Genomic DNA, 115,343 nt, shown 5'->3' on the forward strand with positions numbered 1-115,343 from the left:
TTTCTAATGCGCGCAGACCCTTTAGCAATGATCTGGTGCTGCTACGTACGCTTGAGTACGCGGCCACGTTTGGTATGAAGGTATTCTTTTATCCCAATGAGCCAAGTCTGGCGGGAGAAGGGGTGGCGCATGAGGGCTATATTGCATCTTATCATGGCTTACAAGGTATCCCGTGGATCGCTGAGACAGTCGCTTTGTCTACGCAGCTGCTGATGGTGGAAGAAACAGGCATTGCCGCCCACTTTAGCCAGCTGTCTTGCAAGTCTTCGATTGAGCTGATGCGCTGGGCAAAAGATAAGGGCTTGCCTGTCACGTGTGATGTGGCCATGCATCAGCTTTATTTGACCGATGATAACTTGGAAGGTTTTAACGCCCAAGCGTATGTGCTGCCGCCGCTGCGTAGTAATACCGATCAGCAAGCCATCCGCCGTGGCCTAAAAGACGGGACCATCGATGCCATCTGTAGCCATCATGAGCCACTCAATAGCACCGCCAAAAAAGCCCCGTTTGCTGAGAGCACCCCTGGTATCTCAAACTTTGATACCTTTATGGCGCTGGCTTGTCAGCTGGTACACGACGAGGTCTTAACGCTCGAGCAACTGGTAGATAAAATCTGTCTCAATCCTGCTAAAATCGCAGGCATCAGTGAGCAATATGAGCACATCGGTGGCGCGGTATTGGTCGATCCTACACTAAAATGGCAAGTCACCAAGGAGTCTATGCTCTCAAATGGCAAAAACACGCCATTCTTTAACCAGCAGTTGCAAGGCCGCGTCGTGGAGACTTTCTTTGGCTAATCTGCCTCGATCAGATGATCGTTTGCCGCCATCTATCGAGGATGGCTCTTCTCATGCGCCCCACCGATCACACAAGTCGGCGAGCACCGCCAGTGAATCTATCAAAGCAGTGGCCATCTATGAGGTGGTCAAAGGGACGGGGGCTATTCTTGGCGCTGGGGCGTTATGGTCATGGCATGCAAGCCTTGAGTACTGGCTAAGCCATGCAAATGACGCTTGGCAGCAAAGCTTCGGTCAGCTGCTAGCGCCGCAGATCGAAAGTGCGGTGCGCATTGCCCAGCAGGCCAGTAAAAACTGGCCCATGTTTTTGCTACTGATCGTTGCGTACGCCAGCTTGCGTTTTTTGGAGGCGTATGGCTTGTGGCAAGATAAGACATGGGCGTATTGGTTTGGTGTGCTGGGCTATGGCATATTTATACCTATCGAGATTTACTATTTGCTAGCCCGCCCGTTTGATTGGTTTAAGCTTGCGATACTGATCTCAAATATCGTTATCGTGTTTGTGGTTTATCGCAATATGAAACAAAAGGGGTTGATATAACGATTTTATTTAGCCCATCAACTCAGTAGTACCGTCAAACATAGTCGAGTCCAAGTAAAACAGATACATGGCTATCAAGTCGCTCAATGAAGCGTTGTTTTTCTTGGGTGCTGTGCCTACGCCGACAGAGGCAACGAAAAACAACTTTTCCTCTCAAGATATCGTTTTTATATCGGATTGACTGTACAGTAGACCAGCATAGCAATAAATGCTTATGCTGGTCTTTTTTTATGATGATAATAAAGGGACAAACGACTTTTAAGCGAATTATAGTGTGGTGGCCTGTTTATCAGGCGCAATGCTTTTTGCGACCTTACCAACGCTCAAGCCTTGTACCAAGATAGAGAAGATGACCACCGCATACGTGAGCGCCAGTAAAATGTCACGCTCTGCGCCCGTTGGTAGCTGCAGCACCAGTGCCACCGAGATGCCGCCGCGCAGTCCGCCCCATGTCAGTACTTTCCACGCTCCAGTTGGCAAGTCAAGCTGCCGCTGAAGGGTCTTTGTGGTCATACCGACAACGATAAAACGGGCAAGCAAGGCAATAACAATCGTCAAACCTGCAGCGATAAATAAATTGCCAGAATATGCAATCATTACCACCTCAAGTCCAATTAAGACAAATAAAATCGCATTGAGAATCTCATCGATCAGCTCCCAAAATAGATCGATATAGTGTCGTGTTTTATCACTCATCGCCAGTGCTCGTCCGCGATTACCGACCATCAATCCCATCATGACCATGGCCAGTGGCCCTGAGAGATGCCAATGACTGGCCAGCGCATAGCCGCCGATCACCCCCGCCAGCGTCAATAGCACCTCTTCTTGATAACTGTCAATGCTCTTTAGCATATAGTATAAAATCGCCCCAAGCACCAGACCAAACACAATGCCGCCGCCAGCCTCAACGGCCAAGGTATGGGCCACATAGTTGGCTGTTGGGATATTGCCGCTGGATAAAATACCAAGTAGCAGGACAAAAATAACGACGCCGATACCATCATTAAACAACGACTCGCCTGCGATGACGGTCTCTAAGCTTTTTGGGGCGCCAGCGGATGATAAGATGCCCATCACCGCGATAGGGTCGGTCGGCGAGATTAAAGCGCCAAACAACAAACACCAAAGAAACGGCAAGCCAAATCCAAAGAAGGGCAACATAAGATAGAGCGCAGTGGCGATTAGCAGGGCCGAGACTAGGGTACCCACGCAGGCGAGAATACCAATGGGCAGTCGATAGCGTTTTAAGTCACTGATATTGACATGCAGTGCCCCTGCAAATAAAAGCATCGAGAGCATACCGTCCAATAGCACCTCGGTAAAATCTAGCTGCTCTAGTAAGCTCACTTCATAATCAATGAGCTGGTCGAACCCCAAAAAACCCAAAAAAATCGCACCGATAGATAGGACAATCGAGATGACCATGACTCCAATGGTCGTGGGCAGACCGATAAAGCGATGATTGACATAGGTCAGCAAGGCAGTAATCGATAAAAAGATAGCGCTGATTTCAAGTATGGTCAGGCTGGTTGCAGATGCCATAAAACAGGTCTCTTATGAGTGATAAGTAGTAAAAGTAATCAGTACAAATTATTTAGTGTGCGCCTGTAGACTTTGGCGAATGCTGGCGGCAAAGTCACTGACATAGTGAAAGTGTTGGTGCTGCGAGTTTTTATCAATAATAAAGGCTTTGGCTTGCTGACACATCGCGCTTAGGTCATCGATAAGCTCTTGGTAGCTTAGGTTTTCTTCTCCTGCGCGCTCAATTAGCTGTAGCTCATGCAGCAAGGTCTGTTGCTGTGCTTGATTGATACAGGCATAGTTGAGATTGACCATCGCTTGACACAGCGCCTTTAGGACCATGGTATCAGCTGCAGCATAGCGCCGAATCTCTCCAAGTGAGGTATTGATGAATTCTGATATTTTGGGCGTATAAGTCACCACGGCCAAGATAGCCACGCGCTGCTGCGCCACCACTTGTTTTGGTGTGGCGGTATACGGCGGTTTGTCACGGTGCTCGGCAGGTACATAAAAATGATAGGGGCTAGGAGGCTGACGACGCATCATAATGCTCAGGCAACTGGTGAGCGATTGTACGCAGTTGACGGCTGTTTTTGGGTCATTGATACCAGGTGAGAGGGCGCGCACCGCAATCTCGGTCATCTGCCCCAGACTATAGGCGATATCATTGGAGAGTGCCAGTCGCTGCTCGATACGAATACAACCGGCAAAGCGCTGCCAAAACATACCATCAGGGGCACGTGGCACCACGGCCAACTGCGGCGTTGCGGTTTTTTGCCGATTATTGGGATGGTATGTCGGACGTTGATAAAAATGCCCAATGACGTTTTTGTCAGTGACATAATCACCGAGGTTACTCTGTAGATGCACCACACCGCCATACTCTTGAGTCAGGATGATTAATGACTCCAAATAAATGTGCTGCAGGTAGCCGGATTGCGGAGGATAAATCGGCGTTGCCTGCCACTGGTGAAACTGCTCGACATCGTGCTGCTCGACATCGCGCTGATGCTGAATATCACAATAATCACCATACCAGGAGTGAATATTATTAATGGCATCGTTGCTGGCGTTTTGAATGACGTGCGAGGCCTGAATAGAGTGGACCATATGCTGGACAAAATAGACCAATAACAGCGCACAGATGATCGCCATGATAATCCCAAAGGTCACCGCCAGTTGCGGTACGCCAAAGGCCACATCATACTTATGAATCGACTTGAGTACCAACAAGCTATAGCTAAAGGTGCCAATAAACGCCCCTAAGACAAACTGGTTTGGTGTGTCTGTCAAAAAGTTGCGTAATAGCCGTGGGCCAAACTGGGAGGAGGCCATCGAAAGGACGGCGATAGTAATTGAGAACGTCGTACCAGCAACGCCCAATACAGCGCCAGCAATCGAGGTCATGATGGCGCGCGCCGCATCGTCATCACCCGTAAAAGCAAAGGTAATCTCTCGAACGGTCTCGCGGTCAAAGTGCTGATCTATCGTCACCAATACCGGCGCCAGTAAGATGCCGACGATGACGCAAGCAGTTGGAATAAACCAATAAGAGCCGATCAACTCCTGCCACAAGTTTCTTAAACGATCGGGCAGGTCAGCCAATGTCTGTAACGACCAAAGCTGCGAAAACGCCTTCATTCTCTGCACTGAAAATAAGAGTAGTCGCTTAAAAAAGCCATTTTCAGGATGTTTGTCCAATGTTCGCGCTCCAAAAATGACTGACGAGATCGTATATAGTTAATCTATTTTAAAACAGGTATCGTCCTACAGGGATTCATTGTCCTTGCGTGCTGCGTCTACGCCTTATAGCCGGTTCAAAATAAAATGGTGATAAATTTAAGCGTAACGCTGGAGTAATCTTTTGACTATTTATTACCTTATCATACAAATAATAACGATGAAAAATGTTAGTAAACATAAGCCCCTATCATATAGTTAGCTGAATATAAAACTATTATGGATTTAAACGCGCTACTGGTATAAATTTTACTTGCGTGCTGCGTTCCCAGAGGCTGCGCAACCTACGTTTAAAAATAGCATCCCAGTAGCGCTATGACATTTTTAGAGTGTATCGACTATAGGAGCTTATTTTATCTATTTCAGCAAACTAATTTCTATTGCTAGAGCCGTGTTTAGGGTTGTCCGCTTCGGTGATGATTGTGCTTTTGTGTCCCCATCTGCTGGTTTGTGGAGACGGCGGCGTTTTTGGGTCTATAGGAATGATGATTTCATTATCATGTGCATCACATTCAACCTCACTGTCCTTGTCATAAGCTGCTGGATCAAAGTGCGGGGTCGCTGTTGTATCAGTTGACTGTTGAGCTAAGCTGTTAGGAGCGGCTTGCGATGTTTTTCTAAATTCAGGTTTTTTAAACAAAGGGTGTGGGGTGTTTTTATTCGTGCCTTTGTCATCAGGGTTTTTGCGCGGTTCGGCGTTGGTAAAGATAACATTCAACGGCAAATCTAGCTGCTGCTTGGCATAGGCTTCCGTATGCTCAAATCGATCCACTAGGAGGCTGAGCCATGGCTTTTGCTCTTCTACTCTCATCTCATCGAGCTCGTCTTTGATCGGCAAAGGATAGGGCAGAGTGCGATAAAAATCCCACAATGTCATCTTGCTCAAGTCTTTTTTGAGTACATAGTCCTCATCTTCGGTCATGGTGATGAGGTTGCTGTCTTGGAGGTAGTTGATATAGGTGTACCATTTGGGTAGCTCTTTGCGGCCCAACACATTGCGCAGGGCTTGCTCACTGACCGCTTCGCCTTTTAGATGATGGGTGTACACAAGGTTTAACATATCGAGTAAGCTGAGCAGTGGATGGCGCGGGTAGACTTCTTCGGTCTCAAAAATCGTCAAGGTATAGCTGATCTCAACGCCTAACAAAATCAAATTCCAAGACAGGTATATCCATAACAAAAAGATAGGCAAGGCGGCAAAGGCTCCGTAAATGGCCTCATAGCTGGTAAAGTTTGCCATCACTGTGCCAAACAGATGCTTCATCAGCTCAAAGATAATCGTCACAAAGACCCCAGCGATGGCTGCATTTTTTGCGGGCACACGAGCTTTGGGAATAAACCAATACATCCCTATAAAGCCGGCCATGGTGATACCAACCGACACCACTTGTACCCAAAACCCCCAATCAATACCGTAGCCTGCTATTTGGCGATTTAAAAAACTCAAGCTTTGTACCGTGCTTGAAGCGATAAACGCCGTACCCAGCACCATAGGCCCCAAGGTCACAATCGTCCAATAGCGCAGCAGACTCTTTATACCACCTGAGCGGCTCTCCACCCGCCAGATTTGATTAAAGGCACGCTCAATGGTGGTCAAGGTCATGATGGTGGTAAAAAATAGCACCATGGCGCCGATGATGGTAAGGTTCGATGATTTTTCAGCGAAGCTATTGATATACTCACTGACTTGCATGCTCGATTGCGGCAATAAGTTGCTATAAATTACCTCGTATATCTGCGCTCTGACGGATGCCAGTGCCGGTACAGAGGACAATATCATGAGCAAAACGGTCAATACAGGCACGATCGACAGCATGGTGGTATACGTAAGGGAAGCGGCTTTTTGCTGGCAGTTGTCTTCAAAAAAGTGCCGCGTCAAAAACCGTAAAAACTGGAACCAGCGCTGATGTAAAAATGGGAGTCTTTTGCTTAAGTTTTCCATAGTGACCATTTAGCAGGAAGTAGAGAGACAATAGTGTAACAAAGATGCGTCGTTATCATCTGCCGTTTAATTGTGTCAAAATGCACAGCGGCTCTTTGATAAGGCATCACGTAGGCGTGGCTGGAGTAAGTGGTCGTAAAATAGTCGTCAGCTGGTTTGCATGTCGGTGAATGACTGGGGCATAATGAGCACATCATCGCATCGCCTATCGCGGACGATATCGTTATTGATCGATAAATAATGATATATAGATAATACTATCAATGATTTTATGAGGAAGGACGGTTAATGAGTCAGGCCAACCCTTACGTTTTGGTGCTTTATTATTCAAATTATGGCACGACAAAGACATTAGCATACGCCATCGCTCAAGGTATCGAAGAGGCTGGGATGACAGCGCGCATCCGTACAGTGCCGACCGTCGCGCCTGAGACCACGGCCAGCAAACCTGCGATTCCTGATGAAGGCGATCTGTATTGCACCATGGACGATCTCAAAGACTGTAGCGGCCTTGCACTCGGTAGCCCCACGCACTTTGGCAATATGGCCGCGCCCATGAAGTACTTTTGGGACAATACGGTCACGCTCTGGCTGGCAGGAAACCTACAAAACAAGCCTGCCTCGGTATTTACGGCGACAGGTTCGATGCATGGTGGCCAAGAGTCCACATTGCTCACGATGATGTTGCCATTGATGCATCACGGTATGATAATCGTTGGGGTACCGTATGCTGAACCTGCATTAAATCGGACGCATCGCGGCGGGACGCCTTATGGTGCCAGTCATGTGAGCGGTGCATTACATGACCAGCCAGTCTCTGATGATGAGCGCGAGCTCGGTATCGCTCAAGGTCGGCGTTTGGCGATTAGTGCTCGCGCATTGGCGCAGGCCAATTGGCAACGATAAACGGCTTTTGTCTTCTACTATCTTTTATCTTCTACTATACTGTCAGTAGCCCCCAACTGTCGCTGCTGTGAATGAGGAAACCTGTATCTCTAATGGCTACCAACCGCTCTGATAGCGACACCCATAGCAACGCGCCAACTGTAGAGTCTGGGCGCGCGGCCACCCCGCAAAAACCTATTACGCCCATGCGTCAGCGCTTGATGATGACGTGGCTGATTTGGTTGGTGTATAGACTGCTTGGGTTGCCCATCTTGATCAATGTGTTTAATGCCAGTCGCCCTGATATTGTGGGCGGTATCGCATGGCAAGCACTATGGCTTTTGCCAGCTTTTATACTGACGCCATGGATCGTGCGCGGGCGCTCGCCTTATGCGTTATTGGTCGGTAGTATGTTTACTCTAGTATATTTGGGCGCAAGTGGCGTGGTGCTGTTTACGCGTGCGTATGGCAGCAGCTGGGCGGAAATAGCGGTATATCTGTTTGATTTTGTCTTGTTGTTTGCCATCAACGTTTGGTTGTTTATTTTACTAAAACGCTTGCCGTCGATGAATAATGTCGTCAAGAAGCCGCGCGCTCGCTAGATTGGTTTTTTACCTCTGCTGTTGGCATAAAAGATCTTAGATCACAAAAAGATTGGATAACAAAAAGCGGCACTCTCATGTAGAGTACCGCTTTTTTTTAAGACTCGCTCAGCGTCAAGTGAGCGATAAGCTGAAAATTAATTGACCTTAGTCAGCTCTAGATCCATTTTTTTACCATCGTTAATCTGACTGACTTTTATGGGTAAATAGTCCAAGCTCGGCGCTAACCAAAAACTGGTTGAGCGGTCATTGTCGTCATGAATACGGTCAATACGGACAGTATCAAAGGTACCGGCTGGCACCGTGATTTTGGTATTGCCCGATTTTTTAAATGGCGTTTTTTCTACCTTGTCTTTTTTGGCCATGTAGTAGTTACCAGAGAACTTACCGTTTAGTAAATCTTGACGAATTTGCACTTCAAGACTTAAGTCATCAAAGGCTTGCTGCGCCATATCCATGGTCATAGTTTTGCCTTTATAGGTACTGGTGACTTTTTTGCTGCTTGGGTTAAAGCTTAGCTTGTGCGTACGGCCAAGACCCAGCAGTTTATAAGTGGTGCTGGCCTGCGTCGGAATGACGTTGTTACCCTTGATGGTAAAGGTACTGCTTTGCGACGCATTGGCAACACCTGCCACCCGTGCTTTGACATTATACTTCCAAGTATTGCCCGATTTGCCTAGCGTACGGGTGGCAGTGCCTTTGTATTTGTCTTCTACCGTAAAGCTATAATTGGCACTAGAGGGCTGGACGGTTTTGGCGCTAGCGAGGGTGGGTGCGGTCATACTCAAGGCTCCAATAGCAGCAATGCTCACGCCTGTGGTGAAGGCGGACAATACTGTCGACTTGCTGCGGGCGGGGTTGTCAATGTTAGATTTAGATATAAAGCTCATGGATAGTCCTTAATACATTCTGTTTAACACTGTCTGTTTAACACTGATTGAGCAGTGGTAACTTATTGCTATTATTATGATCTCAGAGACTATGATGGTCATACTCTATTACACTTTCAAGGCAGGTACTCCCAAGTGACGTTTGCCTCTTGTAGTCAATGTCGCTAGCCACGCGGTCGCCCTATAGTTAGCTGAATGTAAAACTGTTATAGATTTAAACGCGCTACTGGTATAAATTTTACTTGCGTGCTGCGTGCCCAGAGGCTGCGCAACCTACGTTTAAAAATAGCATCCCAGTAGCGCTATGATATTTTTAGAGTGTATCGACTATATCTGTACGTAACTTGCTGTAAAACCAGTAAAGCACAGCGCTGCCTACAAAGTTGCCCAATAACGCTGCCTGATAGCTAATATACGAACAGGATAAAAAATTCTTGTAAATTTTTGGTTTTTACACTTGAACCAAATGCCTCCTGCCCCCACTTTTTGATACAAGCTCAAAGCTTATCTATGAGATGTCAATTTTTGGTCACATTTCTTATAGATACTGGTCTTGAGACCATTAATTCAAATAAACCCTTTAACGTTATAATCAACTTTTGGAGTCATATCGATGAACATTCGTCCTTTACATGACCGTATCGTCGTTCGCCGCGTAGAAGAAGAGCAAAAGACTGCTGGTGGTATCTTGCTACCTGGTTCGGCACAAGAAAAACCATCACAAGGTGAAGTGTTGGCAACAGGCAATGGTCAGATTCGTGACAATGGCGACATTCGCGCGTTAGATGTAAAAGCTGGCGACAAAGTCTTGTTCGGTCAATATGCTGGTCAAACCGTGAAAGTTGACGGCGAAGAACTACTTATTATGAAAGAGTCTGATGTATTGGGTGTGCTAGAAGGCTAGTCCTTTTGAGTATGATTGAGTACTCAGCATATCTTTGACCATAGGCGTCTGTAATGACCTGTATTTAATGACGCTCATTTAAAACGTCAAGTTGGTCAATACACTATCGACTCATTTAAATGTATTTTTATACTTATAATAATGGAGTAAATTAACATGGCAAAAGATGTAAAATTCGGTATTGATGCTCGTACGCAAATGATGGACGGTGTCAACGTTTTGGCAAACGCCGTAAAAGTCACGCTAGGCCCTAAAGGTCGCAACGTGGTGATCGACAAGTCTTTTGGCGCACCAACCATCACCAAAGACGGTGTGTCGGTTGCCAAAGAGATTGAGCTTGAAAACAAATTTGAAAACATGGGCGCACAATTGGTTCGTGAAGTCGCGAGCCGTACCAACGATGTCGCTGGTGACGGTACCACGACGGCAACCGTATTGGCTCAGTCGATCTTGCAAGAAGGCATGAAGTCTGTCGCTGCTGGTATGAACCCAATGGATCTCAAGCGCGGTATCGACAAAGCAGTACGCGAAGCGGTTAAAGAGATTCATAATCTATCTACCCCAGCTGATGATCACAAAGCAATCGCCCAAGTAGGTTCTATCTCTGCCAACTCAGACACCAAAATCGGTGAGCTGATCTCGCAAGCGATGGAAAAAGTTGGTAAGCAAGGCGTGATCACGGTTGAAGAAGGTTCAAGCTTTGAAGATACCCTAGAAGTGGTCGAAGGTATGCAGTTTGACCGTGGTTATATCAGCCCATACTTTGCCAACAAGCAAGACAGCCTAACAGCTGAATTTGAAAACCCATACATCTTGCTAGTTGACAAAAAAATCAGCAACATCCGTGAAATCGTGCCACTACTTGAGCAAGTGATGCAGCAAAGCAAGCCATTGCTAATCATTGCTGAAGACGTAGAAAACGAAGCATTGGCTACGCTAGTGGTCAACAACATGCGTGGCGGCCTAAAAACTTGTGCCGTTAAAGCACCAGGTTTCGGCGATCGTCGTAAAGCCATGCTAGAAGATATCGCAACGCTCACTGGTGGTACGGTCATCTCTGAAGAGATTGGTCTGAGCCTTGAGACTGCGACTCTAGAGCAATTGGGTACTGCGAAAAAAGTCACTGTTGGTAAAGAAAACACCGTCATCGTCGATGGTGCTGGCAACAAAGCCGACATCGATAATCGTGTTGAATCTATCAACCGTCAAATCGCAGAGTCTACCTCTGACTATGATAAAGAAAAGCTACAAGAGCGTGTGGCCAAACTGTCAGGCGGTGTAGCCGTTATCAAAGTCGGCGCGGCTACTGAAACAGAAATGAAAGAGAAAAAAGACCGCGTTGACGATGCGCTACATGCCACTCGCGCTGCGGTTGAAGAAGGTGTCGTCCCTGGTGGCGGTGTTGCATTAGTCCGTGCGATGAGTGCCTTGTCTGACTTAACTGGCGACAACGACGACCAAAACGCAGGTATCAACATCCTACGCCGCGCGATGGAAGCACCACTTCGTCAAATCGTCACCAACGCAGGCGAAGAAGCGTCAGTGGTCGTCAATGAGGTGAAAGGCGGTAGCGGTAACTATGGCTATAACGCTGCGAGTGGCGAGTATGGCGATATGCTAGAGATGGGTATCCTTGACCCTGCCAAAGTATCGCGCTCAGCATTAGAAAATGCCGCCTCTGTTGCAGGCCTCATGCTCACGACTGAAGCGATGATTACTGATCTGCCAGAAGGTGATGACCCAATGGCTGCTATGGGCGGCGCTGCTGGTGGAATGGGCGGTATGGGTGGAATGGGCGGCATGATGTAATTCTACTTCTGCTACAAAGCGATTTCTCTTTGTTAGACGCGCTCAATGTACAATAGGTACTATTTTCGCTCGTCTTCCTTGATAAATCGCTTTTCGCTGAAAGTATGAATAATATCACGTACCTGTAAAATCTAGTCCAAATAAAACCCCCGATAGGCTGAGCTTATCGGGGGTTTTTTTATGCAAGATAAGTATGTTTTGGCTAAAAGATTACGCATCTGCCTCATCACGACGAAATGTCCACGTTTTGTCGTCAGACAGCTCATCGACATAGTAATATCCCGCCAAATCAAACTGCTTTAACTGCTCAGCTTTGGTCAGTTTATGGTCAGCAGCATATTTCACCATCAATCCACGGGCTTTTTTGGCATAAAAGCTAATCACTTTATAGTTGCCATTTTTCTCATCCTCAAATCTGGGCGTGATAACCTTAGCATTTAATGCCTTCTTTTTTACCGACTTAAAATACTCATTAGACGCTAAATTAATCAATACCTTGTCTTCGCTATCAGCCATGCGTGCATTGATAACATCAGTCACTTCCTCGCCCCAAAACTCATATAGGTTGTCACCGCGCTCATTTTTCAGCTTAGTACCCATCTCTAAGCGATACGGCTGAATCAAATCTAGTGGTTTCAATACGCCATACAGCCCCGACAAAATACCTAAGTGCTCGTTGACGTAGATGGCAGTGTCCTTGTCCATACCATACATATCCAGACCTGTATAAACATCACCATCAAATAGATAAGCGGCAGGTTTGGCATTTTTGGTGGTAAAAGGTTTGTCGTTATCCCATTGCCACTGCTGGTTGCGCGCCGCATTGAGCTGCGCCAGATCATCCGAGATACTCATCAGCGCTTGCAAATCAACCGGCTCTTTTGTCTTTAGTATTTTCATTAGTGCCTGTGCGTGGTCAATCAGCTCAGGCTGGCTATAGTAGTTGCCTAGGTTGACAGGGATGTCGTCTGTTTCATTTAAAGACTTGGCAGGAGAGAGTAAAAAATACATGGCTAATCCTTATTCTGTGAAATCAATGATCTGTCTATCGCGGTGTCAAGTGCTCTGATTATACCTTATATGTAATTTTAACGTGATTTGACGTCATGATTGAGGGGGGAGTGATGCTTAATTGACAAAAAAGCAAGCATTTGAAAGGTAGTTAAGATGACCAGTAGGCTATATTCGGCAAGGGGTTAGCTTTCGTAGAAAAATAAAAGTTGTTAATATAACAATAAAAGTTATCCAGATGGTGTAAATGCCTAACTTTTAATTTTACTTGTTGGTCACCATTAGGCAATGAAAGTTGCCGGATGATGTCTCTATAATAAAAAGACATGATGGCGATGTAGTCGTCATTTATTAAATTGATAGCCTTTGGTCAAAATCTTGAACCAACAACGACCAAAGGTTTTTTTTGTCCCCTGTGCTTTTTAAATGTGCGTTGAGGGTATTAAAGGTAGTCATTGAGACGTAAATAAAGTCATTAGACGTAAGTAAGGAGACGGTATGAAAATCGGTGTAATCAGTGCAGATATCGCAAGCGAGAGCCGTGTCGCGCTAACCCCAGACGCGGTCAAAAAACTGCGTAAGCTTGGGTTTGAGGTCGTCATCCAGTCAGGTGCAGGGCAGGCAGCCTACTATGCTGATGCGCTGTATCAGGCGGCAGGAGCCGACATTGCCAGCAGCAGCGCCGAGGTGATTGCCCAGTCTCAAATTATTACCACCATTCACGACTTGCCCGCCGAAGTGGCAGAACATTTGAGTTCAGGCCAAATCGTCGTCGGTATGCTAGACCCTTACCGCAATACGCAGCTAGACACTTATGCTGCTAAGGGCGTTACGGCCTTTGCGATGGAGCTATTGCCTCGCACACTGTCACGCGCCCAAAACATGGATGTGCTGTCGTCACAAGCCAACCTTGCAGGCTACAAAGCAGTGCTGCTGGCGGCCAATGAATACTCGCGTCCATTTCCGATGTTTATGACCTCGGCAGGGACAGTAAAACCTGCCAAAGTGGTGATCTTGGGCGTCGGTGTTGCAGGGTTACAAGCCATCGCGACAGCCAAGCGTTTGGGCGCAGTGGTAGAAGCCAGTGATCTGCGCCCTGCCGCAAAAGAGCAGGTGGAGTCGCTGGGCGGTAAATGGCTGGATGTGCCAATGAGTGACGACGAAGCACAAAAAGCCAAAGCGACGGGCGGCTATGCGTGGACGCCATCAGAACAATATATCAAAGACCAAGCTGCAGTCGTCGACAAAGCATTAAGCAATGCCGATATTGTCATTACCACAGCACAAATCCCTGGTCGTCAAGCGCCGCGCTTAGTCCATCAGGCAACCCTTGCCAAAATGAAAGCCGGCTCGGTGCTGATCGATATGGCAGCTGGAACGGGCGGTAACGTCGAGGGCAGTGCGCCAAATGAGACCGTCACCACAGACAATGGCGTACGTATCGTTGGCGCGGCCAATATTCCATCACAGCTAGCGGCGCAGTCTTCAGACTTGTATGCCAATAACCTTGTCAACTTTATCACCACCTTAATTGCACCAGCTGCTACAGATGACGCGTCAGCAAACAAACTGGCACTGAACTTAGATATGGAAGATGAGATTCAGGGTGCACTGGCAGTGACCCACGACAACCAAGTGCGCTTGACCAAACGCTAGCCCTTGCTGGTCGCCATACATTTGCCAGACACGAATAAATTTTTAGGAGGATAAGATGATTGCCACCATTTTAGCGGCAGCGCCTGCCGGTGCAGCCATGAGTAGCACACCATTTGTCGCGATTTTTACCGTATTTGTACTCGCTATCTTTGTTGGATATTACGTCGTCTGGGGCGTGACCCCAGCGCTACATACGCCATTGATGGCGGTGACCAACGCCTTATCAAGTATCGTGATCGTCGGTGCGATGCTACAGACTGTCCATATCGACGGCTCGATGTTTACCCCGACCAGTTTGCTTGGTGCTTTTGCGGTATTTTTGGCCAGTATCAATATCTTTGGTGGTTTTGCGGTGACTGAACGTATGCTCGCGATGTTTAAGCCCAAAGCAAAAAAAGCGCCTACTCTTGAAGCCAGCTCGACGAAAAGCGGAGGTGATGCATGAGCGATTTAACCCAATTTATTGCCACCAATGCAGATTGGTTTTATTTAGTCGGCGCTATCCTCTTTGTTTTAACGTTACGCGGATTGTCGAGTCCAAAGACAGCGATTCGTGGCAACCGCTTTGGTATGGCAGCGATGGCGATTGCTGTTATCACTACCTTTTTCTTAGCAGAAGGCCCTGTACTGTGGTTAATCATCGGTGCGATGATCTTAGGTGCCATCGTCGGCATGTGGAAAGCAAAAACCGTCGCGATGACGCAAATGCCAGAAACGGTAGCGTTGATGCACTCATTTGTCGGTTTGGCAGCGGTGGCGATTGCGCTGGCCACGGTACTGCATACCGAGCAGCAGCATGGCGCGGTTGCCCGTGTTGAGCTATTTATCGGGTGCTTTATCGGTGCGATTACTTTTTCTGCCTCTGTCTTTGCTTTTGGTAAGCTTGCGGCAAAAAGCTGGGCAAAAACAATCACTGGCGGCTGGGTAAAACCTGTCCAAGCCTTGCTATTTATAGCGATGATTGGGTTTGGCGGGGTGTATTTTGTCACGGATTCCTTGCCTGCGTTTTATGCGATGACAGTGATTGCAGTGATTTTTGGCTGGATGTGGATTGCGCCTATCGGCGGCGGTGATATGCCAGTGGTCGTGTCGTTACTGAACTCATTTTCAGGTTGGGCGGCAGCAGGTATTGGCTTCACGCTGGGCAACTCAATGCTTATTATCGCAGGTTCGCTCGTCGGTTCCTCAGGTGCGATTTTGTCTTATATCATGTGTAAAGCCATGAACCGCTCTCTACTAAACGTTTTGTTTGGCGGTATGGGCACGTCAGCGGCCGCTGCAGGCGGTGATGATGGCGCACCAAAAACATACAAATCAGGCTCAGCAGAAGACGCAGGGTTCCTTATGTCCAATGCCAGCAATGTGGTCATCGTACCAGGTTACGGTATGGCACAAGGCCGCGCGCAAAACGCGGTAAAAGAATTGTACGAGCTATTAAAAGACGAAGGTGTCAACGTTCGCTTTGCCATTCATCCTGTTGCTGGTCGTATGCCAGGGCACATGAACGTACTATTGGCAGAAGCCGACGTGCCTTATGACGATATTCTAGAGATGGATGAGATTAATTCCGACTTTGCCAGTACCGATGTGGTCTTGGTCATCGGTGCCAACGATGTTGTCAACCCGTCAGCAAAAGACGATCCGACATCTCCTATCTTTGGTATGCCCATTTTAGAAGCCAACAAAGCGCAAACGGTGATGGTCATCAAGCGTTCGATGAGCACCGGCTATGCAGGTCTTGATAACAGCCTCTTCTATATGGACAAAACCATGATGATCTTTGGCGATGCCAAAAAGATGGTTGAAGAGATGGTACGTAGTATTAATGGCGGCGGTCATTAATCGCTAAAATCAGCTTTTCGGCATAAGTTTTGAGTATGTTTTCTTAAATAAAAAAGTCACTTAGGTGGCTTTTTTGCGTTAAGGTAAGCCATCTTTCTATTCAGTTAGACTTTATACAAAATCAGAATTAAGAGAGTCATTTATGAACATGTTGATACGTTTTTTTATTATGATTAGTTTGCTAAAACAGCAGCTAAATAAACAGTCAGTAAAACAGTGTCTGAGCGCCGAGATGTTGGCCGCACCGATAGTGCGTCAATACCGTGTCTTGCCGCACGATATGGGGTTTCGCGATCATCTGCCCAATTATCGTTATTTATCTTTTATAGAATTAAACATCACCAACTGGCTGATGACTTGCTGCCATCAAAAGGGAATAAAAAATCTTGGCTGGATTATCGCCATGCAAGAGATGGTCTATCTTAAAGAAATTAAATTTCTTAATAAAATGACAGTAAATAGCGTGCTTGTCGGTTGGGATAAAAAATACGTGTATTTTGAAACGCGGTTTTTTGTCAAACATCAACTGATGGGTATTGGGATGACGAAGTTTGTCTTGACCGATAAAAAAGGTAAGTGCGCGCCGGCGGTATTGGATATGCTCGGCGAGCAGACCAATGACGTCATCGACTCATGGAATGCGCATCAAGTAGCGATTAAATCTGTAAAGTCTGCCAAATAGGCTGATTAATCAAAGCCGTTTGTATAAAGAACTTGGCTATAATCAGTTAGCGAAGTTTGGTAGGATAGAGGTGAATAAACAGGCTGATAATTTAGCCGATCAACGTCTTGAGAAGACTTTTTAAATGATAACCGCTAAGGAGATACCATGACCCCGCAAAAACTAAAATGGACAGACAGCCTCGATATCGCCATTGAGCTTTATGAGAAGTTTCCAGAGGTCGACCCGCAGTACATTCGTTTTACGGATTTGCACCGCTGGGTGACTGAGCTTGAAGGCTTTGATGATGATCCGCAGCGCTCAAACGAAGGTATTTTAGAAGCCATTCAGATGAATTGGATCGATGAAGCCGATTAAGGTGATTTTCTTCTTTAACAGTACATCCAATAACAATAACAGAGAGCAACAGGGCAGGCAGCATCATGACGTCTCAAATTAAAGAGTTAGCCGAAGCGATAGCGTGTAGGGGTATTAGCATTCGTACCACCAATCACGCTGAGATTAGCCACGACACTGCCAAGCTTGGTAGATTGTGGCAGAAGTTTTACCAGAATTACGCAGGACAGTTGCCTGAAGGCGAAGATATTTACGGTATTTATCATAACTATGAGAGTGATGATTTAGCAGGCGCGTTTGATGTTGTCGCTAGCTGGAAAACAGCCAGTGAGGAGGATGACCAATCAGACAGTGAGCGTGCCGCCAGCACTAGTAATCTGGTAGAAGTCACCATTCCTGCAGGAAAGTACTTAGTATTTTCTGAAGAAGGCCATATGCCTAATACCGTCATGAATGCATGGGAGAGTGCTTGGGAATATTTCAATGCGCCAGATTGTGAGCATACCCGAACGTTTGCTGTAGACTTTGAGCACTATATCGATGGGAATTTAGAGTACGGCCAAGTCGACCTTTATATAGGTATTAAATAAAGCCGTAACTATAGTCAATCCTAAATAAAACAGATACATTATATATCAACGTGCAACTGGTCTAAATCTTCCTTGCGTGCTGTACCTACGCTGCTCGATGCTGCGTAAAATTTATCCCAGTCCCACTGTATCGTTTTTATACTGAATTCACTCTAGCTAACAACTTAAATGAGTTTTGAGCCAAAGCCACCCATAAAAAAGCGCCAGTCATCTAAGACTCGCGCTTTTTTACTTTTCGGTTTTATCTACACAGTTACTCTAACAATAGATTTTCCAAAATCCCTTCGTATATCTGCGCAAGCTTACCCAAATCATCTACTTCCACTTTTTCATCTACTTGATGAATCGTCGCATTGCGTACGCCAAGCTCCACAACTTGCGCGCCTGTTGGTGCGATAAAGCGGCCATCAGATGTACCGCCTGATGTCGATAGCGTCGTGTCTGTACCTGTGACTGACTTGATCGCATTTTGACAGGCTGAAACCAGCTTGCCTTCAGGGGTCAAAAACGGCTGACCGGATAATTTCCATTGGATATCATAACTGGCTTTGCTATCAGCAAAATGCTTATCGAAAATGGCATGTGTTTTTGCTTTGAGTTCTTCTTCACTGGTCTCGGTCGAGAAGCGAAAGTTAAAGACGACCTCTAAGGTTTCGGGAATGACGTTGGTTGCGCCCGTACCACCATTGATATTTGAGACTTGTAAAGTCGTGGGCGGGAAGTAGTCGTTGCCGTTGTCCCAAGTTGCTGATGTCAGCTCGCTGAGCGCCGCCATCGCCGCATGGATAGGGTTACAGGCCAAATGCGGATAGGCAACATGACCTTGCTTACCTGTGACCGTCAGCTCTGCGCCTAGCGAGCCACGGCGGCCATTTTTGATGATATCGCCTAGCGTATCAGTACTTGACGGCTCACCAACGAGACAATAAGTAATTTTTTCTTGACGAGCCTCTAAGGTTTCAATGACTTTCACCGTGCCATTGATAGAGGGGCCTTCTTCATCTGAAGTGATTAAAAAGGCAATCGAGCCATTGTGCTCAGGGTGACTCGCGACGAAACGCTCGGCGGCAATGGTAAAGGCTGCAATGCCTGTTTTCATATCTGCCGCACCGCGCGCCCATAGATAGCCATCTTTTATGGTTGGGGTAAAGGGCGGGTAAGTCCAGTTTTTTTCGTCACCCGTCGGTACGACGTCGGTATGGCCAGCAAAACATATCACAGGGTCGGCTGTACCACGGCGTGCCCAGAGGTTTTTGACTTCTGCATGCTCGCCGCTTTGTTCTTTATTACCAAAGTACATAAACTCGCAGTCAAACCCTGCTTGCGCTAGGCGAGACGACAAAATATCTTGGCAGCCATCATCATCTGGAGTGACGGAAGGGCGCTCAAGCAAAGCGATGCTTAAGTCCAGTGTTTGCTGCTGATGAGTCATGTTTTGATTGTGAGCGTCAGACATGAAAAAACCTTTTTATTATAAAGTGAGAGGATAAGATTTTGGATTAAAGACTAGGGTATGTTGAACATTCAGCCATGGTACAAGCCGTAGCGGCTTATGATAGATTTATATCTTTTACATATTACATACTATCTTCAACAAACGGCACCAAACCATCTCGGCGCATCCATGTTGCGATAGAGTAGCGTTGCCGGTGAGCGATTTGTACTTGATGTTGCAGATCGCTATCAAATATGACCAGTCGATTGGCAACAGGCATGACACTGTGATGGCTGCCGTGTTTATCAATGATTTCTAACGCGCCGCCATCGCTGGCTGTCCATTCATCATTAAGATAAAAAACCGCTGAGATAACACGCTCATCACGGCCTGCCGGATTGTCACTGTGCCACTTATAGCCAAAGCCGGGTGGATAGCAGGCATAGTGTGCTTCACTATGGCGAATACCCGCGAATAAGCTACGATTAAACAAAGCCGCTAGCGCGTTGATGGACTGCAAGTAATAAAATCCAGCAAAAAAGTTTTTTGTGATCCAGCGTATTCTATCACCGCGAATATCACTGATACGAATGCCAGCGGTTAGCGCCGCATCACGATAGTCAATAAAACCACTTTCAGCCTGTAGCGCAAGTAATGCGGTCTTATTAAATACATTATCAATAGTGAGCCAGCCATCAGTGACAAATGTATCAAGCTGCTTATCCGTCAGCCTATCTTCCCAGCTGACTGCAAAATCAGACAGTTGCAGTACCTGCTGGGTAAGCGCGTCTTGGTCATCGTTATGACTGTCTGGAGATAGTAACGGAGGATTGTCCTGTCCTATCGGATGATCGACCACCAGCTTTGTCACATTTAGGTTGCTAATAATCTTAGTCATCTCACCTCGTTATTATTAATCAGCTGGCATTCAAAGCCCTTTTATTAAGAGCATTTACCAAAACCACATTATCTTTTACGCTGCCTATGCTACCATAGATGCAATTTTTCTTACTTTAAACTTTTGAGATTATGAACTATAAACACGCTTATCACGCTGGTAACTTTGCTGATGTGGTAAAACACATTTTATTGGTGCAGCTGCTGAATCAGCTGAGTCAAAAAAATAAACCCTTTTATGCGCTCGACGCTTACGGTGGTCGCGGTCTTTATTCACTCAGCAGTGAAGAAGCGCGCAAAACTGGTGAAGCCGAGGGCGGCATCAAAGCATTGTTGAAGCTTGATGACACCAAAATGGCACAAGCCCCAGCGGCTGTCAAAGACTATCTAGCAGGCATCAAGCAAGCCAAAGCCACTTATGATAATAAAGTCTACCCAGGTTCGCCATGGTGGATCGCCCATCATATCGAAAAAAACCCAGACACTGGCGTACGCGGCGAAGCGTTTGAGGCCAAAGCCAGCGAGTATGACGCGCTCAACTACCAATTGTACAAACTGCCCATTGGCATTCATCATCGTGATGCGTTTGAAGGCGTCACCGCTGTGATTCCGCCAGCCGAGCGCCGCGGTCTTATTTTTCTTGATCCTCCTTATGAGCAAGAGCATAAAGACTTTACGCGTCTGATCAATTTACTCGTCGCCGCCTATAATAAATGGCCACAAGGCACATATGCACTGTGGTTCCCGATCAAAAACATCGAAGCCGTTGAGCTGTTTTACAAAAAACTCAAGCGTACCGAGATGAGACGTCAGCTGGTCTGTGAGCTAAATATCTATCCAAATGATGTCGCCGTGGGTCTCAATGGCACAGGTTTGCTCGTCATCAATCCGCCATGGCAATTTGACAGTCATGCCCGTGAGATATTGCGCTTTTTGCAGCCTGCTCTAAAAGTAGCTGATGCGCCAGAGCTGACACCTGATAGTGCCACCAATGTCCGCTGGCTAGTTGGCGAATAAGGATACCGTTATGACGACTGAGCAACCATCTCATCATAGTTTAAATGATAATGCCGCAACTCAGCCGCCTTTTGTTGACGAGCATGAGTTCAATATTCGCATGGCGGATAATGATAATTACGATGGCTTAACGTTTGAGGTGATTGAGACAGAAGTTACAGAGGGTCAGCCGGTGGTCAGCCGCGGTGTCTATTTGGCTCCCAATTTGATTACCACCTTGTCGTTGTTGTCTGGCTTTTATTCGATTTTGGCCAGTACCCAAGGATCGTTTTACAAAGCCTCACTGGCTATATTTTTGTCGGCGATTTTAGATGGGGCTGATGGCCGCGTCGCACGCATGCTCAATGCGCAGAGCCCCTTTGGCGAGCAGTATGACTCTCTAGCAGATATGCTGGCCTTTGGGGTTGCGCCTGCGATTTTAGTATATAGTTTTGCGTTGCAGCCGCTAGGCCGCATTGGTATTGGCTGTGCTTTTGTTTTTACCGCTTGCGCCGCTTTTCGTCTAGCGAGGTTTAATGTACAGATAGGCGAAGTTGATAAAAAATACTTTGTCGGTTTGGCCAGTCCACTGGCGGCTATATTGGTCACGTCCGCTGTCATGGTCGCGGTCGATCATAATGAGTGGGTCGGACAGTATGATACCGCTATTATACTCTTGTTTGCGGTGTGGGTTGTTATCTGTGGTCTGCTGATGGTCAGCAATGTCAAATACTATAGCTTTAAAGAGTTTGATAAAAAGAAAGTCCCATTTGTGGTACTTATCATTGGAGTGTTGATCATGAGCATCGTTCTCTATGACATTCCTATTGGTATTTTAGCCATTGGCATTCTCTATGCGTTATCGGGCATTTTTACGACGATTAAAGCAAAAGCAAAAAGTTAGAGCTGCCTTTAGGCTTTGTATCTAGGGATTTACCGATAGGTAGATCCCCTTTTTATGTCTTTAAGCACGGTGCTAAGCCTAAGGATATAGACTGAGATGAACAAAAATAATGATGAATAGATATTAATAGTAATAACAATTAGTTAGGAGGAGTCATCGGAGATATAATTAAAGAGTGCGAATTATTTATCAGTTCCCCCTTGACCCCCACCCAAATACGCGTATAATGCCACCCAGTCGAAAGGGAAGGCGGATTAAAGAGTGACTCATTTAAAGAATGATTCATCATTTTAAACTCTTAAACTCCAAGCCTAACCAACTAATTTAAAATAAACCAAATTAGTTCTTGACTTACCAAATAAAGCGTCTATAATACGCACCTCATCAGGATGAGCTAAGCATTACTAGGGTAAATTACATAGTAATAACGCAGCGAACCTTGAGAAACAAATTATAAAAAAGCTTGACAAACCAAATCGTTATGATATGATAGTCGGCTCGCTAATAACGATAAGCACATTGCTTAGTTATTAGATATATAACTCTTTAACTGGACGACAGTGAAGAGACACTATTTAAAAGCACAACTAAAGAACAACTTGTGTGGATTTTTGCTGATACAGAATGCTAAAAAATAAAGTTGGTTTTGACTTCTTTTCGGGAGTTAATTCTAACTATAAAAATTATCATTTACTCAGCAGAAAAACTCAAAGTTAATTCATTACGAACATAATTTTAAGCGATTTGCTAGATAAATGAGCCAAGATTAGAAGTCATCTTCCTATTTATAGGTAAAGGCTTCAGATAGATTAAACTGAAGAGTTTGATCATGGCTCAGATTGAACGCTGGCGGCAGGCTTAACACATGCAAGTCGAGCGGAAACGATGGGAGCTTGCTCCCAGGCGTCGAGCGGCGGACGGGTGAGTAACACTTAGGAATCTACCTAGTAGTGGGGGATAGCTCGGGGAAACTCGAATTAATACCGCATACGACCTACGGGAGAAAGGGGGCAGTTTACTGCTCTCGCTATTAGATGAGCCTAAGTCGGATTAGCTAGATGGTGGGGTAAAGGCCTACCATGGCGACGATCTGTAGCTGGTCTGAGAGGATGATCAGCCACACCGGGACTGAGACACGGCCCGGACTCCTACGGGAGGCAGCAGTGGGGAATATTGGACAATGGGGGGAACCCTGATCCAGCCATGCCGCGTGTGTGAAGAAGGCCTTTTGGTTGTAAAGCACTTTAAGCAGTGAAGAAGACCATATGGTTAATACCCATATGCGATGACATTAGCTGCAGAATAAGCACCGGCTAACTCTGTGCCAGCAGCCGCGGTAATACAGAGGGTGCAAGCGTTAATCGGAATTACTGGGCGTAAAGCGAGCGTAGGTGGCTTAATAAGTCAGATGTGAAATCCCCGGGCTTAACCTGGGAACTGCATCTGATACTGTTAAGCTAGAGTAGGTGAGAGGGAAGTAGAATTCCAGGTGTAGCGGTGAAATGCGTAGAGATCTGGAGGAATACCGATGGCGAAGGCAGCTTCCTGGCATCATACTGACACTGAGGCTCGAAAGCGTGGGTAGCAAACAGGATTAGATACCCTGGTAGTCCACGCCGTAAACGATGTCTACTAGTCGTTGGGTCCCTTGAGGACTTAGTGACGCAGCTAACGCAATAAGTAGACCGCCTGGGGAGTACGGCCGCAAGGTTAAAACTCAAATGAATTGACGGGGGCCCGCACAAGCGGTGGAGCATGTGGTTTAATTCGATGCAACGCGAAGAACCTTACCTGGTCTTGACATATCTAGAATCCTGCAGAGATGCGGGAGTGCCTTCGGGAATTAGAATACAGGTGCTGCATGGCTGTCGTCAGCTCGTGTCGTGAGATGTTGGGTTAAGTCCCGCAACGAGCGCAACCCTTGTCCTTAGTTACCAGCGGGTTAAGCCGGGAACTCTAAGGATACTGCCAGTGACAAACTGGAGGAAGGCGGGGACGACGTCAAGTCATCATGGCCCTTACGACCAGGGCTACACACGTGCTACAATGGTAGGTACAGAGGGCAGCTACACAGCGATGTGATGCGAATCTCAAAAAGCCTATCGTAGTCCAGATTGGAGTCTGCAACTCGACTCCATGAAGTAGGAATCGCTAGTAATCGCGGATCAGAATGCCGCGGTGAATACGTTCCCGGGCCTTGTACACACCGCCCGTCACACCATGGGAGTTGATTGCACCAGAAGTGGTTAGCCGAACCTTTTAGGACGGCGATCACCACGGTGTGGTTGATGACTGGGGTGAAGTCGTAACAAGGTAGCCGTAGGGGAACCTGCGGCTGGATCACCTCCTTATAGACAGCATTCGGTCAGCAAGAATTCACAACAAGTTGTTCTTTAGTTTAAGCTTACGTTTTAGGACGTACTAGGGTCTGTAGCTCAGCTGGTTAGAGCACCGTGTTGATAACGCGGGGGTCGGTGGTTCAAGTCCACCTAGACCCACCATTATACATGGGGCCATAGCTCAGTTGGTAGAGCGCCTGCCTTGCACGCAGGAGGTCAACGGTTCGACTCCGTTTGGCTCCACCACTACAACCTCGGTAGCTTAGAGTGCAAATAAATACAATAGGTATTAAATAGAAACAAGTGATTTATCTTTGAACAAAGACACGATTACTTCTTTCTGTTTTATACGGAAATCTATGACTTGACGAGAGCATAGAGACTATTTAAAAACATAGATATGAGTCTGGGTTAGCAATAACATTTCACATGTTATTGCTAACCTGAAGACTAGCCTTTTAACGACATTGTTTGTTATCCCAAGGGCTAGTCTTCAAAGTAAAGAGAACTGAATCAAGCGTAAACATAGGTGATATCGTTATAATTGCTGACAAAGACCCTTTGGGGTTGTATGGTCAAGTAATTAAGCGCACATGGTGGATGCCTTGGCAGTCAGAGGCGATGAAAGACGTGACAGCCTGCGATAAGCTTCGGGGAGGCGGCAATATCCTGTGATCCGGAGATTTCTGAATGGGGAAACCCACTTACCATAAGGTAAGTATCTTGTACTTGTACAAGAAGCGAACGAGGGGAAGTGAAACATCTCAGTACCCTTAGGAATAGACATCAATTGAGATTCCCCTAGTAGCGGCGAGCGAACGGGGAGAAGCCGATTAATGCTAATGTAGAAGAACAGCGTGGGAAAGCTGACCATAGTAGGTGATAGTCCTGTATTCGAAACATTAGCGTTAACATATTAAGTAGAGCGGGGCACGAGAAATCCTGTTTGAAGATGGGGGGACCATCCTCCAAGGCTAAATACTCCTGACTGACCGATAGTGAACCAGTACCGTGAGGGAAAGGCGAAAAGAACCCCTGTGAGGGGAGTGAAATAGAACCTGAAACCGTGTGCGTACAAGCAGTGGGAGCCCACTTGTTGGGTGACCGCGTACCTTTTGTATAATGGGTCAGCGACTTATATTCTGTAGCAAGGTTAACCGTTTAGGGGAGCCGTAGGGAAACCGAGTCTTAATAGGGCGTCTAGTTGCAGGGTATAGACCCGAAACCGAGTGATCTATCCATGAGCAGGTTGAAAGTGCCGTAACAGGCACCGGAGGACCGAACCCACTGTCGTTGAAAAGCCAGGGGATGACTTGTGGATAGGGGTGAAAGGCTAATCAAACTCGGTGATAGCTGGTTCTCCCCGAAAGCTATTTAGGTAGCGCCTCGGACGAACACCATTGGGGGTAGAGCACTGTTTCGGCTAGGGGGTCATACCGACTTACCAAACCGATGCAAACTCCGAATACCGATGAGTGATATCCGGGAGACACACGGTGGGTGCTAACGTCCATCGTGGAGAGGGAAACAACCCAGACCGCCAGCTAAGGCCCCAAATTCCTAGTTAAGTGGGAAACGAGGTGGGAAGGCATAGACAGCTAGGAGGTTGGCTTAGAAGCAGCCATCCTTTAAAGAAAGCGTAATAGCTCACTAGTCGAGTCGGCCCGCGCGGAAGATGTAACGGGGCTCAAACTAGGAGCCGAAGCTGCGGATTTGAATTTGTTTTCAAGTGGTAGGGGAGCGTTGTGTAAGCCTGTGAAGGTGTGTTGTAAAGCATGCTGGAGGTATCACAAGAGCGAATGCTGACGTGAGTAACGATAATGCGAGTGAAAAGCTCGCACGCCGGAAGATCAAGGGTTCCAGTCCAACGTTAATCGGGGCTGGGTGAGTCGACCCCTAAGGCGAGGCCGAAAGGCGTAGTCGATGGGAAATCGGTTAATATTCCGATACTTGTTTATGATGCGATGGAGGGACGGAGAAGGTTATGCCAGCTCAGCGATGGTTGTCTGAGTGGAAGGATGTAGGTTTATAGCTTAGGTAAATCCGGGCTATTTCATACCGAGATCTGATAGCAAGTCCTACTTGTAGGACGAAGTGGCAAATACCATGCTTCCAGGAAAAGCTTCTAAGCGATAGTCATAAACGAATCGTACCCTAAACCGACACAGGTGATCAGGTAGAGAATACCAAGGCGCTTGAGAGAACTCTGCTGAAGGAACTAGGCAAAATGGTACCGTAACTTCGGGAGAAGGTACGCTGCTGATGGTGAAGGACTTGCTCCGTAAGCTATTGGCAGTCGCAGATACCAGGCTGCTGCAACTGTTTATTAAAAACACAGCACTCTGCAAACACGAAAGTGGACGTATAGGGTGTGATGTCTGCCCGGTGCTGGAAGGTTAATTGATGGGCTTAGCGTATGCGAAGGTCTTGATCGAAGCCCCAGTAAACGGCGGCCGTAACTATAACGGTCCTAAGGTAGCGAAATTCCTTGTCGGGTAAGTTCCGACCTGCACGAATGACATAATGATGGCAGCGCTGTCTCCAGCAGAGACTCAGTGAAATCGAAATCGCAGTGAAGATGCTGTGTACCCGCGGCTAGACGGAAAGACCCCGTGAACCTTTACTACAGCTTTACATTGAACTTTGACCTGACTTGTGCAGGATAGGTGGGAGGCTTTGAAACCGAGACGCTAGTCTTGGTGGAGCCATCCTTGAAATACCACCCTGGTCATGTTGGGGTTCTAACTCAGGTATAACAATACCGAGGACAATGTATGGTGGGTAGTTTGACTGGGGCGGTCTCCTCCTAAAGAGTAACGGAGGAGTACGAAGGTGCGCTCAGAACGGTCGGAAATCGTTCATAGAGTATAAAGGCAAAAGCGCGCTTAACTGCGAGACCCACAAGTCGAGCAGGTACGAAAGTAGGTCTTAGTGATCCGGTGGTTCTGTATGGAAGGGCCATCGCTCAACGGATAAAAGGTACTCTGGGGATAACAGGCTGATACCGCCCAAGAGTTCATATCGACGGCGGTGTTTGGCACCTCGATGTCGGCTCATCTCATCCTAGGGCTGAAGCAGGTCCTAAGGGTATGGCTGTTCGCCATTTAAAGAGGTACGCGAGCTGGGTTTAGAACGTCGTGAGACAGTTCGGTCCCTATCTACCGTGGGCGTTGGAAATTTGAGAGGATCTGCTCCTAGTACGAGAGGACCAGAGTGGACGAACCGCTGGTGTTCGGGTTGTCATGCCAATGGCATTGCCCGGTAGCTACGTTCGGATGGGATAACCGCTGAAAGCATCTAAGCGGGAAGCCCACCTCAAGATTAGATTTCCCTAAAGAGCCGTTCAAGACTAGGACGTTGATAGGCAGGGTGTGGAAGCGCAGTGATGCGTGTNGCCCGGTAGCTACGTTCGGATGGGATAACCGCTGAAAGCATCTAAGCGGGAAGCCCACCTCAAGATTAGATTTCCCTAAAGAGCCGTTCAAGACTAGGACGTTGATAGGCAGGGTGTGGAAGCGCAGCGATGCGTGTAGCTAACCTGTACTAATTGCTCGTTTGGCTTGACCATACAACACCCAAGTGGTTTGTATCAAGCATTATATCGATATCACCTTAATCCTTGATTCAGTTAGGATAAGTGATACTTAAGTCATTAAGTAAAACAAACACAGACTCATATCTAACCCCCTTTGCTGACGACAATAGCACGATGGCACCACCTGATCCCTTCCCGAACTCAGAAGTGAAACATCGTTGCGCCAATGGTAGTGTGGCTCCGGCCATGTGAGAGTAGGTCATCGTCAGCTCCCTATTCCTAAAAAGCCCCCTAACGATTAAGTTAGGGGGCTTTTTTTTGTGGGTTAAAGCAGTGCTCTCATGTATTGATTGGCTACTAGCTACTAGTTATTATTCGTTCATTCCATTACACTATTTATAAAGTGCGTTTAAGCTATTTAAAAGGAATGAAAATGATAACCTCAAAAGTAACCTATCAAGGCGACTTGCGTACTAGCGCTATTCACTTGCAATCAAACAATGAAATTATTACCGATGCACCGACTGATAATCAAGGCAAGGGTGAAGCTTTTTCACCGACTGATCTATTAGCGACAAGCTTAGCCAGCTGTATGCTAACGATCATTGGGATTAAAGCGCGTGATATGGAAATTGATATTGCAGGTACTACCGCTGAGGTGACCAAAGTGATGACAGCTGATCCAAGACGTGTCAGTGAAATACATGTCGCTATCTCTTTTAAGCAGCAGCTCAATGAGAAAACGCAAAAGATATTCTATAACACAGCGCTGAGTTGTCCAGTTGCGAAAAGCATCCATCCTGATATCATGCAAAAGGTGACTATTTATTCTAAGAACTGATATATTTTATAATGGTGATTAATATGGCTTCCAAGACTTTACTTATCGTCGCGCATGCACCATCACCGAATACTAAAAAGTTGGCGCAAGCCGCTCATGACGGTGCCAACCATCCCGATATAGCTATCAATGTCCTTTTAAAGTCACCGCAAGATACGCAGCCTGAAGATATAATGGCAGCCGATGCCTTATTGTTAGGTACGACTGAGAATTTGTCTTATATGGCAGGGCTGACCAAAGACTTCTTCGATCGCTGTTATTACGCGGTATTAGAGCACAAACAGGGGCTGCCTTTTGCATTATATATTCGCGCTGGGTTTGATGGGACGGGAACTAAACTGGCTATGAAAACGATTATTACTGGTTTGCGCTGGAATCAAATTCAAGATACGCTTATTTTAAAAGGTGATTGGCAAGAGGTGTTTGTGGAGCAAGTGGAAGAGCTTGCGATGACGCTAGCTGCTGGAGTGGAAGCCGGTATTTATTAGACTGATTTATTGAACCTTTATTAAGATAGTATTATGAATAAAAATAACTTAGGTAATGCGGATATTAGTAGCCAAGATAGACTACCTTTTTCACAAGCTTGTGAAAATAATAAAGCACCTATCCTAGAAGTACTACAAAAAGAACTGCAAGACTCTACTCATGTATTAGAAGTAGGCTCAGGAACCGGTCAGCATAGTGTGTATTTCGCGCCAAATTTGCCGCACCTACAGTGGCAAACCAGCGATGTAACTGATAATCATCAGGCGATCCAAGCTTGGCATGATGCCTATCCCGCATCAAACCTGTATGCACCGTTGGCTTTTAATTTGTTAACAGATTCTATTCCAAAAACTAATACTGGCGAACCTTACGACGCTATTTTTACTGCCAATACCTTACACATTATTGCTTGGTCTTTGGTTGAGAGGCTGTTTGAGTTGGCCGGAGAAGCATTACCCTTCAAGGGAAAGCTAATAGTATATGGACCCTTTAATGAAAATGGGCGTTATACTAGCGCCAGCAATCAAAGCTTTGATTCATCATTAAGGCAGCGTGATCCTAATAGCGGTATTCGCCATAAAGAAGATATAATCGCTTTGGCAAAACAGCATAATCTAGAGTTAAGTTATGAATACCAGATGCCAGCGAACAACCAAATTTTGATTTTTCAAAAAATAACCGCTAACTAAGTCAGCGGTTATTTGCGTTTTAATATCAGTATCAAGTTCTAACCAGTATTACGTAGTCCTGCTGCAAGGGCATTGATACTGCGAATTAGTGGATCTTCTACCGCCAGTTTGTCGGTACTTTTAGCATCCTTATTATCAGGTTGACGCATGCGTTTGAGCAGCTCGATTTGGATATAGTTGATCGGGTCTAAGTAAGCATTGCGCCATTGTAAAGACGCTGCCAGCTCTTGCTGCGTGGACAATAATGAGGTTTGCTCGAGCAGGGAGTTTAGGCCAGAGTGAGTAAGCGCGTGCTCGTGCTCGACAGCCTGCATGACTTGTGTGCGTAAGTGCTCGTCTTTGCACAGCTGACTGTAGGCGTGGGCGATATTCATCTCCGATTTGGTAAAGGCCATTTCGATATTGCTGATAAAGGCGCTAAAAAACGGCCAGTTTTTATTCATCTCTTTCATCAATCCTTCGTTTTGTTTGACACTCTCTAATGCCGTGCCCACGCCATACCACGCAGGAAGGGTAAAGCGGGCCAATGACCAGCCAAACACCCAAGGTATCGCCCGAATTGTTGATTTGCTTGGCAAGCCTTTTTTGCGGTGGGCAGGGCGCGAGCCGATATTTAGCAAAGAGATCTCTTGTACGGGCGTGGCCTCGGAGTAAAACTGATAAAACCCGTCTGTATTATCCGTCAGTGCTCGATATTGCTGCTCGCCTGCATCGGCTAAATCTGCAAACAGTGCTTCATAGCTATCGAGCTGGGCCGGCTGCGCCACAAAGCGTGACGAGCTGGCTTTTAGTGCGCCTGTGATACCCATGGTCAGCTCAAACACTGCTGTATCTGGATTGGCGTATTTGGCATAGAGCACTTCGCCTTGCTCGGTAAACTTGATTTGTCCGTTTAATGTACCAGCAGGCTGCGCGGCAATGGCCTGATGAGTTGAGCCGCCGCCGCGACTGACAGAGCCGCCGCGACCATGGAACAGACGGGTGCTGATGCCGTATTGGTTGGCAATACGAGTGATGGTTTGCTGGGCGCTATACAGCTGCCAAGCCGAGGTGATAATGCCGCCGTCTTTAGAAGAGTCGGAGTAGCCCAGCATAATCTCTTGAATATTGCCTGAGTGCTCAAGTAGCTCGCGATACAGGGGGTTGTCCAGTACTGTTGGCATGATTTTATCGATGTTTTTTAGGTCTTCGATGGTTTCAAACAGTGGCGCTACCGGCAAGGCGGCAAATAAGTGTCCGTCGTCATTGATGCCAGACAAACCTGCAAAACGCATCAGCAGCAGTACTTCTAGTAGTTGACTGGCGTTATTGGTCATCGAGATGACGTAGCTGCCAAAAGTATCGTCGCCGACCAGCTTGCGCAGTTTGGCCACCGACTGCATCAATGCCAGCTGCTCACGGGTTTGTTCGCTTAAATTATCGGTATAAATCAGCGGTGTGCCTGGTTTTTGTAGTAGGCGGGTCAGCCACTCTTGGCGCTCTGCTTCGCTTAGCGCCTTGTAATCGGGCAAGTTAGAGGCATTGGCAAAAATATCGGCAATGACCTCGCCATGATAGCCTGAGTCTTGGCGAATATCGAGCGCGGCCAGATGAAAGCCGCAGGTTTTGACCAAGCGGATGGTATCTAGCAGTAGCCCTTCGGCATGGGCGCTATCATGCGTGTTGACGCTCTTGCGGATAAGGCGTAAGTCATCTAACAGTGCGGCCGGCGATAAGTACGCGTCTTTTGCTGCATTGTCGTCTGTGCCTTGGCTTTGGATATACTGGTTGGTGGCTTTTATTTTGGCAAGGATGAGTGATAACAATCTACGGTATGGCTCATGATTGTAGTCATCAGGGTTATAACAAAACACCTGCTGATCCAGCTCGCTATAGTCTTTAATTCGCTCATAAATCTCGGGCGCGATGGTGACGATGCTATCGCTATGAATCAGCTCGCGGCGCAGCTTTCGGATCAATACTTGGTAATGGCGCAGCACGGTATTGGCATGCATCAACACGGCCATTTCTGTGGTCTCATGAGTGACGAAGGGGTTGCCATCTCTATCGCCGCCGATCCAAGAACCAAAATTGACAAAAGCGGGCAGCGCATAGTCACTAAGCTCTGGATAAATCTCTACGATTGCGTCTTTGATATTACGATAGACTTTCGGTATGGCGGCAAAAAGACTGGCATCAAAATAATGCAGGCCATTATTAATCTCATCATAGACTAAGGGTTTACGAGTCCGCACCTCATCTGATGACCATAGTAGATCAATGGTTTCTGCGGTTTTTTGTTTGGCCTGCTCAAAGGCGCGACTGCCCTCAGGATAGACACCCATGGCATCGGTGTGCTCATATAGCGTTTGCAAGATATTCATCGTCGTACGGCGACGCGCCTCGGTAGGGTGCGCGGTAAAGACTGGAATAAATCTTAGCTGATCGATGAGCTCTTTGATTTGTTCAGGTTCGATCTGGCGCTCACGGCATTCTGATAAAGTGCGACGAAAAGAGCCTTCCCAGCTTTGGTTGGACTCTGCGCGCATCACTTGCCGCTGCTCACGTAAGTAGTTTTCTTCGGTCAAATTTGCCAAAAAAAAGTAAATAGAAAACGCGCGAATGACGTTTTTTAGTGTCTGATTGTCTAGCGAGGCGATGAGCTCGATAAGTTTTTGTTTTTGTCCGTCGTTATGCTCGCGGCGCTCTTGGATAAAACCTTGGCGCAAGGTCTCGATGGTATCTAAGGTTTGTTGCCCAGATTGACGAGAGATGGCCTCACCTAAAAACGATCCTAATAAACGAATGCGCGCACGCAATACGTCGTTATCTAATAACATAACTGTCTTCCTTGTCTATAACTAGGGAATATATCCAATAAAGCTTGGATATGGCTATTTTTCTTACTTAACGAACAATACGCCCTAGACGGATGAATAAAAACGGCCCGTAAATACAGTTACGAACTGCCTTATACAAAGTGATGCATCAAGCCTTTTATGATGACTATAAGCGATGGTTATAAAAATTTTGCTTGATCAGAACTCGCCGCTAGTGTTTGCCACAGCTTTGATGCTGGCTGACTTTATTTTATGCCTGTCCTTATAATTTAACTGATAATAGGCCCGAACGCTATCGATATTCTTTAGCCAAAAAATCCAAAGAGTGCTGCCATGAGCGTTAAGGACTTAGCAATATATTTGATGATAGTAATGTGCTAATAGTTTGGCTCGTTGGTTTAACCAAAAATCAACAAGCTTCACGATATATGTGACATAAATCGCGAAGTTTTTAAGTAAGATGAGTGATGAACACCATGGTTGGCAATGCGAACGGTTGGCACTGCCAGTCATAGTAGCGAAAGAGCAACAATAAAAAGTTAGATCATCAACCGCCGCGTAACCCATAAAACATGAAGCGACAGTCGAAGTTACTATATAGATACAAGGATATAAATACTGGGTTTACGCGCTTTGGATAGTCTCATCAGAGGCCATTTCATTCATCAGCTAGGATATATTATGAAAAAGAACCTTGGTCATACTGACCCCGCAAAAGACATGAACCCAACTCGCGGCAATGGCGGCGAGACTCACCAACGTGCAGACGATGACACAAAAGCGCTCACTACGCAGCAAGGTGTCGTTATCTCTGATAACCAGAATTCTTTAAAAGCCGGTAGCCGAGGCCCGAGTCTTTTAGAAGATTTTGTATTACGCGAAAAAATCAACCATTTTGACCATGAGCGTATCCCAGAGCGTATTGTCCATGCGCGTGGTAGCGCCGCACATGGTTATTTTGAGCTGACAGAATCGTTAGAAGAATATACGACCGCCAAAATTCTTACAGAAACAGGGAAGCGGACTCCTGTATTTACCCGCTTCTCAACAGTTGCTGGTAATAAAGGCTCAAAGGATACGCCCCGTGACGTACGCGGATTTTCAGTCAAGATGTACACAGAAGAAGGTAATTGGGATTTAGTCGGCAATAATATGCCTATCTTCTTTATTCAAGATGCGATGAAATTCCCTGATTTGGTACACGCGACGAAACCAGAACCAGATCGTGGTTTTCCGCAAGCGACGGGTGCCCACGATACCTTTTGGGACTTTGTCTCGCTAAGCCCAGAGACGATGCATAACCTGATTTGGCTTATGAGTGATCGTGCATTGCCGCGTAGCTTTAGCATGATGGAAGGTTTTGGTATTCATACCTACCGTTTGCTCAACAAAGAAGGTAAGAGTACTTTCTTCCGTTATCATTGGAAGCCAGTTGCTGGCGTGCAATCATTGATTTGGGATGAAGCTGTAAAAATATCTGGTGCTGACCCTGATTATAACCGCCGTGACATGTATGAAGCGATTGAAAATGGTATGTATTTTGAGTGGGAGCTTGGTGTACAGCTCTTTACCGAAGAAGAGGCCAATGAGTTTCCATTTGACCACTTAGATGCCACTAAGCTGATTCCAGAAGAGCTAGTGCCAGTTAAAATCATCGGTAAAATGGTCTTGAACCGTAACCCAGATAATTTCTTTGCAGAAACTGAGCAGGTAGCCTTCTGTCCATCGCATATACCACCTGGTATCGACTTTAGTAATGATCCTCTACTGCAAGGCCGTCTATTTAGTTATTTAGATACTCAGTTGTCGCGCTTGGGCTCACCAAACTTTGCTCAGATTCCTATCAATGCGCCTAAATGTCCGTTTGCCAATAACCAGCAAGACGGTCATATGCAAATGCAAGTGCCTAAGACTCGTGTCCTTTATGAGCCTCAAAGTCTAGATCTAGACCGTCCACGTGAAAGTCCTCAAAAAGGTTTTAACTCGTTTCATGAAAAACTGGACGATGGCGTAAAAGGTCGTATCCGTGCTGAGAGCTTTGCTGATCACTATAGTCAGCCGCGTATGTTCTATCGTAGCCAAACCCCTGCTGAACAAGCACACATTGCATCAGCCTACGCGTTTGAGTTGGGTAAAGTAGATACTCCTCATGTACGTACCCGTATGCTCGGCCACCTGCTGCATATCGATGAAGATTTGGCCAAGCGCGTGGCAATTGCCTTGGGTATGGAGTTGCCAGAGCCTGCTGATGCGGCAGCGCCTGTACAAGACATGGCGACATCAGAGGCTGTACAAACCATCGGCCGTACGCCTAAATCACTAAAAGGCCGTTTGGTGGGTATCTTAGTGGCTGAAGGATCAAACCATGAGCAAGTTAAGAAGTTTGAAGATGCTATTAACGCTCAAGGCGGTATGGTAAAAATCGTTGCGCCGAGTAAAGAAGTCAAGCTTGACGACGATACGCGTATCCAAGCAGATGAGCGTGTCGCTGGCGCACCATCAGTATTCTTCGATGCGGTAGTGAGTATCATTATGCCGAATCAAGCCAAGAAACTGGCGGAGGATAGCTCAACGCTAGATTGGTTCACTGATGCTTATGTACACTGTAAAGCCATTGCTTATTGCGGTGCAACGGATGAGTTTATCTTAAGTAAACTTCCTGTAGAAAAAGATGAGTTTGTCACACCGCTCGCTGAGCTTGACAGCTTTGTAGAAAATGCAAAATCTCGTCTATGGGAGCGTGAGCCAAAGGTTCGTGACTTGGCTTAATCCGATTAAGCTGTAATTATGATGAAGAAAAACTCAGCCTAAGTGCTGAGTTTTTTTATTTTTTAGCGCAAGAACACCACATAACCTTGAAAGTGTGGATTGTCTTCTAAAAATGCAGCCCCTTGCCATTGACCACCTTCAATGATGCCCACTTTAAAATCGAAGGGCAGGTCTTTTAGCCGTATGAGGTGCTGCGCATAATTCGTCAAGGTGGTCGTGCCCTGATAAGTTTGTATCACCAGCTCGTCGATGGCGTTATTAAGCTGAATAAACTGAGAGTCTTCGGCTTGGTTTGACCAGTCCAGCAGACCTGTCACACTGAGTTGATACTGCGCGGGCAGCTGCTGACGAATCTGCTTAAGCAAAGCGGCGTATTCGCCCAATCGGTAGGTTGGCGCATCATAATCTATTTGGATACCCATGACGTGATTGCCTGCGCGTTGCCATTGCTCTAAGCGCTTTATAAGCTGTGGCATGACGTCCTCAGACCACGTCTGACTGGTCGCACGGTAGACCAGCCACATTTTTTTACCGCGTAAAGGTCGCACACCTAGTCCCTGCGTTATCAATGTCGCTGGTAATGCCTGAGCATTATTGTCATGGGTATCAGGGCGATAATAGGGCATGTTGGGCGCACGTATCTCACCTTGTAATAGATACAACGTATGCGCTTGGCTGAGCTTGGTACTGTCTTTGGGCGGTGTCCACAGCCAAAACTGCTGGTAATCATTGGCTTGGATATTGGTAGTGTTCGTGGGCATGGTAATAGAGCCAATTTTACTGGAATCACTATCCTGTGATGGTATCTGCTTAGATGGCGCAGATGAAAAACGGCTTGCACCTTGATAGTAAACCAAAGCGGCAAATATAATAATACCCAGACCCAGCAAGCCTAACAGCCATCGCTTAAACGTAAATTGCTGATACTTTTGTAGATGATTACTCACACCAGTAGCTCGTCATATTTACCAGTAGTATTTTTGGTTTTTTGCCCAAGTGGTATGGCTAAAGTCAGATTTGAGACGTTTAAACCATGCTTTGCGCACAGACAAATCAACCTGCTTATCGCCGCACTGGTTGTTACCCGAGCTGGCAAAACAATCTATCGCACGATGCAGCGCATAGGCGGACAGCTCGTCATCTTGACTGTCTGTAAATATGGAGCGGTAGATATCGAGTCTGCTGAGCGTTTGACCTGCGAAGCGACTGGGGACGTCACCTAAGTACGGATAGGGCTTACTTGGATCATCGTCAACAATATAGCGAAACTCTTTGTCGTAGTCATCGAGGTAGCTGGTCAAATCGGTATCATACATAAACTCGGTCAGACACAAGGTTTGTAGTCTGTCGTTAGGGCGTTTACTGAGGCGCGTCACCGTGGTTGTCAAGTTTTGACACTTGATATGAGGGCTGATGTGTTTACCTTGCCAGTTAAATTGACTAAAAGTAGGGAGGTGCTTTAAGGTCTCATCCTTACTGCTATAGCCCTGATATTTTTGGGCGTCCTTTGGCAAATAACGCTGCTGGTAGGTTAAATAATCGTCGTAGCGTCCATGTATCAGTGATTTGGCGAGCAGCGCGTAACGCGCCTCAGCACCCAGTGCGTTTGTATTTGCATGATTGTCTGCAATTTGCTTTAGCAAGGTAGGGTCGGCTGAATATTTGATGACGCGCATCTTTAAGGCTTGTGATTGTATGCTGGTATCAGTAAACAATGAACGGTAATCATTGGTCTTGTCAGCATGCAGTGCTAATGCCAGCTCAGTGACGGTGTTTTGAAACGGCTGCTTGGGCAAGGTATGTAGCTGCTGCCATAGGGTATTGGCTTCATCGGTGCGTCCGAGTTGCTGTAATGCTTTTGCTTTTAAAGCGTATTGGCTAAATTGAGTATAAGATAGCTTACCCGTTGGCGCAGCGGTGGGCAAATAGGTTAGGGCGCGTTTTGGATTATTTTCTTGCACAAAATAATAGGTCGCGATCAGATACTGATACAAGTCCATACTGCCTTTAAACTTGGGCTTTAGACGCTCAAGCGCTGCCAATGTTATGGGTTTGGTGTTCATGAAGTCGCTGGCAGGTCGTAGACGATATAAGGCAAAACTGGTCAGCAATATGGGGTCATTAAGCACATTGATATCGACTTGTTTATCACTATCTGGAAAAAACAATCGTCTCTCAATCTCTTCTGGCAAGCGGCGACTGTCTAGGTTAAAGGCCAATGACTTTGTATGCTCAATTTGCCATTCTATTTCATCAACCAATTGTTCTTGCTTCCCTGACAGCCAATAGAGTCGGCGCTGTAATCCGCGAGCGGATGCCGTATACTGCCCTTTTTTAAAGCGGCTGAGATAAGTATTGATGGCGCTTTGCGTGCTGGCAAACAGTCTTGGGTCAACCGTTTTATGGTCATAAACATAATCTTGCGCGCCTTGCTGATAAATACGATTGATACCTGTGCGAATCAGCATATAGTTGACCGTATCGAGTAGCCAAGCGCGTCCTGCATTATCCCCCGCATCAAGCGTGGTCAACGCACTATACAGGTTATGCGCGCTGTCAAAGTCTGATTTTTTGCCCAAATAAAACAGTTGTGTCGCCATGATGTAGTCCGCGTAGGGCTGTGCGTGGACAGACCACTTTAACGGAAAAGTAGCAGTCTCTTTGAGCGCAGCGGCCTCATCATCAAATGAATCGGCACACTCACTGCGAATGGCGTCACGAAATTGCATCAGTTGTGCGCGCTCTTTTGGGGTTAATGCCTGATCTAGTGTTAGCGCGTTTTCTAGCGCTGTTTTACCTGTATAAAAGCTATTACAGTACTCAGCATAATTGCTGGTTTCAGAGGGCTCTAAAAAAGACTGATTGGGATTTTGTACTTGATTTACTGCCGCGTGCTTTAATGTGCGTAAGTTAAGCGGAAAGTCATAATAATAACCGCTGGTATGTAGCGTGTCAGGCTCATCAAAGGTGATTAAGCCCTTATCGGCAAGTAATAAATACAAATTGGTCTGGGTGTCATTGCCAGTATCTAAGGTGGGGAAGTTAATCTGACAGGCATTGTAGTAGCGATTGTCTAACGAAAAGTTAGAGCCACAGTATTCGCCGCCACCTGCTTGTGCAGACATATCAACGCTCATCAGACTGGCTGTCAACAAGCCTAAAAGCAAACTTTTGGGAACAGAGTTCAAAAAAGGTGAGGGGTGTCGTGTTGTATTGTCTGCGGTAGATTTCATAGCCAACTCGTGAGCGCGTACTGGATTGGAGTCTGTAATCATAACAGAGTTTTATTTTATCAATGTTATTTTTCCCCACAAAAATCAGCTTATATACCACAACGTGTCATCAACTAGTCCTAAGTCTGATACCTAAAATTTTAGCAAAACGCCTAAACGACGAATTGCAAGGAGCAAACGGAGTACAAGCGTTCATTGAAAGTCGAGCCGTACATAAGCTCCTGTACTACAATCAAAACAAGGGGTGTCATCAGCCCGCAGGGACAGGACTCTTTTTTGCCGCTTCATCGTTAAAAATAAGCGCTTAGAGTGACTAAACTTATTATTTTTAACCTCGAATCGTCTAAAAAATAGTCGCTGTCAGTGCCATGGTCGAATGTTCGACACGCCCTAAGCAAACACTCAAGGATGACTTATGCGCTTAGATAAGATTGTGCGATTGGACGGTTATATTCAAAGTATTTATTTGGCGGTATATGCTAATAAGTTGCTGCTGCTTGACGGCTGCTGCCGTGCTGATGTACCGATGGTACTGGCGTACATCACAGACACACTACAGCGCCCTATAAGCCAGCTCAAGGTAGTCATGGTGACACACATGCACCCTGATCATGCTGGCGGTGCTCTGCAGTTTAAAAAACAAACAGGCTGCCTAATTGTATCAGCAGACAAAAAAACTCAGTGGTATGGCGGTATCGGCGGGCGAGCCATGCATCTCATCGATATGAATTTGGCGCATTATGTGGCGAGACGGCAAGGACGCTCGGCCAAAAATCTTTATTACTCGGCACATCTGAATCCTGATGTGATGGTAAAAGATGGCGACCGCGTGCCTGAGTTTGATGAGTGGCAAGTGCTTGAAACGCCAGGGCATACAGATCGTGACTTATCGCTATTTCATCTGCCAAGCCGGCAAGTATATACAGCAGACTTGATTATCAAGCTGCGTCACAAGTTTGTCGCACCATTTCCTATTTATGATCCAAAACTCTATATCCAGTCGCTGCAAAAAATCAAAGCGTTAAAGCCCTCGGTGGTGATGATGGCGCATGGCCGCGAGCTGGCGATAGACGACGCCACTTTTGATATGCTCATCACGCAGGCACCCAAGCATCCGCGTACCATCAAAGACACCATCAAACATAAGCTGCTATGGCGCAAAGACGCTAACTTTACTGTCTTTTCGCGTCGCCGTAACCCTAAACGATAGCGGTAACAGGCACGCAAAAAAAAGCCCCGTCACTATTAAGTTAGTGATGGGGCTTTTCAAATATGGTGGGCCGACCGCGACTCGAACGCGGGACCAATTGATTAAAAGTCAACTGCTCTACCAACTGAGCTATCGGCCCTAAAAGGGTGTGAAAGAAAAAGTGGTGGGCCGACCGCGACTCGAACGCGGGACCAATTGATTAAAAGTCAACTGCTCTACCAACTGAGCTATCGGCCCTAACTTTTTTCTCTCGTTTAAGAAGTTCTGTATCCCTAAACGTGAGAGCATAGTATATAGATAATTTTGAGTAATGCAACCCTTAATTTAAGAAAACTGCCTTTTTTCTTAGTTTACCGTGATTTTGAACATATTTATGTCCCATGTTGCTTTAATCGCGCGACAAGGCATCGACAGGGTCGAGCTTGGCGGCGTTGCGCGCAGGTAAAAATCCAAAAACCACACCAATCAGGGTCGAGCAAACAAAAGCTGCGATAATAGAGGTCGGTGAGTAGATAACCTGAAAGCTGTCACCGCCCACACGATTAATCACCTCACCAATGGCAAAGGCCAGTCCGATACCCAGCAAGCCCCCCAATACGCACACCAAAATGGCCTCAATCAAAAACTGCTGCATAATGTCGCTTTGACGCGCGCCGACAGCCATACGCACCCCAATCTCATTGGTGCGCTCGGTGACAGATACCAGCATGATGTTCATTACCCCAATACCACCAACAATCAATGAAATGATAGCAATCGAAGAAATTAATAGCGTCATGGTCGAGGTCGTGGACTCAATAGTCTGGCGAATAGAGTCAGAATTGCGGGTACGAAAATCGTCTGCGCCGTGCCGCTCTTCAATCAGCTGCGAGATGGCTGACTCTGCCGCTGACGATGAGATGCTTTCATCCACTAAGGCCACGAAATTCTCAATATAGGCACTGCCTTCAATACGCGACATGACAGTCGTGTAGGGCATGTAGATGGTTGGAGAATCAGAGCTTGGGCCAAAGCCACTGTCTTTGGGTTCAAGGACACCTATCACGCGCCCTGGTACTGCGCCAATTAGTAGAACCTCACCAATAGGGTTGTCATTATCCGCGAAAAAAGTATTTTTTGCATTGTCATCTAAGATGACGTCTTGTGTACGCCGCAAAATACTTTGTTCATCAAAGGCTTGTCCTTGTGCCAGCGTTTCGCCCGTCACATCCAAATAGTCTTTACCCACACCACTGACGGTCGCTGATTCTTGGATACTGCGATAGCGAACGGTAGCGCTGCCATCTAACTGAGGACTGACGCTGACCACATAAGGCTGCGCGGCAACGGCATTGGCGTCATCAGGGGTTAAGTTGTCATCGTTGTAACTGCGCCTTGGGTCCCCCCATGGGTAGCCATCGATGACAGTGATGGTATTGGTGCCAAGCGAACTGATATTGGTCAAAATTTGCTGCTGTGAGCCCTTACCCAAGCCCACGACTGAGACGACGGAGGCAATACCAATAATAATGCCCAGCATGGTCAGCAAAGTGCGCATTTTGTGCGCGCGCATGGCCAGCAGCGACATTTTAAAGGCTTCAAGCAGGCGGTCAATAAAGCTACCGATGCGGCTTTTTTTGTGCTGTTCTAAGATGGCCTCAGGCTGCTGTGTGCTATGCTCATAATGGTCATTGTGATAGTCATCAATAATATAGCCGTCTTTAATCTCGATGACACGCTCAGCTTGCGCGGCGATGTTGGGGTCGTGCGTCACCATAATGATGGTGTGCCCTTGCTCGTTTAACGACTGCAAGATTTGCATCACGTCTTTGCCCGATTGACTATCGAGCGCGCCTGTCGGCTCATCGGCAAGGATAATCTCGCCCCCATTCATCAAGGCGCGTGCAATAGAGACACGCTGCTGCTGACCGCCTGATAGCTGACTGGGACGGTTGCCAACCTTGTCTGCTAGACCCAAATCACCGAGCAGGTGTGCGGCGCGTTCGCTACGTGCCTCTTTGTCCATACCTGCATAGACGGCAGGCACGGCAACATTGTCGCGTGCGTTAATGTCGCCAAGCAAATGATAGCGCTGAAAAATAAAGCCAAAATGTTCACGGCGTAGGGTCGCCAGCTCATCGGCCTCAAGCTGGTTGACTGACTTGCCATAAATCTTATAGTCGCCTGCGCTGGCTTTGTCCAAGCAGCCCAAGATATTCATCAAGGTTGACTTGCCTGAGCCTGATTGCCCGATGATGGCGACCATCTCACCTTGATAGATAGTCAAGTCAATATCATGCAGTACCCGCATTATCTGTTCGCCTGCGCGAAACTCCCTAATGACGCCTGTTAGCTGCATTAATGGTGGCGCATCAGCCGTTTCAGCGTGCATTTTTTGGGTATTCATAACCAGCATCTACCTTTATCATCTCTTTTTAGTACGTCTTCATTGTTGACCTGTGTTGCCGTTAAAATGGTCGGCGACCACCGCCAGATTGGTTGCCTTTACTGCTACTATTGTCTTCGCTTAAGATGACATCGTCACCTGCTTTTAAGCCGCTAAGAATTTGCGCATTGACGCGGTTATTAATCCCAACCGTAACAGGCTGTTCTTTAACCGTGCCGTCTGCTTGTAGTACGCGTACGGTCGCAGTTGTCTTACCGCTAGTATCGGTCTTGCTGTTTTTAAGGGCGGTAGAGGGTATCAATAGGGCATCTTTGGCTTGGTCAATGACCACGTACACCTGCGCAGTCATATCAATACGAAAGCGGCGCTCAGGGTTGGGCACTTCTAAATAACCGATGTAGTAGATAGCGGTGTCGGTCGAGCTGGTCTCACTGATTTGTTCAGGAGCAGGTTCAATAGCTTTGAGCGTGGCATCAAATTTCTGCTCAGGATTACCAATGATGTTAAAGTACACTGGCATGCCTGCTTGTACATTAATCACATCTGCTTCGGAGATTTGCGCGTTAATACGCACGGTGGATAAGTCGGCTAAGGTAACGATGGTTGGTGCGGTTTGATTGGCATTAACGGTGCTGCCTTGCTCAGTGGTGATAGAGACAACTGTACCTGACATGGGCGCGCGGATGGTGGTATAGCCCAAATCTTGCTGAGCAGTATTGACGTTGGTTTGTGATTTTCTAAGCTCGGCTTGTTGGCTACTGATATCGGCATTGGCAGTCACGATAGCGGCCTTGGCAGTGTCAATCGCCGCGCGTGCATTGTCCACTGCCGCTTTAGCCGTTTGAACCGCTGTGGCTTGGGTGTCGTATTCTTGCTGACTGATGGCGTCAATTTCTACTAAGGATTTTAAGCGGGCAAAGTCAGATTGTGCCTGTTTAAGCTCAGATTGACGACTGGCCAAATCGGCATAAGCGCTTTTTAAGTTGGCACGTTTACTTAATACATCTGCCTGTGCGCTTTTTAGTGCTGCTGCGCTTTGCTCTAGTGTGGCTTGTTGATTGTCTAAGGCATTTCGTTGCGTGACTTGGTCAATTTGAGCAATCAAATCACCTTGCTGGACTTGGTCGCCAATATCGACATACAGCTTTTTGACTTCACCAGAAACCTGCGCGCCAACCTCAACCGTATTTAGCGCTTTGACCTTGCCTGATGCCATGACATTGTTTTCGATATCACCGATTTCGGCTTTAGCGGTCAGATAATTGGGTTCAGCGGCTTTTGGTTTTAACTGTTGATACGCAAAAACCCCAAGTAACAGCACAACGATTGCGGCAACCCCCCATTTTATTGCCGTTTTTTTACTTACCTTTTGCATCACACTTGCCCCGTAACCTTGAATCAAATGCAGTTATAGTAAAGGGTTGCTTGTCAAAAGGGAATGAGAATTAGTTTAAGAAAGGTTAAGGAGGATCGAGAGAACCAAAATCTGCCACTCGGCTGTGGCGGATTTGGTCGTCTTTTATACAAGTAAGTCGTTTATAGAAGTAAATTAGGTAGAAGTAAATTAGAGATGGCGGTCAAACGAGAGGTGTATCAAGCGATAAACAAGCGTTTGCCGGACAGCTCAAGCGCTGCTTGTAACAACAGCTCCCAAGCAGGCTGACGAATAAGTCCTTTGATGGCTTGGTCGCAGCGATAAAGCAGCGCCGGCCACTGCGCGGTCTGCGCCTTTGACTGGCGACGACACGCCTGCTGATATAAGCCTTGTTTGCTGCGCCAAATGCCGAGCGCCTGCGGGTCTTTTCCATCTAGCAGCTGCATAATCTGGCGCATGTCTTTACTGATTGCCCACAGTATCAACGTTGTCGGCTCATCGGTGGCCTTGAGCTGCGTGATGATTTTGACTACCTGCGCGCTGTTGCCAGCCAGCATGGCATCGGATAGATCAAAGACACTAAACTGAGCATCACTGACCAGCGCGGCTTGTAGATCATCAATATCTAATGCGACGTTTTCGGTATGAGTCCCGCCGTCAGTTGAGCTGGTAGAGTGATGGGCTGATTGTTGATGAGGAGTCGCCGCAGGTGCGAGCTGCGGCGCAAACAGATAAGAGAGCCGCCATAAGGTTTGATAGGCGCTTAGCAGATGGTGCTCGGTATGCGACATCAGCAGCTGCCATGCTTCTTGTGACAGCGTGAGGCCAAACTGCTGGGCCTGTATCTGTAATAACTGCTGACGCTGCTGCTCATTGTACAAGTTGCAATCAATCACGTGACCGTATTGAGTAAACGGCGCAAACCATTTGCTGCTCTGGCTGCGCTTGTCTTGCTTAGGCGTGAGCCATAGCAGGCTGTGACTGTGCGTGCCTGCTTGTGCTTCGATAGCAAAACGTTCGAGCGCGGCAATGACGGCTTTATCAGGTTTGTGATTGCCTGTCACAATCAGCGCACTGGCATCGTCAAACAACGACTGACTGCCAAGCTCGGATAGCACATCTTGCCAGCTTTTGACTGACATCAGCTCGATGCGTTTGATGGCATAGTTTTGCGCGCGCCAGTGCGGACGCATGGCATCGATAAGCCATTGACTGAGTAACGGCTCATCACCGTGTGCCAGCCACAAGCCAGCTACTGCCGCCGCGGGTTGTAGTAGTTTTGGATAGGCTTGGATAAAAGTATCTTGCATAGGCTGAGGATACACAGGTTAAAAAAAAGAAGAAAAGAGCGGCGTTACATGATCATGAAGAATAGGAGAGCATTCCTACAGACTTATAAAATTACTGGGCGTTTGGCACCATCACGGTGGGTGCAGTGGCGCTGTTTATCATGGGTACTGCCTGCTTACCAGCAGGTGGCACTTTGGGTAAGGAGATAGCGACGTATTGATCCGTGATACGGCGAGCCAAGCGCTCATAGAGCCAGTCACGAATCTGATCACCTTGCTGATCGTCAGTGCTGACCGAGGCTTCGTTGTACTGATAGCTGCGATCGACTTGGATGGCATTTTTGAGTATCACAGGTTTGCCATTTTCAAAGGTCTGATAGCTGACATCGGCTGAGAGCACCAAACGGATTTCTGTCAAAACCCCAACCAGCTCATAACGCTTAAATCGCACATTGCTGATATCGATGACGGCGATGGGCTCTGCATGTGCTTGTCGATTGTTACGTGCCACATCATCTAAGGTCATATTGCTCATGACTTCCGCGCCTAGGGTTTTTAGGCGCTGGGTCAATGGCAGCTTGAGCGGAAACGACGTGCGATCATCTTCGATAATGACCGCTGTTTTGGCCACATCGAGCAGCATTGGTGTTTCATAACCGCGCAGCTGAAAGCCGCAGCCACTCAGTGCGGTGGTGGCACCGAGCACGGTCATCATCGGCAAAGCAGCCAGTAACGCTGTCGCAAGTTTTTGTCCGCTGGTCGATGATTGTGACGGTACTGCTCGGTGCTTATACGACATAATCGCTATCCTTTAATGATAAAAAGCTTGGGAGGTGCCCTCAAGTCCTCGTCTTTGGCCTAGTGAAGCAGTAAAGGCCGCTATCGAATAGAGGTGAGGGCCCGCCCTAACGTAATAAAGACGCATCGCAGAACAGCGCTAGCGGGTAGCGCCTAGCTAAAGATGATGTACTAGCCTGCAACCACGATATTGACCAGCTTATTGGGTACGACGATCTCTTTTTTGATGTCCCCTGTCAAAAACTTGGCCACACCTTCAAGTGCGCGTGCTTGCGCTTTTAGCTGCTCAGGGTCGCTGTTGGGGGCGACATCCATTTTGCCGCGCATCTTACCATTGACCTGCACCACCATGGTGATGGTATCTTGTACCAGAGCGCGCTCGTCGACAGCAGGGTAGCTTAAGTTGACCGTATCGACACCCAGCTGCTCAAGCAAGTTCTCGCCGACGTGCGGTGCGTAGGCAGATAGCATGATTAATAAATCAATCAATGCTTCGTGCTGTACTCGCAGGTCTTGCTCACTGCTGGCTTTAAAACCAGTCAGCTCATTGGCAAGCTCCATAAGGCTTGAGACGGGCGTGTTTAGCGCCAAGCGCTCGCCTAGGTCACTGTCAATCTTGGCGACGGTTTCATGAGTCTTACGGCGTAAGTTTTTCGCCGCTTTGCTAAGATGCTCTGTGTTTAATGCTTCGTTATTGAGCGTGGCTTTATTTAATGCATCAGGGCTTAGGCTTGCAGCCGCTAGGGCTTGCATATGGTCGGTTGCGATGCGCCATACTTTTTTGACGAAGTTATAAGGGCCTTTTAGCGCGTCATCTGACCACTCAAGCGTCTGATCGGCAGGGGCGGTAAATAGCGTGTACAAACGTACGGTATCCGCGCCATACTTATCAATGGTGATTTGTGGATCGACACCGTTGTTTTTTGATTTGGACATTTTTTCTATTTTGCCGATGGTGACAGGCTGTCCATCAGATTTTAAAATCGCTTTAACTGGCTGACCGCGCTCGTTGTAGTCGATATCGACATCTTCGGCGAAGTAGTAAGTGGTGCTGCCATCAGCGTTGCGGCGGTAAAAAGTACCCGCGAGCACCATGCCTTGCGTCATCAAGTTGGCAAATGGCTCATTGCCTGATACCAAGTTTTCGTCGCGCATGAGCTTATGGAAGAAACGCGCATAAAGTAGATGCATGACTGCGTGCTCGACACCGCCGATGTATTGATCGACAGGCAGCCATTTATTGGCGGCAGATTTATTGACCATGTTTTGCGTGTCGTTTGGACTGGCAAAGCGTGCGTAGTACCAGCTCGACTCAACAAAGGTGTCAAAGGTATCGGTCTCGCGCTCAGCTGGGTTGCCGCACTTTGGACAAGTGGTGTTGACAAACTCTGGCATGCTTTTGAGCGGGTTGCCGCGGCCATCAGGGACGACATCCGTTGGCAGTACGACAGGTAGGTCTTGCTCTTCGACAGGCACCGTGCCGCAGTGCTCACAGTTGATCATTGGGATAGGGCAGCCCCAATAGCGCTGACGCGAGACGCCCCAATCACGCAGACGATACTGGATTTTTTTCTTCGCAAGCTGTTGTGGCTCAAGTTTGGCAAGCATTGCCTCAAACGCTTGATCAAAATCCAAGCCGTCAAATTCGCCTGAGTTCACCAAGATGTTGCGCTCAGTATAAGTAAGATTTGGCTCAGAGCCGTCCGCTTGAGCCGCAGCAAGGACGGATGCTTCAAAGTCTGCAGGCGACTGGATGACTTGCTTGATAGGTAGGCTGTATTTGGTTGCAAACTCATAATCGCGCTCATCGTGCGCTGGTACCGCCATCACTGCGCCTGAGCCATAGCTCATCAAGACATAGTTGGCGACCCACACAGGGACTTCTTCACCAGTGAGAGGATGGGTCACGGTCAGGCCTGTATCCATACCGATTTTTTCGGCTTTGGCCAGATCCGCTTCGGCGACTGAGCCTGTTTTGCACAGTGCACAAAACTGAGCGATGGCGTCATCATGCTCAGAGGCGTACTGAGCTAACGGATGCTCAGCGGCAACGGCGACATAAGTGACGCCCATCAAGGTATCAGGGCGAGTGGTAAACACTTCTAAGGTGTTGCGCTCGCCGGCAAGCTCATAAGGGAAATGTACTTCCATACCCGCGCTACGGCCGATCCAGTTGCGCTGCATGGTCAGAACTTCAGATGGCCAATGACCCTCTAGCTGGTCTAAATCATCGAGCAGCTCATCGGCATAATCAGTGATATTAAAGTAATACATCGGGATGTCGCGCTTCTCAACGGGCGCGCCACTACGCCAGCCTTTGCCATCGATGACTTGCTCGTTGGCAAGAACGGTGTTGTCGACCGGATCCCAGTTGACAGTAGAGAGCTTTTTGTAGACCAAGCCTTTTTTGTAGAGCTGCAAAAACAACCACTGCTCCCACTGATAATACTCAGGGCTACAAGTGGCAAACTCACGTGACCAGTCGATAGAGAGACCGAGCAATTTTAGCTGGGCGCGCATGTTGTCGATGTTGGCAAATGTCCAAGCAGCAGGCGGCGTTTGGTTGGCGATGGCGGCGTTTTCTGCTGGCAGGCCAAAGCCATCCCAGCCCATTGGCTGCATGACATCAAAGCCTTTGAGGCGATAATAACGGCTGAGTACATCAGAGATGGTATAGTTACGCACGTGTCCCATGTGCAGCTTGCCACTTGGGTACGGAAACATCGACAGCATATAGCGACTTGGCTTGTCGCTTGGCGTATTGCTCACTTCATAGCGTTTGTCCGTTGCCCATTTTTTTTGTTGTGCCGCTTCGATCAGCTGCGGTTGGTATTGGGTAGGGTCTATAGAAGTATTGTTGGTCTGATTGGTATTAGCAGTTTCTGCTGTCACGGCGTTGCTCATAGTCGGCTCGAAATTGATGATTACAGATAAATTGGGTAAAACAAAATAATGCCATAGCATAGCGTAATTTGGCAAAAATTGCGATGGTATGATGACGCGTTTGCGCGCTGTCAGGACGACAGGTTGGCAAGTTGGGGGGGAAGGCATCATAGCAGCGACAGGAGGTCTTTGTTTAACAAACCAAAAATTAACCGGCTTCGGTATAATACAGCGACTAATGATTATAGATTGGGAGTTTTTATGAGCATCACTGTTTATGGCATCAAATCTTGTAGCACCATGAAAAAAGCGTTTACTAAGCTTGATGAGTTGGGTGTCAGCTATGAGTTTCATGATTATAAAAAGCAGGGTATTGATAAAGAGAGCGTAGAGCGTTGGGTAGATTCGCTAGGTATCGATAAAGTGCTAAACAAGCGTGGTACCACATGGCGTAAGCTGACCGATGAGCAAAAGCAAGCAGCTGATGACAGTATAGATAAAGCGATAGATTTGCTGGTAGAAAATACCAGCATGATTAAGCGTCCGATTGTGGAAGGTCAGATTGACGATAAAAATCAAGGTCAGCCAATATTGGTGTGCGGCTTTAATGAAGCTGAGTTTGAGGCGGTTATTTATAAATAGTTTTTATAAAAAAGCTGTCACTTTGACAAATAATAAACTATGCTCTCATAGGTAGAATTAAGTTTACTAATTCATAGGGTTTATTGAATATTCAGATGTGCTACCAGCACGATATCTGAATATTCAATAGACCCTAATGTTCGAGGATAGAATGATGAAAAAATTATTACTGATGGCTACGCTTGCAGCAACACCTATAATGGCCACAAGCGTACAGGCGGCAGACTCATCAACTAAAGTAACCTTTGCAAAAGACAGCTATTGCGGTAACTTTACAGGCAATATCAAAGATGGAAAAGTGTTTCGTTTATGGCTTGCAGCAGACCAGAATTTAGTAATTCGTAATGTCGGCGATGATCGCATCAATGTGGCTTACGTCTCAGGGCCAAGTGGTCGATTGGACGGTGACCGCTATGATAATGAAACGTCTTATATTACTGAGAGCAAAGGCAATCACTATATGAAGGTTTATGGCAATAGTTACCATAGTGCTGTTGAGTTCTGTGCTTATTAAATTCATCTTGTTTGAATGAATGTTGATGGGTCATAAAATTGATAGACAGTTAAAAAGCCCAAGCTTAGAGTCTAAGCTCGGGCTTTATAATACCTACGACAAACCAAATCGCGCTGAAGCACCAAATAATGAGCACGTAAAGACGAATTTGCTCTGCTGTCCAATCAAGCGCAAACCACTCAATCATAAAGAACGACTTCCAGCCCTCTATCCAGCGCGCACCGCCATAGCCAATAATCCACCAGCAATATAGGCTCTCTAAAACAAACAGTAGGCACCACAGCCACAGCGGCATGATTGACTCCTCAAGAAGCTAAAGCATGGCCGCATTAAGGTCACGACTGATTAAGGTACCGACGCCTTCGTTGGTAAAAATCTCCAGTAAGGTCGCATGAGGCACACGGCCATCGACGATAACCGCACTTTTGACACCGCTACGCACCGCATCAAGTGCACATTGAATCTTGGGAATCATACCGCCTGAGATCGTACCATCTTCAATCAAGCCATCGACTTTCTTAGGTGTTAGTCCAGTCACCACTTCACCGTCACGGCCCAATACCCCTTTGATGTTGGTCAATAGCATCAGCTTCTCTGCTTGCAAAAACTCAGCCACTTTACCGGCGACCAGATCGGCATTGATGTTATAGGTATTGCCTTCACTATCCACCCCAAGTGGGGCGATGACAGGGATGAAGTCGGAGGCAATAAGCATATTTATCACGTCTTTGTTGACGCTTACCACATCACCGACAAACCCCAAATCCACAGGTACAGCGACGCCATCGGTACCTATTTTGTCCATCATCAGTTTTTTTGCTTGAATTAAGTTGGCATCTTTACCAGTTAGGCCGATAGCGCGGCCGCCGTGTTTGTTGATGAGACTGACGATAGATTTGTTGACGCTGCCGCCTAGTACCATCTCGACGACATCCATGGTGCTTTTGTCAGTGACACGCATGCCATCGATGCGATCAGACTGCCGCCCCAACTCTTTTAGCAGGTTGTCCACCTGCGGGCCGCCGCCATGAACGACGACAGGATGCATGCCAACGGTTTTGAGTAAGACGATATCACGGGCAAAGGAGCTCTCAAGCGCAGGGTCAGTCATGGCGTTACCACCGTATTTGACCACGATGATTTTATCGACAAAGCGCTGAATATAAGGCAGGGCAGTGGTCAATACTTCAGCGGTGATTTTGGCATCGTCTAGATTAAGCGTCATTACAAACTCCTACGGTAAAGGTACAGGGTCAAAAATATAAGCCAAAAAAGTGGGGGTGATAAGTTATTCAGCAGCAATCGCGATGATTTGCTCTGCCAGTCTGTGATCAAAGGGTCGGCATAAAGCGGCAAATCTGTTTTGTACTTCTTTTAAATTGTCAAGACTATCACCTGCAAAGCGCGCGGTCAGGTGATGACTGGTATTGGACTGCCGCAATACGCCAAAACCATGCGCAAAATCCAAGCGCACACCGTCGATACAGCTCAGTCTCGTGCCGATAGGCAATAACTGCCGCGCCTGCGCTAAGGTGATAGCGGGCTGTTGCGCTGTACAATCACAAGACGAGCGTTCATTAGCAACTGTGTGGCTGCAGGCGGGATTGACCAAGCAATCTTCTTGAGACTCTGCTATATCGGACTGCTCGCAGGCCGCATCCATGAGCTGCTGTATATACTGACAAAAAACCTGTAGCTGCGTCACGATAGAGCGCTCGCGCGTGAGGGCATACGGTACTGGCAGATAATGATCGGCGGTACTGACCAGCGTAGGCAGGCTTTGGGTGATAGCTGCTAAGGAGGTTTTGGTAGCATCGTCCGGCTGAGCGGCCAATCCATGCAATAGCCGTAATGCCGCGTACATGGCATCATCATAAGCGATAAAACGCTTGTCATTAAAAATAAAATGCCCCGATAACTCGCCTGCAAAGACAATGCGGCTATCGGTATGCTGCATCTGCTGGCGCATGAGACTGCTCCCCGTCCGGCTCACGATAGGCTCAGCGCCCAGCTCGGCCAGCAATGCAGGCAGATGGTGGGAGCACTTAACATCAAACAGTACTTGAGGTACCACGGTTGAAGCTGGGTTAGGCGCGCTATCGCAGAGCGCGGATTTTGCCAGTAGATACAACAGATGATCTGGCATCACCGTCTTGCCATTTTCATCGACGACCATCAGCCTATCGCCATCGCCATCGAACGCCAGTCCGATATCGGCTTTGTGCGTGGTGACCGCTTGCTGTAACTGCTTGAGCCGACTTGGCTCTGTAGGGTCGGGGTTACCCAAAGGAAAATGACCGTCTGCTGTATCGTTAAGCATGACAACGCTCTGGCAAAAACGCTGAAATAAAGGCTGAGCGATGTGACTGGTCGCCCCGTGCATACAGTCGATCACTACCGTCAGCTCAAGCTTGGGCGCAGCATAGCACCAGTCGCTGCATGGCTGCTGGGCTGTGCTGTATTGTCCGTGATGGGGTGATGCTTTATCACAGGTCTGCTCACCACTTATAGGGTATAGAGGATATAGCTGGCTAAAAACATGATAAATGGCGTCGATATAGCCATGACTCACTTGCTCCGTTGGCAGATGCCCCAGAGAACCTATCGCTGCAGTCAAAGCAAGCTGCGTATCAGGAGGCGCCAGCTGCTGATAGAGCGCTTGAATCTCAGCACAGCTAGGGGAGTGATGGTTTACCAGCCATTTTACGCCTAAGATGTCTTTGGCCGAGTGACTGGCGGTCACCATGATGCCATGTCCCTGATATTGCGCCGCCCAATATGCCATCATCGGTGTGGTCACCAAACCGATCTGAATGACATGTAGGCCATGCTGTGCCAAGATAGTCGCTAAGGTATGTGCGATGTCATCACTGCTGCAGCGCACATCGTAGCCGATGACGACGATGCTTTGTTTGTTGGTGTTGTTTATGGTATTGGGAAGGATATGCTGCTGACTGATGCTGTGCTGATCCGTGTTTGACTGACTGATATTTGACGGATCGACGTTTGCCAAAGCATCCATATCAGCGCTGGTGTCTCGGTATTCGGCAGTTTGATATAGATGGGCAAAAGCGTGCCCCAATGCCTGAATAAAATCGGTGGTAAAATGCTGACGCGGCCCGCGAATATCATAAGCACGAAATAAGGATTGCTGCGCAGCAAAAGATGGCATCGCTTACTCTCCTTATGGCGTGATGGTTAAAATAGTAGAGGTTTTCTAGAGCCTGTCTTCCATTCAAGCGACAGTTATTAAATAGTCAAAAAAAGCAAGTCGGTCTACTGGCGACCTGAATGACCAAAACCGCCTGCGCCGCGCGCACTGGTATCACTAAACTCTGACACCACGGTAAACTCAGGGCGAGCGACAGGGACGACAATATACTGCGCCATGCGCTCTGCTGGGTTTAATACAAAATCCGCAGCGCTACGATTCCAAATACTGACCATCAGCTCGCCTTGGTAGTCGGCATCGATCAAACCCACCAAATTCCCTAAAACAATACCGTGCTTATGGCCCAGCCCTGAGCGCGGCAGAATCATCCCAGCATAATTAGGGTCCTCGATATACACAGCCAGACCTGTACCGACAAGATGTGTTTCCCCTGCTTTGATGGTCAAAGGCGCATCGATACAGGCGCGCAAATCAATACCAGCACTGCCATCGGTTGCACGTGTCGGCAAAGAAAATGCCTTGTCTTCAACGATTTTCGGGTTTAACACTTTTACTTGTACAGCTTGCATAACGCACTCACTCAACGATTGGATAGGTTGTAAATTAAATTCAAAAAAAATGCCTGATTCAGGCGACGCCGATTGGCTTTGTAAAAACAAAAAAGTCAATGACTGCTACATGACTGCTTTGGTGCTCACTCACAGTATCAGCACACTTGCTAGGCCCAAAAACGACATAAAACCGACAATATCAGTGACGGTGGTCAAAATCACCGACGCTGATAGAGCAGGGTCGATATTCATGCGTTTTAGGAGTAAAGGAATGCTAATGCCTGAGACATTGGCTGCAGTCATATTGATGGCGATTGCCAAGCCAACGACCGCACTGATCTTGATATCATGAAACCACAATTGGGCGATAAACGCCATGATTATTGCCCATATCATACCGTTTATCGCGCCGACCCACAGCTCTTTGTTTAGTAGCCATAGGCGGTTGGAGCCACCAATTTGACCCATCGCTATACCACGAATGACGACTGTTAATGTTTGCGAGCCAGCGATACCGCCCATACTGGCAACCACGGGCATTAAAATCGCCAGCGCCACCACTTTTGCCAACACCGCCTCAAACTGACCGATGACCGCCGCCGCCAATAGCGCGGTACACAGGTTGATACCGAGCCAGATACTACGGCTTTTGGCGCTGGTCAAGATAGGGGCAAACAGCTCCTCATCTTGGCTGACACCTGCGAGGTTTTTCATGGTGCTATCGACATCATCTTGGATAATTTCCATGATGTCCTCGGCATTCAACTGACCGACCAGCTCGCCATGGCTGTTGATGACAGGGGCAAAACGAATGTCTTCTGAGCGAAAAATCGCCGCCGCATCGGTGATATCGAGGCGATCATTGATGGTGATAGCAGGGTCGATAAGCTCTGAGACCAAAGTGGTTTGATCATGTTTGATCAAATCCACCAAGCTTAGCAGTCCAAGCAACTGCTGGCTTTGATCGACGACCAACAGCTCTTGGCTTTCGTCATCGAGCAGATCGTCATTGTCGCGCAGCCAGTCTTGTACCTCAGCCAGCGTAATGTCGTCTCTGACCTGAATGGTATCAGGGTCCATATAGCTACCGACTTCCCAATCGGCATAGGTGTCGAGTTTATTGACCTGCACACGGATATCTTCGTCCAGCGTCGCCATCACCGAGGTGCGGACGCTGTCGGTCACCGTGTCCAAAATCTCCGAGATGTCTTGGGCATCTAGATCTTGTGTAAACAGCGATATCTCTTTGGATGAGATGTTTTCCATCAACGGCTGGCGCGTATCGACTTCTAGCTCGGCCAGCACCTCACCTTTGATATTATCGGGTACTTGCTCCCAAATCAGCAGGCGGTCTTGTGTTGGAAAAGACTCAAGTAAGCTGGCAATTTCATATTCTGATTGCTTGTCTAAAAACGCAGTAATGTCCTCAAATGCCCTGTCAGCCACCAGACTTTGTAGATACAGCAGCTTGTACTCAGCGCTATACTCTGCAGGATTGTAATCTCCTTGCAGGGTCGATGGTCGTTCTTGTTCAGGCGGTGGCGTAGGCATAAAGGTTCCAATGTTTTTTACAAATGCTAGGACAGGTACTAGGGCGTGTCTTCAATTTACTCGGTAGTTGTCTCATCACGCAGCCATGTCGATGTCTTCTGTGCTGTGCTCTTATGATAACAAAGATGGGGACGAACTGCGCTCGCTGAACGTTTAGTAACCGTTAACGATTGCCCAATAATGCTCGAATATTGGCCAAATATTCATCAGCGACTTTTTCAGGGTCTTTGCTGGCTTTTTTCTTTTTGGCTTTGGCAGGCCAATCGATATGATCCTCTGGCAGCTCATCTAAAAACCGCGACTCGGAGGTGACGCGCATTTGTCCACCAGCGCGGCGCTGAGTTGCCAGCGTCAGCGTCAGCTCACGGCGCGCGCGGGTGATGCCCACGTACATCAAACGCCGCTCTTCTTCGATGGTCTCACTGATGATAGAGTTGCGATGCGGCAGCATCTCTTCTTCTAACCCCATGATATAGACAAAATCAAACTCCAAGCCTTTGGCCGCGTGCAGGGTCATCAGATTGACTTTATTGGTGTTTTCTTCTTCTTGCTGTTGCTCGAGCATATCGAGTAATACCAGTTTGCGAATGATGGTATCAATGGTGCGATCTTCATCGTCTTCTGCGCGGTTGATCAGTGACTGAATACTGGTGTAGAGCATGTCGATATTGTCAAGGCGGTTTTTTTCTTGCTGCGGCGTCTTGGCATCGCTACGGACAAAGTCGATATAGCCTGTCTCATCAATCATCTGGCGCACGATGGGCACAGGGTCAGGGTGCTGATCCAGCTCGCGGGTATAGTGCTCGATAAACTCGCCAAACTCCTTTATCGTACCATAGGCTTTGGATGGCAATACGTGCGAAAGGCCCGCATGGGTACAAGAGGCAAGTAAGGAGATACTATGCTCTTGGGCAAATAAGCCTAACTTCTCAAGCGTCGCAGGCCCCATACCGCGTTTGGGTGTATTGATGATACGCAAAAACGCACTGTCGTCTTCTGGGTTTAATATCAGGCGCAGATAACCCATGATGTCTTTGATTTCACTGCGCGCAAAAAACGACTGACCGCCAGAGAGCTTATAGGGCACTTGCAATTGGCGCAATTGTGCCTCGAGCATACGTGCTTGGAAGTTACTGCGATAAAGCACCGCGTATTGCTCCCACTCGTTGCCAAAGCGCAGCTTGTGCGTGACGATTTCTTTGGCGACGCGCTCGGCCTCATCATCGTCATTACGGCAGTTGATGATGCGGATTTTTTCGCCTTGGCCTTTATCCGACCAGAGCTTTTTTTCAAATAAATGCTCGTTGTTAAGAATCACCGCGTTGGCTGAGGTCAAGATACGGGTGGTCGAGCGGTAGTTTTGCTCAAGCATGACGATTTTTAGTTTGGGAAAATCTTCTTTGAGCAGTGCCATGTTTTCAGGTTTGGCACCGCGCCACGCATAGATCGACTGATCGTCATCGCCGACCACGGTAAAGCGACCTTGCGGCCCGACCAAGTATTTGATCATCTCATACTGGGCGGTGTTGGTATCTTGATACTCATCGACCAATAAGTAGCGAATGCGGTTTTGCCATTTGTCGCGCAGCTCCCTGTTTTCACGCAGTATCTTGGTCGGCAAGACGATCAAATCGTCAAAATCCACAGCGTTATACGCACGCAGATTGCGCTCATATAAACCATATAGCGTGGCAAAAATCATGTCCTCTGGATCGTCCAACGTCTCCATCGCCTTATCCGGCTCAATCAAGTCGTTTTTCCAGTCTGAGATCATCTTGATGGCTTTGCCGACCAGCTCACGACTCTCAGCGCCGCTTAGGTTGTCGCGCATCATCAGCTCCATCAGCAGGCGCTTACTGTCGTCGCTGTCCATGATAGAAAAATTGCCCTTGAGCGGCGTATGCATCAGCTCATAACGCAAAAACTGCAGACCAAATTGGTGAAAGGTTGAGACTGTCAGACCACGCATCTTTTCGCTAGGGAGTAGCTTGCTGACACGCGCCTTCATCTCGCGCGCCGCCTTGTTGGTAAAGGTCACCGCGGTGATACGCTCCGCTGGCATGTTGCACTCTTCAATTAGATACGCAATCTTGCGGGTGATCACTGATGTCTTACCAGAGCCGGCACCCGCCAGCACCAGTAGTGGGCCTGAGACGTAGAGCATGGCCTCGGATTGTTTGGGATTGAGTTGACTCATAACGTGACCTGTAAGACAAAAGCAAAAGATAAAATATCGTCGATTCTAAATAAAAGCGTCATGCGTTTATTGACCAAAAAGGCCGATAAAAATTTTCTGGCGTGCTATGCCGCTGCAGACAGAGGCTGCAAAAATTTCTATCAGCCTTGCTATAACATTTTATAGTGAACTGACTATAGCGGTATAAACACTGTACCGACAGCCACTGGATAAAAATAAACCATCACTGTCATCTAAGAGGGACAAATAAATATTGCCAACATAGGCTAAGATTTTTCATCAGATATCGTGCTGTAGGTTTATCATTACCAAAGATGATTGAGACGCTGCCAAAGGTGTCTTTGTGCCAATGGCGAGACATCATTAAAACTCGGTGAAGTATTATAAAGCAAAAACAACGACTTTGGGGAGGAGATGGCCGCGCAGAGATGCCGAGTAAAGCCAAGTGGTTTTGCTCAATAATGATATGGTATCAATTCTAAGTAAAATTTATGGATTTGGGGTTAATATAAGGTAATGTCTATATCATAATTTATAGTAAAAAAAACATATTTTTTTTATAGAGAAAGTGACCGTCCAATACAGTTAAAAACTAGCTTTTGGGCACTGAAATGCGTATAGTACGTAAATAATTTATGCCAGTTGTCTCGTCCATTGTTGACTACGTGTAATGAGTTATTAAATCAATTAAGTAAGCAGTGCGATATGATATTGATTTAATAAGTTGATCTTACGTTGTTACAAGCGAGGTTAGACGACCAGCTTGCTCCGTATGTCTAGCGGAACCTCTACAGTTGGTCATGTCTGACATCGTCGTCAATACACTTGATAATTGGCTATTACCAGCACAGTACCTAATATGGTTATTTAGTCGTTACTTAAATACAGTGGCTCAATGACAGTCGCTTTGTGTTTTCGTCTGCGTCAAGCCTGCCGCTCACCAACCCTTGTTGGTCAGTCTCTGCGCGGCGCTTGATACTCGATTGGGTGAGGAGCACGTATTATCATGTCTGCTTTTAATTGGTCAGCAATTGCTTTTATCTTAGCCGCCATTGGGCTAGTTGTTTTTATGCTGGTCGTGCCGCGTTTGCTTGGCGGTCGCTCTCAAGGCTCACAAAAAGAAGAAATATTTGAAGCGGGTGTTGTCGGAGCAGGCAACGCCCGTATTCGTCTGTCTGCCAAATTTTATTTGGTGGCGATTTTCTTTGTGATTTTCGATTTAGAAGCGCTTTATCTTTATGCGTATGCCGTTTCAGTGCGCGAAGCCGGCTGGTTAGGGTTTGCTGCCGCCGCCATCTTTATCACAATCTTAATCATCGGTCTGATATATGAGCTGAGTTTGGGCGCGATGAACTGGGCACCAGCGGACAAGCGCCGCAAAAAACCTCGGCTACATGTCGCGCCAGCTGGTTTTAATTTGGCAGACATCACTCGTTTTGATGGCGCGCACGAGCTGATGGTTGATCCGACAGGTAAAGTCCCAGCGCAGTCATCAGGGCAGATCAATGTCTCAAACAATATCGAGACCAATCGTCGTCATCTACAAAATATCGATCATATCAATACCACGGGCAATGTGACTTCCGTGGATTTTGCCACGTCTGCGCAAAAAGACAGTGTTGAGCGTTAAGACGGTCAAGCTGTACAAAACCTTAGGGTTTTATGATGGTATATCAATGATCACTTATGAATAATGGGCGCGCGCGGTGGCAAGATGATTGTCCTGCAGTGCCCCATATAAAGGTTGTATGTTATGAAATACACATTAACAAAAGCCAACCCTGATGCAGATACCTATCCTGCTCAGACCAGTCAAACGGTCAATGACCCTATCGAAGATGAAGTCAATAAAAACGTCTTTATGGGTCGTCTCGAAGACCTTGTCCATTCAACAGCAAACTGGGGTCGCAAGCACTCGCTTTGGCCATTTAACTTTGGTACCTCTTGCTGTTATGTCGAATATGCCACCACGTTAACTGCGGTTCATGACTTGTCGCGCTTTGGTGCCGAAGTCATTCGCGCCTCGCCGCGTCAGGCCGATGTGATGATCGTTGCTGGGACTTGTTTTGTCAAAATGGCCCCTGTTATCCAGCGTCTTTATGAGCAAATGCTAGAGCCAAAGTGGGTCATATCAATGGGTGCCTGCGCCAACTCAGGCGGTATGTATGATATTTACTCTGTCGTACAAGGTGTGGATAAGATTATCCCTGTCGACGTTTATGTGCCAGGTTGTCCGCCGCGTCCAGAAGCGCTGATTCAGGGGCTGATGCTGCTACAAGAGTCTATTACCAAAGAGCGCCGTCCGCTGGGTGTCCATGTCAATGAGCAGGGTATCTACCAGCCGCAAATGACGCCTGAGCGCGACCGCAAACAGGCAGACCGTATCGCGGTAAAAAACCTGCGCAGCCCCGACAGTATCTAAGCGCGCTGTTAGCGCCAGCGGTTATGTAGTCTGGCGAGGGTTTTATCATTAATAATTCGTAGACGTGCTCAGTACGCGTACGCCCATCACAGTTCGGTTATGATTAACATCGTTTAGTTATGATTAATGAAGGAATACATCATTCATGGTCACGGTAGTCGAAAACACAGATCCTAACAATAGGGGTCCTAAGAGCAAGCCTGCTCCAGCAGTCATCCAAGAGCTTACCCATAAATATGCTGGCAAGTTTGTGGTGCAGCATACGGTTGATGAGATTCCAACGGTGTGGGTGGCGCGCGCAGATTTGCTTGAGATATTGTTATTCTTGCGCAAGTTGCCCAAGCCCTATGTCATGCTATTTGACTTATCCGCGATAGATGAGCGGTTGCGCCAGCACCGTGCAGGTCTGCCAGATAGCGACTTTACGGTGTTTTATCATTTAATGTCGCTTGAGCGCAATAGTGATGTGCGTATCAAAGTGGCGCTAGATGAAGACGATTTGACGCTGCCGAGCGCCACGCAGATTTGGCCAAATGCCAACTGGTATGAGCGCGAAGTCTGGGATATGTTTGGGATTGTCTTTAGCGGCCATCCACATCTGACGCGCATCTTATTGCCGAAATACTGGGAAGGCCATCCACTGCGCAAAGAGTATCACGCGCGCGCCACTGAATTTACGCCGTACTTCCTAAACGCGGCAAAACAACAATACGAGCAAGAAAACCTGCGCTTTGTCCCAGAAGAGTGGGGTATGAAGCGCTCGGGCCGCGATGAAGACTTTATGTTTTTGAACATCGGGCCTAACCACCCCTCAGCGCATGGTGCCTTTCGCTTAGTACTACAGCTCGATGGCGAGGAAGTCGTTGATTGTATCCCTGATATTGGCTATCACCATCGCGGTGCAGAAAAGATGGCTGAGCGTCAGACGTGGCACTCATTTATCCCTTATACCGACCGTATCGATTATCTGGGCGGGGTGATGAATGAGCTGCCCTACATCATGTCGGTGGAAAAGCTCGCTGGTATCAAGGTGCCGCCGCGCGCTGAGACCATTCGCGTGATGATGAGCGAGTTTTTCCGTATTACCAACAACCTATTGTATGTGGGTACCTTTATTCAGGATGCCGGTGGCATGACGCCGGTATTTTATATGTTTACCGACCGCCAAAAAGCCTATGATGTCATCGAAGCCGTCACCGGCTACCGAATGCATCCAGCGTGGTTCCGTATCGGCGGCACGGCTGCTGACCTGCCGCGTGGCTGGCAGCGCTTGGTACGTGAGTTTTTGGAGTGGATGCCCAAGCGTTTGGATGAGTATGTCAAAGCGGCACTACAAAACAGTGTGCTCAAGGGCCGTACTCAAGGCGTGGCACAGTACAATGCCAAGCAGGCTTTGGCTTGGGGTGTCACTGGAGCTGGTCTACGCGCGACAGGGGTGGACTTTGATTTGCGTAAGGCGCGTCCATACATGGGCTATGAGAATTTTGACTTTGAAGTGCCAGTTGGCTACAACGGTGATGCTTATGATCGCTGTATGGTAAAAGTCGAAGAGATGCGCCAGTCGCTGCGTATTATCCGCCAGTGTATGGACAACATGCCGCAAGGCCCGTACAAGGCTGACCATCCGCTAGCGGTACCACCGCCAAAGGACCGTACGCTAAATGACATTGAGACGCTGATCAACCACTTTATCTCTGTCTCTTGGGGCCCTGTGATGCCAGCTGGTGAGTGTGCCACCATCGTAGAAGCGACCAAAGGCCTCAACAGCTATTACATCACGTCTGACAAAGCCACGATGAGTTATCGCACTCGTATTCGCACCCCGACATTTGCTCATTTGCAGCAGATGCCGTCAGTGATTAATGGATCCTTGGTCTCTGATGCCATTATGTATCTGGCATCGATTGATATTGTGATGGCAGACTGTGACCGCTAGCGCTGTGATTTGAGATGAGTGTTTTTTTAAGATAAGTCAATCAATATATTATTGCCTGATGGCACGCCAAAATGCGATCACCTGTCAATATCATACAGTGTCTTTATGTCAGTGAGGATAAGGCTGTAGTGGCTAGGTGCTTAGCATGATGAGTGAGGAAAGATAGAAGATTATGAAAATTGTTTCCGACAAAATGCCAAAAGTAGATGTGGCCAGCATCCTCACCCCTGAGGAGATTGCTGCCATTCATGAATATATGCATCACTATCCCCATGCGCGCGCCGCCTCGTTAGATGCGCTAAAAATCGTGCAAAAGCGCAACGGCTGGGTCGATGATGCGCAGGTCAATGCTATCGCCAATATATTAGACATTCCGATGTCGGATATGGACGGCGTTGCGACTTTCTTTAACCGTATTTATCGTCAGCCTGTCGGCCGTCACGTTATCCTGATTTGTGACTCAGTGGCCTGCTATCTAACAGGTTATGAGGCATTATCGGCTGAAATTCGATCACAGCTGGGTATTGAGTATGGGCAGACCACAGCTGATGGCCGTTTTACGCTATTACCGATTTGCTGCTTGGGTAACTGTGATAAAGGCCCTGCGGTGCTGATAGACGAAGACACTTATGGTCCTGTCCAACCATCTGAGGTCGCGCAATTATTGGAGCTATACGCATGAGTTTAACGATTTCAGAGCAGATTGCTCGTCGCGGTCAAGGTAAAGCGCCAAGCCAGCTAAACGAACAGCGTATACCAATTTATGGTGATAAGGCGACCGCCACCAGCGAAACCAAACCATTGACTTGGCGTTTGGCGCATCATGATGCCGTTTTGGATTTAGCGACTTATGAGTCTCTACAAGGCTTTACGGGTTTAAAAAAAGCATTGTCCAAATCACCAAAAGAAGTCGGCAATATGATCAAGGCGGCCAATGTCAGAGGACGCGGCGGCGCAGGCTTTAACGCTGGTCTAAAGTGGTCGTTTATGTCGCCGCCAGATGGCTTGCCGCGCTATCTCATCTGTAATGCCGATGAGATGGAACCGGGCACCTTTAAAGACCGTTTATTGATGGAGCGCCTACCGTTTCAGCTTATCGAAGGTATGCTCATTACTGCGCATGCGATCGGTGCCACCGATGGTTATATCTTTATCCGCGGCGAGTACATCTTAGCTGCTGAGCGCTTGGTCACAGCTATTGAAGAATGTCTAGCCAACAACCTGATGGGCGACAACATTCTTGGCTCAGATTTTAGCTTTAATCTGCACGTACATACGGGTGCTGGCCGCTATATCTGCGGTGAAGAAACCGCTTTAATCAACTGCCTAGAAGGTCGCCGCGCCAACCCTCGTACCAAGCCGCCGTTTCCGCAAATCTCTGGGGCGTGGGGCAGACCGACGGTGGTCAATAACGTCGAAACGTTAAATAATATGCCTGCGATTCTCAATCATGGTGTCGAGTGGTATCAGTCACTATCAAAGATCAAAGGCAAAAGTGAAACCCCGGGTACTAAGCTCTTTGGCTGCTCAGGATTGGTCAATGACCCAGGTCTATGGGAGCTGCCATTTGGCTATACCGCTCGCGAGATCATCGAAGAGTTGGCTGGCGGCATGAAAGATGGCAAGACACTCAAAGCATGGTTGCCTGGTGGTGCCTCGACCGACTTTTTGACTACAGAGCATTTGGACGTGGTGATGGATTTTGACACCATTCAAAAAGCCGGTAGCCGTATGGGTACTGGGCTGATTATGGTCGTCGATGAAGCGCAGGACATGGTGCCGCTGCTGCGCAATCTTGAGATTTTCTTTCAGCGTGAGTCATGCGGTTGGTGCACGCCATGCCGTGACGGTCTGCCGTGGGGTGTCAAGCTGCTTACCGCCATCAATGATGGTGAGGGACAAGTCGGCGATGTGGAAAAACTAGAAGGCCTCACCCGTGACTTGTGGATCGGCAAAACATTCTGTGCCCATGCGCCTGGTGCGATGGAGCCACTGATGAGTGCGATTAAATATTTCCGTCCTGAGTTTGATCAAAAAATCGCGCAGGCGGTTGGTGTCGATGTCATTGATGCGGCAGCCAACCAACAGCCAGAAGTGAAATAAGGAGAGCGGCATGGCAGTCATACATATTGATGGTACCACTGTCGAAGTAGATAGCAGCGATAACTTGCTGCAAGCCTGCTTATCACTCGGCATTGATGTGCCGTATTTTTGTTATCATCCAGCCCTTGGCTCGGTCGGCTCGTGTCGTCAGTGCGCAGTCAAGCAGTTCCAAAACAAAGACGATATGGAAGCAGGGCGCGGTCGTCTGGTGATGTCTTGCATGGTCGCTCCTGGCGATGACATGTATATCTCAGTGACGGATGACGAAGCCAAGGCATTCCGCAAGTCGATGGTTGAGCTACTCATGACCAACCATCCGCATGACTGTCCAACCTGTGAAGAAGGCGGGCATTGTCACTTGCAAGACATGACCTATATGTCAGGTCATAGTCGTCGTCGCTATCGCTTTACCAAGCGCACGCATCATAACCAAGACCTTGGGCCATTTATCGCTCACGAGATGAACCGCTGTATCGCGTGCTATCGCTGTGTGCGTTTTTATAAAGACTACGCAGGCGGCGAAGATTTGGGCGTTTATGGCTCAAACAACCGTGTGTATTTTGGCCGTGATAAAGACGGTCAGTTCGAAAGCGAGTTTTCAGGCAACTTAACCGAAGTGTGCCCAACTGGGGTATTCACTGACAAAACGCATTCTGATCGCTACAATCGTAAATGGGACATGCAGTATGCGCCCAGCATCTGTCATGGCTGCTCGGCGGGCTGTAATATCTCGCCAGGTGAACGTTATGGCGAGCTGCGTCGTATCGAAAACCGCTATAACGGTGACGTAAACCGCTATTTCTTATGTGACCGTGGCCGCTTTGGTTATGGCTATGTCAACCGCGCTGATCGTCCAACCCAAGCGCTTGAGCGTATCAATGACAAACACGTCAAAATCAATATTGACTACGCGCTTGATGAAACCATCAAACGCATCAAAGACAAAAAAGTCATCGGTATTGGTTCACCGCGTGCCAGTCTCGAGACCAACTTTGCGCTAAAAAATCTGGTTGGATTTGATAACTTTTCAACCGGCCTCAATCATCAGCAGCAAGCATTGGTCAATAAATGTATCGAAGTGCTCAGCACTGAAGGTATCTATAATCCTAGCATGGCTGATATCGAAGCACATGACGCTGTGCTGGTGTTGGGCGAAGACATCACCCAAACTTCATCACGTGTCGCACTGTCAGTACGTCAAGCCGCGAAAAACGAAGGCTTAAAAATGGCGGCGGCGCTGCAAACGCAGCCTTGGCTTTCCGAGCCTGTCAAGCGTATCGCCCAAGACGCGTTAAGCCCAGTATACGTCGTCGATGTGACCCAAACCAAGCTAGAAGACATCAGCAAAGCCAGCGTGGTAGCGACTCCTGAAGACATTGTTAAACTTGGTTTTAAAGTTGCTGATGAGATTGCAGGTCTGGCAGATGATTTGACGCAGATTGTAGCGCCGCAAGCGGATACTGCCGAGCGCGAGACCGATGCGATGCAGGCACTCGCGCAGCAAATCGCATATGATTTGATTCAAGCCGATCAGCCGCTGGTGGTTTCGGGTAGCAGCTTATCTTCTACCGCACTGATAGAAGCAGCGGCGCAGATTACCCAAGCGTTGACCCAAAAACGCGCGGCAATCAAAGCGACTGAGCAACAGCAGGTTGAGGCACATAATGCCAAAGTACAGGCAGCACAAGCGAAAGCGGCTAATGACCAGCCTGAAGAAGACCAAGATTTATCTGCTAAGCCGAACAAACCTGAAACAGGCGTGAATACAGAAGCGCAGGATGATGTCGAGCGCGAGCCTGCTGAAAACCTTGAGTTAAAAGAAGTAAATAACAGCTATCAGGCACAAGCAGGTATCTATCTAACGGTACCTGATGCCAATAGCATGGGCGTTTGTATGCTTGGAGGGCAGTCAGTTGAAGAGCTACTAGCCACTGACTTTGATGTGGTGGTGGTTGCAGAAAACCAGCTGACCGATGCCATTGATGCCAATAAGTTGACGCAGTTACTCGCTGATAAGACCGTCATCGCCCTTGATCATCAGCTGCTTGATTGGCACAAAGACGTCGACATCGTCTTGCCAGCCGCCAGTTTTGCCGAAGCGGATGGTACGCTTATCTCTGCTGAGGGCCGTGCGCAGCGCTTCTTCCAAGTTTATGATAATGAATATTATCATCCAATGAGCAGTATCAAAGAAGGCTGGCGCTGGTTACATGCGGTGCATAGCAGTATCGAAGGCCGTGATGTCGATTGGACACAGCTCGATGATGTCATCAATGCATTGATCGCCACCCATCCAAAGCTTGCTGGTATCAAGGGCGCCGCGCCCGATGCGGACTACCGTATCACGGGTCTTAAAATTGCGCGTCAGCCGCGGCGTTACTCTGGTCGTACTGCCATGCGTGCGCCGATTTCAGTGCATGAGCCAATGCAGCCAAAAGACTTGGATACAGGATTGACTTTCTCTATGGAAGGCTACACGGGCAAACAAACACCAAGCTCGATGATTCCTTTTGCTCATGCTGCTGGCTGGAACTCGCCGCAAGCATGGAACAAATACCAAGACAAAGTCGGTGGTCATCTAAAAAACGGTGACCCAGGCGTGCGTTTGTTCGATATGCTCGAGCGCCTACCGACACGTCAGTATGTCGTACCAGAAGCCCTGTCTGCGACCACGACTGACATGCAGCAGGGACAAGCCAAACTGGTGCCTATCTATAACATCTATGCCAGCTCAATGATGGCATCGCGCAGTCCTATCGTCGCCGAACAGCTGCCGGTGGCGGCATGGCGGATCGGTATGGATGATGCCAAAGACTGGAATATTGCCGCTGGTGATTACTTAGCAATCGAGATTGACAAACAGCAAATCACCCTGCCAGTACAGATTGTCGGTTATCTAGCAGAAGGCTGTATTGGTTATCCTGTCGGGCAGGTGAGCATCATTCACCCTTCGATGCCAGCCTCAGTCCGTAAAGTCGATGCGCCCGTGACAATGAGGGGCGATATGGCGGATAGCGCTGACGATACCACCAACCGCGCAGCGTCAACCAGCACCGCGCCGACCACCACACAGGAGGTGTAATATGCAAGTTACCCGTATTATCCCTGATGTGCCAAGCTTTTTGGCCAGTAGTATGAGCTTTGATACTTGGTCCGTTTTATTTATGGTGGTGCAAGCACTGGTCATATTTTTGGTGGTCGTTATCGTGGCGGCGTTGATGATTGTCTATGAGCGCCGCATGCTGGCATTATGGCAAGATCGTTATGGCCCCAACCGTGTCGGGCCGTTTGGCTCCTTGCAGCTGGTCGCTGATATGCTCAAAATCTTCTTTAAAGAAGACTGGACACCAAACTTCACCGATAAGTTTATGTTTACCTTGGCACCTGCGGTCGCCATGTTTACCGCATTGGCCTCATTTGCCATTATCCCTATCTCGCCGACCCTTGGGGTAGCGGATTGGGACATCGGTATTTTGTTCTTTTTTGCCATGGCAGGTATCGCCGTCTATGCGGTGATGTTTGGCGGCTGGGCGTCTGCCAACAAGTTCTCGCTATTGGGCGGCCTACGCTCGGCGGCACAAACCATCAGTTATGAAGTGTTCTTAGGCTTATCATTGATGGGCGTGGTGGCCTTGACCGGCTCGTTTAATTTGCGCGAAATCGTTGAGTCACAGATTGACGGCTGGTATATCATTCCGCAGTTTTTTGGCTTTTTGACCTTTGTGGTCGCTGGTGTGGCGGTGACCCACAGGCATCCGTTTGATCAGCCAGAGGCCGAGCAAGAGCTGGCTGAAGGGTATCATGTCGAATACTCCGGTATGAAGTTCGGTATGTTCTTCATTGGGGAATATGTCAACGTCGTCCTGATTTCAGCCTTGATGACCTGCTTGTTTTTTGGCGGTTGGCTGGCGCCGTTTAATTTAGATATTCCATTTATTCCACCAGCTTTTTGGTTCATGATTAAGACGCTGTTTTTTATGACCCTATTTGTTTTGGCTCGAGGCTCACTCATGCGTCCGCGCTATGATCAGGTGATGAACTTTGGCTGGAAAGTCTGCCTGCCAGTGACGCTGATTAACTTAATCGTTACTGCTGCAGTCATTTTGATCTTTTCCCCAACGTTGTAATCATTACTAGCCATCATTGATGAACTAGGGTAAAGCTGATAAGGATAATAATCCCATGTTTACTACCATAAAAAAGACCGTCATTGGTATCCTTACCATTGTCCGCAGCATGTGGATGGTCAACAGTCATGCGCTTAGGCCACGTGACACCATTCTTTATCCTGAAGAGCCAGTGCCAGTGCCGCCACGCTTTCGCGGGCGTATTGTGCTGACGCGTGACCCTGATGGTGATGAGCGCTGTGTGGCGTGTAACCTATGTGCCGTCGCCTGCCCAGTAGGCTGTATCTCACTACAAAAAGCCGAGCGTGACGATGGACGCTGGTATCCAGAGTTTTTTCGTATTAACTTTTCGCGCTGTATCTTTTGCGGAATGTGCGAAGAAGCCTGTCCGACGACAGCGATTCAGCTGACGCCAGATTTTGAGCTGGGTGAGTATAAGCGCCAAAACTTGGTCTATGAAAAAGAGCATTTGCTCATCTCAGGTCCAGGCAAATATCCTGATTATAACTATTATCGTGTGACCGGTATGGCGGTAGCGGAAAAACCAAAAGGCGCTGCTCAAAACGAAGCGGCACCGATTGATCTAAGGAGCTTGCTACCATGATGACTATTTTAAACAGCCCTGAGCTGGCAGGGTTTTATGCGCTGGCTGCTGTGGCGATATTTGCCAGCCTGCGCGTGGTGACGCAGGCCAATCCAGTACATGCCATCTTGTCGATGATTGTGTCTTTGCTCGCCATCTCAGGTATTTTCTTTGTCTTAGGTGCGCCGTTTGCAGGGGCGTTAGAGATCGTCGTCTATGCTGGCGCTATCATGGTGCTGTTCGTCTTTGTCATTATGATGCTCAACTTGGGCATGAGTAATGATGAGCGCGAAGAGCGCTGGCTCGATGCTGGCACGTGGGCGCTGCCGACCGGCCTGACGGTTATCATCGGCGTTGTACTGTATGCGATGATAGGTATGGGACATGATGACGCGGCGATGATTGGTGGTACCACCATCTCTGCCAAAGCAGTCGGTACGGTGCTCTTTACCAAATACGTCATGCTCATCGAGGTGGCGGCCCTACTGCTGCTAGCCGCTTTGGTTGCCGCCTACCACTTGGGCAAAGAGACGAAAGATGATGAGATCATCGGCAATGGTAGCCGAGACGTGCAGCCAGCTGTCGGTAGTATCAAATCATATGATAACGACGATAGCCATGCAGCACAGATGGCGCAGCCTTATGAATACAAAGATGTTGACCCGCATGACTATGTCGGTAAGCAAGTAGGTGTACAACGAGTCACGCGCAAGGAGTCAGACTGATGGTACTAGCAGCAAGCGTGGCACAAGATGTGTCAAACGTGCCGTTTGCCCACGAGGTAGCAGGCTTAGTACAGCCAGCTGCTGAGGCGCAAAATGTACTGGGTATGATACCCATGAGTCATGGACTGATTTTGGCAGGTATTTTATTTGCCATCGGTCTGTGCGGCGTCATGGTACGACGTAACTTTTTATTTATGCTAATGAGTCTTGAGATTATGATGAACGCGACGGCATTGGCATTTGTAGTAGCAGGCAGTCGCTGGGTCGATCCAGATGGGCAGATTATGTTTATCTTTATTTTGACTTTGGCCGCGGCTGAAGCTTCAATCGGTCTGGCAATATTATTGCGGTTTTATCATAAGCGTGGGCATCTCGATGTCGATAGCGCCAATGAGATGAAAGGATGATGTCATGAGTTTATTACCATTAACCTTTATATTCCCGCTCATTGGCTTTTTAATCTTAGCCTTTATGCGCGATAAACTCACCGAGCAGGTGGCGAGGATAGTCGGTGTCGGTAGTATGCTGCTATCTGCGCTTTGTACGGTCGTCGTCAGCTATACTTTTTTGACCAGTTACCCTGCAGGTACGGTCGTCGAGATGCCGCTGTGGACGTGGTTTCAGGTCGGGGATTTTGCTCCGAGCTTTGGGCTGAGTTTTGATGGCTTGGCATTGACCATGACAGGCATCATCACGGGTATCGGTTTTTTGATTCATATGTTTGCCGCTTGGTACATGAAAGGCGATACCGGCTTTGCCCGTTTCTTTAGCTATATGAACTTATTTGTCGCCAGTATGTTGTTACTGGTGTTAGCAGATAACTTGTTTTTGCTGTATCTGGGCTGGGAAGGCGTGGGTATTTGTTCGTACTTGCTGATTGGTTATTACTACCACGACAGAGCCAATGGCCGCGCGGCGATGAAAGCCTTTACAGTCACGCGTGTCGGTGATGTGTTTTTAGCCTTTGGTTTGTTTTTATTGTTTCGCGAGTTCGGCACGCTGCATATTCAAGAGATTATCACCCGCGCGCCCGAAGTCTTTGACCTAAACAACCCCATAATGATGCTCACCACTATGATGCTGGTGGGCGGCGCGATGGGTAAATCAGCCCAGTTGCCACTACACACATGGCTTGCTGATGCGATGGCAGGTCCAACACCAGTATCGGCATTGATTCACGCCGCGACGATGGTCACCGCAGGGGTGTATTTAATTGCCCGCCTGCATCCATTGTTTGAGCTGACCCCTGGTATTTTATTGTACTGGGTCGGCGGTGTCGGGGCGTTAACGCTTGTGGTCGCTGGATTTTGTGCGCTGGCGCAAACCGATATCAAACGTATCCTTGCTTACTCGACCATGAGTCAGATTGGCTATATGTTTTTGGCCTTAGGCGTGGGCGCGTGGCAAGGGGCTATCTTTCATTTGATGACCCATGCTTTTTTTAAGGCGCTGTTGTTCTTGGCATCAGGTGCGGTCATTCTAGCGGTACATCATGAGCAAGACATCTTTAAGATGGGCGGCTTACGCAAAAAGATACCTTTGGTGTTTTGGTGTTATATCGTCGGTGGCGGAGCACTCGCTGCGATACCTTGGGTCACCGTTGGTTTTTATTCTAAAGAAGCGATTCTTTGGGAAACTTATGCCACCGGTCACTTAGTACTATTTTACATGGGTGTTTTTGGTGCATTCTTAACGGCAATTTATACCTTCCGTATGATCTGGGTTGTCTTTTTTGGTGAAGAGAAGACCCATGCGCATAAGCTGTCAGGGGTGTCATATTGGTTACCACTTACCGTGCTTTTGGTACTATCGACCGCTGTCGGTGCGTGGATTACGCCGCCATTGCAAGGTGTATTGCCCCAGAGTGTTGGGCATCTATTAGAAGTGGCTGGTCAAGCAGAGGCCAAGCATACTGCAGAGTATATCGCCATGGGTGCGATGCTGGCAGGTTTGGTATTGGCCGCGCTGTTATATGTGGTCAATAAAGGTCGCCTGCTTACTAGCTTTAAGCGCTCGCGTGTTGGCGGCGCGCTGTATCACTGGTGCTATCACGGCCTAGGTTTCGATGCGCTATACGATTTACTTTTTGTAAAACCCTTTTTGTTCATCGGCCGCTTATTAAAAGCCGACCCTATCGATAAAACGTGGTATGTCTTACCTAAGCTGGCATCAGCAGGTAATAAGGTATTGTCTGCGACGCAAACAGGGTCACTTCGAGGTTACGCTGCAAGCTTTGGCTTAGGCGTTGCTGTATTGCTCGTGCTGGTAATGATAACGGTGGTATAAGATGATTGAGTTACAACAAACGTGGATGCTACCAGCATTGATTGCAATTCCTTTTATTGCAGGGTTGCTATGCTGGCTGGTAGAGCGGATTAATAAACGTCTGCCGCGCTGGATCGCCTTAATCGGGATGATCATAACCTTTGCTTTGTCACTCGTGCTATGGCAGTACGGCGACTATAGCGGTATGAGTAAGCAGGTGATCGCGCCAGATGCAAACGTGCCATGGGTCGCTGAGTTTAGTGTGCCGTGGATACCAAGCTTTGGTATCAGCTTTCATTTGGCGCTAGATGGTTTGTCGCTGCTGATGGTGGGTCTAACAGGGCTGCTCGGTATTGCCGCTGTCGCTTGTTCGTGGAACGAGATTCAGCGCCGTGTGGGTTTTTTCCATCTCAACTTACTATGGAGCTTGGGCGGCGTCATCGGTGTGTTCTTAGCCATTGATCTGTTTTTGTTCTTCTTCTTTTGGGAGATGATGCTGGTTCCTATCTACTTCTTGATCGCGCTATGGGGTCATGATGTGGTGGGCAAAACCAAAGAGTACGCAGCGACCAAGTTCTTTATTTATACCCAAGCGTCTGGGCTAATCATGCTCATCGGTATCTTGGTGTTGGTCATTATCAGCTATGCGCAAACTGGGGTGGTCAGCTTTAATTATAATGACTTGCTCGGTACCTCGCTTGGCGGCTGGGAATATCCCATTATGCTGTGCTTCTTTATCGGTTTTGCGGTGAAGTTGCCGATTGTACCTTTTCATGGCTGGTTGCCCGATGCGCACGCTCAAGCACCAACAGCAGGTTCGGTGGATTTGGCTGGGGTTCTAATTAAGACTGCCGCCTATGGTTTGATTCGTTTTGTCTTGCCATTATTTCCAGCCGCGTCGCAAGAGTTTGCACCGATTGCCATTACCTTGGGGACGATTGGTATCTTTTATGGGGCGTGGCTCGCCTTTATGCAGACCGACATGAAGCGTCTATTGGCATATACCAGTGTCTCGCACATGGGCTTTGTGGTATTGGCCATCTATGCTGGTACGCTCATCAGCTTACAAGGCCTGATGATTCAGATGCTGGCGCACGGGCTTAGCTCGGCGGCATTGTTTATCATGGCAGGACAGCTGTATGAGCGCTTACATACGCGCGATCTGACTTTGATGGGCGGTATGTGGGGTCAGTTCCGCTACTATGCACCGATACTGATGTTCTTTTGCGCCGCTTTATTGGGTATCCCAGGTACGGGCAACTTCATTGGCGAATTTATGATCTTATTTGGCTCATTTGCTCAGTATCCTGTGTTTGTGGTTTTTGCTACATTCAGCTTGGTACTTGCAGGCCTATACTCGCTCATTTTGATTCACCGCGCCTTGTTTGGTAAAAACAATATCGAAGCGCTGGCGATACACGAAACCAAATCGCACGGACTGCCGAAGCGTAGACTAAAAGATTTGGGCAAACGTGAGCTTTCGTTGCTGCTTATGTTAGCAGCAGGTTTGGTCTGGCTAGGATTGTATCCGCAGCCATTCCTCGATACGTCAAGTCACGCCATGCAGTGGATCAATAATGCATATATATACAGTCAAGTCACACAGGTAGATGCCATGCAACTGCTTGATGCAATGGAGGCACGTTAAGTCATGAATGATATTACGATGAATGATTTGATGGGATTGCTACCTTACGCACCGATCATCGCCGTAGTGATTACGGTGTTGGTGGTGATGATTGCCATCGCGGTAAAACGCTCACATATGGTGACAGGTACTGTTACGGTGGTGGGCTTAAACATTGGGCTATTTACCTTGCTGGCGCAGATGGCTGGTATCGTCAGTAGCGGCGCGGCTGCGCCTAGCGCTGAGCAGTTATTTATCATCGATAATTTTGCCCAGTTTAATATGGTGGTGATTTTTATTTGTGCATTGGCGTGCTGTACGCTGTCTTATGCTTATCTTGCCAACCTAAAAGACAATAAAGACGAGCTGTATCTGCTGATGTTGCTATCGACAATCGGCGCGCTGCTGATGGTCAGTGCTCAGCATTTGGCGGCGTTCTTTATGAGTCTTGAGATGCTATCGATACCGCTATATGGCTTATTGGCCTATACTTATATGCGTAATCGTTCGCTTGAGTCGGGGCTGAAGTATCTGGTGTTATCAGCGACCGCATCGGCCACACTGCTGATGGGCATGGCCTTTATCTACGCTGAGGTGGGCGCGCTGGCGTTCAAACCGATCAGCTTGGTATTGGGTAATGTATTTGAGTCGCCACTCTTGATACTTGGGGCGGCGATGATGCTGTTCGGTATTGCCTTTAAACTCTCAGCAGCTCCTTTTCATATGTGGACCCCCGATGTCTATGAGGGCGCACCAGCTCCTATCGCTACGTTTTTGGCGTCTGTCTCAAAAGTGGCGATGATGGCTTTGGCCGTGCGTTTCTTAATCGATACTGCGTTATTGGCGCTGCCGTCTGTACAGATACTGCTGATGGTGATGGCGACCTTATCGATATTGGTAGGTAACTTACTGGCCGTACGTCAGACCAGTCTCAAGCGCTTATTGGGTTATTCATCCATTGCGCATATGGGTTATGTGCTGATCGTTATTGTTAGTATCGGTACCGCAGCCGATAGCATCTCTAGCATGTATATGGCGGTCTATGCCTTTACCTCTATCGGTGCCTTTGGGGTAGTGACCTTGATGTCGAGTCCTTATCGCTTGGCAGGTGAGGCTGATGAGCTGACTCACTATCAAGGGCTGTTTTGGCGTCGTCCAGTATTGACGGCTGTGATGACTATCATGATGTTGTCATTGGCTGGTATTCCATTGACCGCCGGCTTTATCACCAAGCTGTTTGCGATATTGGCAGCGGTACAAGGGACCAACTGGTTCTTGGCTGCGATGATTATCCTAGGCAGTGCCATCGGTCTGTTTTATTACTTGCGCGTGTTGCTTACTTTATTTAAACGTCCTAAGCAATTCATCGAGTTTGATGTGGCAGGACAGTGGGGTATTCGCACGGGTGGTATCATGGTCATCGCCGTCACAGCGATTATTTTATTCTTTGGTATCTTGCCAAACAGTATGATTGAGTGGGCGAGCATGGCACGTATCTGGTAATGTACTGATAGTAATATGCTGATAGATAGGTAGCAAACAAACCGCTACAGTGCAGCAATCTATCGTGCCGCACGTCCGCTGTGATGGTAAACCACCCAAGATGCGCCAGCTTTATGATAAGCTTGGCGCATCTTTTGGTTTGACCCCTTTAAAAACAAATAAACACAACCATCAATAGAAGTATTAAAAGAAAACGACTAATAAAAACGAGAGTGATTAACGATTATGAGTGACAATATTCAGACAGTAACGGTACTCAGTAAGACCACTTGGACGCCCAATTTATTTAGCTTTACGGTCAGCCGTCCTGACAGTTTTAAATTTACTGCAGGGCAGTTTGTGCGTTTGGGGGTCAACCCCAGTCGGCTGAAGTATTATCAGCAGCAGGACGAGGCATTAGCAGCATTGGACGAAGACATATTTCGTGCCTACTCAATTGTCTCCTCACCATTTGATGAGGTGTTAGAGTTTTTCTCTATTGTCATTCCTGATGGCGCTTTTACCTCGCAGTTGCAGCACTTAGAAGTGGGTGATGAGCTGCTGCTCAATACCATGCCATTTGGCTTTTTGACGTTGGCTCGCTACCAAAAACCCTTGCCCAAAGACTTATGGTTATTGGCGACAGGTACAGGCTTGGCACCGTTTTTATCGATGCTCCAAGACCTAAAGACATGGGAAGACTACGAGCATATCGTACTGGCTTACAGTGCGCGCTCGGTGGAAGAGCTGGCTTATATTGAGCTGATTGAACGCTTGCAAGCAGACTTTGGTTCGTTGGTGGACAACCCTGCCAAGCTGATTTTTATCCCAATTGTCACCCGCGAGCCCGTCGACGGCGCATTGACGGAGCGCCTGCCAAAGCTGCTATTGGACGGTACGCTACAAGAGCGTGCAGGTATTGCGCTGGATGTCGACAGCACCCATGTGATGCTCTGCGGCAACCCTGAGATGGTAGAGGACACCAAAGAAGCCCTAAAGACATTAGGGCTGGTGATGAACCGTCGCGGCGAGGGCAATATCGCGGTAGAAAATTATTGGTAAAAGCTATTGATGTATTGATAAAAGCTGCCGCTACAGGTGTTTGCTTAAATCTGATAAATAAAAGTTGTATTGCCGTTGTACAAAAACGCCGCTACTTGATAGACGAAAAGTAGCGGCGTTTTAATGGTTTATTACGTACGATTGATAGCCCATGTAGTTGGAGATCAAACCTGACTGGGCTCGGTGGCATCTGCGACAGGGTTGATCGGGCCTTGCATCAGTTCAGGCTCATCGGCATCGCTAATGATATCTTCATTGCTACTGGCGGCCAGTAGGTCACGATAGTTGATCTGGGTCTTTAAGATCATCTGCTCTTCTTCAAGCTCGCCATAATTGACCTGCACCTTGTGCAGTGTGCTGATGATTTTTTTGTTCTTTTTTAGCCAGCGGTTGATATCGAGGTAGATAACCTCGTCTTTGGCACGAGCAATGTTGATATACGATAAGATAAAGCCGAGCGGGTCTTTTTTGAGGATACGATGATAAAACCAGATAAACAGCTTGATGCCTTGGCGCTTGATAAAAGACTCGCAGCGCAGGTTTAGCACATCGGTATAGGTCTGCTGGCCAAAGACAAAACGCTGCACATTGCGATCGAGCTGTACATGAATCAAGCTAAAGTTACTGGCGACCTCGATATAGATACCCGAGATATCAATAGTACAGTATAGGCGAAACCAGTCGTCGTGCATCTCAACGCGCAGCTCTAAGATGGCCTTTACATTGTCAGTGACAAACTTTTGCAAGGCATCGTTGACGTATTGCTGCGCTACCGGCAGCGATAGCTCGTTTTCAAACTTATCGGTGGTTTTGTTATAAAGGTTTTTAACAGATTGGGTGAGGCGCTCCCAGCCGTCGCTAAATGACTCATCAAAACGATAGCCAATGTTTTCAAAGTACTCATCAAAACTGTCTGAATTGTTTACGTTATCACTCATGTTATCAAAGTCACTCAAACGTATTATCCTTATAGTGCGCTATTAAAGTATGCACTTCTTGTTGTGTTCCTGCATATTATTGAAAGCAAGCATCCCAATGATAGGGTATTTGTTTTATAGTATCTCGACTATAGCATTTATAAAGCAGTATATAACAAATATCGTGGCTTCAAAATGAACACAGGCGTTTTATCGTAAATGATTTGTTTGCAGTGTGGATGGCGCGCCTGTTTGGCGGTTGTGCTGGCGACGCAATTCTATGTCATGTTATGATAGCCTCGGCACGGCATGAGTCAACCGCTTAGCGGTGCCTATTCATTGATACATAGATGAGCGGCAGACTTGTGTTGCGACGCTCATACCCTTAAGCTGAGAGCAACTGTGGCCTATATTAAAGACTCACAAAGTTATCATTTTTCAGCGCAAGCCCCTAAGCGCGATAGAAGCCTGCCTATGGCGATCGTCATCGCTGTGAGTGTGCATGTGCTGATTATTTTTGGTATCAGTTTTTCTATGGGGCAAGATCCGGCAGCGATGATGCAGGATGTGGCCAAGGCCTTGACGGACAACATGCAGCCAAATGAGGACGCGCACTTTATCGCCAACGCCTCTCAGGTCGGTGGCGGCACGATAGAAGAGCAGCTCAGGCAAGAAACCGATCAGGTCAGCCCGCTGTCAGCTGAGCAAATGAGCGAGACACAAGATGTGATCAACTTGCAGCGGCAGACCCGTCAGCAGCGCTATCAAGAAAGCTACCTGCGTACCACCTTGAGCTGGCGACAGGCAACCGTCGAGTCTGATAATGACAGTACGCAAGAGCAAGATGATATCTTGGCGCAAGAGGAGCGTCTGCGTAAACAAATCGCGACATTAGAGGCGCAGTTATCCCAGCGTCAGCAGATCTATGCGACCAAATCAAAAGTGGTGACGGTCGATAGTAACTCAACGACGCGCGGCGCTGCAGCGGATTATATCAATACGTTTCGTGAGCATGTCGAGCGGGTCGGCAACCTGCATTATCCAGCGCAAGCTCGGGCGCAGGGTATCACCGGCGACGTACGCTTGATGGTGGTTATCAGTAGTGATGGCAATGTCAAAGCCATCCGTTTGCTAGAGAGCTCAGGCTCGACGATATTGGATGAAGCGGCAAAGCAGTCAGTGCGTCAAGCGGCACCCTTTGGCAAATTTACCGAAGACATGAACGATATTGTAGAGCTGCGCTTGATACGTACTTATCAGTACAGCGATACAGTCAATGTGACGTATTAGCGGATGAGGTATCAATAAGCGACGTATCAAAAAGCGATACAGCAAATCAAATAAAAGCCGTTTGCCAGCAAAGGCGAACCGGCACTTAGATATCACAATACACTTAAACAAAAAGAGTCAGTATGGAATTTTTAGGTTTTACAGTCGATGTTGCTGCTTTGACCAGTAACGCATTGAGCTTGGTAATCAAAGTGGCTTTTGCCATCGTTATATTTGTGGTCGGGCGCTGGCTGGCCAAAAAGGCCGTTACCTTTGCTCATGGTATTATGCGCCGCAGTCATTTAGATGATACGGTGGCCAGCTTTTTAGGGCGCTTGCTTTATGGCGTATTACTGGTGGTAGTGGTGTTGGCCGCGCTGAGCAAGGTTGGGGTCCAAACGACATCGGTCGTTGCCATACTGGGCGGTGCAGCGGTCGCGATTGGTCTGTCGTTAAAGGATCAGCTATCAAACTTTGCCGCTGGTATCATGGTTGTTACTTTTCGCCCCTTTGTGCGCGGTGATTATGTACAGATTAGCAGCTACACAGGGACGGTGGCCGAGATTACATTGATCAACACCCACCTAACCACGATCAATAACCACGATATCATCATCCCAAATGGCGATATCACGACCTCTGCGGTGACCAATTATACGGCGCTGCCCAATCGCCGCGTCGATATCACGGTTGGGATCGGCTACGATGCCGATATCAAAACTGCCAAAGAGGTGATGCTGAGCTTGGCCAGAAACAACCCAATGGCCTTTACCGACCCTGAGCCTATCGTACGCGTGACCAATCTGGGCGACAATTCGGTAGATTTGACCCTCAATGTCTGGACGACCAATGCTGATTGGTGGACGATGCAGTGTGATTTGCTTGAGCAGTTTAAATACGCTTTAGACGATGAAAAGATTGAGATTCCATTCCCGCAGCGTAGCGTCCATGTCAAAGGCTTGGATCAGATGATTAATCAAATGGGTCAGTCGCAAAAACTGCCCATGACTAAAGACTGAGCATATAACTAAAGAATGAGCCCACGACTAAAGACTGAATAATGGTTGGTTATTCGGTGCTTGTTCTAAGGGATTGGTTCGGTCAAAAACCATCTCGTCAAATTCAAGCGTTTGGTAGATAGGGGTTTGGTAGGTTGAGACTTGCTAAAATCTCTATCTCAAATCCTTCCATCTCCTCTTGCTCAGCTCGTCCAAGTTCGTGATCAAAGCCTAGTAGATGCAGCATACCATGTACCAGTAAATGACTGATATGCTGCGCGATGCTCTTGTCTTGTTCGGCGGCTTCTCGTACCACGACTTCATGACAGATGATCAGCTCGCCGAGTGGTAGGGCCGGCATTAAGTCAATAATGGCGACGGGTAAGTCGCTTGGATAGGATAAGATATTGGTCGCATAGTCCTTGCCCCGTGCTTCCAGATTTAATTCACGACCTTCAGTTTTGTCAGTAATATAGATATCTAGCGCTTTGATTTTGTGCTGCCACGTCTCAAGACTAATATCTGTAAAATAAGGGAGCATCAGACCGTTTTCTATACGTCTATCTATATATTTCAAAGTTGCAGCCATGATTGGCAATAGACGATCTGCACTGTAGTAACGACTGATTAACCCCTTATCGATACTATCAAGAGCGCTGACATCAAGCTCAACTTTGTCTAGATTATTTATCTTTAGGGCGTTTATATTATCGTTGTTAGATTGGTTCATAGCGTCACCTTAGGGGGAGATATAGTCGATTCTAAATAAAACAGATAGATTGTATGTCAACATGGAACTGGTATAAATTGTTCTTGCGTGCTGTGCCTACGCCGACAGAGGCTTCGAAAATTTCACTGCGCATTGTCTGAAAAATAGCCGCCGCCAGTGCCACATTAGAATGTTCAATACGCCCTAACGAAAAGACCAGATAACTATGTTTAGTAATCCGGTCTTTTGGGTTAGACATAACGGTTTAATGACGTTTAGCTACAATTTAGAGGCTGCATCTGCCACCGCCTGTCTGCGCTCTTGCTCTTTGATGCGCTCAAACTTACGTTTTTCTTGTAGCGCGATTTGCTCTTCATCAAACACATCATAGGCTTCGACGATTTTTTGTACCAACTGATGGCGCACCACGTCTTTTGAGTCAAACTTAGTAATATGAATCTCCTCGATACCGCTTAAAATATCCATCGCCTGTGCCAAGCCTGATTTGGTACCGCGTGGCAAGTCGACCTGTGAGATGTCACCGGTGATGACCGCGCGTGAGCCAAAGCCCAGACGCGTCAAAAACATCTTCATTTGCTCAGGTGTGGTGTTTTGTGCTTCATCCAAGATGACAAATGAGTTGTTTAAGGTGCGGCCACGCATATAAGCCAGCGGCGCAATCTCGATGATTTGCCGCTCGATCAATTTGCCGACCTTCTCAAAGCCAAGCATCTCATAGAGGGCATCGTAGAGTGGGCGCAGATAGGGGTCAATCTTTTGTGTGAGATCACCGGGTAAAAACCCAAGCTTCTCCCCAGCTTCTACCGCTGGACGTACCAGCAGTATGCGCTCAATCTCATTGCGCTCTAGCATATCGACCGCGCAGGCCACCGCCAGATACGTTTTGCCGGTACCGGCAGGCCCAATACCAAAGGACACATCGGAGCTGAGCACGTTTTTTACATAGCGCTGCTGGTTGCCCCCGCGCGGGATGATACGGCCTTTGCGCGTGCGCAGGCTAATGGGGGTAAACTCATTTGCCGAATCCAAATCAGCTGTATCGCTCTCATCATCGGCAGACTCTTGCTCATCGTCTGCCATGTCTTCATCGCGGGAGACGCTCGATTGGATAATCAAATGCAGCTCTTCTGCACTGATATCCTTGGTGTTTTGCGCTTCATCGACCAGTTTATAAATGATGCGTTCGCCGCGCTCGACCGCAGTCACATCTCCGCTCAGGCAAAAGTCGCCTTGGCGTTGAATGATCTTGATATCGAGGCGATCTTGTAGGTATTTCATGTGGTTGTTGTATTCACCAAGCACGGTTTTGAGCTGTGCTGGGGTTAATGATTCAAACTTTATACGGCGGCTCATAGAATCAGTCAAGCGATTATCCTTGTGTTGTGTACCCGCTGCTATCGCCTAGTCTGATGAGATCAACATGGAGAGCGCTACGGGCTTCAGAGATAAAAAATAAAATGATAAAAAATAAAATGGGTAATAAAAATCGTTCGTCAAAGTGTCTGGGCGGGCAGTGTGTCACGCGCCTTTTAACACGCAGGTGGCGTATCTGCTAGCGATATAGATAACGGTAAATTATTATTGGTTTTGGGGTTAATGATAAATCAATGTCTTTTCTTCATTATGGTAGATAGTTTTTAAAATTCAAGCCATCGCCTGCCCAGATGGCGGGGTTTTTGTATGTAGATTGCAACCACAGGCTGGTGGGCAAACGGCTGCAATGGTGAGGTATGCTGTGGCGTAGCTCACCCTCAGGTCAGTCTTTTATGATATGACCGCAAACAGGCGAGTACACGCTTTGCATACGTGTCAGGACACAGAAACACAAGCAAACTGTGGTAATCTAGGGCATTAATAAATAACGCCTGAAAAATAAGAAAGCACACCATTAAAAGCAATATGATTAGGAATAGCATGATGCAAAATACCAATGCAACGTCATCAACTGTCAAAAAAAAAGCAGCAATCACCGACCAGCAAGTGCTGATCGCAGGCGGCGGTCATGTGGGTCTGTCTTTTGCCTTGCTGCTCGCCCATCACGGCATCAAAAGTACTTTACTTGAAAAAAACAGTTACCCAACCATCAGCCCGCAAGATGACCGCACGCGCAGTCATTATTTGGACAGTCGCAACACCGCTCTGTCGCGGCGTACCGTACAGATTTATCAAGAGATTGGGCTGTGGGATGAGCTACAAAGCCATGCCTGCCGTATCGATGCGGTACAGATCAGCGAGCAAGGCAGCTTTGGCCGCGCGCAATTAAATAAGGCGGACGAGCAAGTCGAGTCGTTTGGGCAAGTGATGGAAAACGCTTGGCTGGGGCGTAAGCTACTACTGGCCGCGCAGCAGGAGCCGCTGATTAGTATCATTGATAATGCCAACGTCATCGCTGTCGAGCAGCAGCCTGATGGCGTGACGCTCAGCTTTAGCTATTACGGCGAAGAAGAGCACGAGCAGCAGCTGCAGGCCAGTCTACTGGTCGCTTGCGATGGTCGCGACTCTACCGTGCGTCAGTTATTGGACATTGGCACGACGACGTATGACTATCAGCAGACCGCCATCGTCGGAGTGGTAGAGACGGATAAGCCGCACGACCATGTCGCCATTGAGCGCTTTAGTCCAGCAGGGCCACTGGCGGTGCTGCCATTGACCGACCCAGAAGGCGATGGCAATGAGGAATATCAACAAGGCTACAGACGCTCGGTGGTTTGGGTCTGCCCAAAAGGCGAAGAGACAAAATACCTAGAAGATGATGCGCATTTTTTGGCGACATTGCAGCAAGCGTTTGGCGAGCGTGCTGGCACGTTTGTCAACGCTGGTCGCCGCGGTGGCTACCCGCTGACGCGAGTGCTTGCTGACAGACAGGTCAAAGGCCGCTGCGTCATCATGGGTAATGCCGCCCACACCTTGCATCCTGTGGCAGGTCAAGGCTTTAATCTGTGTATGCGCGATGCTCAGGTACTGGCAAAAATGCTGAGTGCGCAAGTGCTGCGAGGCGAGGATATCGGTAGTCCAGCATTGCTCACGCGCTACGAAAAAGCCCGACAAACCGACCAAAAGCGCGTCATTCGTTTTTGTGATGCGGTCGTCCATGGCTTTACCCATTCCAATCCAGCGATTAAGCTAGCACGTAACGTCGCCTTAGTGGCGTTTGATAAACTGCCCAATATCAAACCGCTGGTGGCAAATTATGCCATGGGCTTAAAATCGTAATACCCATAACTAAAGTGATGCGCTATTTTTAGCCCATTTAGATAATTATCAAGTGAATTGAAGATACGCCCTAACACGTCCTGATATCGAGAGCTAACTTATGACAAACAACCATACACTCATTATCGGCGGCGGTATCGTCGGTGCGACGCTGGCGCTAAAGCTGGCGCAGGCCAAAATGCCCGTGACCTTAATCGATGCGCGTCCTGCTCGAGATGAGTCTGCATGGCAACAAATGCTTGGCAAGCGCGATGCCCGTGTGTATGCGCTGAGCCTCGGCAGTATTGCGCTGTTAAAAGACATAGGCGCTTGGCAAAAGATAGCGATATCTGAGCGCAAGGCGGATTACTCGCAGATGCAGGTATGGCAGCTAAATGGTATGGGTGAGCTATTATTTGGCGATAGTGAAAGCAGTACGCCAGAGCTGCTTGGCAGTATGGTTGAACCAGCGGTCATCGAGTATGCCTTGTGGCAGCGTCTGTCTGAGGAGGATGTCAGTGATTATCTGACCGTCATCGCAGGGCAAAAAGTCGTCAATATGGACTGGCGCGGGACGCAGCAGGGCTACCGTGTGACGCTAGCGGACGGCGCTGCTATCGATACGCATCTGCTCGTCGGTGCCGATGGTCGCGGCTCGTTTGTCCGTCAGCAGGCGGCGATTGGGCTAGATACGCTTGATTATAACCAAACCGCGATTTGCTGTGCGATTCAGACTGCCAAGCCCCATCAAGCAACCGCACGCCAAGCCATGCTACCGACCGGCACGCTGGCTCTGTTGCCCTTAGCAGATATCACTGATGAGGATAAAGCTACGCCGCAGCATTGGCAGTCCATTGTCTGGACACTGCCGCGCAATGACGCACTGGCTTTGCTCGAGGAAGACGAGCGCGTGATCGCTGATAAATTGGCCGCTGCCAGTCATTATGAGTTGGGCGCAATCGAGCAGATAGAGTCCATCGCCAGCTTTCCACTGACCGCGCAGCAAGCGAAGCGTTATGTACAGGACAATTTGGTGCTAATAGGCGATGCCGCCCATGGTGTGCATCCGCTAGCAGGTCAGGGGTTAAATCTAGGTATGCTCGATGTGAAGGCGCTAAGTGAGCAGCTGATGCACGACTATGCGCGTAGCGGCGATAAGCTGTGGGGAAGTAGCCAAACCTTGCGTAGCTATGAGCGTCTACGCCGACCGCATAATAGCCTGATGATGCATAGCTTTTCGGCGCTTAATTGGCTGTTTGCAGGCCCGCTTGCGCAGATGCGTCCGATTCAGCAGATTCGCAGCGAAGGCATGTACCGCGTTGGCAAGATAAAGCCACTCATGCGATTGTTTGCGAAGCAGGCTAGTGGGGTTTAGGGAGGGTTGTGACAATCAAATAATAAGAGTATTTCGATGAAGCATATTTTAATTGATTATGAAAACATTCAACCCAAGAGTTTTGAGGGCATGGATACAAAGGAATGTCATGTATGGTTGTTTTTGGGCATACATCAGCAAAAGAGCTTGCCACTTGGGTTGGTCGAAGCATTACTCGAATTCAACAGCGATAATGTACATATCATCAAGATGCAGCATGCAGGTAAAAACGCTTTAGATTTTTACTTGTCTTTTTATCTTGGCAAGATATCTGAAATCGATGCACAGGCGGATGTGTGTATTTTGGCAAGAGATAGTGGTTACGATATCTTGGTTGAGCATCTCAACACTGTGTATGACGGTATGGCCATCACACGCGCAGGAGATGCCAATCAATTAAGCCTCGCCTATGAGGTAGAGAACACGATAGAGACTGATATGGAACAAACTCAACTCATCGTTGATACCAGTCAAAACGAAGTGTTCTATGACGATACTAACAGCGATGGTCTGATAGATACGAAGACCGCTACAGTACCAATCAGTGAAGAAAAAACGCCTCAATCTATAATTCATGACTGCTATGTTTTGGTGTTCGATAGCATAGTAAATCGCAAGATGTTTTTGCCAAGCTATAAATCAAACCTACTCTCTGCGATGAAGAAATACGCGTTAGCAGAAGCTTTGGTTAAATTTGATGAGGCCGAACAAAACAATATCGTTGAAAAAGTTTTTGATAAATTTATCAAGAAAGGCCTGATAGAGCTCGATAGTAAAAACGAAAAACTCTGCTACAACACAGACAGTCAGGGTGTACTAAATTTAGTAGCCGAAAAAGTATTACTAAGTAAAGCTAAGACTATGACTGGATTAATCAACGTCATCAAACAAAAACTTGCCAGCTATCGTCAAAAAAACGACGAGTCACAAGTAAACCTAGTTATTACATGGCTAAAAGATCAAGGACTGATAAAGCAAAACAATCAAAAAGTTTGTTATCCAACCTTAGATGATTTATCAGTCCATAAAACAAAAACCAGTGTCAAAAACGTAAGCTCAAAGACGATAGAGCAACGTACCGTATATCAATGCGCTATTGCATCTATTAAGGATCGGCCTGTCAGCTCACGACCTGCAAAAAAATCGAGTTTAATCAATTACCTTAACAGTCATCTGCGCGATGAAGACCCTAAAACAATTGATAATATTGTCAAACAAATGATTGGCAATCAGGTTGTCACGATATCTAGTAACAACAAGCTTAGTTATAATATATAGTCAACTCACCGTTCCAAAAATCTTACTCAAACCTAGCCAATATTGACTATTAGATAGGTTTGACGTTTTCTTTCTGCTTCATTGTCACGCGCTATTTCTCATTTGAGATTTAGACTGACCACGACTCCACAGACTTTTTTAATTGGCGATGGAACTCACCGTCCAATAAACAGGATTATGCAGCTGTTAAAATAACAGTCGCGTTATTTAAAATATTGATGCTGGCGTTGAGGTCACGGTCATGAGAAACCTGACAGTTAGGGCACAACCACTCACGCATTTTCAATATTAGCTCATCTTTACCAAGGATATGATTGCAGTTTGAACAGGTTTTTGAGCTTGGGTAGAAGGGTCCGACTGATTTCACAACCTTGCCTTGCTCAGTGGCTTTGTAGATAAGCTGTCGCTTAAACTCAAAGAAACCCAAGTCACTGATAGCTCTTGATAGCCGCCTGTTCTTAACCATACCTTTGACATTCAAATCCTCAATCGCAATCACATCGAACTCATTAACCAGACTTGTTGTGATTTGATGGAGAGAATCTTGCCTAATACACCTGATCTTATAGTGCAAACGAGAGAGCTTGGTTTTCGCTTTTTCTCTGTTTTTACTGCCTTTTTTAGTGCGACTGAGCGCTTTGTTTAGCGTTCTTAGTTTTTTAAGGTTTGCTTGAAGTGGTTTTGGCGCTTTAATTTTAGTGCCGTCTGATAAAACCAGTAAGTCGGTAATACCAAGATCAACACCAACGCTTTTACCTGTCTTTTTAGTAGGAATTACAGCTTTTTGTATTTCAACAGCCACACTAACAAACCACTTACCGCCACGTTTAGAGATGGTGGCTGACATGATCTTGCCGTCAAAACGTAAAGCTTCTTTTAAGCGAACCCAGCCCAAGTTTGGGATACGAATGGATTTACCTTTAATGGCAAATTGGTCGTTGGATAAACTGAATCTATCGTCACGGCCTTTTTTACGAGCGGTTGGGTATTTCGCTAAGCCTTTAAAGAAGTTGTTATAAGCATCACCCAACTGCATGATTGCCGCCTGCGGAGCGCATTTGGTCACTTCCAGCATATAGGGGAATAATTCACGCTTAATGGCGTTCAATTCGCGTCTGAGCTTCGCCTGTGAGGGCTTGTTTAGATTTTTAGTATCAACCTCAACGCCTGCGGCCAAACACGCATCACGGTACGCTTTGTCAAGCGCATACTGCCGCTGCCACTCATGCAAAGCCCAGTTGTAGGCTTTTCTCGCCACGCCACAAGCACGAGCAAGGTGATTTGCCTGTACGTTGTTTGGCTTGAGTTCGATAATGTGTCCACGGATCATAATGCTTTTTTAACCGCCTCTATTAATTGTTGGTTTTTCTTGCTGCAAGAGCCGTATAGCCTCGCTGAAAATACGGTGATAATCTCCAATACATCTTGGGCTAATTCTTGCTCAAAACTCAACTCTTCACCTTGATTGATTATTACCACTTCAACGTCACGAGCCTCACACAACATGAAAACCAGTTCTGCACCAAATCGTAAAAGCCTGTCTTTATGGGTAATTACCAGCCGTTCAACTTTATTGCTCAGTATGTCATCAAGCAGGTTTTTTAAGCCTTTCTTTTTATAATCCATTCCACTACCAAGATCGGTAATCGTCTCAAAAGTCCAGCCTTGCCTGGCACAATAAAGTTCCAAAACTTGAGACTGGAGAAGTAAGTCGTCTTTTTGATCACGACTCGACACACGAGCATAAGCAATGGTTTTTCGGTCTAATTTAGGTGGTGTATTCAAGGAATGCGGTCTGATTTCACTTAAATCATATCGCCTATGCCCGTTTTCGGTTCGCTTGGCGACTAACGTACCATCCTCATCCCAACGTCTTAATGTGGATTGAGCAACCCCGAAATGTTTGGCAGCCTCCCCAATACTAACCAGTTTCCCCATAACTTGCTCTCTATATTATAGATATAATCTATCTATTATAGTAATAAATAGGTAGGTTTGTATATATTTTATTTGACTGTTTGCAACCCCAACGCCGAAAACGCCACCATCAGTACGGGCGAGACAATATTAATAATAAAGCCAAAACTAATTGCCAGTGGCACGACCTTGAGACCGCCAGATTGTTGAATAATCGGCAAGGTAAAGTCTAAGCTCGTTGCGCCGCCAAGTCCAACCGCTGCTGACGGATACTTACGCATAAAGACGGGAATAAATAGCAGCGCAAAAAACTCACGTATCAAGTCATTAAACAGCGCCACGCTGCCCCAAATCGCCCCATAAGCATCGGTCATGACGATGGCCGATAGCGAGTACCAGCCAAATCCAGACGCCAGCGCCAAGCCTTTGGTCCACGATACATCGCTAAACATCAGCGCAAAGACAAGCCCGCCTACCAATATCGAGAGGGTAAAGATAATACTCATTTCCACCCCGCGCTTATTGAGCAAGACTTCTTTTAGGGTGATACCCGAGCCTTTGAGACCGATACCGACCAATAAGATCAATATCATCAGCATGACGGTCATGGTGTTTTCAGGCGGCATATAACCTTCGGGCAAAAAATACCCAATCACCATGCCAATCACGACACAAACCACTTGTGCCAAGCTACCGCGGATACTGACGCGGTGCTCTTTGGATTTGACGCTGGGTTTTTTGGCATGCCACGGGCGCAGACGGTCAAAAAGCATAAGCGCAAACAAACCACTACCAATCGTCAAGATCGATAAAATGGTGACATATAGCGCAATCTCACCTATCTGACTGCCCAGCCCTTCCACTTGTGACAGCTCGATACCGATGAGCGCCAAGATAATAAACACCAAGTACGACAAGCCTTTATCCGCAAGCTTGGTCATTTTGGGATTTGAGGGGATGGCAAAGCCAATAAACATTGGCATTAATACCAGGACAAGGGTAATCAGGCTTTGCATGTCGGCAGGCTCGCAGCGGTTTTAAACAAGCCGAAGATTGTATCATATTCACTTATAAATACGGCTATCCGCGCATGATATTCATCATAGAATAGAACGATACTGGCCGCGAGTAGTATTTTTATATGCTTGGCTTATCTTTACCTGATCAACTTTTGTTGTTACATTAAGGCACTCAATCTCTGTGGTCAGCCCTATGTCGCTCTATCAGCTCAAATCTCAGTTTCAAGACCAGTTGCGTCCCATAAGCGACACATTGGCTAAGTTAGGATGCAGCGCCAATCAAGTGACGATATCTGCTGTGATACTCAGCCAAGGGACGGCCTATGTGATTGCCAAGCCTGCGGCTCACTATCAGGCGCTTTGGGCGCTGCTACCGTCGTCGCTGTTTGTGCGTATGGCGCTCAATGCCATCGATGGCATGATGGCGCGTGAGCATGCACAGGCATCTGCGCTGGGCGGTGTGCTCAATGAAGCAGGTGACATTATTGCCGATACGGCGCTCATCAGCAGTTTGCTACCTCATAGCGCTCAGCCAAGCTGTCCATCTAAAAATGTGATTGACCAACAGGCTCATCAGCAGCGTCATGTCTTTGGGATGATGATACTGAGTGTCAGCACTGAGCTGATAGCCATCGCCTGCGATGCTGCGGTGGGCGCTCGAGCCAATCAAGGACCGCTGGGCAAAAGTGACCGTGCGTTTGTGCTGGGCATGCTTGGGGCGGCAAAAAGCCTTAGCGTGCCGATATCATTGTCTCATCGCTCAGCAAGTCCGTTTTTTATGCTAATAGAAATACTACTGCTAAAAACGTGCCTCAATCGTCTGCGCTATATGGCCGCATTGTATCTACAGCGTCAGCCGCCTGTACCGCGCTCAGCCCATACTACTTTGGAGTCCCAGACCATGTCTTCTGATTTTATAAATATAAATGATACAGCGGCGCAGGATATACCAGCCTCTTCTAGCGCGGCTACAGAAGTATTACAAGCTGCCGTGATAGAAGGCGAGAGCTGCTATAACGCGTATGATGGCACGGCGATTTATTACCGTTATTGGCTAACGATGCCTATTGAGCAGTTAAAAGACGCCGATCAGTGTTTACGGCAAGTGATTTTGTTGCACCGTGGTCATGAGCATTCAGGACGTCTGGCAGAGCTGGGGCAGCAGTTTGCAGCGGCAGGCTATCAGGTGTTTGCGTGGGATGCGCGCGGCAATGGCCGATCAGGCGGTATCAAAGATCATGCCGAGAGCGTCACCGAGCTTGAGCGCGATTTAACAAATCGTGCGTAATTCTCCACCTATAATCTTTGATTTAGGTGGAGATGTAAGCACGAGCAACCTAATCAGGGCGCTCTTGTTTTTCGATATATTGCCTAATAGTATCAATCGTAGCACCACCAGTCGTCAGCAAACAATATGCTCTAGTCCAAAGTACAGGCTTCCAGTAAAACGTTGCCAAATGCTTCGCAAATTCCTTTCTCATCAGTCGGCTAGTGACCGTTTTTAGATTATTGATAAACTTACTTGGCATGATATTGGGGTGCATTTCAATTAGTAAATGCACATGATCGGCTTCTCCGTTGAACTCTAATAGCCCAACCTCCCATTTTTGACAAAGGTCAGTTATGATTTCTTTTAGCCTATCAAGCATAGCCGCAGTAAAGCATTTTCTACGATACTTTGTGACTAACACCAAATGATAAGTAAGTTTATAAACACAGTGATAATGGGATTTTAGTTTATTATTCATAATTGACGCTAAATGTAGATGATGCTAAATTATAACCATATTTCAATCAGCTAACAAGCGATGCTAAAAGCCTACAAATACAGAATTTACCCAAATCTTGAACAGCAAGTGCTTATCGGAAAGCACTTTGGCTGTAGCCGTTTTGTGTTCAATTGGGCGTTGGCTTTGCAAAAACGTTACTATGCCATGTTTGGTAAGTCTTTAACACGAACCAAGATTCAAAGTCACTTGGTTAAAAAGAAGAAAAAGGCTAAATTCTCATGGCTTAGTGAAGTTAATAGCCAGTCGTTACTAAATGCTTTGCTCAACGTACATACCGCTTTTACTAACTTCTTCAAAGGTCAGGCTAAGTTTCCACGCTTTAAATCTAAAAAGGTACCTCAGCGAAGTTACCAATGTCCTCAACATTGCACCGTAAACTTTGCACAAGGCATGATCAACCTACCTAAAGTAAAGGGTATTAAGACCGTATTTAGTCGTGAGTTTGAAGGTAAGATTAAAACAGTAACGATTAGTAAGACAGCAACAGGCAAATACTATGCAAGTGTGTTGGTTGATAATGGTGAAGCACTACCGACACCAACTACCATTGAGTCCAGCTTGACGGTGGGTATTGATTTAGGCATTAGCCATTTGCTAAACCTATCTGACGGTAGCAAGGTTGATAACCCAAAGCATTTAGCCAAAGCCAGTCAAAGACTTGCCATACAGCAAAAAATCTTTTCTCGCAAACAAAAGACCAGTAAAAACTATCAAAAACAAAAATTAGCCGTTGCTCGCATTCATGAAAAAGCACGCAACGGGCGCTTAGATTTACACCACAAAATCACCCATAGCCTTATCTGTGAAAACCAAGCGACAAGCTATGCACTTGAAGATTTAGCGGTGAAAAATATGGTAAAAAACCGAAAACTTGCTAAAGCCATTAATGATGTCGGTTGGGAGCAGTTTGTTACTTTGCTTACTTACAAGGCTAAGTGGTACGGCAAAAATGTTCTAAAAGTAAATCGGTTTTTTGCTAGTAGTAAAATTTGTTCGCATTGTGATCATAAGTTAGATAGCCTAGCGCTATCAGTTAGAAGTTGGAGTTGCCCTAATTGCCAAACCACCCATGATCGCGATATCAATGCTAGCAACAATATACGCTCTAGGGCGTTAGCTGATGTAGCAGGACTTGCTACTGTGTAAAGAGTTCCCCTATACCCAAATCTATCAGCGTAGATGGTATAGCGAAAGGTGGTGGCTTATACTAGCACTATGGGTCGCAAAGATTCCCCCACCAAAACCGTTAGGTTTGGTGGTGGGAGTACGTCAATCCTAACTATAGTTGATAAACTATATGGTATTAGCTGATATTAACCGGACTCCCGCATGGCTAAAGATGGTACAGTTATTTTTTGCACATCCGCTGTTGTTATATGGGCTGTTGTGTCTATATCGTCAATAGTAGCAAATGCGGTCAGCGAGGGCGGCTCAATGACACTGGTCAAAGGTTTGTTCGCTAAGTTTGGATAGTCTTGTCTATAATGACCGCCGCGACTCTCATGACGCTGATAAGCCGACTGGATAATCAAAGCCGCTAACTGCAACTGCCTAGTTAATTGAACGTAGGGCAGCGTATAGTAAGAGATGACGTGGTCTTGGCTTTTAGTATCTATATGATCAAAGCTTCTACCACCGAGCTGCTGTTGCCACTGGCAGACTTGCCCCAGCGCTTGCTCAAGCTGCGCGGCGCTACGAGTGATGCCCAGATGCGAGGTCATTAACGCTTTTAATTGGGTGGTTATGCCAGCAATCTCAGTATTTGTACTAGTGCCGACGTTGACGTTGACGTTGTGATGGTCGTTAGCATGGCGTTGGTACTCAATGGGCGATGGCAAGGTAATACGCTGATAGTCTGCCAGCATCGGCGGGGTCCAAATATCATAGATGGATTGCTCTGAGTTAGTATAAATGGACGTGGCGTCTGGTTTTTTAGTTGCGTGTAGATAGCGCGGGATATCGGCGGCGATGTGGCGCCCGACCACCACGCACTCCAGCAGCGAGTTACTGGCCAAGCGATTAGCGCCGTGCAAGCCTGTATAAGCAACTTCTCCTGCCGCATAAAGCCCTATCACATCGGTCAAGCCATTAGCAGAAGTGACCACGCCGCCGCAGCTATAATGCGCGGTGGGGGCTACTGGGATCGGGTCGGTGGTGATGTCGATGCCAAGGTCTAATAGTGTCTGATAAATCTGCGGAAAGTGTGCTCGGAGAAATGCCGCTGGTAAGTGACTGACATCGAGATGAACGTAGCCAAGTCCATTGATGCTAATTTGCTCGGCGATAGCACGAGCGACGATGTCTCTTGGTGCCAGCTCTGCGCGTGTATCAATCTCTAGCATAAAGCGTTTGCCTGTCTGCGGGCAGTACAGCCGTCCGCCTTCACCGCGTAGGGCTTCAGAGATTAAAAAACTACTATCACTAAGCGCCAAACCTGTCGGATGAAACTGGATAAACTCCAGATTTGCCAAGCGGCAGCCTGCTTGCCAAGCCATCATCACGCCATCACCGACACAGACATTGGGCGCGCTGGCACGTTTAAACAGCTGACCCAGACCGCCACTGGCCAGTACCACCGCGCGACTATAAAAAGTCAGCGTGCGCTGGTTGTCATGAGAAAAAACGTATGCACCTCGGCAATGATTGTCAGTATTTTTTAGCAGATGAAACGCTTCATGATAGGGCAGGATAGTGATATTGGATGCCGCTTGCGCTTTTTTAACTAAGGCTTCCATAATATGTCGGCCAGTGGCATCATCAGCATGAGCGACGCGCCGGCAGCCATGACCGCCTTCTTTGGTCAAGTGTAAGTCGCTGGTTTGTAAGGCGGCTGTCTCAAGGTCTTCCTCATGGGGGTATTGAAAATTGTCTAATGTCGCTGTTTTTTCTGCTGGCGCGTGTTGTTTTGGGAGGCGAGTAAAGGGTACGCCTTGCTCGCACAGCCATTGCACCGCTTGCTCGCCTGAGCGTAGGATCTCTGTGGTGTTTTTTGCCTCGCACAGCCCTGCGCCTGCGATGAGCGTATCAGCGATATGATCAGCGGTGCAGTCTTTGGCATCTAAACTTGCCGCGATACCGCCTTGGGCATAATGACTGGAGCAAACGTCCAGCGCCGCTTTACTTAGTATCGTCACGTGGAGTGTTTGCGGTAAGGCCAGCGCCGTGCTCAATCCAGCAAGACCTGCGCCAATGATCAACACATCTGTGTGTCTGACGCCATGGGTATCATCAGCAAGGGTGCTTGTATTAGCGGCTGTATGCGCCTTACTCATATTAGGCAGCTCCCACATTGGCAAATAGTGCGCGGTCTTGGGTGATATCACCGCTTGCAGTGACACGCCGCTTTTGCGCTTCGGCAAAATCCAGCATGCGTTGTAAAGGTTTTTTGGCGGCGGCTGCCAGCTCAGGCGTCAACATGACTTCACCGCTTCGCTGCATCAGACACTGCTCGATGCCTGTTAGGCCATTCATCGCCATCCACGGGCAAAACGCGCAGCTCTTACAGCTGGCGCTTTCGCCAGCGGTCGGTGCGGCCAAAAAACGCTTGTGTGGAGAGCGTTTTTGCATCTCGTGCAAGATACCCAAATCGGTCGCTACGATAAAGGTCTCGGCATCCATCTCATAGGTTGAGCTGAGCAGCTTACTGGTTGAGCCGACGACATCAGCAAGCGCGACCACGCTATCAGGCGACTCTGGATGTACCAGTACTTTGGCGTCTGGGTGCTCCTCTTTTAATTGCAGCAGCTCGGTCGCTTTAAACTCATTGTGCACCAGACAAGAACCTTGCCAGAGCAGCATGTCTGCGCCAGTCTCACGAGCGATATATTTACCCAAATGACGGTCAGGCCCCCAAATGATAGGCTCACCTTGCGCGTGTAAATGACGGACGATATCGATACCGACAGAGGATGTCACCACCCAGTCGGCACGCGCTTTGACCGCGGCGCTGGTATTGGCATAAACCACCACGGTACGCTCAGGATGGGCGTCGCAAAATGCGGCAAACTCATCTGCAGGACAGCCCAAATCAAGCGAGCATTCCGCTGCTAAGTCAGGCATCAGGACGGTCTTTTCCATACTTAGAATTTTTGCTGACTCGCCCATAAAGCGCACGCCTGCCACTACCAATGTCTGTGCCTCATGGGCTTGTCCAAAGCGCGCCATCTCAAGCGAGTCACCGACACAGCCGCCAGTCGCCAACGCCAAATCTTGAATAAAAGGATCGACATAATAATGAGCGACGAGCACAGCGTTATGCGCTTTTAGCAAGTGCTTGATGTTTTCTTCAACTGCCAGTCGCTCAGAGCGTGGCAGCTCGGTAGGTATCTTTGCTCTGGCGTATTCGATGGTCATCTGAGTGGCGATGCGCTGGTCGGTACTCATGATAGGGGCGTCGTACGGATAAGTTTTCATAGCTACAACCTTTCCTTTGGTGCGATAGTGACACATCATATGTCGTAATATTGGAATGACTCGCTAAAGCAAAATCATAAATTGTTCTAATTATGCTCATTTTGAGCATAAAAACAAGGGTTTTTTATGATTTTTCTACCTATAGTCAATCCTAAATAAAACTGACATGCTAGATATTATGTTTACGTGCTACTGGGTGCCACGTGCTACTGATATTTATTTTGCGCAGCCTCTGTCGGCGTAGGCACAGCAAGCAAGAAAAATGAATACCAGTAGCGCTGTACCTGTTTTAAAGTAAATTAACCATATTAAGGCGTGCGGCTTGGCTGATGTTACAGCGACAGACTGTGATCGTCTTAGATTCGAGCTATACTAGGAAGTGTTACTGTTTGTAGATAAACAGTGCTAACGACTACTGTAGCATGGCTGTTTTGATTGTATACTGAGTTTGTTTTTGTACTCAGCTTGTTTTTGTACTACGTTTGATTTTCTATCGAGGATGATAAATACACTTATGACGTTGTCTTATTCACATGCGCATCAGCAAGGCAGTGGTACCACCGAGGTGGTTGCCGTACTCGTTGCGATTACCGAGCATACTGCCCGTGTCCTAACGGTCGATCAAGGTAAGCTATTGCCCAATGGGCCACTGATGCCGCTGCATCGCTCGTTGCAAGCAGGGGTGCGCCAGTGGGTGGAAGAGCAGACGCAGCAGCCACTTGGGTATTTAGAGCAGCTTTATACCTTTGTCGATACCAATAGACGCAACGTCGATGGTCATGCTTTAGTGTATGTCAGCTATCTAGGGCTGGTGCAGGAGACGCAGACGCCAAAGCTGCCAAGTCAAGCGCTATGGCGAGATTGGTATGATTACTTTCCGTGGGAAAACCACTTAGATGGCGCGCCAACTATCATTACTTCGTTTATTGTGCCAGCGTTATTGGCATGGGCACAGGAGGCAGATGACGCTATCACCCAGCAGCGGCGACGTCAGCGTATTGAGCTGTGTTGGGGCGTCGTTGAAGCGCATGTGATAAGCCAACAGCCGCCAAGCTTGGGTGCCAGCGCGGCCAGCTGGGAGCAGCTGCCAGAAAATAAAGAATGGGTCGCCGAGCATGTACTGCTGCGCTATGAGATGCTTTATGAAGCAGGGTTGATACCTGAAGCGCCAAGCTATCCGCCAAGCTACTTAGCCAATGTGTCCACCGAGCTGCCCAAACACTGGTCGCAGCTGATAGGCGAGCCGATGTATTACGATCATCGCCGCGTGATTGCCACCGCCATCTCTCGATTACGAGCCAAAATAGAGTATCGGCCGCTGATTTTTGGTTTGATGCCCGAGGTGTTTACTTTATCGCAGTTACAGCAGAGCGTAGAGGCGTTATCAGGTGTGCGCCTGCATAAGCAAAACTTTCGCCGTTTGCTGGAGGCACAAAACCTAGTGGTGGAAACAGGAGAGAGCAGTAGCGCTCAGCGCGGCCGGCCCGCCAAGCTGTATCGTTTTCGGCACGATATCGAGTTACAAAGCCTGCTCATGGATAGCAAGCTGCCCAAACGCAAATAATCAAATGACATTATTGTATTGCAGGGCGGGGTGCTTTACGCTATATTTATGCTCATTTTGAGTCTAATAAATGACCGTGATGCCAGTGATATGATTGCTATTTGTGGTGTTATCACTGGCGATGGCACATTTATCAGGCAAATGCGCAACGATAAGGATAACCGATGACAGGCAAACAAGAACCAGCATTAAATGAGGTGTTGCTACGCCCATTAATAGAGACCGCTCTCACAGAGGATTTAGGCAGGCGCGGCGATGTCACCTCACAAGCAACCATCCCAGCCGATATGCAAGCGCAGCTACAGATCAAAGCGCGCCAGGCTGGCGTTATCTGCGGTATGGATTTGGCGCGATTGGCCTTTGATATGGTCGATACGCAGATTGGTTTTGACGCTCAGGTCGCTGATGGTGAGAGGGTTGAGGCGGGGACAGTGCTGGCGACCGTGCGCGGTAATGCGCGTCATTTGCTCACTGCTGAGCGTACCGCGCTCAATTTTATGACGCATCTGAGCGGTATTGCGACCGCGACACGGCAGATCGTCGATAGTGTGGCTGCATACCCTGCGCAAATCACCTGTACGCGCAAAACCATTCCTGGCCTACGGACAGTGCAAAAATACGCTGTACGCTGCGGCGGCGGGCGCAACCATCGCTTGGGGCTGGACGATGCGATTTTGATCAAAGACAATCATATTGCGATTGCAGGCGATATCGCAACTGCCATCAAGCAAGCGCAAGACTTTGCCGGTCATCTGATTCCAATTGAGGTAGAAGTCGACACCTTAGCGCAGTTAGCGCAGGCACTCGATGCCGGTGCAAGCTTGGTATTACTGGACAATATGACGCCTGATGTTTTGGCGCAAGCGGTGGCTATGTGCCAAGGCCGCGCCAAGACAGAAGCCTCAGGAGGTATTACCCCTGAGACGGTGCAAGCGGTCGCCCAGGCAGGGGTGGATTTCATTGCCATGGGTTATCTGACGCACAGTACCACCGCGCTCGATATCGGTCTGGATTTTATGGTCAGTGATAATACGGGAAATTAAGCAAAGTTAATGATTTTATTGGCTTATCTGCCTATGTTACAATGGGCGCTTATGCGGTGGTTAGCCGCCTAACAGGTCATCGCTGTGTGCCGTAATGACCTGACTTTAGCATCATTGCTGCAACAGATAAGCGAGACTGAGTGAACACTGAAATAATCAAGATAATCTTAGCCTTTTTGGTGCTGATCAATCCATTTAGCGCATTGACGTTGTTTTTGGATTTGACCCGCGGTTATTCGATGAATAATCGGCGCAAAGTGGCGCGTGTTGCTTGCTTGACCATTTTTATTACCATCAGCTTTTTTACTGTGGCAGGGGAGACCTTGCTTAAGCTGCTGGGTATTTCTATCGGCTCGTTTCAGTTGGCGGGTGGTATCTTGGTGTTTTTGATTGCGCTCAACATGATGAACGGGGAAGGTAACCCCGTCAAACCCGATCAAGAAAACTTCGATGTCGAGTATGACAAATACTCCGCGCCAAGTACCGCCTCTGCTGTTGTGCCGCTCGCTATTCCGATGATGATCGGTCCTGGCGGTATCTCCACCGTCATCATTTACTCTTCGCAAGTCTCTGGGATTTTGCAAGTCTCAGCCATTCTTATCGCTGGATTGTTTATCAGCTTGTTTTGCTATTTGGCCTTAATGGCGGCAGGCCGTATCAGCCGGCTGCTGGGCGATACTGGACTAAACATCATGAGCCGCATCATGGGCATGCTCTTGGCTGCAGTATCTATCGAAATCATCGTCAATGGCTTGCGTACCTTGTTTCCTGCCTTAGTATAACCGCTTATCTGACGCTTAAAAGCATGTGCGCTTGTGTAACCAATCACCAAAGACGCTGGCAAAAAACTCCATTAATGAAAATATGTTATAGTAGTGATTCACTATTTTTGACAGGAGTTGATCTTGAGTAAGAAAAGAATTGCTATTTTAGGAGCAGGTCCAAGTGGTTTGGCGCAGTTGCGTGCCTTTGAAGCAGCGCGCTTGGCAGGTGTAAAAGACTTACCTGAGATAGTTTGTTATGAGAAACAAAACGCCATTGGCGGTATGTGGAACTATAGCTGGCGCACAGGTCTAGACAGAAATGGTGAGCCCGTCCACGGCAGTATGTACCGCTATCTATGGTCAAATGGCCCAAAAGAATGCTTGGAGTTTGCAGACTACTCGTTTGATGAGCATTTTGGTGAGCCTATCCCTTCATACCCTCCGCGTGAAGTCCTAAAAGACTACATCATGGGCCGTATCGACAAACAAGACATTCAAAAATATATTCGCTTTGAATGCCCAGTACGCTGGGTGGCTTTCGATGATGACACGCAAAAATTCACCGTCACGGTGATGAACCATAAAACCGACGAACAAGAAGTCGAAGAGTTTGACTATGTTGTGGTTGCGACAGGGCACTTTTCGACGCCAAACATGCCGTACTTTGAAGGTCTCGAAGCCTTCCCTGGCCGCATCTTGCATGCTCACGACTTCCGTGATGCCCTAGAGTTTAAAAACGAAGATATTTTACTTGTCGGTAGCAGTTACTCCGCCGAAGACATCGGTACGCAGTGCTATAAGTATGGCACCAAATCAGTAACCATCAGTTATCGCAGCCAGCCACTTGGCTATGAGTGGCCTGAGGGCATCAAAGAAGTGCCACTGGTGACGCATTTTGAAGGAGATGTGGCGCATTTTGCTGATGGCACCAGCCAGAGCTTTGACGCCATCATTATGTGTACCGGCTACTTGTTCCATTTCCCGTTCTTGCCGGATGAGCTGCGTTTGCAAACGCATAACTGCTTGTACCCTGCCAACCTTTATAAAGGTATTTTTTGGCAGCCCAATCCCAAGCTTATCTATTTAGGCATGCAAGATCAGTACTTTACCTTTAATATGTTTGACGCCCAAGCGTGGTATGCGCGTGATGTCATCATGGGTGAGATGGCGCTGCCGGATTTGGCAACGCGTGAGGCTGACGAGCAAAAATGGCTGGAAACCTATGCCAAATGCGTCACGGTCGACGACTCCATCGACTTTCAAGCCGCTTACATTCGCGACTTGACCGATGCGACGGATTATCCTGAGTTTGCTGTAGAAAAACAAGGCGATATTCTAAAGCAGTGGCAAAAGGACAAAGCAGAGAACATCATGACCTTTAGAGAAAAGGCCTACCGCTCGACGCTGACGGGCACGCTAGCGCCTGAGTTGCCAGAGCCGTGGCTGGATGTGTTAGATGACTCGCTTGAGCACTTTTTAAACTTGGCATTTGTCCAGCCCAAAAAGCACAAAAAAGCCTCATAAGCAGTTTTTATCTATAAGTGTTTATTGTAAAAACCAAACCTTCAAGTGAGGGTTTGGTTTTTTTGTTTAGGATGAGACATCCATCTTTGGTGACTAGCTTTGATGATTAGCTGTGATACAAATGCCATGCCAGATAGAGCATCAAGATACCGACGAGAGCGTCCAAAATATTCCAAGCTTTTGGTTTGGTAAACAGCGGCTTGAGTAAGCGCGCGCCATAGGCCAGCGCAAAAAAGAAAAAGAAAGACGCGCTGACGGCACCAGCGGCAAACACCACTTTGCTACTAGCGCCTGTTGAAACCATGCCGACGAGCACCAATGTATCTAAGTAGACGTGCGGGTTGAGCCATGTAAAGCCAAAACACAGGAGCAGCGCTTTTTTTAGGCTGCTGACCACTTGACCCTCGACGGTCAGTGCCTGTGATAGGCGCACACTGGCATATAGGCTTTGTAGGCCATAACCGAGCAAAAACACCACACCGGCGAATTTTGCGACATCGACGATGTGCGGATAGCGTGCTGTCACGGCGCCAAAGCCGCCGACGCCTGCTGATATCAAGATGGCATCGCTAAGGGCACAAAACAAACAGACAAAAAAGATGTGCTCGCGCTTTAGTCCTTGTTTGAGTACAAAGGCGTTTTGCGAGCCTATCGCAATGATGAGCGATAGCCCAAGCAAGAAGCCAGAAAGAAAGTCAGGGGTATACATAATTAAGTGCTTAATCGGTGGTGGAGCGGGGCGGATAGTGCCAGCGGCGCTGACATTTTGCGTACTGGCAGCATCACAAAAAGCTGTTAAGATACGCTATTGATTGCACCGATGCAATAAAGCAAAGACCCTTACTGTAAAATGGGTATGTAACAAGAGGCGTGTATAACAGAGAGGTAAGATCGGTCATGGTGGTAAGTTTGACAAGAATGCTACAATCATTTGGGCAAGCCCAAGACGATCTGCCAGCGCAAGCGGCCTTACAGGCGCAAAAGACAGCGAGCCACTATGATGGCCAAACAAAGAGCAAAGGCGGCGAGCAAGCAGATGACGACAATAGCAAAAACCCGCGTACTACGCTGACGCCCCCTGAGCGTGCCGACCGTATCTGTGCGGCATTGGCGCAAGTGAGTGATGCGCGTTCGGCCACACCGCTCACCGACCGCTATCTGGCCAATCATGCACAAATGCGCCCAGACAACAGACCCCCTTTTGACCCTGATACCTTATGGTATCTCAAACATGGACGCTGTCCGATTATGACTGAGCTTGTAGATGTGGTCGATGAAGCCACCTTAAACGCCATGCCTATCGAGGCGGTGGCAATACTCGATAGAATAAATGGTAAGCTAAAGCGCTACCGTGAGTGGAGTCAAGAGCTCAACGATGAGCAGCAGCAACAGCATAACGAGCGGCAGTTCGTCATCGATAAGCTGGTTTCTGAGAGTATCCCCGAGGCGCTGCATCATTATGAGCAGCTGCAACGATTTAGCCCGCACCGTACCAGAAACCATGCAGCACAAGGTAAGATGAGCGCAGGTGATATGCTGACGGATTTGTTTTTAGAGATTGACTACGAGCTTGATGAGCTGCTCGATGAATTGCACAACACCGTGATGAGCCGCCTTGCTTCCACGCATCGCTATGTCAAAAGCCGCACGCAAAGCTAAGCTAAGGGCGGCGGTTGTGACTGCGAACCTGCTCTCATTGATACCGCGGTGCTTGCCAATCATTTTGCCAAAAAAAACTGCCAAAAAACTTGCCATAAAATAAGGATCAGCCAATGACCCAAATGACTGCGATGTTTATCATGTTTGTATTGTATGGTGTGCTACCAGCGGCTGGGTTGTACTTGGGATATCGTGGTATCAAAAAAATGACCGCGCCCAAAATGCTGGAGTATAAGGCGATGCCGCAGCTGGGCTATATCCCCGAAAAAAGCTTACCGGCTGATATCAAGACGATGCTGGCGCAGATCAACGAAAAAGGCGAAAAGCTGCGCGTCATTTATGGTGATACCAATAATGACGGTAAGATTGATGACAAAGATACTGTCAATGAGACCTATATCATGATTCAAAATCTCATGGACAGACATGTGCCGCTGGCGGTGGCGGACTATCGGCGCTTGCATGACTTAGATGTGGGCGATGGTGCGCGCGCTGATACCACCAAAATCAAGCATTCCAATGTGACAGGCAAAGAAGCGCTGCTTGAGGTGCTCACCACCATTGACGCGCAGTTTGATGATTTGCTCAATGCCTCCTATCATCAAGACGGGCAAAAGCTACTCGCGACCAATCGCTATCTACAAAAACGCTTTAGAACGCCTGCTGTCAGTCATGAAGGACAAAACCTCGATGACGGTGCTGATGATGAGGCAGGTATCCAAACGCTTGAAACCCCAGCTGGTGCTGCGGCCAAAAAGGCGCGCGCTGACGATATCAAACGGTAAAGATTAAAAGCTAAGCGCAATAACGGTAAAAGAGTAAGATATATGAGTGTGCTCATTGGTGTCGGTATCGTGACGACCATCACGACCATTTATTTGGGTAAAAAAGGCTGGCAAGCGCTGCATAAAGCCGTCGGCATCACCCCAGGCGTGCTTACATATCAAGATGATCAAGCGCCTTTGTCCTTGTCTGCGGTCACATGGCGGCATCTGCGTTTACAAAAAAAACATCTACAGCGTTTACCAAATGATCAGCTGCGCCAGCTGCAGCGTATCGACGATAAGGTGAGTCGCTATCAGTCTTATCAAAAAACACAACAGGCTAATGATAAGACGCCGACGGTGACCGAGTCGCAGTTTGTGTTAGAAAAGCTGCTGTACACGCGCTTGCCTGACACACTAGCCAGTTATGATTATCTGGTCAGTATCGATAGCGCCGACCTATCACAAACAGAAAAAAAAGCAGAAGCCAGTGAGCTGTTGCAGCAGGTATTAGACTATATCGAGCAGCGTCTAGATGCGTTATTGGACCAAGCGCAGACGCAGCATCTACAAGCGTTACGCGTGATGAAAAACTATGTCGAGAGCCACGATCGTTAAAGGGTAGGGCAAAACTACAGCAAGTGGCGCAAAAAAAGCTGCCTGTGATATCTCTCACAGGCAGCTTTTTTATCATCTAACGCCGTAAAACCACATCCTTCTAGGGCGTAGATATCAGGCGTCAGCCATTGTCGTACAATATTGCGAATGCCTTGATAACCAACTGCATTGAGATCATAATTATTCCATGAAAACGCTCAAGCTACGCATCAAAGACAAACATGCCACTCAGCTCAATATCTTAGCTGGGGTGGTTAACTTTGTCTGGAATTACGTTAATGAGCTAAGTTTTAAACATTTACAGCGCACAGGCAAATTCTTTTTAGCCTATGACTTGGCCGCTTATACCAAAGGCAGTGGCGAGTATTTAAACTTGCACAGCCAAACCCTACAAGCCATCTCTGAAACCCATGCCAAAAGCCGAAAACAGTTTAACAAAGCCAAACTCAACTGGCGCACCAACAACCCAAACGCTAAGAGAAGAAGTTTGGGCTGGATTCCTTTTAAAAAGACAGCCATAAAACACCTTTCAACCCGTCAATCAGGCAAGAAAAGCCTTAAATCTACGATTCAGCTAAGCCTTGCTAAAGGCAAAAAACTAATCATTGATCTGTGGGATAGCTATAACCTCTCGCTCTACAGCATCAACACCTGTGAGTTGGTACAAGATGCACGAGGCAGATGGTATGCCTGTATCACCGTTAAAGAATTTCCAAAGATTAAGTGCGGCACTGGCCAAGTCGGTATTGATTTGGGCTGTAAAGATTCAGCAGTCAGTAGTGATGGTGATGTTCTAACCACTAAGCTAACCCATCAATACGCCGAAAAACTGGCCATTGCTCAAAGAGCCAAGAATAAAAATCGGGTCCGTGCGATTCACGCCAAGATTAAAAACACCCGTCAAGATTTGATCCATAAATTCACCAATAAATTGGTCAAAGCCAACAGCCTAATCGTTGTTGGTCAAATTAAATCAACATCATTCACTTCATCCAAACTGGCCAAATCCGTCTATGACGCTGGTTGGTTTGAGATTAAGCGGCAACTGGATTACAAATGCGCGAACGCAGGTTGCCACTATATCGAAGTCAATGAAGCGTACAGCACCCAAACCTGCTCGTGTTGCGGCTCTCGCCAAGACAGTCCGAAAGGTAGAGAAGGTCTTGGTATAAGAGAGTGGTTTTGTCGTTCTTGTAAAACGACCCATCAACGTGACGTTAATGGAGCAAAAAACATTCTCGCGGTCGGGCTTGGCCGTCTTTAGTAGGTATCCCCTCACTTTAGGGAGGGGAGGAAGTCAAGATCTAGATGTATGAAGCCTCAATAAAACTAACGTTTATCGCCGCGGCCACGAGTGTGCCGAGTGCCGCGACTGGCAGGGCTGCCGCTGCTTTTCGGCTTGCTACTGTGCGACTTATCGCTACGACTATCGGCACGGCGCGCTTTGAGCGGTTTGCTTTTGATACGTTCTTGCTTTTCTTTGGCCGCGCCGTGTAGACCTGTACCATAACGCGGGCGCAAGCTGACTAAGTCGGTTAGGGTGTTGATCTCTTTTTTGTCCAGCTCCAAGAAGCGGCCTGTACGCAGCTCTTTGGGCAGTGAGATCGTACCATAGCGGGTGCGCAATAGGCGGCTGACCTTGAGGCCTTGCGACTCAAACAAACGGCGCACTTCGCGGTTGCGGCCTTCTTTTAGTTTGACGTGATACCACTTGTTGACGCCTTCACCGCCGCCTTCTTTAATGTCTTCAAACTGCGCCATGCCGTCCTCTAGCATGACACCAGCGGTCAAGTTGCGAGCGATATCAGGGGTGACCTCACCCAAGACACGTACCGCATATTCACGCGTGACTTCACTTGAGGGGTGCATCAAGCGATGGGCCATCTCGCCATCGTTGGTAAACAATAACAGTCCGGTTGAGTTGATGTCCAAACGGCCAACCATCACCCAGCGATCGTGGGTCAGCTTTGGTAGGCGCTCAAACACAGTCGGACGACCCTCAGGGTCTTTTGCCGAGCAAACTTCCCCTTCAGGCTTGTAGTATGCCAAGACGCGGCGGCGCTTTTCGTTTTCAGCGTTGTATTTGATCTGACGACCATCTACCCGTATCTCATCGCCTTGCTGCACGCGATCACCAATGGTTGCAGGCGCATTATTGACAGACACACGGCCTGATCTGATGACTTCTTCCATCTGACGGCGTGAGCCAAGACCCATACGGGCGAGTGCTTTTTGTAATTTTTCATCTTTCATCTTAATGTCCTTGAGTCGGTGGGTTTACATTTCTCAATGTATAATGATTCACAATTGTTTATACTAGATTATAAATGATAATAGGTAAGAAAATGCATTGTTTGCTGTGAGCAGCATTATACTAGTAAAAGACTGCTTATACTGTATTTTTTGACTTATTTCTTTGACTTATACACCTCGCAACTGTACTCAAACCAACCTGAACAACATCCTGCATTTCTTCATTGGGAGTGCTTAATAGCTTTTAGGTAGCCGTACATATGCAGCAACATAGCAGTGTAAGAATTTAGTATAAATTCAATCAATTATCAATATACGTAATATATTTAGTTGTAATTGATAAAAAGAATTTATATGCTACATGGAGTAATTAGTTTAAAAATAGCTTTTTGTATCAATCAATAAGAACATTACTGTATAACAGATAACTTATGTTATGATGCCGATTATTTTTGTGAAAGATGTAAAAAAATAACATCGATACAAATTTATTAATACAAAACTGTTTTTAGTCGTTTTATGTGATTGCAGTAATATAGTCAGCTCAAAATAAAATTGTTATGGTTAGGACAAACATCATAAAACAATTTGGATAAGTCGTTTTCCATCCAGCCTTGGCGTAGAAACTTCACCTGAGCCCATTTCTTTTCGATAGGGTTTAGGTCTGGGCTGTACGGCGGCAACCAAAGAATACGATGCCCGTGCCTGTTTAGTAGCTTTTGAATGCGTTTGCTCTTATGAAATCTGGCGTTATCCATCACAATCACGCATTTGGTTTTAAGACTTGGGATTAGTTTGTGTTTGCACCAGTGATAGAAGACGATGCTGTTGATGTTTGTCTCAAAGTAATCAAGCGCAAACAGCATCTTTTCATACAGAGCACCAATAACGTTGGTTCGCTTTTTACCTTGCCAGTTGTAGCTATCGATACAAGGCTTACCAATCGGTGCATAACCATGAGAGCAAATGGTTTCAGCCTCAAAGCCGCTTTCGTCCATATAAACGATGGGATAGCCTTGCTGCCTAAAGCTATCAAGCTTTCCCTGATACACCGCTCTTTTTATTGGGCAAGCTTTTGGATGCTCTAATGTCTTTTTTTTGACTGATGCCTAGGCGCTTTAGGGCATGATGAATGCCTGTTTTACTACAGTTCAAACGACGGGCTCGCTCATACTGGTAATCATCAGGATGTTCTTTAACATCATTAAGTAGCACGTCATCTGGTATTTTATAGGGTTTGGTTTGCCTGGTTGTTTTACTATGAACACGTCTCTTCCAGTTTTGTATGGTGGTTGGGCTGAGGTTATAGAATTTAGCTGCCTCGGCAAAGGTCATACCCTCGTCTAAGCTTTTTAGTACTTGTTTGCGAAAATCTAGTGAGTAAGTCATGGTCTTTATAATAACAATTGGGTTTGATAATTAGTTTATAACACTTTTAGGTGAATTTGACTATAGAAGAGGCTTTTTGATATGAGACAGACAACTAAGTTGTTGAGTGCAGTGTGTTTGTTAGCTAGTAGTATGCTCTATGGATGTGCTACTACAACCATCAATTCTGGGCTTCAAGCTGGTCAGTTACCGCCCAGTGGATCTTTTACTGCAGAGAATGGTATTAATTTCAATGTACTGCCATTGACTCTCGCCACATTGCCACCTAAACAAATCGCTCGCTCACAAATGAGTGCCAACCTATCTGACCTAGTACGATCGTCTAATAGGATGAATTACCGTATTGCATCCTCTGATGTATTAAGTATTATTTTGGTAGATTATCCTGATATTAATGCTGCAGGAGCATCTGGTTATCCTGTTGATCAGCAGGGGTTTATACAGTTTCCGTTGATAGGTCGTATACAAGCTGGCGGGCTAAGTGTTCCACAGTTCACCGCAAACCTAAGTTCAAGATTGCAACGCTACCTAAAGTATGCAGATCCGCAAGTGAAAGTTGCTGAGTATCGAGGCAATAAGTTTTTTATCGATGGTGAGGTTAACAAGCCTGGTCAATTCAATATTGCTGACAAACCTGTGTCATTGTACAGTGCAATATCTATGGCTGGTGGTACGACGAGAGAAGGTAACTCAAACAGTATTGTATTGAGAAGAAATGGTATTGATTATCGTATGGGATTACAGTCTCTGCAGCAGGCGGGATTATCAGCCAATCAAATTTATGTACAAGATGGTGACTCTATTCGTGTCAGTAGCGAAGACATCAATAAAGTGTATGTTTTGGGAGAGTTTGGCAAAGTTGCACCTGTACCTATTGTTGACCAGGGGTTGAGCTTAGCGCAGGTGATTGGGGAGTCAGCTGGTCTGAATTCTAATACGGCTAATGCGGCTAAGATCTACGTAGTACGTGATCAACCTGAATATCAGCGTACAAATATATACTATGTAGATATGCAGGCGCTCACTAGCTTTCCACTGACTAGCCGGTTTGAGATGTTGCCTAATGATATTGTCTATGTCGACCCAACTGGTCTGACGCGCTGGAACCGTGTTATCAGTGCTTTGTTACCATCAACTTCAGCAATCAGAAGTTTTTCAACTTTATAGGAAGTGATAAGCATGGCGTTTGATAATATTTTGGTTGTTTGTGTAGGTAATATTTGCCGTAGCCCAATGGCAGAAGCTTTATTAAAAGAGCGTTATCCTAACAAAGTAATTGACTCTGCAGGCGTTGGAGCTCTAATTGGGCATCCTGCAGATTCATCTGCTCTCAAAATTATGTCTGAACAGCAGATAGATATTACAGACCATATAGCCAAACAAATCGACGAAAAATTAGTAAAAAAGGCTGATCTTATTTTTACTATGTCAGATAGTCAGACTAAGTGGATCGAAGAACGCTGGCCGTTTTGTCGTGGTAAAACCTTTAAGTTAGGTCATTGGACAGATAATGATATTGCTGACCCCTATAGGCATGAAATTACTGCTTTCGAAACTGCATACCAAGATATCGTTGATGGTCTTGAACAGTGGGCAGATAAAATTAGTTAAATAGCTACTATTAACTACCTAGCCTTTAAACGAATAACCTTAAGTGATGAACATACCGTTATGAATACAGATTCCAGAAACTTATCAAAGCCTTCTTCTAGACAAGAGGATGACGATATTGATCTAATGGCGCTGCTGTTTGCCATTTTGCGTGGCTGGAAAGTCATCGTATTTTTTGCTGTATTGGGTTTGATAATAGGGATTTTATATAGTAGGTACGTCAACCCTACTTTTCAGTCAGATGCACTTATTCAAATTGAAGAAAGCTCTCAAGGTATTGCAGCATTAGGTAGTGATATTTCAGAGTTAATTGGGTCAGAAGCGAGTAAAGCGCAGACAGAGGCTGAGCTCATAAGATCACGGATGATATTAGAACCCGTCGTCAACTTATTACATCTGCGCATTCGGCTTTCTGACCCTACGATCGGGTATTTGGATCGAATAAAAAGCAACGTTACGAGCACCCAAATAAACACTCCTGAAGGAGTCGCAATTGAAACCGAAAATGGCCAAGCCTATATCAGTCAATTTAATGTATCGCAAGCTTACCTAGATAAATCATTTACATTAACGAGATCTGCTACAGGTTTTATATTAAGTAATGGTTTCGATGAGTTCAAAGGTCAGTTTAATCAACCACATCAATTCAGCGGCTCAAATGGTCGGATTCAGATTACGGTTGCAGATCTTCCTGTTAATGCCCACCCTATTAGTATCACGAAGCAATCATTACAAAATACCACCAACGCCATTAATAGTGCCCTTACTGTCACAGAAAAGGGTCAGCAGACAGGTATTATCCAGTTGTCAATGACCGGTTTACGTCAGCAGCAAGTGACTTTAGTATTAAGTCATATTGTTTTATCTTATATCGATCAGAACCAATCTCGTGGCTCTCAAGAAACCACAAAAACGATTCAGTTTATGGAAACTCAGATTCCAACACTAAAAAAGAAATTAGAGGATTCTGAAAGGACTTTTAATAAATTTCGCGAAAAGTCTGGAACTATCGATGTTGGTCAAGAAGCAAGTATATTATTAAGTGAAAATTCGCAAATTGACGCACAGCTTAATGAATTAAAGCTTAAAAAAGCGGATCTCACGACTTATTATACCGAAGATCATCCATTGGTGATCCAAATCAATGAGCAACTCGACGTACTTAATAGTCGGAAGCAAGAGATCGATAATACTATCGCCGGTCTACCTGAAGTACAACGAGAATTCTTGCAATTATCAGAAGACACGGCTATTAACAGAGAGATTTACCTCACTTTGCTTAAAAACTATGAGCAATTGAAAATAGTAAAAGCTGGTCAAATTGGTTTTGCACGTATTATTGATTTGCCTATTAGCACCTTTAAGCCCATCGCTCCCAAAAAGTTACAGATCATCATACTGGCGATGTTATTAGGCGCGATGCTCGGTACGATGTTGGTGCTGCTCAAAAACCTGTTAAAAAACGTGGTCAAAGACCCAGAGCGCTTAGAGAGCAAGACAGGTGTGCCTGTTATTGCGACGATACCGCACTCACCGCTGCTATCAAGACTAAGTAAAAACAAAAAAAGTGCCAAGCGGATGCTAGCGCATGTCGATCATAACAGTCTGAGCTATGAGGCAATAAAAAGCTTAAGAACCAGTTTGATGTTTGCGATGCCTACAGACAGCAGCACCAAGCAGCAAGGCAAAGTCATCCTTATCACAGGTGAAAGCCCAGGCGTTGGTAAGTCGTTTATTGCTGCCAATTTGTCAGAGGTGTTTGCGCAGCTCAATAAAAAAGTGTTGGTCATAGATGCAGATATGCGCCTAGGTGAGCTGCATGAGATGTTTGGTATGACGCAGTATGACGGTCTCGCTGATTATTTATCGCAAGGTACTGGTCGCCAAGATACTGGCCGTATAGCAACCACCAATGCCCAAACGGTCAGCTCTGAAGCGAATGACCATATCGAAACAGCATCTAAATACCCTAGCACAGATATAACGGCCGTTATTCATCCCACTACCATGGATCATATCGACTTTATGCCACGCGGCAAGCATCCTCATAATCCTGCTTCATTATTGGTGAGTGAGCACCTAGGACAGATGATGGATGAGCTAAAAACACAGTATGATTACATCATCATCGACTCACCGCCGGTACTGGCGGCATCAGATGCTATGGTCCTAGCGCAGCACGCGGACAAGGTACTGATGGTCACCAGATATGAAGACTCGATAGAAGGCCAGCTGGTCTATGCTATTAATCAGATGAATAAATCTAACATACAAGTAGACGGCATCATTCTCAATGATGTGCAGCAAGGCATCATGAGCAAATACAGCTATCACTATAGCTATGCTTATGGTAATAATAACTAACTGTACTTTTGTTAGTCTTGATTATTTAAGCCTATAAATAAAATAGTTGTCCATTATGTCGATAGAATCCAAGACTACTAGCACTCAGCAGCACCAAGAAGCGACCAGTTGGTCGCAACGGGTTGCTGAGTATCTATTAGCGCTACCGCGCGCTAGTAAGCAAGCTATCTTGATGACGGCTGATTTTGTGATGTCAGCGGTATGCTTGTATTTCGCTATTGCAGCACGCTATGGCTATATGGGCAATCATATTAGCCCAGTTGCGCTATGCTTTTATGCATTAATCCCGGTGATTGGTTTATACCTTATAGGTTTTTATAAAGGTGTTGCCCGTAGTTTCTTTGATTCGGCGATGGGCAAAGTACTACAACTGTTCTTATTGCTGATCGTCATCGCTCAAGGGGCTCTTTATCTTGATCTGATACCCGGTATGCCACGTGCAGTACCTATTCTATACTTGTTTTTGTTTTTTATTTGGCTTTGGAATAGTCGTTTAACTATTCGCGAGCTGCTTGCACGTTGGCAAGGTCAGCGGCCGCAGCGCCAGCTCAATGATGACTCTGATAATGTCATTATTTATGGTGCAGGTGAGGCAGGTAAAGAGCTGTTAGAGGGTCTTAAAAACTCTCATAAGTATAATGTCGTGGCTTTTGTTGACGATGATGTTCAGCTTACTGGTGCTTATGTGTTAGGCAAGCGCATCTATGGTGCTGATGAGCTAGTGAGAGTCGTATCTAAGCTCGATATCTCGCAAGTGTTTTTAGCTATTCCTTCTATCAGCCGTGCTAGCAAGCGGCAGATCATCGATAAGCTAGAAGGTATCTCTATTAAAATTAAAGAACTACCAAGCCTAGAAGAGATAGTCGATGGTAAAGTCACTGTCAGTAGTATGCGCAAAGTTGATATCTTAGATGTACTCGATCGGCAGACGGTCGAGCCTGATGAGCGCTTATTACGATATAATATTACTGGTAAGTGCGTACTAGTCACTGGTGCTGGTGGCTCTATCGGTAGTGAGCTGTGCCGACAAATCATCATAAATAAGCCCAAAGTTTTGGTACTCTACGAGCTATCTGAGTTTGCGCTCTACAGTATTCATCAAGAGCTTATCGCTAGAGTGACCAGCAAAGAGATCTATCAAGGCATTGAAGTCATCGCCGTCATCGGTAATGTCACTAATGAAGCCAATCTATTGCGTGTGCTTAAACGTCACCAAATCCAGACCGTCTATCATGCGGCAGCCTACAAGCATGTGCCTATCGTCGAGCATAACCCTTTTGAAGGTGCGATAAATAACAGTAAAGGTACGTATCACTGTGCCCGCGCTGCAATCGAAGCCAAGGTGGAGACTTTTGTCCTGATATCCACTGATAAAGCGGTAAGACCTACTAATGTTATGGGTGCGACGAAGCGTTTAGCGGAATTAGTTTGTCAAGCACTGAGCCAAAAAAATAACCCTAATAATAATCATACCCTCATCAGTATGGTACGCTTCGGTAATGTACTCGGCTCATCAGGCTCAGTAGTGCCCGTGTTTACCAAGCAAATCGCGCAGGGTAAGCCGATAACCGTAACTCATCCTGATGTGACACGCTACTTTATGACGATACCGGAAGCGGCAAACTTAGTCATTCAAGCAGGAGCAATGGCAAAAGGTGGGGAAGTGTTTGTGCTCGATATGGGCGCGCCAGTAAAGATTGTTGATCTCGCCCGCCGTATGATTCAGTTAAGCGGCTTTGAGGTAAAAGATGAAGAGCACCCTTATGGTGATATCGAAATCACCTATACCGGACTACGCCCAGGCGAGAAGCTTTATGAGGAGCTCATAATCGGTGATGACAATGTGGAAGATACCGACCATCCGCTGATCATGCAGGCGATGGAGTCGAGCTTTCCTTTGGCGGATATAGAAAAGACATTGAACGAGCTTGCGCAAAGAGCGCAGAACTATGATGTTGATTGGCTTAAACAAGAGTTTCACTATTTTGTCGCAGGGTATCAAGATGGTACTCCTGCTGAAGAATTAGCATTTAATGAAAATAAGACTATTAAAGAGGTTAGTTAACCATTCACTATGATAAATATTAATGAGATTAAAATAGCAGTGATCGGTCTTGGTTATGTCGGTCTGCCTTTAGCAGTTGAGTTTGGTAAGCATCTACCAGTAATAGGCTTTGATATCAATGCCAGTCGTATAGCAGCCCTATGTACAGGTACGGATCATACTTTAGAAGTCAGTGATGAAGAGCTGACCCAAGCATCGCGTTTGAATTATAGCTCCGATATTGAAGCGCTGAAAGATTGTAACTTTTTTATTGTTACGGTACCGACGCCTATCGATGATTATAAACAGCCCGATCTTACGCCTTTAATTAAAGCTTCAGAAGCTATTGGTAGTCTACTTAAAAAAGACGATATTGTGGTTTATGAATCGACCGTCTATCCGGGTGCCACAGAAGAAGTTTGTATTCCGGTTTTAGAAAAAGTTTCTGGATTAACCTTCAATCAAGATTTTTATGCCGGTTATAGTCCTGAACGTATTAACCCGGGTGATAAAGAACACCGTGTTACCAATATTTTAAAAGTAACGGCAGGCTCAACACCTGAAGCCGCTGATTTTGTGGATGAAGTATACAATTTAATTATTACTGCCGGCACTCATAAAGCAGCAAGCATTAAAGTAGCGGAAGCGGCAAAGGTGATTGAAAACACCCAAAGAGATGTCAATATTGCCTTAATTAATGAGTTAGCCGTTATCTTTAATAAAATGGGTATCGATACCCAAGCAGTCTTAGAAGCGGCCGGTACCAAGTGGAACTTCTTACCTTTCCGTCCAGGTCTCGTCGGTGGTCACTGCATCGGTGTAGATCCTTATTACTTGACTCATAAAGCGCAAGCGATTGGTTATAATCCAGAGATTATATTGGCTGGTCGTCGCTTGAATGACAGCATGGGTGAGTATGTGGTCACGCATTTGGTCAAAACCATGATTAAAAAGCGTATTCAAGTTGAAGGTGCCAAAGTATTGGTCTTAGGGCTGAGTTTCAAAGAAAACTGCCCTGATGTGCGTAATACCAAGGTCATTGATATTGTCCATGAGCTAGAAGAATATAATATCGAAGTTGACGTTTATGACCCTTGGGTAGATAAAGCAGAAGCTGAGCGTGAATATAATGTGACGCCTATCAGCAAGCCCGCTGTAAATAACTATGATGGTATTATCTTAGCCGTCGCTCATAATGAGTTCGTTGATCTGGGTGTAGATCAGATTAGAGCATTTGGAAAGAATGAACACGTGCTTTACGATTTAAAGTATGTTTTCACTAAAGAAGACGCTGATATCCGCTTATAAATTGATAAAAAATACGGAAAGTAATGGTTATGACGTTAACTGCATATGAAAAAGTTCAAAAAGTATTAATTAATGAACCAAAGACATGGCTGATTACTGGGGTCGCAGGCTTTATTGGCTCTAACTTACTAGAAGAGCTATTGTTACTAAATCAAAAAGTAGTAGGCCTAGATAATTTTGCGACTGGCTTTCAGCATAATCTAGATGAAGTACAAGGTTTGGTAAATGAAGATCAGTGGCAGAACTTTACCTTTATAGAAGGCGATATTCGTAATCTAGATGACTGTCAGGCAGCATGTATAGGCGTAGACTACGTACTGCATCAGGCGGCATTGGGTTCGGTGCCGCGCTCTATCGCTGATCCTATCAATACTAATGATACCAATATCTCAGGCTACTTAAATATGCTCGTAGCAGCTCGTGATGCTACGGTAGCTAGCTTTACTTATGCGGCGAGTAGCTCAACGTATGGCGATCATCCTGCTTTACCAAAAGTCGAAGATGCTATTGGTAATCCGTTATCACCCTATGCGGTGACTAAATATGTCAATGAGCTGTATGCCGATGTGTTCGCACGTACTTATAACTTTAAAACGATTGGTCTGCGTTATTTCAATATTTTTGGTAAACGACAAACACCTGATGGTGCCTATGCAGCGGTAATACCAAAATGGACGGCTGCTATGATCGCAGGTGATGAAGTATTTATTAATGGCGATGGTGATACCAGCCGCGACTTTAACTTTATTGAAAATGCGGTACAAGCTAATATTTTGGCAGCGACTGCTACTGAAGAAGCCAAGAACCAAGTATATAATGTAGCAGTTGGTGGTCGTACTACCCTTAATACGCTGTTTTCAGCACTTAAAGAGCATTTAAGTATTAATGGAGTTAGCTACACTCAAGAACCAGTCTATCGAGATTTCCGTGAAGGAGACGTGCGCCATAGTCAGGCTAATATTAGTAAGATCAAAAATGTGTTAGGCTATGAGCCACAGTTCGATATCATTCAAGGTATTGAGAAAGCGATGCCTTGGTATGTTCACTCACTTCAAAATAAACTGTAGTTGAAATTATATGTTAAGCGTCATAAAAGAGCTATTTTCTTTACTTTCTGAGAAGCAACGTAAGCATTTTTACATATTACAGTTTCTAGTCATTCTTATGGCCTTTACAGAGCTAGTAGGTATTGCCTCTATCGCTCCCTTTATGGCATTAGTAGGTGATATAAGTTTACTACAACAGGAAGGTGTTTATTCCAAGCTTTATCAGTTTTCAGGGATAAATAGCCCTGTTGACTTTGTATTTGCTGCCGGTTGTCTGGTGCTTTTAATGCTTACAATATCTACTATAGTGTCTATGCTCACTACTTGGCGTTTAGCGGTGTATGCGGCAAGTGTGGGTACAGAGTTGGCAGACCGCTTATACTCATACTATATGCAGCAATCTTGGTTATTTCATGCCAGTGGTAGTAGCGCCCAGCTTACCAAGCAAGTGTCTACTGAAGCTAATAGAATCAGTGGAGGTATTATTCAGCCTTTGATGAGTCTTAATGCTAAGTTAGTATTGGCCTTATTTATTTCAATCAGTATCTTTATTTATAACCCTATCATCGCACTAGCGGGTATCTCTGCCTTTGTTTTATCTTATATGCTTATGTACAAGCTTGTGCGTAAGTCTCTTATACTTAATGGGCGTAGACTATCAGCCGTCTCTACGCAAAGATTTAGATTAATGAACGAAGGCTTTGGTGGTATTAAGGATGTATTGCTATTAGACCGTAAGTATGACTTCATAGATAGGTTCACAGAGGAAGGTGGGTTGCAAGCTCGCGCGCAGGGAACGAATAAGACGATTAGCCTAGTGCCAAGATTTTTTGTTGAGCTGCTGGCTTTTGGAGCTATGATTAGCTTAGTACTCGTCTTAATAAAGAGTTACGATGGAAA

At 47.1% G+C, this 115,343-nt stretch carries 91 protein-coding genes, 4 tRNA genes and 3 rRNA genes (2 of these 98 only partly in view); 62 read left to right on the forward strand and 36 right to left on the reverse strand.

Going from position 1 to position 115,343, the window contains the following annotated elements:
* Together C6W44_RS08000 and C6W44_RS08005 are read left to right on the forward strand one after the other, a co-directional pair.
* Positions 1 to 797 carry the 3' portion of a dihydroorotase gene (locus C6W44_RS08000; protein WP_413772318.1) on the forward strand. 415 nt of this gene lie to the left of the window's left edge, so only the last 797 of its 1,212 coding nucleotides appear in the window; its start codon lies off the left edge, out of view; its stop codon occupies positions 795 to 797.
* Positions 790 to 1,338, forward strand: a complete 549-nt coding sequence (locus C6W44_RS08005; RefSeq protein WP_227526390.1) for a DUF2127 domain-containing protein — start codon at positions 790 to 792, stop codon at positions 1,336 to 1,338. The genes C6W44_RS08000 and C6W44_RS08005 overlap by 8 nt, the downstream gene beginning before the upstream one ends.
* Positions 1,339 to 1,605: 267 nt before the next feature.
* Here the strand turns inward: C6W44_RS08005 and C6W44_RS08010 are convergent, their stop codons facing one another.
* From C6W44_RS08010 to C6W44_RS08020, 3 genes are all read right to left on the reverse strand, one after another.
* Complete coding sequence (locus C6W44_RS08010; RefSeq protein ID WP_105244930.1) at positions 1,606 to 2,880, reverse strand: cation:proton antiporter; 1,275 nt, start codon at positions 2,878 to 2,880, stop codon at positions 1,606 to 1,608.
* A gap of 48 nt (positions 2,881 to 2,928) precedes the next feature.
* Entirely contained in the window at positions 2,929 to 4,560 is a 1,632-nt protein-coding gene (locus C6W44_RS08015) for a DUF2254 domain-containing protein (RefSeq protein ID WP_227526391.1), read from the reverse strand.
* Positions 4,561 to 4,969: 409 nt separating this feature from the next.
* Positions 4,970 to 6,541 carry a YihY/virulence factor BrkB family protein gene (locus tag C6W44_RS08020; protein WP_105244931.1) on the reverse strand — a complete coding sequence of 524 codons (1,572 nt, stop codon included), beginning with the start codon at positions 6,539 to 6,541 and terminating at the stop codon, positions 4,970 to 4,972.
* Positions 6,542 to 6,829: 288 nt separating this feature from the next.
* On the opposite strand from C6W44_RS08020, the gene wrbA reads away from it, so the two are divergent.
* Positions 6,830 to 7,447 (forward strand): NAD(P)H:quinone oxidoreductase, encoded by a 618-nt coding sequence (gene wrbA, locus C6W44_RS08025; RefSeq protein ID WP_105244932.1) that lies wholly within the window; start codon positions 6,830 to 6,832, stop codon positions 7,445 to 7,447.
* A 92-nt stretch (positions 7,448 to 7,539) separates the two neighbouring features.
* Positions 7,540 to 8,028: a hypothetical protein gene (locus C6W44_RS08030; RefSeq protein WP_105244933.1), complete on the forward strand. Its 489-nt coding sequence runs from the start codon at positions 7,540 to 7,542 to the stop codon at positions 8,026 to 8,028.
* Positions 8,029 to 8,165: 137 nt separating this feature from the next.
* Here C6W44_RS08030 and C6W44_RS08035 read toward each other — a convergent pair whose 3' ends face one another.
* The gene (locus C6W44_RS08035) at positions 8,166 to 8,918 is read right to left on the reverse strand and encodes a DUF3108 domain-containing protein (RefSeq protein WP_105244934.1); all 753 of its coding nucleotides are present in this window, start codon (positions 8,916 to 8,918) and stop codon (positions 8,166 to 8,168) included.
* A gap of 613 nt (positions 8,919 to 9,531) precedes the next feature.
* Between C6W44_RS08035 and C6W44_RS08040 the strand changes: the two genes are divergently transcribed.
* Together C6W44_RS08040 and groL are read left to right on the forward strand one after the other, a co-directional pair.
* A complete protein-coding gene (locus tag C6W44_RS08040) occupies positions 9,532 to 9,822 on the forward strand; it encodes a co-chaperone GroES (RefSeq protein WP_075102316.1) in 291 nt (96 codons plus the stop codon).
* 156 nt (positions 9,823 to 9,978) lie between these two features.
* On the forward strand, positions 9,979 to 11,631 hold the full coding sequence (gene groL, locus C6W44_RS08045) for a chaperonin GroEL (RefSeq protein WP_105244935.1): 1,653 nt from the start codon (positions 9,979 to 9,981) through the stop codon (positions 11,629 to 11,631).
* Between the two features lie 210 nt (positions 11,632 to 11,841).
* Here groL and yaaA read toward each other — a convergent pair whose 3' ends face one another.
* Positions 11,842 to 12,642, reverse strand: coding sequence for a peroxide stress protein YaaA (gene yaaA / locus C6W44_RS08050; RefSeq protein ID WP_105244936.1), 801 nt, complete (start codon positions 12,640 to 12,642; stop codon positions 11,842 to 11,844).
* Between the two features lie 498 nt (positions 12,643 to 13,140).
* Between yaaA and C6W44_RS08055 the strand changes: the two genes are divergently transcribed.
* From C6W44_RS08055 to C6W44_RS08080, 6 genes are all read left to right on the forward strand, one after another.
* Positions 13,141 to 14,298, forward strand: a complete 1,158-nt coding sequence (locus tag C6W44_RS08055; protein WP_105244937.1) for a Re/Si-specific NAD(P)(+) transhydrogenase subunit alpha — start codon at positions 13,141 to 13,143, stop codon at positions 14,296 to 14,298.
* Between the two features lie 97 nt (positions 14,299 to 14,395).
* The gene (locus C6W44_RS08060; RefSeq protein WP_192994952.1) at positions 14,396 to 14,743 is read left to right on the forward strand and encodes a proton-translocating transhydrogenase family protein; all 348 of its coding nucleotides are present in this window, start codon (positions 14,396 to 14,398) and stop codon (positions 14,741 to 14,743) included.
* Complete coding sequence (locus tag C6W44_RS08065) at positions 14,740 to 16,140, forward strand: NAD(P)(+) transhydrogenase (Re/Si-specific) subunit beta (RefSeq protein ID WP_105244939.1); 1,401 nt, start codon at positions 14,740 to 14,742, stop codon at positions 16,138 to 16,140. Before C6W44_RS08060 ends, C6W44_RS08065 begins: the two co-directional genes overlap by 4 nt.
* Positions 16,141 to 16,282: 142 nt before the next feature.
* Positions 16,283 to 16,822 (forward strand): acyl-CoA thioesterase, encoded by a 540-nt coding sequence (locus C6W44_RS08070; RefSeq protein ID WP_105244940.1) that lies wholly within the window; start codon positions 16,283 to 16,285, stop codon positions 16,820 to 16,822.
* A 147-nt stretch (positions 16,823 to 16,969) separates the two neighbouring features.
* Positions 16,970 to 17,179 (forward strand): Fe-S cluster assembly protein IscX, encoded by a 210-nt coding sequence (iscX, locus tag C6W44_RS08075; protein ID WP_071003236.1) that lies wholly within the window; start codon positions 16,970 to 16,972, stop codon positions 17,177 to 17,179.
* Positions 17,180 to 17,244: 65 nt separating this feature from the next.
* Entirely contained in the window at positions 17,245 to 17,748 is a 504-nt protein-coding gene (locus C6W44_RS08080; RefSeq protein WP_105244941.1) for a GyrI-like domain-containing protein, read from the forward strand.
* Positions 17,749 to 18,001: 253 nt separating this feature from the next.
* Here C6W44_RS08080 and dapE read toward each other — a convergent pair whose 3' ends face one another.
* Positions 18,002 to 19,204 carry a succinyl-diaminopimelate desuccinylase gene (gene dapE / locus C6W44_RS08085; protein ID WP_413772319.1) on the reverse strand — a complete coding sequence of 401 codons (1,203 nt, stop codon included), beginning with the start codon at positions 19,202 to 19,204 and terminating at the stop codon, positions 18,002 to 18,004.
* 121 nt (positions 19,205 to 19,325) lie between these two features.
* Positions 19,326 to 20,081: a 2OG-Fe(II) oxygenase gene (locus C6W44_RS08090; protein ID WP_105244942.1), complete on the reverse strand. Its 756-nt coding sequence runs from the start codon at positions 20,079 to 20,081 to the stop codon at positions 19,326 to 19,328.
* 131 nt (positions 20,082 to 20,212) lie between these two features.
* On the opposite strand from C6W44_RS08090, the gene C6W44_RS08095 reads away from it, so the two are divergent.
* From C6W44_RS08095 to C6W44_RS08140, 10 genes are all read left to right on the forward strand, one after another.
* Positions 20,213 to 21,097, forward strand: a complete 885-nt coding sequence (locus tag C6W44_RS08095) for a 23S rRNA (adenine(2030)-N(6))-methyltransferase RlmJ (RefSeq protein WP_075102326.1) — start codon at positions 20,213 to 20,215, stop codon at positions 21,095 to 21,097.
* Between the two features lie 100 nt (positions 21,098 to 21,197).
* The gene (pssA, locus tag C6W44_RS08100) at positions 21,198 to 21,980 is read left to right on the forward strand and encodes a CDP-diacylglycerol--serine O-phosphatidyltransferase (protein ID WP_105246573.1); all 783 of its coding nucleotides are present in this window, start codon (positions 21,198 to 21,200) and stop codon (positions 21,978 to 21,980) included.
* Between the two features lie 811 nt (positions 21,981 to 22,791).
* Positions 22,792 to 24,331 (forward strand): 16S ribosomal RNA (locus C6W44_RS08105).
* Between the two features lie 73 nt (positions 24,332 to 24,404).
* Positions 24,405 to 24,481: transfer RNA gene (locus C6W44_RS08110), tRNA-Ile, on the forward strand.
* 8 nt (positions 24,482 to 24,489) lie between these two features.
* A tRNA-Ala gene (locus C6W44_RS08115) sits at positions 24,490 to 24,565 on the forward strand.
* A 327-nt stretch (positions 24,566 to 24,892) separates the two neighbouring features.
* Positions 24,893 to 27,887: ribosomal RNA gene (locus tag C6W44_RS08120) — 23S ribosomal RNA — on the forward strand.
* 123 nt (positions 27,888 to 28,010) lie between these two features.
* Positions 28,011 to 28,125 (forward strand): 5S ribosomal RNA (gene rrf, locus C6W44_RS08125).
* The 16S, 23S and 5S rRNA genes sit together here with 2 tRNA genes alongside, the layout of an rRNA operon.
* A 162-nt stretch (positions 28,126 to 28,287) precedes the next feature.
* On the forward strand, positions 28,288 to 28,695 hold the full coding sequence (locus tag C6W44_RS08130; protein WP_105244943.1) for an OsmC family protein: 408 nt from the start codon (positions 28,288 to 28,290) through the stop codon (positions 28,693 to 28,695).
* 23 nt (positions 28,696 to 28,718) lie between these two features.
* Entirely contained in the window at positions 28,719 to 29,183 is a 465-nt protein-coding gene (locus C6W44_RS08135) for a flavodoxin family protein (RefSeq protein WP_105246575.1), read from the forward strand.
* A gap of 33 nt (positions 29,184 to 29,216) precedes the next feature.
* Positions 29,217 to 29,873, forward strand: coding sequence for a DUF938 domain-containing protein (locus C6W44_RS08140; RefSeq protein WP_105244944.1), 657 nt, complete (start codon positions 29,217 to 29,219; stop codon positions 29,871 to 29,873).
* 38 nt (positions 29,874 to 29,911) lie between these two features.
* On the opposite strand, the gene ppc is transcribed toward C6W44_RS08140, so the two are convergent.
* Positions 29,912 to 32,692, reverse strand: a complete 2,781-nt coding sequence (gene ppc, locus C6W44_RS08145; RefSeq protein ID WP_105244945.1) for a phosphoenolpyruvate carboxylase — start codon at positions 32,690 to 32,692, stop codon at positions 29,912 to 29,914.
* 681 nt (positions 32,693 to 33,373) lie between these two features.
* Between ppc and C6W44_RS08150 the strand changes: the two genes are divergently transcribed.
* A complete protein-coding gene (locus C6W44_RS08150) occupies positions 33,374 to 35,461 on the forward strand; it encodes a catalase (protein ID WP_105244946.1) in 2,088 nt (695 codons plus the stop codon).
* 62 nt (positions 35,462 to 35,523) lie between these two features.
* Here the strand turns inward: C6W44_RS08150 and C6W44_RS08155 are convergent, their stop codons facing one another.
* Entirely contained in the window at positions 35,524 to 36,408 is an 885-nt protein-coding gene (locus C6W44_RS08155; RefSeq protein WP_105244947.1) for a DUF3142 domain-containing protein, read from the reverse strand.
* A gap of 18 nt (positions 36,409 to 36,426) precedes the next feature.
* The gene (locus C6W44_RS08160) at positions 36,427 to 38,586 is read right to left on the reverse strand and encodes a hypothetical protein (protein ID WP_158676706.1); all 2,160 of its coding nucleotides are present in this window, start codon (positions 38,584 to 38,586) and stop codon (positions 36,427 to 36,429) included.
* A gap of 523 nt (positions 38,587 to 39,109) precedes the next feature.
* Here C6W44_RS08160 and C6W44_RS08165 point away from each other — a divergent pair.
* The gene (locus C6W44_RS08165) at positions 39,110 to 39,904 is read left to right on the forward strand and encodes an MBL fold metallo-hydrolase (protein ID WP_105244949.1); all 795 of its coding nucleotides are present in this window, start codon (positions 39,110 to 39,112) and stop codon (positions 39,902 to 39,904) included.
* Between the two features lie 63 nt (positions 39,905 to 39,967).
* Here C6W44_RS08165 and C6W44_RS08170 read toward each other — a convergent pair.
* The 7 genes from C6W44_RS08170 to leuS all read right to left on the reverse strand — a co-directional run bounded on the left by C6W44_RS08170 (position 39,968) and on the right by leuS (position 48,656).
* Positions 39,968 to 40,043, reverse strand: a tRNA-Lys gene (locus tag C6W44_RS08170).
* A gap of 22 nt (positions 40,044 to 40,065) precedes the next feature.
* Positions 40,066 to 40,141 (reverse strand) — tRNA-Lys (locus C6W44_RS08175).
* 151 nt (positions 40,142 to 40,292) lie between these two features.
* Entirely contained in the window at positions 40,293 to 42,290 is a 1,998-nt protein-coding gene (locus C6W44_RS08180) for a MacB family efflux pump subunit (RefSeq protein WP_105246577.1), read from the reverse strand.
* Positions 42,291 to 42,351: 61 nt separating this feature from the next.
* On the reverse strand, positions 42,352 to 43,665 hold the full coding sequence (locus C6W44_RS08185) for an efflux RND transporter periplasmic adaptor subunit (RefSeq protein WP_105244950.1): 1,314 nt from the start codon (positions 43,663 to 43,665) through the stop codon (positions 42,352 to 42,354).
* A 218-nt stretch (positions 43,666 to 43,883) separates the two neighbouring features.
* Positions 43,884 to 44,975, reverse strand: a complete 1,092-nt coding sequence (locus tag C6W44_RS08190; RefSeq protein ID WP_105244951.1) for a DNA polymerase III subunit delta — start codon at positions 44,973 to 44,975, stop codon at positions 43,884 to 43,886.
* A gap of 91 nt (positions 44,976 to 45,066) precedes the next feature.
* Complete coding sequence (locus C6W44_RS08195) at positions 45,067 to 45,753, reverse strand: hypothetical protein (protein ID WP_075101443.1); 687 nt, start codon at positions 45,751 to 45,753, stop codon at positions 45,067 to 45,069.
* Between the two features lie 170 nt (positions 45,754 to 45,923).
* A complete protein-coding gene (gene leuS, locus C6W44_RS08200) occupies positions 45,924 to 48,656 on the reverse strand; it encodes a leucine--tRNA ligase (RefSeq protein ID WP_199774468.1) in 2,733 nt (910 codons plus the stop codon).
* 240 nt (positions 48,657 to 48,896) lie between these two features.
* Between leuS and C6W44_RS08205 the strand changes: the two genes are divergently transcribed.
* Complete coding sequence (locus tag C6W44_RS08205; RefSeq protein ID WP_105244952.1) at positions 48,897 to 49,277, forward strand: arsenate reductase; 381 nt, start codon at positions 48,897 to 48,899, stop codon at positions 49,275 to 49,277.
* Between the two features lie 151 nt (positions 49,278 to 49,428).
* Positions 49,429 to 49,791: a hypothetical protein gene (locus tag C6W44_RS08210; RefSeq protein ID WP_227526392.1), complete on the forward strand. Its 363-nt coding sequence runs from the start codon at positions 49,429 to 49,431 to the stop codon at positions 49,789 to 49,791.
* 64 nt (positions 49,792 to 49,855) lie between these two features.
* On the opposite strand, the gene C6W44_RS08215 is transcribed toward C6W44_RS08210, so the two are convergent.
* The 6 genes from C6W44_RS08215 to C6W44_RS08240 form a co-directional block, all read right to left on the reverse strand.
* On the reverse strand, positions 49,856 to 50,086 hold the full coding sequence (locus C6W44_RS08215; protein WP_105244954.1) for a hypothetical protein: 231 nt from the start codon (positions 50,084 to 50,086) through the stop codon (positions 49,856 to 49,858).
* Between the two features lie 18 nt (positions 50,087 to 50,104).
* The gene (argB, locus tag C6W44_RS08220) at positions 50,105 to 51,016 is read right to left on the reverse strand and encodes an acetylglutamate kinase (RefSeq protein WP_105244955.1); all 912 of its coding nucleotides are present in this window, start codon (positions 51,014 to 51,016) and stop codon (positions 50,105 to 50,107) included.
* Positions 51,017 to 51,079: 63 nt separating this feature from the next.
* Positions 51,080 to 52,963 (reverse strand): phosphomannomutase, encoded by a 1,884-nt coding sequence (locus C6W44_RS08225; protein WP_105244956.1) that lies wholly within the window; start codon positions 52,961 to 52,963, stop codon positions 51,080 to 51,082.
* A 104-nt stretch (positions 52,964 to 53,067) separates the two neighbouring features.
* Positions 53,068 to 53,532 carry a dUTP diphosphatase gene (dut, locus tag C6W44_RS08230; RefSeq protein WP_105244957.1) on the reverse strand — a complete coding sequence of 155 codons (465 nt, stop codon included), beginning with the start codon at positions 53,530 to 53,532 and terminating at the stop codon, positions 53,068 to 53,070.
* Between the two features lie 129 nt (positions 53,533 to 53,661).
* Complete coding sequence (gene mgtE / locus C6W44_RS08235; protein WP_105244958.1) at positions 53,662 to 55,065, reverse strand: magnesium transporter; 1,404 nt, start codon at positions 55,063 to 55,065, stop codon at positions 53,662 to 53,664.
* Positions 55,066 to 55,228: 163 nt separating this feature from the next.
* Complete coding sequence (locus C6W44_RS08240; protein ID WP_075101451.1) at positions 55,229 to 57,262, reverse strand: UvrD-helicase domain-containing protein; 2,034 nt, start codon at positions 57,260 to 57,262, stop codon at positions 55,229 to 55,231.
* A 1,006-nt stretch (positions 57,263 to 58,268) separates the two neighbouring features.
* Between C6W44_RS08240 and ndhC the strand changes: the two genes are divergently transcribed.
* From ndhC to C6W44_RS08310, 14 genes are all read left to right on the forward strand, one after another.
* Positions 58,269 to 58,892 carry an NADH-quinone oxidoreductase subunit A gene (ndhC, locus tag C6W44_RS08245; protein ID WP_105244959.1) on the forward strand — a complete coding sequence of 208 codons (624 nt, stop codon included), beginning with the start codon at positions 58,269 to 58,271 and terminating at the stop codon, positions 58,890 to 58,892.
* A gap of 123 nt (positions 58,893 to 59,015) precedes the next feature.
* Positions 59,016 to 59,684 carry a NuoB/complex I 20 kDa subunit family protein gene (locus C6W44_RS08250; RefSeq protein WP_105244960.1) on the forward strand — a complete coding sequence of 223 codons (669 nt, stop codon included), beginning with the start codon at positions 59,016 to 59,018 and terminating at the stop codon, positions 59,682 to 59,684.
* A gap of 145 nt (positions 59,685 to 59,829) precedes the next feature.
* Entirely contained in the window at positions 59,830 to 61,620 is a 1,791-nt protein-coding gene (gene nuoC / locus C6W44_RS08255) for an NADH-quinone oxidoreductase subunit C/D (protein ID WP_105244961.1), read from the forward strand.
* Positions 61,621 to 61,792: 172 nt separating this feature from the next.
* Positions 61,793 to 62,302, forward strand: a complete 510-nt coding sequence (nuoE, locus tag C6W44_RS08260; protein WP_075101455.1) for an NADH-quinone oxidoreductase subunit NuoE — start codon at positions 61,793 to 61,795, stop codon at positions 62,300 to 62,302.
* Positions 62,299 to 63,723 carry an NADH-quinone oxidoreductase subunit NuoF gene (nuoF, locus tag C6W44_RS08265; protein WP_075101456.1) on the forward strand — a complete coding sequence of 475 codons (1,425 nt, stop codon included), beginning with the start codon at positions 62,299 to 62,301 and terminating at the stop codon, positions 63,721 to 63,723. Before nuoE ends, nuoF begins: the two co-directional genes overlap by 4 nt.
* A gap of 10 nt (positions 63,724 to 63,733) precedes the next feature.
* A complete protein-coding gene (nuoG, locus tag C6W44_RS08270; RefSeq protein WP_105244962.1) occupies positions 63,734 to 66,805 on the forward strand; it encodes an NADH-quinone oxidoreductase subunit NuoG in 3,072 nt (1,023 codons plus the stop codon).
* A 52-nt stretch (positions 66,806 to 66,857) separates the two neighbouring features.
* Complete coding sequence (nuoH, locus tag C6W44_RS08275) at positions 66,858 to 67,850, forward strand: NADH-quinone oxidoreductase subunit NuoH (RefSeq protein ID WP_192994854.1); 993 nt, start codon at positions 66,858 to 66,860, stop codon at positions 67,848 to 67,850.
* Positions 67,851 to 67,905: 55 nt separating this feature from the next.
* Entirely contained in the window at positions 67,906 to 68,454 is a 549-nt protein-coding gene (gene nuoI, locus C6W44_RS08280; RefSeq protein WP_075101459.1) for an NADH-quinone oxidoreductase subunit NuoI, read from the forward strand.
* A complete protein-coding gene (nuoJ, locus tag C6W44_RS08285; RefSeq protein ID WP_105244964.1) occupies positions 68,451 to 69,158 on the forward strand; it encodes an NADH-quinone oxidoreductase subunit J in 708 nt (235 codons plus the stop codon). Before nuoI ends, nuoJ begins: the two co-directional genes overlap by 4 nt.
* Before the next feature lie 98 nt (positions 69,159 to 69,256).
* Complete coding sequence (gene nuoK, locus C6W44_RS08290; RefSeq protein WP_075101564.1) at positions 69,257 to 69,565, forward strand: NADH-quinone oxidoreductase subunit NuoK; 309 nt, start codon at positions 69,257 to 69,259, stop codon at positions 69,563 to 69,565.
* Between the two features lie 4 nt (positions 69,566 to 69,569).
* The gene (nuoL, locus tag C6W44_RS08295; protein WP_105244965.1) at positions 69,570 to 71,444 is read left to right on the forward strand and encodes an NADH-quinone oxidoreductase subunit L; all 1,875 of its coding nucleotides are present in this window, start codon (positions 69,570 to 69,572) and stop codon (positions 71,442 to 71,444) included.
* Between the two features lies 1 nt (position 71,445).
* The gene (gene nuoM, locus C6W44_RS08300; protein WP_105244966.1) at positions 71,446 to 73,071 is read left to right on the forward strand and encodes an NADH-quinone oxidoreductase subunit M; all 1,626 of its coding nucleotides are present in this window, start codon (positions 71,446 to 71,448) and stop codon (positions 73,069 to 73,071) included.
* A 3-nt stretch (positions 73,072 to 73,074) separates the two neighbouring features.
* The gene (locus tag C6W44_RS08305; RefSeq protein ID WP_075101463.1) at positions 73,075 to 74,553 is read left to right on the forward strand and encodes an NADH-quinone oxidoreductase subunit N; all 1,479 of its coding nucleotides are present in this window, start codon (positions 73,075 to 73,077) and stop codon (positions 74,551 to 74,553) included.
* Between the two features lie 222 nt (positions 74,554 to 74,775).
* A complete protein-coding gene (locus C6W44_RS08310) occupies positions 74,776 to 75,594 on the forward strand; it encodes a ferredoxin--NADP reductase (protein WP_413772339.1) in 819 nt (272 codons plus the stop codon).
* 164 nt (positions 75,595 to 75,758) lie between these two features.
* Here C6W44_RS08310 and C6W44_RS08315 read toward each other — a convergent pair whose 3' ends face one another.
* Complete coding sequence (locus tag C6W44_RS08315) at positions 75,759 to 76,532, reverse strand: hypothetical protein (protein ID WP_105246581.1); 774 nt, start codon at positions 76,530 to 76,532, stop codon at positions 75,759 to 75,761.
* Positions 76,533 to 76,913: 381 nt separating this feature from the next.
* On the opposite strand from C6W44_RS08315, the gene C6W44_RS08320 reads away from it, so the two are divergent.
* Together C6W44_RS08320 and C6W44_RS08325 are read left to right on the forward strand one after the other, a co-directional pair.
* Positions 76,914 to 77,801: an energy transducer TonB gene (locus tag C6W44_RS08320; protein WP_199774469.1), complete on the forward strand. Its 888-nt coding sequence runs from the start codon at positions 76,914 to 76,916 to the stop codon at positions 77,799 to 77,801.
* 122 nt (positions 77,802 to 77,923) lie between these two features.
* The gene (locus C6W44_RS08325; protein WP_105244969.1) at positions 77,924 to 78,799 is read left to right on the forward strand and encodes a mechanosensitive ion channel family protein; all 876 of its coding nucleotides are present in this window, start codon (positions 77,924 to 77,926) and stop codon (positions 78,797 to 78,799) included.
* A gap of 103 nt (positions 78,800 to 78,902) precedes the next feature.
* Here the strand turns inward: C6W44_RS08325 and ybeY are convergent, their stop codons facing one another.
* Both ybeY and C6W44_RS08335 read right to left on the reverse strand, forming a co-directional pair.
* Positions 78,903 to 79,508: an rRNA maturation RNase YbeY gene (gene ybeY / locus C6W44_RS08330; RefSeq protein WP_105244970.1), complete on the reverse strand. Its 606-nt coding sequence runs from the start codon at positions 79,506 to 79,508 to the stop codon at positions 78,903 to 78,905.
* Between the two features lie 258 nt (positions 79,509 to 79,766).
* Positions 79,767 to 80,861 (reverse strand): PhoH family protein, encoded by a 1,095-nt coding sequence (locus C6W44_RS08335; RefSeq protein WP_105244971.1) that lies wholly within the window; start codon positions 80,859 to 80,861, stop codon positions 79,767 to 79,769.
* 564 nt (positions 80,862 to 81,425) lie between these two features.
* Between C6W44_RS08335 and C6W44_RS08340 the strand changes: the two genes are divergently transcribed.
* The 3 genes from C6W44_RS08340 (at position 81,426) to C6W44_RS08350 (ending at position 85,353) form a co-directional block, all read left to right on the forward strand.
* Positions 81,426 to 82,721, forward strand: a complete 1,296-nt coding sequence (locus tag C6W44_RS08340; protein WP_413772340.1) for a UbiH/UbiF/VisC/COQ6 family ubiquinone biosynthesis hydroxylase — start codon at positions 81,426 to 81,428, stop codon at positions 82,719 to 82,721.
* Positions 82,722 to 82,821: 100 nt separating this feature from the next.
* Positions 82,822 to 84,075, forward strand: a complete 1,254-nt coding sequence (locus C6W44_RS08345; RefSeq protein ID WP_105244973.1) for an FAD-dependent oxidoreductase — start codon at positions 82,822 to 82,824, stop codon at positions 84,073 to 84,075.
* 36 nt (positions 84,076 to 84,111) lie between these two features.
* Positions 84,112 to 85,353: a PIN domain-containing protein gene (locus tag C6W44_RS08350; RefSeq protein ID WP_105244974.1), complete on the forward strand. Its 1,242-nt coding sequence runs from the start codon at positions 84,112 to 84,114 to the stop codon at positions 85,351 to 85,353.
* Positions 85,354 to 85,528: 175 nt separating this feature from the next.
* Here the strand turns inward: C6W44_RS08350 and C6W44_RS08355 are convergent, their stop codons facing one another.
* From C6W44_RS08355 to C6W44_RS08365, 3 genes are all read right to left on the reverse strand, one after another.
* The gene (locus tag C6W44_RS08355) at positions 85,529 to 86,683 is read right to left on the reverse strand and encodes an RNA-guided endonuclease InsQ/TnpB family protein (protein WP_100749529.1); all 1,155 of its coding nucleotides are present in this window, start codon (positions 86,681 to 86,683) and stop codon (positions 85,529 to 85,531) included.
* Positions 86,680 to 87,291 carry an IS607 family transposase gene (locus C6W44_RS08360; RefSeq protein ID WP_105243882.1) on the reverse strand — a complete coding sequence of 204 codons (612 nt, stop codon included), beginning with the start codon at positions 87,289 to 87,291 and terminating at the stop codon, positions 86,680 to 86,682. Before C6W44_RS08360 ends, C6W44_RS08355 begins: the two co-directional genes overlap by 4 nt.
* Positions 87,292 to 87,359: 68 nt before the next feature.
* Entirely contained in the window at positions 87,360 to 88,286 is a 927-nt protein-coding gene (locus tag C6W44_RS08365; RefSeq protein ID WP_105244975.1) for a lysine exporter LysO family protein, read from the reverse strand.
* Positions 88,287 to 88,482: 196 nt separating this feature from the next.
* On the opposite strand from C6W44_RS08365, the gene C6W44_RS08370 reads away from it, so the two are divergent.
* Positions 88,483 to 89,577: a CDP-alcohol phosphatidyltransferase family protein gene (locus C6W44_RS08370; protein WP_105244976.1), complete on the forward strand. Its 1,095-nt coding sequence runs from the start codon at positions 88,483 to 88,485 to the stop codon at positions 89,575 to 89,577.
* Between the two features lie 49 nt (positions 89,578 to 89,626).
* Here C6W44_RS08370 and tnpA read toward each other — a convergent pair whose 3' ends face one another.
* Positions 89,627 to 90,037: an IS200/IS605 family transposase gene (tnpA, locus tag C6W44_RS08375; RefSeq protein ID WP_105244977.1), complete on the reverse strand. Its 411-nt coding sequence runs from the start codon at positions 90,035 to 90,037 to the stop codon at positions 89,627 to 89,629.
* Positions 90,038 to 90,097: 60 nt separating this feature from the next.
* On the opposite strand from tnpA, the gene tnpB reads away from it, so the two are divergent.
* The gene (tnpB, locus tag C6W44_RS08380; protein WP_105244978.1) at positions 90,098 to 91,225 is read left to right on the forward strand and encodes an IS200/IS605 family element RNA-guided endonuclease TnpB; all 1,128 of its coding nucleotides are present in this window, start codon (positions 90,098 to 90,100) and stop codon (positions 91,223 to 91,225) included.
* A 167-nt stretch (positions 91,226 to 91,392) separates the two neighbouring features.
* On the opposite strand, the gene nadB is transcribed toward tnpB, so the two are convergent.
* Positions 91,393 to 93,351: an L-aspartate oxidase gene (gene nadB / locus C6W44_RS08385; protein ID WP_105244979.1), complete on the reverse strand. Its 1,959-nt coding sequence runs from the start codon at positions 93,349 to 93,351 to the stop codon at positions 91,393 to 91,395.
* A 1-nt stretch (position 93,352) separates the two neighbouring features.
* A complete protein-coding gene (gene nadA / locus C6W44_RS08390; protein WP_105244980.1) occupies positions 93,353 to 94,492 on the reverse strand; it encodes a quinolinate synthase NadA in 1,140 nt (379 codons plus the stop codon).
* A gap of 514 nt (positions 94,493 to 95,006) precedes the next feature.
* Here nadA and C6W44_RS08395 point away from each other — a divergent pair.
* From C6W44_RS08395 to C6W44_RS08410, 4 genes are all read left to right on the forward strand, one after another.
* Positions 95,007 to 96,056 (forward strand): NUDIX hydrolase, encoded by a 1,050-nt coding sequence (locus C6W44_RS08395; RefSeq protein ID WP_105244981.1) that lies wholly within the window; start codon positions 95,007 to 95,009, stop codon positions 96,054 to 96,056.
* Positions 96,057 to 96,220: 164 nt separating this feature from the next.
* A complete protein-coding gene (nadC, locus tag C6W44_RS08400; RefSeq protein ID WP_105244982.1) occupies positions 96,221 to 97,099 on the forward strand; it encodes a carboxylating nicotinate-nucleotide diphosphorylase in 879 nt (292 codons plus the stop codon).
* Between the two features lie 140 nt (positions 97,100 to 97,239).
* The gene (locus tag C6W44_RS08405; RefSeq protein ID WP_105244983.1) at positions 97,240 to 97,881 is read left to right on the forward strand and encodes a MarC family protein; all 642 of its coding nucleotides are present in this window, start codon (positions 97,240 to 97,242) and stop codon (positions 97,879 to 97,881) included.
* A gap of 123 nt (positions 97,882 to 98,004) precedes the next feature.
* A complete protein-coding gene (locus C6W44_RS08410) occupies positions 98,005 to 99,387 on the forward strand; it encodes an NAD(P)-binding domain-containing protein (protein WP_105244984.1) in 1,383 nt (460 codons plus the stop codon).
* Between the two features lie 106 nt (positions 99,388 to 99,493).
* On the opposite strand, the gene C6W44_RS08415 is transcribed toward C6W44_RS08410, so the two are convergent.
* Positions 99,494 to 100,096, reverse strand: a complete 603-nt coding sequence (locus C6W44_RS08415) for a LysE/ArgO family amino acid transporter (protein ID WP_105244985.1) — start codon at positions 100,094 to 100,096, stop codon at positions 99,494 to 99,496.
* Between the two features lie 209 nt (positions 100,097 to 100,305).
* Between C6W44_RS08415 and C6W44_RS08420 the strand changes: the two genes are divergently transcribed.
* The 4 genes from C6W44_RS08420 (at position 100,306) to C6W44_RS08435 (ending at position 103,692) form a co-directional block, all read left to right on the forward strand.
* On the forward strand, positions 100,306 to 101,046 hold the full coding sequence (locus tag C6W44_RS08420; RefSeq protein WP_105246583.1) for a hypothetical protein: 741 nt from the start codon (positions 100,306 to 100,308) through the stop codon (positions 101,044 to 101,046).
* Positions 101,047 to 101,159: 113 nt separating this feature from the next.
* Positions 101,160 to 101,831, forward strand: a complete 672-nt coding sequence (locus C6W44_RS08425) for a hypothetical protein (protein ID WP_227526393.1) — start codon at positions 101,160 to 101,162, stop codon at positions 101,829 to 101,831.
* A gap of 42 nt (positions 101,832 to 101,873) precedes the next feature.
* Positions 101,874 to 102,428 (forward strand): hypothetical protein, encoded by a 555-nt coding sequence (locus C6W44_RS08430; RefSeq protein WP_105244986.1) that lies wholly within the window; start codon positions 101,874 to 101,876, stop codon positions 102,426 to 102,428.
* A gap of 187 nt (positions 102,429 to 102,615) precedes the next feature.
* The gene (locus tag C6W44_RS08435) at positions 102,616 to 103,692 is read left to right on the forward strand and encodes an RNA-guided endonuclease InsQ/TnpB family protein (protein ID WP_105244987.1); all 1,077 of its coding nucleotides are present in this window, start codon (positions 102,616 to 102,618) and stop codon (positions 103,690 to 103,692) included.
* Between the two features lie 65 nt (positions 103,693 to 103,757).
* Here the strand turns inward: C6W44_RS08435 and rluB are convergent, their stop codons facing one another.
* The 3 genes from rluB to C6W44_RS08450 form a co-directional block, all read right to left on the reverse strand.
* Positions 103,758 to 104,681 carry a 23S rRNA pseudouridine(2605) synthase RluB gene (gene rluB / locus C6W44_RS08440; RefSeq protein WP_075101486.1) on the reverse strand — a complete coding sequence of 308 codons (924 nt, stop codon included), beginning with the start codon at positions 104,679 to 104,681 and terminating at the stop codon, positions 103,758 to 103,760.
* 539 nt (positions 104,682 to 105,220) lie between these two features.
* A complete protein-coding gene (locus C6W44_RS08445; protein ID WP_227526394.1) occupies positions 105,221 to 105,733 on the reverse strand; it encodes an IS630 family transposase in 513 nt (170 codons plus the stop codon).
* A complete protein-coding gene (locus tag C6W44_RS08450) occupies positions 105,714 to 106,070 on the reverse strand; it encodes an IS630 transposase-related protein (RefSeq protein WP_105244989.1) in 357 nt (118 codons plus the stop codon). Before C6W44_RS08450 ends, C6W44_RS08445 begins: the two co-directional genes overlap by 20 nt.
* Positions 106,071 to 106,151: 81 nt before the next feature.
* On the opposite strand from C6W44_RS08450, the gene C6W44_RS08455 reads away from it, so the two are divergent.
* The 7 genes in view from C6W44_RS08455 to C6W44_RS08485 are tightly spaced (at most 60 nt apart) and all read left to right on the forward strand, a layout consistent with a single transcriptional unit that may run on beyond the window.
* Complete coding sequence (locus tag C6W44_RS08455; RefSeq protein ID WP_105244990.1) at positions 106,152 to 107,237, forward strand: polysaccharide biosynthesis/export family protein; 1,086 nt, start codon at positions 106,152 to 106,154, stop codon at positions 107,235 to 107,237.
* Between the two features lie 12 nt (positions 107,238 to 107,249).
* Positions 107,250 to 107,681: a low molecular weight protein-tyrosine-phosphatase gene (locus tag C6W44_RS08460; protein ID WP_105244991.1), complete on the forward strand. Its 432-nt coding sequence runs from the start codon at positions 107,250 to 107,252 to the stop codon at positions 107,679 to 107,681.
* A 60-nt stretch (positions 107,682 to 107,741) separates the two neighbouring features.
* Entirely contained in the window at positions 107,742 to 110,045 is a 2,304-nt protein-coding gene (locus C6W44_RS08465; RefSeq protein ID WP_105244992.1) for a GNVR domain-containing protein, read from the forward strand.
* 55 nt (positions 110,046 to 110,100) lie between these two features.
* Positions 110,101 to 112,110, forward strand: a complete 2,010-nt coding sequence (locus C6W44_RS08470) for a polysaccharide biosynthesis protein (RefSeq protein ID WP_105244993.1) — start codon at positions 110,101 to 110,103, stop codon at positions 112,108 to 112,110.
* Positions 112,111 to 112,119: 9 nt separating this feature from the next.
* Positions 112,120 to 113,397, forward strand: a complete 1,278-nt coding sequence (gene tviB / locus C6W44_RS08475; protein ID WP_105244994.1) for a Vi polysaccharide biosynthesis UDP-N-acetylglucosamine C-6 dehydrogenase TviB — start codon at positions 112,120 to 112,122, stop codon at positions 113,395 to 113,397.
* A 23-nt stretch (positions 113,398 to 113,420) separates the two neighbouring features.
* Positions 113,421 to 114,464, forward strand: a complete 1,044-nt coding sequence (locus C6W44_RS08480; protein WP_105244995.1) for an NAD-dependent epimerase/dehydratase family protein — start codon at positions 113,421 to 113,423, stop codon at positions 114,462 to 114,464.
* Between the two features lie 10 nt (positions 114,465 to 114,474).
* Positions 114,475 to 115,343, forward strand: partial view of an ABC transporter ATP-binding protein gene (locus tag C6W44_RS08485; protein ID WP_105244996.1) — the beginning only. The gene runs 931 nt beyond the window's last position; only the first 869 of its 1,800 coding nucleotides appear in the window; its start codon is at positions 114,475 to 114,477; its stop codon lies beyond the right edge, outside the window.

Origin of the sequence: Psychrobacter sp. Marseille-P5312 (assembly GCF_900291405.1) — a bacterium.
Taxonomy (GTDB): Bacteria; Pseudomonadota; Gammaproteobacteria; order Pseudomonadales; family Moraxellaceae; genus Psychrobacter; species Psychrobacter celer.

Excerpts from the sequence above, each read along its gene's own strand:
- nadA (WP_105244980.1), bottom strand. The coding sequence starts at position 94,492 with ATGAAAACTTATCCGTACGACGCCCCTATCATGAGTACCGACCAGCGC.
- nuoF (WP_075101456.1), top strand. The coding sequence starts at position 62,299 with ATGAGTTTAACGATTTCAGAGCAGATTGCTCGTCGCGGTCAAGGTAAA.
- nuoH (WP_192994854.1), top strand. The coding sequence starts at position 66,858 with ATGAGCTTTGATACTTGGTCCGTTTTATTTATGGTGGTGCAAGCACTG.
- leuS (WP_199774468.1), bottom strand. The coding sequence starts at position 48,656 with ATGAGCAACGCCGTGACAGCAGAAACTGCTAATACCAATCAGACCAAC.
- C6W44_RS08345 (WP_105244973.1), top strand. The coding sequence starts at position 82,822 with ATGACAAACAACCATACACTCATTATCGGCGGCGGTATCGTCGGTGCG.
- wrbA (WP_105244932.1), top strand. The coding sequence starts at position 6,830 with ATGAGTCAGGCCAACCCTTACGTTTTGGTGCTTTATTATTCAAATTAT.
- argB (WP_105244955.1), bottom strand. The coding sequence starts at position 51,016 with ATGACGCTTAATCTAGACGATGCCAAAATCACCGCTGAAGTATTGACC.
- C6W44_RS08435 (WP_105244987.1), top strand. The coding sequence starts at position 102,616 with ATGAAAACGCTCAAGCTACGCATCAAAGACAAACATGCCACTCAGCTC.
- C6W44_RS08480 (WP_105244995.1), top strand. The coding sequence starts at position 113,421 with ATGGTTATGACGTTAACTGCATATGAAAAAGTTCAAAAAGTATTAATT.
- rluB (WP_075101486.1), bottom strand. The coding sequence starts at position 104,681 with ATGAAAGATGAAAAATTACAAAAAGCACTCGCCCGTATGGGTCTTGGC.
- nuoC (WP_105244961.1), top strand. The coding sequence starts at position 59,830 with ATGGTCACGGTAGTCGAAAACACAGATCCTAACAATAGGGGTCCTAAG.
- C6W44_RS08250 (WP_105244960.1), top strand. The coding sequence starts at position 59,016 with ATGAAATACACATTAACAAAAGCCAACCCTGATGCAGATACCTATCCT.
- tnpA (WP_105244977.1), bottom strand. The coding sequence starts at position 90,037 with ATGAATAATAAACTAAAATCCCATTATCACTGTGTTTATAAACTTACT.
- C6W44_RS08205 (WP_105244952.1), top strand. The coding sequence starts at position 48,897 with ATGAGCATCACTGTTTATGGCATCAAATCTTGTAGCACCATGAAAAAA.
- nuoG (WP_105244962.1), top strand. The coding sequence starts at position 63,734 with ATGGCAGTCATACATATTGATGGTACCACTGTCGAAGTAGATAGCAGC.
- C6W44_RS08470 (WP_105244993.1), top strand. The coding sequence starts at position 110,101 with ATGTCGATAGAATCCAAGACTACTAGCACTCAGCAGCACCAAGAAGCG.
- C6W44_RS08060 (WP_192994952.1), top strand. The coding sequence starts at position 14,396 with ATGAGTAGCACACCATTTGTCGCGATTTTTACCGTATTTGTACTCGCT.
- C6W44_RS08335 (WP_105244971.1), bottom strand. The coding sequence starts at position 80,861 with ATGAGCCGCCGTATAAAGTTTGAATCATTAACCCCAGCACAGCTCAAA.
- C6W44_RS08305 (WP_075101463.1), top strand. The coding sequence starts at position 73,075 with ATGAATGATATTACGATGAATGATTTGATGGGATTGCTACCTTACGCA.
- C6W44_RS08420 (WP_105246583.1), top strand. The coding sequence starts at position 100,306 with ATGCTACAATCATTTGGGCAAGCCCAAGACGATCTGCCAGCGCAAGCG.
- C6W44_RS08160 (WP_158676706.1), bottom strand. The coding sequence starts at position 38,586 with ATGTCTGCACAAGCAGGTGGCGGCGAATACTGTGGCTCTAACTTTTCG.
- C6W44_RS08460 (WP_105244991.1), top strand. The coding sequence starts at position 107,250 with ATGGCGTTTGATAATATTTTGGTTGTTTGTGTAGGTAATATTTGCCGT.
- ndhC (WP_105244959.1), top strand. The coding sequence starts at position 58,269 with ATGTCTGCTTTTAATTGGTCAGCAATTGCTTTTATCTTAGCCGCCATT.
- C6W44_RS08165 (WP_105244949.1), top strand. The coding sequence starts at position 39,110 with ATGCGCTTAGATAAGATTGTGCGATTGGACGGTTATATTCAAAGTATT.
- pssA (WP_105246573.1), top strand. The coding sequence starts at position 21,198 with ATGGCGGATAATGATAATTACGATGGCTTAACGTTTGAGGTGATTGAG.
- C6W44_RS08360 (WP_105243882.1), bottom strand. The coding sequence starts at position 87,291 with ATGGGGAAACTGGTTAGTATTGGGGAGGCTGCCAAACATTTCGGGGTT.
- C6W44_RS08065 (WP_105244939.1), top strand. The coding sequence starts at position 14,740 with ATGAGCGATTTAACCCAATTTATTGCCACCAATGCAGATTGGTTTTAT.
- yaaA (WP_105244936.1), bottom strand. The coding sequence starts at position 12,642 with ATGTATTTTTTACTCTCTCCTGCCAAGTCTTTAAATGAAACAGACGAC.
- C6W44_RS08365 (WP_105244975.1), bottom strand. The coding sequence starts at position 88,286 with ATGCAAAGCCTGATTACCCTTGTCCTGGTATTAATGCCAATGTTTATT.
- C6W44_RS08425 (WP_227526393.1), top strand. The coding sequence starts at position 101,160 with ATGACCCAAATGACTGCGATGTTTATCATGTTTGTATTGTATGGTGTG.
- C6W44_RS08090 (WP_105244942.1), bottom strand. The coding sequence starts at position 20,081 with ATGACTAAGATTATTAGCAACCTAAATGTGACAAAGCTGGTGGTCGAT.
- C6W44_RS08095 (WP_075102326.1), top strand. The coding sequence starts at position 20,213 with ATGAACTATAAACACGCTTATCACGCTGGTAACTTTGCTGATGTGGTA.
- C6W44_RS08350 (WP_105244974.1), top strand. The coding sequence starts at position 84,112 with ATGAAGCATATTTTAATTGATTATGAAAACATTCAACCCAAGAGTTTT.
- C6W44_RS08240 (WP_075101451.1), bottom strand. The coding sequence starts at position 57,262 with ATGAGTCAACTCAATCCCAAACAATCCGAGGCCATGCTCTACGTCTCA.
- C6W44_RS08395 (WP_105244981.1), top strand. The coding sequence starts at position 95,007 with ATGACGTTGTCTTATTCACATGCGCATCAGCAAGGCAGTGGTACCACC.
- C6W44_RS08185 (WP_105244950.1), bottom strand. The coding sequence starts at position 43,665 with ATGCAAAAGGTAAGTAAAAAAACGGCAATAAAATGGGGGGTTGCCGCA.
- C6W44_RS08150 (WP_105244946.1), top strand. The coding sequence starts at position 33,374 with ATGAAAAAGAACCTTGGTCATACTGACCCCGCAAAAGACATGAACCCA.
- C6W44_RS08180 (WP_105246577.1), bottom strand. The coding sequence starts at position 42,290 with ATGAATACCCAAAAAATGCACGCTGAAACGGCTGATGCGCCACCATTA.
- C6W44_RS08455 (WP_105244990.1), top strand. The coding sequence starts at position 106,152 with ATGAGACAGACAACTAAGTTGTTGAGTGCAGTGTGTTTGTTAGCTAGT.
- C6W44_RS08020 (WP_105244931.1), bottom strand. The coding sequence starts at position 6,541 with ATGGAAAACTTAAGCAAAAGACTCCCATTTTTACATCAGCGCTGGTTC.
- C6W44_RS08030 (WP_105244933.1), top strand. The coding sequence starts at position 7,540 with ATGGCTACCAACCGCTCTGATAGCGACACCCATAGCAACGCGCCAACT.
- tviB (WP_105244994.1), top strand. The coding sequence starts at position 112,120 with ATGATAAATATTAATGAGATTAAAATAGCAGTGATCGGTCTTGGTTAT.
- mgtE (WP_105244958.1), bottom strand. The coding sequence starts at position 55,065 with ATGCCTACGCCACCGCCTGAACAAGAACGACCATCGACCCTGCAAGGA.
- nadB (WP_105244979.1), bottom strand. The coding sequence starts at position 93,351 with ATGAGTAAGGCGCATACAGCCGCTAATACAAGCACCCTTGCTGATGAT.
- nadC (WP_105244982.1), top strand. The coding sequence starts at position 96,221 with ATGACAGGCAAACAAGAACCAGCATTAAATGAGGTGTTGCTACGCCCA.
- tnpB (WP_105244978.1), top strand. The coding sequence starts at position 90,098 with ATGCTAAAAGCCTACAAATACAGAATTTACCCAAATCTTGAACAGCAA.
- iscX (WP_071003236.1), top strand. The coding sequence starts at position 16,970 with ATGACCCCGCAAAAACTAAAATGGACAGACAGCCTCGATATCGCCATT.
- nuoM (WP_105244966.1), top strand. The coding sequence starts at position 71,446 with ATGATTGAGTTACAACAAACGTGGATGCTACCAGCATTGATTGCAATT.
- C6W44_RS08080 (WP_105244941.1), top strand. The coding sequence starts at position 17,245 with ATGACGTCTCAAATTAAAGAGTTAGCCGAAGCGATAGCGTGTAGGGGT.
- nuoI (WP_075101459.1), top strand. The coding sequence starts at position 67,906 with ATGTTTACTACCATAAAAAAGACCGTCATTGGTATCCTTACCATTGTC.
- C6W44_RS08430 (WP_105244986.1), top strand. The coding sequence starts at position 101,874 with ATGAGTGTGCTCATTGGTGTCGGTATCGTGACGACCATCACGACCATT.
- C6W44_RS08210 (WP_227526392.1), top strand. The coding sequence starts at position 49,429 with ATGATGAAAAAATTATTACTGATGGCTACGCTTGCAGCAACACCTATA.
- C6W44_RS08450 (WP_105244989.1), bottom strand. The coding sequence starts at position 106,070 with ATGACTTACTCACTAGATTTTCGCAAACAAGTACTAAAAAGCTTAGAC.
- C6W44_RS08010 (WP_105244930.1), bottom strand. The coding sequence starts at position 2,880 with ATGGCATCTGCAACCAGCCTGACCATACTTGAAATCAGCGCTATCTTT.
- ybeY (WP_105244970.1), bottom strand. The coding sequence starts at position 79,508 with ATGAACCAATCTAACAACGATAATATAAACGCCCTAAAGATAAATAAT.
- C6W44_RS08325 (WP_105244969.1), top strand. The coding sequence starts at position 77,924 with ATGGAATTTTTAGGTTTTACAGTCGATGTTGCTGCTTTGACCAGTAAC.
- C6W44_RS08135 (WP_105246575.1), top strand. The coding sequence starts at position 28,719 with ATGGCTTCCAAGACTTTACTTATCGTCGCGCATGCACCATCACCGAAT.
- nuoJ (WP_105244964.1), top strand. The coding sequence starts at position 68,451 with ATGATGACTATTTTAAACAGCCCTGAGCTGGCAGGGTTTTATGCGCTG.
- dapE (WP_413772319.1), bottom strand. The coding sequence starts at position 19,204 with ATGTCTGACGCTCACAATCAAAACATGACTCATCAGCAGCAAACACTG.
- C6W44_RS08215 (WP_105244954.1), bottom strand. The coding sequence starts at position 50,086 with ATGCCGCTGTGGCTGTGGTGCCTACTGTTTGTTTTAGAGAGCCTATAT.
- C6W44_RS08315 (WP_105246581.1), bottom strand. The coding sequence starts at position 76,532 with ATGAGTGATAACGTAAACAATTCAGACAGTTTTGATGAGTACTTTGAA.
- nuoE (WP_075101455.1), top strand. The coding sequence starts at position 61,793 with ATGAAAATTGTTTCCGACAAAATGCCAAAAGTAGATGTGGCCAGCATC.
- dut (WP_105244957.1), bottom strand. The coding sequence starts at position 53,532 with ATGCAAGCTGTACAAGTAAAAGTGTTAAACCCGAAAATCGTTGAAGAC.
- C6W44_RS08355 (WP_100749529.1), bottom strand. The coding sequence starts at position 86,683 with ATGATCCGTGGACACATTATCGAACTCAAGCCAAACAACGTACAGGCA.
- C6W44_RS08130 (WP_105244943.1), top strand. The coding sequence starts at position 28,288 with ATGATAACCTCAAAAGTAACCTATCAAGGCGACTTGCGTACTAGCGCT.
- C6W44_RS08225 (WP_105244956.1), bottom strand. The coding sequence starts at position 52,963 with ATGCCATCTTTTGCTGCGCAGCAATCCTTATTTCGTGCTTATGATATT.
- C6W44_RS08055 (WP_105244937.1), top strand. The coding sequence starts at position 13,141 with ATGAAAATCGGTGTAATCAGTGCAGATATCGCAAGCGAGAGCCGTGTC.
- C6W44_RS08040 (WP_075102316.1), top strand. The coding sequence starts at position 9,532 with ATGAACATTCGTCCTTTACATGACCGTATCGTCGTTCGCCGCGTAGAA.
- nuoL (WP_105244965.1), top strand. The coding sequence starts at position 69,570 with ATGAGTTTATTACCATTAACCTTTATATTCCCGCTCATTGGCTTTTTA.
- C6W44_RS08190 (WP_105244951.1), bottom strand. The coding sequence starts at position 44,975 with ATGCAAGATACTTTTATCCAAGCCTATCCAAAACTACTACAACCCGCG.
- C6W44_RS08340 (WP_413772340.1), top strand. The coding sequence starts at position 81,426 with ATGCAAAATACCAATGCAACGTCATCAACTGTCAAAAAAAAAGCAGCA.
- C6W44_RS08370 (WP_105244976.1), top strand. The coding sequence starts at position 88,483 with ATGTCGCTCTATCAGCTCAAATCTCAGTTTCAAGACCAGTTGCGTCCC.
- C6W44_RS08070 (WP_105244940.1), top strand. The coding sequence starts at position 16,283 with ATGAACATGTTGATACGTTTTTTTATTATGATTAGTTTGCTAAAACAG.
- C6W44_RS08035 (WP_105244934.1), bottom strand. The coding sequence starts at position 8,918 with ATGAGCTTTATATCTAAATCTAACATTGACAACCCCGCCCGCAGCAAG.
- groL (WP_105244935.1), top strand. The coding sequence starts at position 9,979 with ATGGCAAAAGATGTAAAATTCGGTATTGATGCTCGTACGCAAATGATG.
- C6W44_RS08140 (WP_105244944.1), top strand. The coding sequence starts at position 29,217 with ATGAATAAAAATAACTTAGGTAATGCGGATATTAGTAGCCAAGATAGA.
- C6W44_RS08195 (WP_075101443.1), bottom strand. The coding sequence starts at position 45,753 with ATGTCGTATAAGCACCGAGCAGTACCGTCACAATCATCGACCAGCGGA.
- ppc (WP_105244945.1), bottom strand. The coding sequence starts at position 32,692 with ATGTTATTAGATAACGACGTATTGCGTGCGCGCATTCGTTTATTAGGA.
- C6W44_RS08415 (WP_105244985.1), bottom strand. The coding sequence starts at position 100,096 with ATGTATACCCCTGACTTTCTTTCTGGCTTCTTGCTTGGGCTATCGCTC.
- C6W44_RS08465 (WP_105244992.1), top strand. The coding sequence starts at position 107,742 with ATGAATACAGATTCCAGAAACTTATCAAAGCCTTCTTCTAGACAAGAG.